A 109,863-nucleotide genomic window follows, 5' to 3' on the forward strand; every position below is an offset into this window, starting at 1 on the left:
CGCAGCTTGTCGAAATTGTAGCGGCCACGGCTGACCGGCAGATCGCGCGCCCACCAGTTGGCGTCGCGCTGGAAGGTGATGCTGCGGCCGTTGTCGATGCTCCCGATACGGTACGGCCCGCTGCCGACCGGCTTGTCGAAGCCGGCGCCGTTGGCAAAATCGCGCTGCTGCCAGTCGTGTTCGGGCAGAACCGGCAGGCTGGCGAGGTCCAGTGGCAGGGTGCGGCCGTGGTCAGGCTTGAAGTCGAAGCGCACGCTGTGTGGGCTTTCCACCACGACGGCGGCAACATCGGCGAACTGGGTGCGATACCTCAGGCTGCCCTTGCTCATCAGCAGCTCGAAGGTAAAGCGTACGTCCTCGGCGCGCACCGGCTTGCCGTCGGCGAAGGTGGCACGCGGGTCGATCTCGAAGCGCAGCCAGGCATCCTCCGGGCCGCGCTCCATGCGCCGGGCGATCAGGCCGTAGACGGTGTAGGGTTCATCGAACGAGCGCACGGCCAGTGGCGCGTACAGCAGGCCATCGACCTCGCTGACACCGATGCCTTTGTCGATGTACGGCAGGATATGGTCGAACTGGCCAATCTCGATGGCCGAGCGGCGCAGGATGCCGCCTTTGGGGGCGTCGGGGTTGACGTAGTCGAAATGCTGGAAGCTGGCGCTGTAACGGGGGGCTTCGCCGTAGACGGTGAGGGCGTGGGTGGGTGCAGCCTGGCTATTGAAGGAAAAACAAAGCAGAAAAAGGTAACACAGGGCCTGTGGGAGCGGGTTCACCCGCGAATGCGTCCGTTCACGCAACGTCGTTGCCTGATCTGGCGATTTCGCGGGTGAACCCGCTCCCACAGGGGACATGAGCAGCTACTGGCTACTTAGTCCTGGCGGCTGGTCACTTCCAGCAGGTGGTAGCCGAACTGGGTCTTGACCGGGCCTTGCACGGTATTGACCGGGGCGCTGAACACCACGGTGTCGAACTCCTTGACCATCTGGCCCGGGCCGAACGAGCCCAGGTCACCGCCCTGGCGGCTGGACGGGCAGGTGGAGTTGGCTTTGGCGATTTCAGCGAAGTCGGCGCCTGCTTCGATCTGGGCTTTCAGTTCGTTGCATTTCTCTTCGCTGCTGACCAGGATGTGGCGGGCGGTTGCACGGGCCATGGGTACTGCTCCTTGGGGTAAAAAAGGCAAGCCTAGCGCACTTGTCCAGGGTATGTCTCGCCAGGCTTGCGTCCCGCTACCTAGAGTTTTTGTGCCGCCTCGCGCAACAGGGTTTCGGTCGAGGCCCAACCCAGGCAACCGTCGGTGATCGACACGCCGTATTTCAGCGCGCCCTTGCCCAGCGCCTGGCAGCCGTCGAACAGGTGCCCTTCGATCATCACGCCGACGATCGAGCGGTCGCCGGCCAGGCGCTGCTCCAGCACATCGTTGAAAACGGCCGGCTGACGCGCCGGGTCCTTGCCGCTGTTGGCATGGCTGCAATCGACCATGATCCGCGCCTGCAACCCGGCCTTGGCCAGCGCCTGGCGGGCCATGGCGATGCTGTTGGCGTCGAAGTTCGGGCCCTTGTGGCCGCCGCGCAGCACCAGGTGGGTGTCCGGGTTGCCCAAGGTCTCGATGATGGCCGGGTAGCCCTGCGCATCCATGCCGAAGTGGCGGTGCGAGTGGGCGGCGCTACGCATGGCGTCGCTGGCGATGGCGATGCCGCCGTCGGTGCCGTTCTTGAAGCCGACCGGCAGCTCCAGGCCACTGACCATTTCGCGGTGGATCTGCGATTCGGTGGTGCGCGCGCCAATCGCGGCCCAGGCCAGCAGGTCATCGAAGTAGCCGGCGGCCATTGGCTGCAGCAGTTCGGTGGCAACCGGCAGGCCGCGTTCGATCATGTTCAGCATCAGCCCGCGGGACAGGGCGATGCCGGCGTGCATGTCGTCGCTGCCATCGAGGTGCGGGTCGTAGGCCAGGCCCTTCCAGCCGACCGTGGTGCGGGGTTTTTCGACGTAGGCGCGCATCACCAGCAGCAGCTTGTCGTCGACTTCGCGGCTGAGGGCGGCCAGGCGGTCGGCGTATTCCAGGGCCGAGCGCGGGTCGTGGATCGAGCACGGGCCAACGATCACCAGCAGGCGCTGGTCGCGGCCTTCGAGGATGTCGCGGATGGCCTGGCGGTGGGCATGGACTTGCTGGGTAAGTTCGCTGGACAGCGGCATTTGCTGCTTGAGCAGGTGCGGGCTGGGCAGGCGCTGGCTGACGGTGGTGTTGGCTGCTTGCGGCTGGGTCAGGGCGAGGCTGGAAGCGTGCATGGCATTTTTTCCCTGGGCGGACGGCGGGTTCTGGCCCGCGTCGTCGGCCCTATCGAGGTGTTCGACAAATCGTTGAATTCGTATTGGCTGCTGCATTGCCACCTGTGGAAGACCGAACGGAGGCGGCAGGCTGGCCCGAACGGGATTGGCTAAATCGCCAGGCGTAGGTGTTTGCGTAGTAATAAGTGGCGTAGTTCATGAATCTGTCCTCAATGTGAATCGGTGTTGTTCAAAGGCCTGAAAAGCAAAACCCCCGGTCGGGGAGCCGACCGGGGGTTTGAGTATTCTCATGTTCGGCGGCCCCTCGAAGGTGGGCGCCGTGTGGGTATCGGCGCCTAGTGGCTAAACCAATACCCAAAGTAATAGCTGGCAGGTGCCACGCAGCCGGCAACGGCCAGCACAGGGCGCAGGGTGCGACCGGTGTGGTTGGCGTGGTTGCGGGTGTGTTTCGGCATGTTGCTCTCCAGTGAATGAGCCCGAGCTTACTTCAGTTCGACTGGGCCATTCAATGGATAAATGCTATGGGGGTGTTTAATTGTTCCGGTACGGCCAGGCTCAGTGGCCATAGCGCCCGACCAGGCTCTGCGCCCCCAGCGCGTGGCCTTGCAGCAGTTGCAGCAAGCCGCTGCGATCCAGGCCTTCGGGCAGGGTACCCAATGGCAGGTCGGTGGCGATCAGCGTCAGCGCGTAGTGGTGCGGGTTGTCGCCGGCGGGTGGACAGGGGCCGCGGTAGCTGAGCGTACCCCGCGAGTTGCGCCCCACGGTCACGCCTTGCCCGGTCAGCCCGGCGACGCCTTCCTTCAGCCCATCCTGGGCCGGGTCGATGTTGTAGGCGATCCAGTGGACCACGCCAATACCCTTGCCGCCGTCCGGATCGAACATGATCAGTGCCAGCGACTGAGTGCCTGCGGGGAGGTTGTCCCAGCTCAGTTGCGGGGTGCGCTCTTCGCCAGCACCACAGGCCGGGTCCGGGCCAACCTGCTGCAAGGCGATCACGCCGCCATCGGTGAACGACGATGAGCTGATCGACAGCGCGCCCTGGCTGCCAGCGACGGCCAAGGCGCTGCAAGGCAGCAGGGCGGCGAGCAGCCAGGGTTTGAGGTTCATGGTGAATCCTTGGCAGGGCGTTCCGGCGCAGTGTAGCCCAGGCCGGCCTCAATGGCTGTCCTGGTCCTCGGCGGTGCCACCGGTGTGCCCGGCGCCGGAGCCGGTTGCTTCGCCGGTGCTGTTCGAGCCACCAGCGGCGCCGTCGGCGGCATCGCTGTTGCTGCCGGTGTCGCTGCTGTCATTGGTTTTGCTGCTGCCTGGGCTGTTTACGCTGCTGTCTTCACCGGCGGTCTTGCCACCGTGCTGGTCGGTTTGCGGGCGGCTGTCGGTGGCTGTGTCGGTGGCGGCGAAGCTGGTGCCAGTGACGCTGGCCAGGGCAAGGGCAAGGCAGAGTGAGAGTGGGCGAATGCGGATCATGGAACGTCTCCTTTGCGGATGATCTGTCATTCGTTGGGCTGGGGGCGGGGAGTGGGGTGCCGTCTGGGCGACGGATGGTCATTGTTGCGGGCTGCTGTGCAGCCCGCTCGATTGCAAGGGGGCCGCGCAGGCCCCGAGGAAGGCGATCAGCGGCAGTTGCCCGCCTTGCGATAACCCGCTGCCTGCGCCTCACCCTCTGTGGCGAAGGTGACCTGGTTCTTCGCGGTAACCTGGGTATAGCCCGGGCAACCAACGGAAAGGTGATAGACATGGCTGTTGCGGTTGCCAAGCACCGCGCCCACCGACCCGGCACTGGCCAGGCTCGGCTTGGATTCGGGCTTGGCGGCCTTTTCTGGCACCGCCTGCACTACGCCACTGCCGACCGGCTTGTAGTTGGCGGTCCATTTGCGTTCCCCGGTCACGAAGGGGTTGGCATGCCCCATGATCGCGGCAATGCGCCGGTCACGCTCTTTCTCCCAGGCCGACACCGGGTGCTGTTTGTCCCAGGCCATCAGCAACTGCTGCTGTTGGCGCGACATGCTCAGCTTGTAACGGTCGTACATGTAGAAGGTGGTGCGGGCGACCAGGCCTTTCACTTCGTCGCGTGGTTCGGCAGCACGCTGCACGAAGTCCACCTTGGTGGTGCACTGCCCGTATTGCCCTGCATTGCCAGCAACCATGCCGTAGTTGAAATTGCTGCGATCACCGTTTACCTCGCCCACTGCCGGGTACAGGTTGAACAGGTCGGCCTCCATGGCGCGGAACACCGGGTCGTCATCCACGCAATGCTCGCGGCCGCCATTCTTCCAGCACTGGCGCTGGTTGCCGAAGGTGTAGGCCGGCACGATGTGTTCCCATTCGGTGCGTTCGGCGCGGTTCTGCTGCTTGCGGGTCTGGTAGCCGCACGAGGCGGCATCGATACGCCCGCCAGACTTGCCCACCCAGGCCCATTTGCAACCGCAGTACAGGTCGCCCATGGCACTGCTGGCCTGGTCCATGTACACCTTCTGCTTGGCCACCACCTTGGCCTCGGTGAAGGTTGCCGGCGGGCTGGCCAGGGCAGGGAGGGTGAAGGAAAACAGTAAGGATACGGCGTAAAGCAGTGATTTCATGGGAAAAACATATTTCAGGTTGGGGCATGCATTGTAATCATTTCCTTGGGGCTGGCCAGCTCACTGATCCACACTAGTGGGCGGCGCGGGTCGTCGCTGCCCATGAAAATTTCAGGCATTGTGCGGTCTCTGTGGGAGCTGGCTTGCCGGCGATGGGCTGCATGGCAGCCCCCTTCACGCTATCTGTCAGGCCTCAACCTTAGTGCCCACCCTTCATCCGCCGTGCCACCAGGTAGATCCCCAGCCCGACCAGCGCCGTAGCCGCGCCGATGTACCCGGTGCTGGTCCAGCCCATACCCGCGGTAATCGCCATGCCACCCAGCCACGGCCCCAGCGCATTGGCCAGGTTGAACGCCGCATGGTTGGACGCCGCCGCCAGGCTTGGCGCTTCATGGGCAATGTCCATCAGGCGGATCTGCAACGGCGCCGCCAGGGCAATCATGGTGCCGACCAGGCCAATGCCCAGCAGCAGGCTCCACAGCGCCTGGGCGGCAAAGCTGAAGAACAGCAGCACGGCAATCGACCACACCAGCACCAGCCCGACGGCGCGGAACTGCAGGCGGTCGAACAGCTTGCCACCGGCGATGTTGCCGACGATGCCGCCGACGCCGAATGCCGCCAGGCCGAATGGAATCCACTGCGGCGACACCTGGGTCACCTGCAACATGGTCGGCGCCAGGTAGCTGAACACACAGAACATGCCGGCAAAGCCGATCGAGGCGATGCCCAGCGCCATCCAGACTTGCGGCAGGGTGAAGGCTTGCAGTTCCTTGCGCGGGTCGCTGCGCACTTCATCGTGGCGCTGGGGCACGAAGCGCCAGACCAGGGCGATGGTGCACAGGGCGATCGCGCCGACCAGCACGAACGCCGAGCGCCAGCCGAAGTACTGGCCCAGCAAGGTGGCAACCGGGTTGCCGAGCAACATGGCCACGGTCAGCCCCATCATCACCCGGGCCACGGCCCCCGCCCGCTGGTCCTTGGCCACCATGCTCGACGCCACTACCGCCGCGATGCCGAAGTAGGCGCCATGGGGCAGGCCGCTGATGAAGCGGAAGGCGACCAGGCCTCCGAACGAGGGGGCAAAGGCGGTAGCCAGGTTGCCTATGGCATACAGCGCCATCAACAGCAGCAGCATGTGCTTGCGCAACAGCCTGGCACCGATGATCGCCAGTGTCGGGGCGCCAACCATCACCCCCAGCGCATAGGCGCTGATGGCATGGCCCACCTGGGGCTCGCTCAATTGCAGATTGCTGGCGATATCGGGCATCAGGCCCATGATGGCGAACTCGCCGGTGCCAATGGCAAAGCTGCCCAGTGCCATGGCGGCTTCCATCTTCGCGACGGTACTTTTGCTAGGGAGAGGGGGTAATTCCTGAACTGACATCTGGATCCTTGTTGAAACATGCTGAAACGTTCAAGGCGGGATCATAGTCAATCCGTGCTGGTGACGTCGAGGAAGCTGGCCGGCTTCCTGAACCTGCGGCATAAGCAGCACCTGTGGGAGCGGGCAGGTCCGCTCCCACAGCAGATCTGCGTAATGACTGTGGCAGCGGAGCAGGGTGGAGTCAGCGCTCCAGGTAATGAGTCTGCGCGGCAAAATCGATGAAGCGCTTGCTGGCCAGCGACAGATATTCCCCCGAGCGCCAGCACAAGCGGAAGCTCATCTGCTGCGCTGGCTGGAACGGTACGCCGACGATGCCCGGTGTGCGCTGTTGCACCGAGCGCAGCAGGGTCGCCACGCCCATGTTGTCCAGCGCGGCCTGTACCACCAGCGATACGAAGTTGCTTTGCAGCGCTACCCGGTAGGTGATGCCATGTTCGGCAAAGAACGCATCCAGCAGGTGGCGCTGGACGAAGGTGCGATCGAATACCACCATGTCGGTATTGCGCAGGTCCTCGGCCGTGAGGAAGGCTTTGCCGGCATAGGGATGGTCAGGGTGCATGCACGCCAGCATCTCGTCGCTGCCCAGCAGGATCGATTCCTTGTCGGGCGGCACGCGCCGGGACTCCAGCAACGCCAGGTCGATTTCCCGTTGTTCCAGGCGATGGCCGATGTCCTCGGCACTGCCTTCGAACACGGTCATGGCAATGCCCGGGTACAGCTGGCGGAAGGCGTTCATCAGGCCGGGCACATAGTGCAGGCCGAACATCGGCGGGATACCCAGGCGCACTTCGCCGCGCTTCAGGTCGGCCATGTCGCGCAGTTCTTGCCGCGCCACATCCATTTCGCGCAGGGCCGATTCGATACGTGGCAGGAAGCGTTCGCCCTCGGCTGTCAGGATGACTTTGCGCGTGGTGCGGTTGAACAGGGTGACGCCCAGTTCTTCTTCCAGGCGGGTAACGGCCATGCTCAGTGCCGGCTGGGCGATATGCAGGTGCTGCGCGGCTTTGGTGAAGCTGCCTTGGCGCACGATCTCGACGCAGCAGCGCAATGCCTTGAGGTTCATTGAGGGGGGTTACCGTTCATAACAAACTGTGATGCCAAGCATCATAACAATATATTTATTATTATTAACCAGAGGGCCTACGATGCGCGCCACTGAGACATCCTGCAACATCTCAGTCACGCAGCTTAATAAATCTGCAATCCCACAAAGATTTTGAGGTAGTACCCCAAATGGCCAAGGCCGCCGATGTCGTTGTGCAATGCCTGGAAAACGAAGGTGTCGAGTATGTGTTCGGCATTCCTGGTGAGGAAAACCTCGACCTGCTCGAATCCCTGCGTAAGTCGAAGATCAAGCTGGTACTTACCCGTCACGAGCAGTCCGCAGGTTTCATGGCTGCCACCTATGGTCGCCTGACCGGCAAGACCGGCGTCAGCCTGTCGACCCTCGGCCCTGGCGCCACCAACCTGGTCACCGCCAGCGCCTACGCCTACCTGGGCGGCATGCCGATGATGATGATCACCGGCCAGAAGCCGATCAAGAAGTCCAAGCAGGGCCGTTTCCAGATCATCGACGTGTGCGGCATGATGGACCCCATCACCAAGTACACCCACCAGTTCGCCTCCGCTGACAACATCCCTTCGCGCATGCGCGAAGCCTTCCGCCTGGCTGAAGAAGAAAAGCCGGGTGCCGTGCACCTGGAGCTGCCGGAAGACATCGCCGCCGAGCAGACCGACGCACTGCCGATCCCGCCAAGCCTGCACCGCCGTCCGCTGGCCGAGCACGTGGCGATCGACGCAGCCGTACAAAAGCTGCTGAACGCCCGCAACCCGATCCTGGTGATCGGCGCCGGCGCCAACCGCAAGATGACCGCGAAGGTCCTCAAGCAGCTGATCGACAAGACCGGTATCCCGTTCATCACCACCCAGATGGGCAAAGGTGTGGTCGACGAGCGTCACCCGCGCTTCCTGGGCAACGCCGCACTGTCGTCGGGTGACTTCGTGCACCGCGCCGTCGAAGCCGCCGACCTGATCGTCAACATCGGCCACGACGTGATCGAGAAGCCGCCGTTCTTCATGGTCCGTGGCGGCACCGAGGTCATCCACATCAACTTCCGCTCCGCCGAAGTCGATGCCGTGTACTTCCCGCAGGTTGAAGTGATCGGCGACATCGCCAACGCCGTATGGCAGATCAGCGAAGCGCTGAACGACACTTCGCACTGGGACTTCACCCGCCTGATGGCGATCCGTGAAGCCAACGAAGCACAGATCGCCGAAGGTGCTGACGACAACCGCTTCCCGGTCTACCCGCAGCGCATGGTCGCCGACATCCGTCGCGTGCTGCCGTCCGAAGGTATCGTTGCCCTGGACAACGGCATCTACAAGATCTGGTTCGCTCGTAACTACAAGGCGCACAAGCCGAACACCGTGCTGTTGGACAACGCCCTGGCAACCATGGGCGCCGGCCTGCCATCGGCCATGGCCGCGCACCTGGTGCACCCGGACCGCCCGGTGATCTCGGTTTGCGGCGACGGCGGCTTCATGATGAACAGCCAGGAGCTGGAAACTGCGGTACGCCTGGGCATGCACATCACCGTGGTGATCCTGCGTGACGATGGCTACGGCATGATCCGCTGGAAGCAGGCGAACATGGGCTTCACCGATTTCGGCCTGGACTACGGCAACCCGGACTTCGTCAAGTACGCCGAAGCCTACGGTGCCAACGGCCACCGCGTGGAAAGCGCCGAAGGCCTGCTGCCGCTGCTGGAGCACTGCATCAAGACCCCGGGCGTGCACGTGATCGACTGCCCGGTCGATTACAGCGAGAACGACCGCATCCTCAATAGCGAGCTGCGTGAGCGCGCGCTGGCGGTGTAAGGCCTGACAGGATCGGCGCCACCTCAAGGCTGGCGCCGATCCGACCTGCCTCAGAATCCGCAACCGCAAACACCGGCGCCGCCGGTGCCATCCAGAGCATCGCTCAAAGCGCCGTATCGACCTGAGTGGACAGCTCAGGCTTCCTCGAAGTGCATCTCCGGGGGCTTGCGCTTGAAACCACGGGTAATCACCGTCAGGTAGAGCACGCCGAGGCAGAGCCAGCCTGCCCCCAGGTAGATCGCCAGGTGATCAAGACTTGCCATCAGCCACAACGTGGATGCAAAGCCCACCAAGGGGAACGCGAGATACATCAGTAGCGCGTTCGCACCACGCTGCTGCATGGCGACCCAGTAGTGGAAGATTTCCGCCAGGTTGACCAGGCTGAACGCGAGAAATGCACCGAAGTTGATGAACGAGGTGGAGGTCGTCACGTCCATGCGCAAGGCAAGCAGGGCGACCACCCCGCACAGGATGATGCTGGGCACCGGCGTGCTGAAGCGTTCGCTCAACCTTCCGAAGAATGACCTGGGCAGCACTCCGTCACGCCCCATCGCATACAGCAGCCGGGAGGCGCTGGCTTGCGCCGACAGGCCAGAAGTGAACTGGCCGACGATCAGCCCCAGCAGGAAGATGCTGACGAAGATGTCGCCACCGATGTTCTGGGCGATTTCATAAGCCGCCGCGTCGGCGTTGGCAAAGTCGGTGGACGGGTGAGCGAGCTGAACGAAGTAGCTGCAGGCGATGAACAGCCCGCCACCGATCAGGGTGATCAGCAGGATGGCTTTCGGGATGTTCTTGCGTGGTTCCTTGGTTTCTTCGGTCAGGGTACTGACCGCGTCGAAGCCCAGGAATGAATAGCAGGCAATCGCCGCACCGCTCATGATCAGCGGCAACTGGGTGCCTTCCTTGTAGAACGGCTCGAGTGTCCACAGTGGTACCGTGGGGTCGCCCCAGACATAGTGCACCGCCAGTGCAACGAACGCCGCCAGCACCAGCAGCTGAATGAACATCAACAGGCCATTGACGGTCTTGGCCAGCCGCAGGCCGATTACATTGATCGTTGTTGTGATGCCGATGAATGCCAACACCCAAATGGCTTGTGGCACGCCCGGGAACGCCGAGTGCAGATAGGCCGCGCCAATGAGCCAGATCGCCATGGGCAGGAACAGGTAGTCGAGCAACACCGCCCAACCGGTGATGAAGCCCAGCTGTGGGCTGATCGATTTGCGCACGTAGGTATAGGCGGACCCGGCGACCGGGAAGGCGCGCGCCATGTGGCCGTAGCTCAAGGCGGTAAAGAGCATGGCGATGGCTGCAGCGAGGTAGGCTGCAGGTACCCTCCCTCCCGTGGTCTCGGCCAGGATACCGAATGTGCCCAGGACGATGATGGGGGTCATGTAGGCGATGCCGAAAAGCACCACCGAGCCCAGCGAAAGCGTTCGCTTGAGTGTGGCCATTACTGCTTGCTCCAGCTTGTGATTGTTATTCAGAGTCGAACACGCTGCCGTCTCTGGCGGCCTTGCATTCCAGTAATAGAGCCTGGAAGGGTGGAATTTTCAGGAGGGGATGATCAGTTCGCGAAGACCGTTGGCGTGCTCGACCTGTTCACCCGGCAGCTGGATGCGGCGCTGGGCGATGTAGGTGTAATCGCGCCGTGACTGCTGCAGTTGGTCCATGGCCAGCTCGACGGTTATCCGGCACTCGCCACGGCCGGCTTCGCACAGCAACTGGCCGTACGGGTCGACGACGGCACTGCCGCCGGCGAAGACCAGGCCGCCATCACCATCACCCACGCGGTTGACCATGACCGCAAAGGCCTGGTTTTCCATGGCGCGTGCGGTGATGGCGGTTCTGTGGGTGGGCCCGTACGGGTCCATGTTGCCGTTGGTGATGATGATCAGTTCTGCGCCCAGCTGCCCCAGGGCACGGGCGGTTTCCGGGAATTCGATGTCAAAGCAGATCAGCAGGCCGACACGGATGCCTTTGAACAGGGCTGTCGCAAAACGGTCGCCTGGGGTGAAAACCCCGCAGTCCGATGCCCAAAGGTGGGTTTTGCGATAGGTGAGCGCTACGCCTTCAGGCGTGACCAGCACGGTGGTGTTGTAGAAACGGCCGTCGTCTGCGGCTTCGGCCATCCCGACGACTACGGCAACATTCTGCGCTTGTGCGGCCTGTTGGACTGCCGTGATGCTCGGGCCATCCAGTGGCTCGGCGATGCGGCCGATGTTTTCTTCGGTTGGGAAGCCCATCAGCTGGGTTTCCGGGAAGACCAGCAGATCGGTATCGGCGCCGCAGTTGCCGATCGCTTCGATGGTGCGCTGCAGGTTGTACGCGGTATCGCCATCGCGACCGGCCAGTTGGACAAGCTCTACCTTCATTTCCAATCCTCGACTAACAGCTTCGACCGCCATGCCCTGGCGGCATGGGGTGTAAAAAACGATCCCGGTACAGGTTCGCTCAGCGTAAGCTAGCCCGGATTATGGGGTGGTCATCATGGCGGGGGGTATTACGCCCACGTGGTAACCCAACAGGGGTAGAGGATGAATTTTACGCTGCACGACATCGCCTGGCACCGCTCGGTAGGCCAATTGATCGAAACCCTCGACAAGGACCACTTCTGGACAGCCTTGGTGCGGTTGCTGAACGAGTACGTTGCCTGCGACAGCTGGGTTGCGCTGCTGTTTTCCGCAGGGCGCCCGCAGGTGTTCGCCGAGTGCCCCAGTGCAGACGGCAACCCTGACCCGCTGTTCCAGGACTACCTGAAGGGCTTGTACCTGCTGGACCCTTTCTACGTGGCTAGCCGAGAGGCTGCGGTGTCCGGCCTGGTGCGCCTGGCGGATGTGGCCCCTGAGTGTTTCGAGCAGACGGACTACTACCAGCGCTATTTCCGACTTAACGTGGTTGCCGATGAAATTCAGTTCAACGTGCAGCTGGATGCGCAGCGCACGCTGTGCCTGTCGTTGGGTAGCAAGCGCCGGTTCAGCATCGAACAGGTCACCCTGCTGGAACTGTTGCGGCCATGGGTCACTGCGCTGATGCGCCAGCGGATGACGTTCGAGCGGGAGTTGCTGGAAGAGGCCACCAAACCTGCGCCGCACTGGCAAAGCCGCATGGAGGACAGGGTCGAGCAGATGGAGTCGCCGCTGACCGGGCGTGAGCTGGAGGTGGGGCGGCTGATGCTGAGCGGGTGTTCCAGCAAAGAAATTGCGCGCAAGCTTGAAATCTCCGTGGAGACAGTGAAAGTGCACCGCAAGCATATGTACAGCAAGTTGGGTATCAAATCGCAGTCGGAGCTTTTTTCGCTGTTTCTTCAGGCCCAGCTGGGTTGAATCAGGCTAGCTGTATGGCTCCACTGGCTTGTGATGAATACTGTGGCACCCAGGCCTGCGCTGCATCTTCAGATTCGACTGGTAATTAAAAATGACCCGCCCGCTGTTTGTTTCCATCGATGGGCCCAAGGGCACCGGCAAGACCACGCTTCTGGAGGCGGTTACCAAGGCCTTGCGGGCTGACAACAAGAAAGTGATCCGGCTTTGCGAGAAAAAAAGCGACCCCTACCGGGGGGAAACCATGGCCCTTGTCAATCAACTGGTCAGAAACCCCTCCCGGGACCTGGAATTGAGGGTATGCGAGCGCTTCGCCGAAAGCCGTGCCTGGATTTCCCGACACGTGCTGCCCAGGCAGCCAGCGGGCAGCATCATCCTGATCGATCGCTGGTACCCTTCTGATGCCGCATTTCGCCGCAGCGTGGCGTTCGACGAGATCCTGCGCCTGAACCTCGAGCGAAATGTGCAAGTGCCCGATTTGCATGTCGGGGTCGTCACGGCCCCCGATACTTCATGGGCAAGAGCCGCGGCAAGGACGCGCGGGCTGGGCAGTACGGTGATCCATAGCCTGGTCGAGCAGGTTGCCTGTACCGAAGCGTTCGAGCGTGCGGTTGCGGAACACGGCTGGGTATTGTGCCGTAATGAAGGGGCCATCGAGGATGCAACGCGGCAGATAGTGGCCGAGATCGATGGCGTGCTTCGACCACGCCATCGACCGCAGTGCGATCAGTGCTGAAACAACAGCAAGTACTGGTTACTGCTTCATGGGCATATCCATCATCGACGACTGCTGATCCATCATCTTCATCATCATGTCCATCATTCCGTCGCCCATACCCATGCCACCCTTGGCTCCCGACATTCCCATGCCCGAACCCATGCAGCCCGCAGCATGTTGCTGGTGCAGCATGGCCATGCTCTCCTTCATTGTCTTCATGCCCTCGCGCATGGCGGCCTGGCGCTCGGCAGGGGTCTTCGCGGCTGCGGCTTTGTCATGAGCAACCTGCATCTTGTGCATTTGCTCGCTCATCGCCTTGTGCATGGGCGACTCGGAAGTTGTACTGGCGGCTGGGGCGCTGGTGGAGGCGTCGCCAGCCTGATTTTTGGCTTCGGCATGCGCCATGAATGCACTACCGGCCAGAACAACAGCAAGAACCAACTTCAATTGCGTTTGCATGGCGAACTCCACTTTTATGGATATATACGACGTGCCTCGAGGCCTTGGTATGCCTGGATGATTGCAGTCTAGGCGGCCATCTGGTCGCGAATTTGACCTGCATCAAACAAGTGCAGCTTCATGTACTTTGAATAGGCTGGCTAATCTCATTGAAGTTGTCGGCATAGGGTCGTGGTATTTTTCAGCTTTCTTACTGAACCGTTAATTGTTCTCTTGTTCATGTTCCGGGAGAAATACGATGGCAATTGATTGGCTGGCCTTTACACCATGGTCCGCGCTGGCTGGTGGTGTGTTGATCGGGCTGGGGGCTGGGCTGTTCGCGGTGGTGAATGGCCGTATTGCAGGAATCAGTGGTTTGCTCGGTTCGATGCTGCAGCGAGGCGGGGAAGGGCGCAGAGAAAAGCTTGCCTTTCTTTTGGGGCTGCTGGCAGCCCCGTTGCTTTGGGGGATATTTGCCACGCTGCCGTCAGCCCGTTTCACCACGGCATCCTGGACACTCATCGCAGCGGGCCTGCTGGTAGGGCTCGGCACCCGCTACGGCAGCGGTTGCACCAGCGGCCACGGCGTCTGTGGCCTGTCGCGCCTGTCACCCCGTTCGGCGGTGGCAACGCTGTGCTTCATGGCTACCGGTTTTGCCACGGTGTATGTGGTCCGCCATCTCGTACAAGGGGCCTGACATGCCAGTGTTCAGTGGTTTCATCGCCGGGCTGCTGTTCGGCGTGGGGTTGTTGCTTGCAGGCATGGCCGACCCTGCCAAGGTGCTCGGTTTCCTCGACATTGCCGGGCAATGGGACCCTTCATTGGCGCTGGTGATGATCGGGGCGATTGCCGCAGCATGGATACCGATGCGCTGGGCGAGCGGTCATCCAACGGCCCTGCTGGGTGGGGCGATGCAATTGCCTGGCCGACGCGATGTGGACCGCCGCCTTATCGGCGGCAGCCTGGTATTCGGCATTGGCTGGGGGCTTGCGGGCATCTGCCCGGGGCCGGCCCTGGTGCTGCTGCCTGCAGGGTACTGGCAGGCCTGGCTGTTCGTCGCTGCGATGCTGGTTGGCATGGGGTTGTTCCAGTGGCTTGAGGCGCGTCGTGGTAGCTGACATCCAACTTTCCAGGCCAGACCGCTGTATATACGCACCTTGGTGGATGCTGCATCATGCCTGGCCATTTACCGCCCCACGGAGAAAACGATGATCAAGACCGGCGAAACACTGCCCGACGTAACGCTTTACCAGTACAGCAACGGCGAGGGCGGCTGTGCAATCGGCCCGAACGCGTTTTCCCTGCACGAGCGCTGCAAGCAGAAAAAAGTGGTGATCTTCGGCTTGCCTGGTGCCTTCACGCCTACCTGTTCGCAGCGGCATGTACCGGGCTACGTGGCCGCGGCCCAGGACCTGTTCGCTGCCGGGGTTGCCGAAATTCTCTGTGTTTCGGTCAATGATGCATTCGTCATGAATGCCTGGGGCGCGAGCCTGCAGGTGGGCGAGGCGGTCAGGATGATTGGCGATGGCAATGGTGAATTCAACGAGGCGCTGGGCCTGATCCAGGACCTATCGGCACGCGGCATGGGTCGGCGTTCGCAACGCTATGCCATGTTGGTCGACGACTTGGTGGTCAGGCACATTGCGGTCGAAGCACCCGGCAAGTTCGAGTGCAGCGACGCTGCGAGCATGTTGGCCTTGCTGCGTTAGTTCGTGAGCACTGAAGGCATGCGCTGTCTCGCTGAAAACTGAGCATGCGGGTGTTTCGCGTACCGCTGGGGAGCGGGTTTACCCGCGAAGAATCCAATGCGGTGCTTGGCACCGGCTTCGCCGGTGTTCGCGGGTGAACCCGCTCCCACAGGGCCCTGCTAAATCAATGATTCATGTGTTGTTCTATGAGAACGGGTACTAAATAGGCCCATCAACCTCCGCTGGGCGCCTCACTCCGGGATGGCTTCAACTGAACCCCCTCCCAACGGGCAATCACCAGTGGTGCGATTGCATTGCCTAGCACGTTCAGCGTGGTAGTCCCGCTTTCAATCACTCGGAAGATGCCTGCGCTACGATCGCTCGTCATTTGGTGGGCGCCAGGTCGACCGCTTCATTGCCCTGGTTCACCCTTCAAACGTTGCCTTGAGCGTGCAGGTTACGCTCTTGGTCCAGCTGATTGTCGAGGCGGCTGTTCAATGCCACTGACAACCTGAACCGGCGCCCCCGGTTCAGGTTTGGCACGTCAGCGACGGCTACGCGGCAAAGTCGGTAGAGAGCGACAGGTCCCGCCACTGGGCCAGCTCTTGCTCTACCGCGCTGTTCTTGGCCTCGATGCGCGCGACGGCATCGCTGCCCAGCGCCAGGCGCAGTGGCGGGTTCGCTGCATTGACCAGGGCCAGCAGGGCTTCGGCCAGCTTCGCAGGGTTGCCGGGCTGGGCATGGTTGGCCGCCTCGGCGTGGTGGCGCATGACGCCGACGGTGGCTGCGTAGTCAGGCAGCTCCAAGGCTGTCTTCACCAGCGATTGGTCATCCAGGAAGTCGGTACGGAAGAAGCCCGGCTCGACCACGGTCACCTTGATCCCCAAGGGGGCCAGCTCCTGATGCATCGCTTCGCTGATGCCTTCGACCGCGAACTTGGTCGAACCGTACACCCCCCAGCCCGTGTAGGCCTGGTAGCCGCCGAGCGACGAGATGTTGATCACGTGGCCGCTGCGTTGGCGACGCATGTGGGGCAGTACGGCGCGGGTTACGTTGAGCAGCCCGAAAACGTTGGTGGCGAACAGCCGTTCGGTTTCGCTGGCGCTGGTTTCTTCTACCGCGCCGAGCACGCCATAACCGGCATTGTTGACCAGCACGTCGATTTGCCCGAAATGCTTGATGCCAGCAGCGACCGCCGCATGGGCGTCCTCTTCGCGGGTCACATCCAGGCGCACGGCCAGCAGGTTCGGGTGCCGGCCAAGGCGAGCCTCGATGGCTTCCGGGTTACGCGCCGTTGCGATGACGGCGTCACCCGCTGCCAGGGCCTGTTGGGCGATCAGGGTGCCGAAACCGCGGGAAGCGCCAGTAATGAGCCAGGTACGCATGTCAACTCCTCCTGTATCCGACCCTGCACCATGCGGGCCTTCTCGATGAGTTGAGCGAACTTTAAAATCTGCGGATTGCTGTGATAATCCCATGAATATTACATAGGCCTTTGAGTAGCTTTCAGTAATGAAGCCAACCAGCACCGCCGATCTGTCCCTGTTCCTGTGCATTGCCCGCCACCTGAACTTCAGCCGCGCGGCAGTCGAGCTGGGCCTTACGCCCTCGGCCCTGAGCCATGCGCTGCGGGCTCTGGAAACCCGTCTTGATGTTCGCCTGTTCAACCGCACCACGCGCAGTGTGGCGCTTACCGAGGCCGGGGAGCGTCTTTACCAGAGGCTGCAACCGGCCTTTCGGGACATCGCCGACGCGCTGGAGGACCTCAACAACTTCCGCGACAAACCGTCAGGCAACCTGCGTATCACTGCCGGGCGCGCCGCAGTAGAGCTCGCGCTACTGCCACTGGCCAATCGCTTTCTGCTGGCGTATCCGGATATACGCCTGGAAATCGTCAGTGACGATGCGCTGGTGGACATGGTGGGCACCGGCTTTGACGCTGGCGTGCGCCTGGGGGAGCGACTCCAGGCGGACATGGTTTCGCTGCCCATCGGCCCTTACCTTCGTTCGGTGGTGGTAGCGGCGCCCGCGTTTTTTGATCGATATCCTGTTCCACAGCACCCGCAAGACTTGAAGCAACTACCTTGCATCGGGCACCGCTTCCCTGGTGGCGCACTTTATCGATGGGAGTTCGAGCGCGGGGGTGTGCAACTGGAGGTCGATGTCCAGGGGCCCTTGGTATTGGGTGACGTCAGCCTGATGCTGGCGCCTGCCTTGCAAGGGCTCGGCCTGGCCTACGTGTTCGAAGACATGGCCAAGGAGCACCTGGAGCGTGGCCATTTGCAGCAGGTGCTGGAGGACTGGTGTCACTACTACCCGGGGCTGTATCTGTACTACCCGAGCCGCCGCCAGGTGCCTGCGGCGTTGAGGGCCTTCATCGAGTTCGTACGGGAGCAGCGCTAGCGTGAGCGTGGCTTTTGGAGGCAGGTAGGGAAGGGCTAAACTGGCGCCAGTTCCAGACGTTCGCTTTTCCGCCGCTGCCTGCATACCCCGGAGGTAACTCATGGCTTCTGCACCTGAAAGGCTCTTTTTCGAGGACTTGCAAGTAGGTGAGTCCTTCATGAGCGGCTCGTATGAAATGACCCAGGAGGGGATCATGAGTTTCGCCTCGGAGTTCGACCCCCAGCCATTCCATACGGACCCCGATGCTGCCCAAGAAACCTTTTTTGCTGGGCTGGCTGCTAGCGGCTGGCATACCTGCGCAGTCACGATGCGGTTGTTGGTAGAGAGTGTTCCAGTGGCTGGAGGGCTCATCGGCGCCGGCAGCGAAATCAGCTGGCCAAGGGCCGTGCGACCAGGTGACCTGTTGCGAGTGACCACAACCATAAGGGAGCTTGCCGCGTCGAAGTCCAAGCCTGACCGGGGCTTCGCTGTCCTTGAGAGCATCACGCTCAATCAGGACGATGCCGTATGCCAAACCACTGTTTCAAGGGTATTGGTGTTTCGCCGGGCAGATGTGTAAGGCCCCGAACTGTCCACATCATTCAATGCTCATGGGCATGCGAGTGAACGGTCAGGGCACCCGGCACCTTGGTCCGTTCGAGCCCGCCGTGGTCCAGCCACCGAAGCGTCTGCTCATAGGCCCGCTCCAGCAACGACTCGGTCTGGTCGAAGTTGAATACCGAGACATCGACCGGGCACAAGGGCGGAACGATATGCAGGCTGGTGAGCGTGCGGAAGTGTTCGATGTCACTCACAAGCTGGCGCATGCTCATCAGGTTGACAGTGTGCAAGGCCAAGGCGACAAGGCCGCGGGGCGGTTGAGTCAAGGCGCAGCTGAGCCCGGTGGGGATTACCACGACATTGCTGGCGCCCAGCGCTACGGCAGTCGAAATAGGCGTGTTGCTTGCCACACCGCCATCCACCAGGAACTGGCCGCCGATCTGCACGCAAGGGAACACCAGCGGTATCGCGGCGCTGGCCAGTAGCGCCTGCTCGAGCTCGCCATTGCGCAGCACTGTCTCGGCACCACTTAGCAGGTCGGTGGTGACGATATGCAGGGGCAGTTTCGCATCCTCGATGCGATGGATCGGCAGCGCCTTGCCAAGCAATCGGTGCAAGGCCGCTGGTTGCAGCAGGAAACCACGCCGTTTGAGCAGGCCTCGGCAGGTATCGAGCCAGGACAACGGAAAGATGTCGGTTCTGCTCAGGCCCCGCCAGAATTCGGCGAGTGTCTCGACACCCTGAGCGTTGGGCCTTGCTGCAAAGTAGGCACCGTTGATGGCGCCTACCGAGGCGCCAACCACCATGTCGAACTGGACTTCGGCTTCGACCAGGGCCCGCAGCATCCCCACCTGGACCGCACCCAGACTGCCGCCGCCAGCGAACACGATTGCGGTTTGCGTAGGCATGATTGCTGTCTCTGCGCAGACGTGTGTCGACTGAGTGTAGTTGGCCGGGTGCCGGCGGGGCTGGTTGCTGCCAGTGCCGCGCACATCTCATTTCTTGCCCGGCAATACCGAACCGAGAACTTGCCTGGCCGTCTGCACGATGACCCCAGCCTGGTCCGGGTCGCCCTTGAGCAGGCTGCTGGCGAACTTCTTCGCCTGTTCAAGCTTGATGTGCGGCGGCAAGGGAGGTACGTCCGGATCGGTCTTGAACTCGATCAACACCGGCCGGTCAGCCGCCAGGGCTCGCTCCCAGGCGCCGGCAATGTCTTCTTCGCGTTCCACATAGATGCCTTGCAAACCGATGGAGATGGCGAACAGGTGGTAGGGCACATCAGGAATCGCCTGTGAGGCCTCGAACTTGGGGTCGCCCTCCATTACCCGTTGTTCCCAGGTCACCTGGTTGAGGTCTTCGTTGTTGAACACCGCGCAGATCCACTGGGGGTTTTCCCACAGGCGCCAGTACTTGGCGACGGTGATCAGCTCGGCCAGGTTGTTCATCTGCATCGCCCCGTCACCCACCAATGCCACCACGCTGCGCTGCGGATGGGCGAACTTGGCGGCGATGGCATAGGGTACCGCCGCGCCCATGCTGGCCAGGCCACCGGACAACGAACACTGCATGCCCTGGCGTATCTGCAGGTCGCGGGCAAACCAGTTGGCGCAGGACCCGGAGTCGCTGGTGACGATGGCGTGGTCGGGCAGGCGAGGGGAGAGTTCGTGCACCACGCGCTGGGGGTTGATCGGGTCGGCCTTTACCAAGGCGCGTTTCTGCAGGGTCTTGTCCCAGTCTGCGCGCCAGCCTTCAACCTTGTCGCGCCAACGGCGCTCGGTCTTGTGTTCGAGCAATGGCAGCAGTGCCCGCAGCGTTTCGCTGGCGTCACCGACCAGGTTGACCTCCATGGGGTAGCGCAGGCTGAGCATGTCTGGCTGCAAATCGATCTGCACGCCACGGGCCTGGCCTTCCTCAGGCAGGAACTCGGCGTAGGGGAAGCCGGAACCTATCATCAGCAAGGTGTCGCATTCGCTCATCAACCGATAACTCGGTTCGGTACCTAGCAGCCCGATGGCGCCGGTGACCCAGGGCAGGTTGTCTGCCACTACGGCCTTGCCCAGCAGCGCCTTGGCCACGCCTGCACCAAGCGTTTCAGCTACCGCGATCACCTGTTCGGTGGCTTGCAGTGCACCGGCTCCGACCAGGATCGCCACTTTTCGTCCAGCGTTGAGTACCTCGGCGGCACGTTGCAGGTCCTGCTCGAAAGGCACCACCCTGGGCCTGCTGTAGCCGATGCCGGAATGCACCGTGCCATGGGCTTTCGGTGGTTCGTGGTAGGGCAGGTCCTGCAGGTCGTTGGGCAGGATGATGGCGGTGACCCGGCGTTCGCCGACGGCGGTACGTACGGCGCGATCGAGCAAGTGGCGCACCTGTTCCGGGGTCGAAGCCTGCTGGACGAAGGCACCTGCGACGTCCTTGAACATCGACAGCAGGTCCAGCTCCTGCTGGTAATGCCCGCCAAGCGCTGCTCGCGCCTGCTGACCGACGATGGCCAGCACCGGCTGGTGATCCATGCGCGCGTCATACAGGCCGGTAAGCAGATGTGAAGCGCCGGGGCCGGAGGTGGCAATGCACACGCCCAATTCGCCGGTGAACTTGGCATGGGCGCTGGCCATGAAGGCTGCCATTTCCTCGTGGCGTGTCTGGATGAACTGGATCTTGCCCTCGGCCCGGCTCAACGCCCCAAATACCCCATTGATGCCGTCGCCGGGGTAACCGAAGATGCGCCGCACCCCCCATTGATACATGCGCTCCACCAGAAAGTCGCCTACCGTGCTGGTCATTGCCTTCTCCCGTCCTGTGACCGATAGGGGTCTGGACTTGGCGCGGATCGGGAAAGTTTCAAGCGTGTGCGCACTGGTCTACCGACTGGAACCTTGCATGAGCCATCGGGTTCGCAAGTGAACGGACAACAGGATCAGGATGCTCGACATGAATGCGACAGACACTGCGGGTGCCACCGTGCAGACCTTGTATTTCAAGGACGACGGTGCAACGCCGAACAGCCGTTTCCCGGTATTGCTGTACCGCTTGCAACTCAACCCGTCGCAAGACTGCGCCAGTGCCTTCGAGGCGCTGTTCACCGCACACCAGTGGGTGCCGCTGTGGCGCGGTGGGATCTTCGATTACCATCACTTTCACCCCAATGCTCATGAAGTTCTGGGCATCGCATGCGGCCGGGCGCGGGTGACGCTGGGCGGCGAAGCGGGGCAGACCATAAGCGTGAAGTGCGGCGACGTACTGGTACTGCCGGCAGGAACTGGCCATCGCTGCGTCGAGAGCAGCGATGATTTTCTGGTGGTCGGCGCCTATCCCAAGGGGCAGGAAAACTACGATATCCAGCGCCCAGAAAGCGCAGCGCACCAGCAGACGCTGGCGCGAATCGCCTCCGTGCCCGGCCCCGCACAAGACCCGGTCAACGGCACGCGTGGTGCCCTGATGGCGGCCTGGCGCTGAGTGCCTGAGCCGGTCGTCGCCCCTGCTGAACGGCTGCACTCAAGCCAGGATCAATCGAGCTGAGTCGCCCGATTTCATTCAGCCAGCAGGAGTTACAGCGATGGCCCAGTACCTGTACCTGATCAGCTACATCCTCGACAACCAACCCGGCACCTGCGAATTGCGCAGCGACCAGGAAGACCTTAGCCGCGAAGCAGCGCGCGATTACCTCCAAGGCCTGCACCGCAACGAAGCGTCATCTTTCACTGACGTGCAGGTGCAACGTCTGGAGCACGACCATGAGCCAGGCACGTCGCCGGGGCATTATCAGCAACCGTGAAGAGGTGAGGGCTGGCAGATGAAAAGAAGAGGTGAAACCTATAGAAAGTGGTGCGACCCGATCCTGCACCATCAAACCCATGAGGAAACGCTCGGCACCGGCACTTGCCTGGAAGTGCAGACGCGCTTGTCACGCACAGGCGCCACGCAGTTGTTCATTGGCGTCTATCGCACTGACGGTTCGGTGCTGTGCGAACGGATCTATGACCAACGCGCGGGGGAAACCATGAGGCGTGCGTTGCTGTGGGGTGTGGGGTATGCCCGGCGCGTCGCGGGTGAGGGCGAGGCGTTGCGTGGCGAACCAGCCGGTAGCTGATGATTTATCTGGGTTGCGCTGGCTGGAGCCTGTCGAGCCGTTACGCCGAGGCATTTGCGCAGCCCGGCAGCCACCTGCAACGCTACGCCACCCGCTTCAATGCGGTGGAAATCAACAGTTCCTTCTACCGGCCCCATCGCCCGGAAACCTATGCCCGTTGGGCTGCGTCCGTACCAGAGCATTTCCGCTTTGCGGTGAAGGTGCCCAAGGTCATCAGCCATTAGCAGCGGCTCTGCGGGTGCGAGGACGCGCTGGACAGGTTTCTTGCTCAATGCGGGCAGTTGGGCGACCGCCTGGGTTGCCTGCTGGTACAACTGCCGCCATCGCTTGGCCATGCCCCCCAGCATGCGCGACGTTTCTTCGAAAGCTTGCGGCAACGGTATGACGGGCCGGTAGCGCTGGAGCCCAGGCACGCCAGCTGGCAATCGGCTCAGCCGATGCTGGTCGATTTGCGCATCGCCCAGGTTGCCGCGAGCCCGTCGCGCTTCGTTACCGATGCGCAACCGGGAGGTTGGCCGGGGCTGGTCTACTGGCGCCTGCATGGCGAACCGAGGATCTACCACAGCGAGTATCCCGACGAATATCTGCAGCGTCTGGCTGAACACTTGCGGTACAGCCTTGCCGCCGGAGTGCCCACCTGGTGCATTTTCGACAACACCGCCTCCGGTGCTGCGATAGCCAATGCACTGGCTCTGGAGCGGCATTTGCGCTGAGGAAGTGATGGAAGCATGGCGATGGAAAAGAGCGATGACCAACCAGTCAAAATTAATGAATCTTTTTACACGTTGCTCGCTCCATTAGTCTGAATTGGTGAAGGAGAGTGCAATGGCTGGACAGCAGTTGTATGTGATCGAGTACGAGCTTCATGGGGAATTTCGCACCTTCATCATCCGGCTCGAGCGTATGGACAACGCCGAAGCCTGGCACTGGGCAAGTTGCGATGCCGGCGTGGGTATCATTCCACGGTTCGGCCAGCACAAGATCAAGAAGGTCAGCCGGCCGATGGCTGAGCGCTACGGCATCAACAATGTGCGCTGGCGGGTATCGGGCGACGGGCCGGAATTCGTCGCACCGACCATTGATGTAAAGAAGTTCTCCAATAGCGGTACCGGCAATACCTGAAGCTTGTTGTGCGCAAGCCTGCCTGAAATCTTCAGGCAGGCTTGCGCTCATGGGTTCGCTTCCCAAGTTTCGAGGCATCACCACTCTCACTTTCAGGAGCCAGTACGTGCCGCAAATCATCACTCCAGGCACCCCTGAACACGAGATCAGCGAGCGGAACGCCCGCATGTTCGGCTCGCCAAAGGAACGCCTGGATTTCTACCGCCGTGAAATCCAGTACGAGACCAGCATCCTTGCCAACCGCACTGACGCCTATCTAGCTGCCCAGTCGTTTCTGGTGATCGCCTTCGTGTCGTCAATGAGTAACCTCAACCAGAGCTGGGGCGAGATGTTCACGCTGGTGGTTCCCCCGTTTCTCGCATTGCTGGGCGTATTGAGTTCACTCAATGCCTGGCCGGGTATTCGCGCGGCCTACAAGATCATCGAGCATTGGCAAGTGAAACAGAGCCACCTGCTGCGCAGCGAGCCATTGATGGGGCTGGCGTATGACGAATCGCCATTGTTCAGTGAGGCTGAAATTTCAGAGGCCGGGCACCGTAAGTCGTTGTTGTTTTCGCTGCGTACGCCTTGGATATTCCTGGTCTTCTGGATGGTTCTCGGTATCTACGCGGTCTTCATCCAGCTGGCGTGAGCAGCACAGCTGCACCCCCTTACAAGGCGGTGCTGCGATCGTTGTCGACGCTGATTACCGCCACATGCAAAGCCTCTGCTCCGGTACCAGCAACCAAGATTGATTGCGCTATTTTCTTTGGTCCTCTGGACAAATGTCATAGATCACAAACGCTGAACTCCTGCCACCTCACCTGCGTCCCTCGAATGAATGCCCCAATAAAAGCGGCACTCACCCAACAATCAGCTTCGAGGGCGAAACGATGGACAAGACCAATCAAAGTTCGACATCTCCACCCGGTAGCACCCAGGAGCATGCCTTTATCGACGACGCCGGTGCGCTGCTTGGCGAGGCCAGGCACAAAGGCAGCGAGCAGTTCGAACATTACCGCGATAACGCAGCCGATCAGCTTGATTCGCTCGAGGAAGGTGCGCGTTCGGCGGCAGCTGCACTGCAAGGCAAGGACAGTCTCGGGCTGTCGCAGTACCTGAACCAGGCAGCAGAGTGCGTGGGTGAGTTCGCCGAACAGGTACGCCATGAAAGTGCCGAAAGCCTGCTGCAGCGTGGTGCTCAGTTGGCCAGGAGCAACCCGGCGCTATTCCTGGCCGGTAGCGTCGCCATCGGGTTTGCCGTATCGCGTTTCATGCGAGCCAGCACCAGCCATGAGTCCACCACCCCTGCGTCGTCCGGTGATTGGCAACAGTCCCACCCCGCGCAGCCAGTGCCTGATCGTGGTAGCGACGTATCCACCCGTGAACCTTTCACCCCAGTCGACCCAGTCGGCCCTGGTGCAGGCACGCCGGTCAGTGGCAGCCCGTTCGAACGCGATCCTCTCAAAGGAGGTGAATGATGAACAAAGAACCCTTGCATACCACCCCGAGCTTGCACACGGCGGAAGACGACGCCGTCGGTGTTGGCGGTTTGTTGCGCCAGCTGATGCGGGAAGTACCGGACCTGTTCACCAAGGAGCTGGCGCTGGCCAAGGCAGAGCTGCAGCAGAACCTCGCCACCCTCAAGGCCGGCACGGCTGCGGTGGCAGCGGGTGCGATCGTGATGCTGGCGGGCTTCGTCATCCTGTTGCTGGCGGCAGTCTACGCCTTGGCGACGGTGCTCGAACCCTGGCTGGCAGCCCTGATCGTGGGCGCGGTCACCTTGGTAATCGGGTTCATCATGTTGCAGTCGGGCAAGAAACGGTTCGAACCCACGCACCTGGCCCCTGACCGTACCTTGCATGCCATGCAGCAGGACAAGGACACGCTGAAGAGGAAACTGCCATGACCACTTCCTTCGAACATGAAGCGCACAAAGACCCTGACTTGCTCGAGCAGGAAATCAACGCCAAGCGCGAGCACATCAGCGATCTGGTGGACGCCCTCGAACAGCGCCTGAGCCCGGGCCAGATGGTCGACCGGGTCCTGGCCTATGCCAAGGGCAATGGCGGCGAGTTCTTCGAGAACCTTGCCACCACCCTCAAGAACAACCCCGTACCCGCAACCCTGACGGTATTGGGCCTGGCCTGGCTGGGCCTGAACCAGAACCGCCCCTTCAACCCCGGGCCTGCGCACCATGGGCCTGGGTTGGGCGAAAAGCTCGGCGACGCGGTGGACACGGTGAAGGGCGCTTTCGCGCAGGCGGGGGAGGCAGTGCACGACGCTAGCCAGAAGGTGCGCATGAAAGCCCATGACATGCGCGATCGGGCCAGCGAAGTTGGCAGCGGCGCTCGCGACTCCGTGGGGGCTTCTGCGGATACCCTGCGCCATTCGGCACATAAAGCCGCAGATCAGGCCACGGCTCTGAAGGGCCAGTTCGATCATCTGCTTCAGGAGCAACCGCTGGTATTGGCCGCTTTGGGGATAGCGCTGGGTGCGGCATTGGGGGCGGCGCTACCCAGTACCCGCAAGGAAGACCAGCTGATGGGCGCCAGCAGCGATCGCTTGACCGACACGCTCAAGGCCAAGGGCCGCGAGGTGAAGGCGTCGGTCGAAGAGTCGCTCGATCAGGCGGGTGGTAAAGCGTCGACACAGGCGGAGCGCAAGCCTGGAGACTCCGACCTTTCCTCAGGGTTGGGCTTCAATTCCTGATCCCGCTGGATGTGCGTCGCCGGCCCCTCTGCCTGCGCAGAGGGCTGGCGGCTCATCACGAATGTTGTAGGCCCAGGCTGGGAATGGCTGCGCAATGTCGCTACGCTTTGGCCCACGCGCCAGGTCAAGAATTCGCCACAGTGAAGAAAACAGTTCGGTTTGATGATCTTCAGGTCTTCGTCACAACAGCCTTTGCCGGCAGCTTCTCGGCAGCGGCCAGGTTGTTGGATATTTCACCGGCCTTGGCCAGCGGGGCTGTCCAGCGACTGGAAAGCAGCCTGGGTGCCAGGTTGTTCGTGCGCTCCACGAGGCGTTTGCGGCTCTCGGATGATGGCGAGCGATATCTGCCCCATGCCCGTCAGGCCTTGGACGCACTGGACGCCGGTGAGGTGGCGCTGACCGAAGGGAGAGATGAGATCGCGGGTACACTTCGCCTGTCCATCCCTTCGGATATTGGCAGGAATCTGCTGCTGCCCTGGCTCGACGATTTCCAGCGGTTGAACCCCAAGGTGACGCTGCAACTGCGGGTCAGCGATCAGGTGGCCGACCTTGTCGGCCAGCAACTGGATGCGAGTATCAGGTATGGGCAACTGGCAGACTCCAGCCTAGTTTCACTGATGCTCGCCCCAGGGAATCGCAGAACGGTCTGCGCCTCACCTCGTTACTTGGCACGACATGGGGCGCCAGACGCTCTGGAAGACCTGGGCAGGCATAATTGCCTGCGCTATGTGATGGGCGAGCAGACTTACGAGCGATGGAGCTTCCATTTGCCCGATGGAATCAAGACCGTCCAGGTTACAGGCGACCGCTTGAGCGATGACGCCGATGTCGTTCGGCGCTGGGGTGTTGAAGGATTGGGGATCGTTTACAAATCCAGGCTGGACGTTCTGGCGGACATACGCGCTGGGCGGCTGGTCGAGTTGTTTCCTTGGGATTACGGCCAACCTGCGCCGTTGCAACTGGTGTGCGCTCATCGAACCTCGCTCACACCTGCTGTGCAGGTGCTCAGAGCGTTTCTGGCGGAGCGATTCGAGCAGCTCATCGCTGCTGATGGATAAGCTGACGGGGCTCATGGCCCCGCCTTGGTTACCTTGACTGGATGAATGCTCAGAAGCCTTCCAGGACAATCTTGCCTTTTGCCTTGCCGCTTTCGATCAGGGCATGGGCGCGTTTGAGGTTGCTGGCATTGATGCTGCCGAAGTGCTCGCCAACGGTGGTCTTGATGACCCCTTCGTCGACCAGCGCCGAGACTTTCTCCAGCAGATGGTGCTGCTTGATCATGTCCTCGGTCTGGTACAGCGAGCGGGTGAACATCAGCTCCCAGTGCACCGACAGCGATTTGCGCTTGAACGGCACGACATCAAGATGCTCAGGGTCATCGATCAGCGCGAGCTTGCCCTGTGGGCGCAGGACTTCGACGATCTGCGCGAGGTACGCATCGGTGTGAGTCAGGCTGATCACGTAATCCACTGGGTTGAGCTGGAGTTGCTCCAGTTGCAGGGCAAAGGATGCCGAATGGTCGATGACGTGATGTGCTCCGAGTTCGCTGACCCAGGCCTGGGTTTCAGGCCGTGACGCGGTACCGATCACCTTGAGCTGGGTACGCTTGCGTGCAAGCTGTACCAGGATCGAACCAACCCCGCCGCCGGCACCGATGATCAGCAGGCTCTTGCCAGCGCCGCCATTTTCCTCAACACCCAGGCGGTCGAACAGCAGCTCCCAGGCGGTGATGGACGTCAGCGGCAAGGCTGCGGCACTGGCATTGTCCAGAGTACGAGGCTTGTGCCCGACGATGCGTTCGTCGACCAGGTGAAATTCGCTGTAAGTGCCCGGGCGGTCGATCGCGCCGGCGTAGAACACTTCATCGCCAGGCTGGAACAACGACACCTCGGCGCCGACCTCGCGAACGACGCCCACGGCATCCCATCCCAACACCTGGGGATGGGCGCCGCTGCGGCTGGCTCTGACCTTGGTATCGACCGGGTTTACTGCGATAGCTTTGACTTCCACCAACAGGTCCCTGGCGCCGGGCGTGGGTTTGGGCAGTTCGTGCTCGTACAACGATCGGGAATCCTGGATCGGGAGGCCGGGGGTGTCGTAGACGATTGCTTTCATTGGGATGTGACCTTTCAGGTAAACAGTGGTAACAGGCTAATCGTGTCGGCCCCCCTGAAAAACCGGGCTATTGCCGGAACACTTTCCGCGTTTCGCTGAAAATCGGCTAGCTGCCGCCCGGGTTGAAAGGGCTCCCTTGGACCGGGCGGCAGCAATCGGCAGCCTTGTGGTGGAACGTTGCCAACAGACTGCGCAACGTTGTCGGGATTCGGGAATTGGGTCAGGCAACAGGGATCGGGTTCTCAACCAGCGCCAGGTTGAACTGGTGAATCAGTTCGTGTTCGTTCAGGCCCTGGTTGGCTCGCAGCGGGACGACACGATCCACCAGGACTTCCGTGGTTGCGGATTCGAGCTTGACCAAGGTTTCCTGGATAAAATCATCCAGCGGCATGGCGCGCTCATCACCGCTCTTGTGAATCAGATCGGTGTCCACCCAAGGGGGCGCAATTTCCAGTACCTTGACGCTGGTGTCACGCAGGCTGAACCGTTGCGACAGTGAGTAGGAGTGGATGGCGGCCTTGGTCGCCGAATACAACGCGGTGGCCGCTAGCGGCAGGTAGGCCAGAACCGAACTGTTATTGATGATGCAAGCATCCGGTTGGCGCTTGAGGTGCTCGACGAAGGCCGCGCTGACGCGCACCGGGCCGAGCAGGTTGGTCTGCAGCAGGCTCACTGCTTGTTCGTCGTCGAGGTCCCCGGAAGCCGGATTGTCGAACGGCATGACGCCGGCATTGTTGATGATCACGTTCAATGCAGGATGGCGGCGGATCACATCCTGGGCCACCTCCTTGATCTGCTGCGGATCATTGATGTCCAGGCGCACTGTATCGATCCCCGGGTTGGCCTGGGCGATTTCATCCAACAGTGCCTGACGGCGCCCCGCAACGATCACTTTATTGCCACGTTGGTGGAATGCCTCGGCCAGGGCGCGGCCGATGCCTGAGGTACCGCCGGTAATGAAAATGGTGTTTGCGCTAAGTTTCATGATCCGTCTCCTTGCATTGTTCAGTTGGCGTTGTAGCGAGGGGCAAGCTGATTGCTGGACAACTGGCCGAACAGGGCTTGCCGGCTGGCCTCGTAGCGTTCGAAGGACTTCAGGTCATGCATCGAGGGGATAGAGATCAGTACCTCGTCGTCAAAGTCCTGCAGGGCACCGTCCACCAGGTCCTGGGCCGACATCACGATGCCCGGATCAAGGTTTTCGACCGGCAAGCCGCCGATCTGCCAGAAGTCGGTGGCGGTGGCTCCTGGCAGCACTGCCTGGATCCTTATGCCTTTGTCCGCAAGCTCCTTGTGCAGGGACTGGGTAAAGGCGGTGACATACGCCTTGCTGCCACCGTACACACCATTGAGCAGCTCCGGCGCCAGGCTGACAACGGACGAGATGTTGATCACGGCGCCTTGCGCACGGGCGACAAATCCGGGGATGGCCGCGTAGGTGAGGCGGGTGAGGGCGGTGACGTTGAGGGTGATCATTTCAGCCATGCGCTCGACATCACTTTCCAGCAGGCTGGTGTGGGTGCCTATGCCTGCGTTGTTCACCAGCAGGCTGATACTGGCGTCCTCGCGCAATTTCCGCTCTACCTTGGCCAGGTCATCTGTGTTTGCCAGGTCTGCCGGAAACACCTCCACGTTCTGCCGGGTTTCCGTAGTCAGCCGGCTGGCCAGCGTATTGAGGCGCTCCCGGTTGCGGGCCACCAGCACCAGGTCGTAACCCCGACGCGCCAAGCGTTCTGCGTAGATCGAGCCGATGCCGGTAGAGGCGCCAGTGATGAGGGCAGTGCCTTTGAATTGCTGCTTCATGGTCATGCTCCGTTGTTGGATGTGGAGCCCATGATGCAGAAGGTCGTCTTTGTCTTAAACGACACATATGGTACGTTTTCAGGACATCTAATGTGGAGCTCCAACCATGCACCGGGTCGGCTATCTCATCACCGAAGGTTTCCAGATCATGTCGCTGGCGACGCAGGCCGTGTTCGAGTTCGCGAACATTGTCGCGGGCGAAACGGTTTACAAGATCCAGAATTTTTCCATCGGCGGCGGCACGGTGCGTTCTTCCCTGGGCATGTACATGGACACGCTGCCGTTGGGCGCTCCTGGTCTGGCTGATACCTGGATGATCACGGGAACCCTGACGCCGCTGACTCCGCCAGGCGAGGAAGTGCTGGCCAGCGTCAGAGGCTTTGTCGATGGCGCTCGACGCACTGCCGGTCTGTGCACCGGCTGTTTCGTGTTGGCCCAGGCAGGCGTGCTGGACAACCGGCGGGCCACGACACATTGGGCCTATGCGAAAAAGTTGCGTGAACTGCACCCGAAGATCGAAGTGGAAGAAGACCGAATCTTCATTGTGGACGGGCAGATCTGGACGTCCGCCGGGATGACCGCCGCCCTGGACATGGCACTGGGTATGGTGGAAAAAGACCTGGGAACCGAGATGGCCAGGTCAGTGGCACGCAAGCTGGTGATGCATCAGCGGCGCTCCGGAGGGCAATCGCAGCATTCCGAGTTGCTGGCGCTTTCGCCGAAGTCTGATCGGATACAAAACGCCCTGGATTACGCACGCAAGCATTTGAGCCGTCCACTTAGTGTCGAAGAGCTCGCCGAGTCCGTGCATTTGAGCCCCCGACAATTTACCCGCGTATTCACTGCCGAGACAGGTCAGTCACCTGCCAAGGCTGTGGAAAGCCTGCGTCTTGAGGCTGCCCGCCTGATGATCGAGCAGAGTCGCCACAGCCTGGATGTGGTGGCGAAGGAAACCGGGTTCAGGGACCGGCGGCACATGCGGGAGGTGTTCATTCGTGGTTTTGGTGTCCCGCCTCAAGCCGTGCGAAGAGATGCCCGGCGGGTCGTATTGGTTGAATGACAACGCACGCAGCCCGGTGGATGTGCGCTTTCTGGCTCTGATCCACTACACAGGAAGCAGGTGTTCTCGTTCAAGCAACTCGATGTTTGATGGCTTGACCCGAACTTCGTGAAGCTCTGGGGCAGTGAACCAGCGGCACTCGACTATCTCGTGATCTGCAGCAGGCTTTGCTCCCGCTTCAACAGGCAGCTGATAGAGGTAGTGCTCCTCACCTGCGAGCACGTAATGGTTGAGGAATCGAGCACCATTGAAGGGTAGGCAAGTTTCCTCCATCAGCTCGCGCTGCGCTGTATCCAGGTGGTGCTCGCCTGGGTCAATCTTCCCGCCTGGCAACGCCCATTCAGCGCCTTGCTTGCGCACGAAAAGGATGCGCCCTGCTTGCAGGCAAATGACAGTCGAGTGTCGTTCTCTGGCGTTGTTCATCATGCCCCTCCCGGACCATGGAGGTGGCATCAGGGCAGCAATCACCCTGATGCCCGCTGCTGATTATCAGCGCTCTTTATCCCACTGCTGCTGATCATCTGCCTGGTTTTGCTGACCACCCATGCGGTCCTTGTCTTGCAGGTTCTGGTTCTGCTTGTCGGTTGAACCCTGGCCGCCCTGGCTGCCCGTATCACGGGAACGTTCCCAGTCCTTGTTCATCTTGTCCTCAGGTTTTTGGCCGGATTGGCTGCCACCTTGCTGCTGACCGGGCATCCGCCCCCCCGAACCTTGGCCGCCTTGCTGGCCAGCCCCGGCAGTATTGTTGCCCATGCCGGTGTCAGCATTGCCCTGGTTGCCACCTTTGTCTTGATTGTTTGCCATGATCGCTTACCTCGGGTCAGACACAGGAAGGTCTGTGTGTACTGTTATGACCGAGGCCCGTTCGCGCGGTATGCAAGGAATATTTGGCTAGCTGACTAAACGCATGAATTTCAGGGGTACGAGATTTTGGTGTGTGGACAGGAAGGTGCCTGAAGGGCAGCGCCATCTGCGAAACCCTGTTCGGGGCGATCGGTGATCGCCCCTTTTGCGGTTCAGGGGCGGTCCTTGAGGGTTTCGAAGGCTTTGACGCTTTTGATCAGGCTTTTGTTGCTGGCGGAGCCGGCACTGTTGAACAGGAAAGAGAAATCCGAGGCCAATGACGGGCTGCCGGCAATCGTCGCGTACTGATGGCACTGATTGCAGTCATCACCCTGCACGTAGGTCTCCATGGTGGTGTTGGCCACCGGCACGTTGCCCTGGCTGATGAACGGCCCGTACGACAGCGGCACTTGCGCGTTGGCGCCCGGTTCCGGGCTGGGCGGATTGGGGGCGAGGGTCCAGAGTACGTTGATCAGCTTGTAGTACTGGAACACCGACTTGCCTTGGCTGTGCTGCGCGAAGTTGGCTTGTACCGCGCTGTTGAGGGCCTGCAGGTCGCCGGGCACGGGGTGTTCGCGGGTGGTCTGTACCGGCTGGTCGCGTGGGAAGAGATCGGTGCAGTCCTTGTCGGGATGCGTTTGCTTGCACTGGATACGGGCTTGGTTCGGTGTGCACTCGGGGCCGTCGCCACAGTCAGGGTTGTTGAAGGCGAACCCGTTCGGCGGGGTTTGTTGCGGCGGGACCTGGGCCGGTTCGGGCACGTTGTCCACCTGCTCGAAGGTGGTCCAGATGAAGTTGGGCGAAGCCTGGGTCTTGTTGATGATATGCAGGCCCACCAGCCCCACCACCTCCTGGGTACACTCCAGCGTGTCGGGGCGTTTGAGCCAGGCGACGGTAGTCAGGTAGCGCCCGAACAGCTCGGGTTTGCCGGTCAGAACCCGCCAGGCGGCCTTGAGCTCGATCGCGCCCAGTTGCTCCTGTGGCACTGGGGAGGTTGGCAGTGAGCGCATCGGTTCGCCGATGGGCAGCGACAGGCCCTCCGGTGTCTGGCCGTCGAGGTTTTGCGCGACCTTCAACTGGTTGGCAGCGTCGTAGAGCCCCTTGTCGACGATGTAGTCGAACTCGGCCTTGCCCACCTTGCGTTCGAAAAACACCAGCTTGCCCGCCTGGTCCGTCAGCCAGCCGCCGGACGCCTCCATGACCGGGTCGGGAATGGACGCAAGTGTCCCGGTCGACAGGTGGAAACCGTGCAAGGCATTGATCGCGCCTTCGGAGGTGGCGTTCATGAACTTGCGTGCGCCCACCTTGAGCGCCTTGAGGCTACCCTGGGTGCTGCAGCCGGACGGCACCAGGGTTTGCACACCCCAGCCGGTAGGCGTGGGTGCGCCGGGCAGGAAGATGTCGTTGGCGTCCTTGTAGCTGTCCCATACCGGGGCCACGCTCATGGGCTGACCCGGTGCGGAGGGGACCCCGAACTGCGCCAGCGTGCTCTGCATGTCGGGTTCACCCGCAAGGCTGGCGGTGGCCGGCCAACCGGGGTTCACCGGCCAGTTCAAGGCAATGAACAATTGCCAGCCAAAGCAGTTCATGAACGCCTGGCTGGTGGCATTGAAGTTGTTGACCGGCAGGAATCCCCCGCTAGCCGGGTTGAACACCAATTGCTGCTGTACACAGGTATCGGCGTCCGACAGCGTGGCCGCCGTGGCAAGTTGCGGGGTCGACAGGCACAGTAGAATGCCGCACAGCAGCGACAGAAGACTCAAGCGTGACCTGGGCATCATTGCGCTCCTTGCAAGCTGTGAAGCCGCACCCGAAGGTGCGGCGGTAGAAGGGCGTAAGTGGCGTAAGTGGCGTGGCTCAGGCGCCAGGCACCAGCGCCAGGCCAGATTCCCAAGGGTGGTCTGTCGCGCTCACGTTCACATCTTCACCCGGGTTGAGGGCACGCACTGCCACCAGGCCGGGTGCTGCGGAGGGGCTGACCGTGATGGTCAGAATGTAGGCCTGGGTGCCGCCCGAGTTGGTCTGGCCAGGAATGGCCGATGCGTCGGGCAGGTACTGGGTGACCTGCGCCGTCACCCCGGGGTTGGAGAATTGCACCCTTGCATTCTGCGCCGTGGTAGTCGGGTCGGCACCTTGCACCACCAGCACGAACTGGTTGCTGCTACCCGGTGCAAGCCAGGCGGGCAGGTCGGTGGGGGATTGCCCGTAGAACAGGTCCAGCGGCAGCAGTTGCACTGGCCAGGGTTGCAGGCCGGCCACCCGGTCCTGCACGCATGGGAACGCTTGAGGCGTGGTGCTGAGCGGCTTGACGGTGACGCTCAGGCCGACCAGCAGTTGTTGGGCGATGACCCACACATAGTTGACCTTCTGGTTGTTGATGGTGATGTCATTGATCGAGAAACCAGCGCTTTCCGGCACCTCGAACACCGCCTGCAGGATCTGGTCGGAACCATTGGCGGCCGACTTCGCCGTACCGCGCGTGATGCGCCAGTACTGGCTCACGTCCTGGCCTTGCGGGCCCTTCCAGGCGCTGAAATCGGTGGGCTGCTGCAAGTACAGGCCAATGGGGTTGGTCAGCGACAGTCGGTTGTTCACCGCCGTGGTATTGGCCATGAAACCGATGTGCGGATCAGAGTTGCGATAGTTTTGCCCGTACTGCGCGCAGCAGATCAACGACTGGGCGTTCTGGCTGCTGCTCACCGGGCGCAGGATGGTGGCGGCGGCGGCCAGGTACACCTCGGCGCTGAGGGTATTGGGGCCGGAGGTCAGGTGCATCGCACCGCCGTACTGGCCGGGTACACAGGCCGTTCCGGCGTTCCATTTGTTGACGGTGTCATAGGCCGGCTTGCCGGTGGTGGGGTCGATGACCGGGTCGCCGGCTTTGCCGGTCGGGCAGTCGACGGCGTAGCGCAGGTACAGGTCTTCGAGTTGCACGTTCGGGTCGATGTAGTCGCGATACAGGCCCAGTACTGCGTTCGGGTCGATGCGCCACATGGTCAGGAAGTACGCGGGGTTTTCGCAGGTGAAGGTGATCTTGCGCATGTTGCCGTTGGCATCGCGTACGATCGACCACTCGCAGTACTCGTCGAGCCAGCCCCGTGGGCCGGAAGGCGAGAACGCCGTGTACTTGCCGTTCCAGTCGATGCTCGGGCAGCGCTTGGCCGGCAGTTGCAGCACGGTACCTTGCTTGTTGGGGTCGTAGAGCATGTAGAGGGTGTTGTCGAGGGTGATCTGGCCGTGGTCGGTCAATTCCATCACCTGGTCCAGGGTCATGGCCTTGCCACCCAGCTGGGGAATGACCGCCGCACCGTTGTTGTAGAAGAACGTCCAGAGCCGGTTGGGGAAGGGCGCCCAGGTGATCGCCGGGGCGGTCACGTCGCCGAAACCTTCCACCAGCGGGTTGTAGTAACCCGAGCGGGGGGCGTCGTTCAGGCCCGACCAGGGGTTGCCGATGATCGACGATTCGGTCCAGCCGGTGAGGTTGTTGTTCCAGTCGGTTTCAAACTGCGGCAACTGGTCTTCCAGGCCCAGCTTGTTGTAGTCCTTGGGGGCTTGGCCGGCGGGAGAGGTGAACTGCTTGAAGGGCGTGCTCATGTCGGTTCTCCTGATGTGCGTGAGGTGGAAGCAGAGCAGCAGCCGGCGACCGGGGGCGGGCCGGCGAGGGTCTGGCGCGGGTCGTCCCACACCAGTTGGGCGATGAAACCGGGCAGCGTCGTGTATTCGTCAGGCGTCAGCACGCGGCCGCTGTCGAGGTGGGTCACCACCAGCGACAACTGCACCGCGTCGCCGCGGGCAAGGCCCAGCGCAGCGGCGTTGCGGGCCGCATTCAGTGCGCGGGACACGCCGTGGGTGATGCATCGGCCCTTGTCGTCCACCAGCCCCATGCCGATACGGCTGAAGCGCCCCACGTAATGGGGGTTGTCGGCGCTGATGTGCTGCGTGGCAGCGTCGGGCTGGTCGAGAAAGACATCGATCAGATAGGTGTCATGGGTGCAGCGCACGTGATCGAACACCACCCACGGCCCGGGCCCTGCGGCGTTGCCCGCGGCAGGCCCGGCTGTTGCGCTGTGCTTGCAGCAGGCGCCGGTGGCCGCCTTGGGCGCGCCGAATTGTGGGGCCACCGGCACGCCGTAGTCGTAGCCGATGTGCCGGCTGTCCTGGGCCATGTCGCCGATGGTGGTGTAGCGCCAGGCGTCGGCGCTGGTGAATGTGAGCTGCGTGGCATCGTGACCGGAGAACGGCTGGAGCAGGCACTGCGTGGTGAATTGCGCCCCGGGGTTGGCCCTGATCCATACCTCGAGCATGCGATCGATGTTGGCGTGGTAGGAGCAGAACACCGGGTCGAAGGCGGTGTAGGCGTTGTCGGCCATGTCACCGCCGATCCAGCCGTGATAGTTGTCGTGGGGTTGCTCGTACAGGCCGTCGAAGTTGAGGGCACGGTTGGGGTACAGGCTGTCCTTCTGGGGCGGGTCGAACACCGGGATGTTGGCCCACGGATAACCGGGCACGCCCTGTGGTTGGCTGAAGGTGGTGAACTTCAGGGCATCCACCACCTGTTGCTGGAAAATCCGGCTCATGCCGAACAAACGGGTGCGCTCCGAACGCGAGTCGTCACCGTGGGTGTAGAACAACCGGTCGCGCTGCACATACCGGCAGTCCACCCCTTTGACCGCACCGCTGGCGCACACTTTCGAACAACCATCCTTGGCGGCCGCGTAGCGCAGGGGGTTGGGCCGGGTTTCGCCGGTGTGGGGGTGCACATAGGTTTCATCGAGAAAAGCCTGGGGCAGGCCGGCCTGGGGGCTGCCGTCGACGCTGGCGTCTTCGGCCATCCAGTCCCAATAGGGAATGGCACAGTCGATCAGTTGTTCCAGATACAACAGGTAGGCCCGGTGCCAGAGGGCAAACGCCTCCTGATAATGCAGGCACCAGTTGGTGTGGATGTAGGCGTAACGTTGCCAGGGCGAACCACTGTCGGGGTCGCCCACCTGCATTACATCGTCCAGGCGGGCGCGGTACAGGTTCAGTTCCTCAAGGGTCAGGGCGCGGATGTCCTTTCTCACCCGCCTGACCGATTGGGGCAGGTCGGGTGGTGGGATGCGCTCGGCCAGATCGAAGGGAGAATCGGCGTTCAGGCGCCAGCCCTGGTTGACCCACAACCTGAAGGTTTCCAGCGCATCGATCGGCCAGAACTGTTGCTGGTCGAGGGTCAGCGGCATGTTTCGCGAGGCCAGGTGCTGGTAGATGGTTTCTGACCAGGTTTTGACCGAGCCCGGGTCGTCCAGGTAGACGAAATAGGCGTTCATGCACCCGGTCCAGGAGGCTGCCACGGCCGCGCGCTGCGCAGCAGGAATCCAGTAGGGAGCGGTAAAAAGGCCGTGGATGTCCGCGGTCCATGTCGGTTTCGCGATGATCATAAGGTCCCTCTCATGCGCCCCGCAGGCCATATTCGGCCGGGCTGCTAAGCTCAGTTGATGGTAAAGAGCTGGCGCGCAGGGAATCGTGCAAATTGGCGCGTCCTTGCGGCGGATTCATTGCAGTTTTTCAGGGAAGACACGTGAAAAATGACAGACGCCATGGATCTGAAGATTCTGGGAAAGCTGCAAAAGGATTGCAGCCAGAATCTGGAGTTGCTCAGCGACAGCGTTGGGCTGTCTTCCACCAGTTGCTACCGGCGTATCAGGCGCCTGGAGAGCGCAGGCATCATCAAGGCCAAGGTCGCGATACTGGACGAGCGCAAGCTTGGCATTCAGGTGACTGCCTTCTTTCTGGTGAAGCTGGACCGCGACAGCAACGACATTGACCGCAAGATGCAGCACATCCTGGCCAGCCACCCGGAGATTCAGGACTGTTACCTGATGACGGGCGAGTTCGATTTCGTGATGGTTGCCAAGTTTCGCGATGCCACCGAGTACACCGACTATATCTACCGGTTTCTCGACACTTACCGGGATATTCCGATTCGCACTTATTCCTCGACGCTGGTGGTGCGTACGGTGAAGAAATCATATGAATTGCCGCTGGGAGGAGGGTTGCAGCAGGCTGTCGATGCCTGACAAAGCTAGCGCGGTACCCTGAACCGCTCGTGATACTCAGCATTTATTCAGAGGTAGATTGCTGCCGTTGCGTCGGAAGAGTACAGATGTGCTCCTTGATTGAGCAAAGGCTCAGTTTGAGTGGACGCTTGTCGCTGCCAGGCCTGCGGCGATATTCCCTCGGCCTTCACGAATGTGCGGCAAAAGTGGGACTGATCGCAGAAACCGCACTCCAGTGCGATCTCAGCGAGCATCATTCCCGAGCCCCCCAGTAGCTCCTTGCTTTTGCGCAACCGTTGTTCACGCATCCACTGTTGCGGGGGCACGTGCATGGTATCCCTGAACATTCGTGTGAAATGGCTACGCGACAACGAGCAGGCTTGGGCGACTTCCGTAACGGTTATGCCAGTGTCCAGGTTCTCCAGCATTAACCTCTTGGCAGTCGTGACCTGCCAGGGCTTGAGGAGCCCGGTCGTTTTCAGTGCGACAGTCGCCAGCACAGTGCAGTGATCACTGTTCATACAGATCCATCAATCAGTGAAATGGGCACGTTTAGAGTGGGCAGGGCAGGCCACTGCAGCCTCGGGCGGGCTACAGACGATAACGCTCGATTCGATGGCCTGGCTCAGCCAGCCGGCGTACCCATCAGCGGGTCAATGAACAGCCCCTGGATGCAGGGGCTGGCAATGGTCAGACAGCGGCAGCAACCGGGGCCAGGGTTGGGCCGTGCTGAACGCGCTCTGGTGCTTTGTGCACCATGGTGTAGGCATAGTCGACACCCATGCCGTAGGCGCCGGAGTGTTCTTTCACCAGTGCCATGACGGCATCGTAGGTGTCGCGGTTTTTCCAGTCGCGTTGCCACTCCAGCAGCACTTGTTGCCAGGTCACCGGAACCACGCCTGCCTGAATCATGCGCTGCATGGCGTAATCGTGGGCTTCCTTGGTGGTGCCACCGGAGGCGTCGGCAACCATGTAGATTTCATAGCCGGCATCGTTCATCGCCGACAGCGCGAAGGTGGTGTTGCACACCTCCGTCCACAGGCCGGAAACGATGATCTTGTTGCGCCCGTTTTTCTTCAGCGCGTCACGCACCTTCTGGTCATCCCAGGAGTTCATGGAGGTTCGCTCCAGCAGCGGAGCGTCGGGGAAGACGGCGAGCAGTTCGGGGTAGGTGTGCCCAGAGAAGCTTTCAGTCTCGACCGTCGTGATGGTGGTGGGCACATTGAAGATCCTGGCTGCCTTGGCCAGGCCCACGGTGTTGTTCTTCAGCGTCTGGCGGTCGATGCTCTGAACGCCGAAGGCCATCTGTGGCTGCTGATCGATGAAGATCAGCTGGCTGTTGAATGGGGTCAGTACTTCAGTTTTCGGATTGTTCATTTGTGTTCCCTGTCACCTGGATGATGGTCATCGCACAAGTCACGGCGCCTGTTTTCTGCAGGCTGTGCTGAGGCACTGGATGACGTCCTCAGTGATGCCCGTTGCTGGGGGCGTGCCGAGATAAGCCAAAAATTAGGACATTCGTTCTGTAAGTAACTGTTTTTAAGGGAACTGCTCATGTGCTGCGGAAGGACGGTCGAGAATAGAGGGTGGCCACTTGGGATTCTAACCAGCCCTGCTTACAAACCTTGGCTACGGTTTGCGTCGTAATAACGAGCCAGCCGCATTCTCCTCGAAAGCTCCAGCTTCCTCGATATAGCCGTGTACGGTGCCATCGTGCCGCCAGCCACCCTGTCGTTTGATCTCAAGGAAATCCGCCCCAGCCCGATGCGCACTGGTAGCCAGTCCCCGACGCAGACTGTGGCTGCTCAGTTCGGGCACATACAACAGCCCTGCGGCTTCGGCACGTGCCGTCAGGATGGTATTCACGCTGCCCTCGTGCAGTGCCACCTCGCCGAGTACGCCCCAGCGGCTGATGCGCCGGAACAGTGGCCCCTGAACGATCTGAGCCGCGTCCAACCACCGGCGTAGCGCTGTCGCGGGGCAGCAGATGCTGTCGCCGTATGGGATCGCCTTGTCGAGTCCCTCGCCCTCCTGATCGGTCTTGGAACGGGGCAGCGTGATCCGTAGACCTTCCTGCTCCCACTCGAGGTATTGCATCTCCAGCGTGACCAATTCGCTGCGCCGGAACGCACCAAAATACCCGACCTGGAGCAGTGCACTGTCCCGCAGTGTCGCCAGTCCGTCGAGCGTGTTCAGGTGCACCACGATGCGTTCGAGATCCTCTAGGACCAGGGCCTTGGCTTTTTGTCGAGGCCGCCCGTTCACCCGCTCAATACCGCGCAAGGTTTTGCCCACGGTGGCGCTGGCGGTAGGGTCAGGAAAACCCTGATAACGGTGCCATTGCGACAGCGCCGTGAGGCGCAGGGCCAGGGTGCGCGGGTTCAATACTTCCGCAAAAGACAATAGATAACGAATCAGCGCGGCTTCATCGCACGGCAGCACGCCGCCCCAGGCGAGAAAGTGGCGAATGGCCGAGCGGTAGGTGCGCCGGGTGTTGTCGGTTGTCGCGGCGGCGAGAAAACGCTGATGTTGCTCAGCCAATTGTTCGGGGGTGGTGAGCGTACCGGGGGTACGCGCAAGTACTGTCGGCTCTTCGTGCCGCCTGGTGGGGAGGTTTTCGTCATTATTGCCGGCTGTCATCACGAAGCGCCTGTTTAGGCCATGTGTACCGCAGATTATAGACACAACCCTCGATCGCGATGACTTAACTCACGATAACCGCGCTTATCGTGGGTCAACTGACGGTCTCAGTCGGCTGAACTATTCTGTACTTAAATCGAGGTATTACGTTTTCCATAATACGGTACGAAAAAATCCGAGGTGTTCATGGCCCGTTCCGGCGTCCTCTACCTGCATGTTGCCCAGGCGGCCACCCAACTGGTGGCTGCGGGCCACAACCCCACCATTGACAGCATCCGCGTCGCCCTGGGTGGGACGGGCAGCAAAAGCACGATTGCTCCGTTGTTAAAGCGTTGGAAAGCCGCGCATCCCGGCACGCTGGCCCAGGCCGAACTGGGATTGCCCGCGGAGCTGGTCCTGGCGCTGAAAGGACTGTACGAAAAAGTTCAGGCGGAGGCGGCCGTCCAACTCCAGCAGGCCGTAGCGGCTCACCAGGCAGAGGCCGACGCGTTGCAGGAACAGTTGCAGCAGGCATTCGTCGAGCGCGACGCGCAACTCAGCGTTCAGGAGCAGCAGGCCCAGGCACTTGCCGTAGCCACTACGCGCAGCCAGGGGCTGGCTGACACCCTGCAGCGTCAGGAGATCGCCCTGGCCAGCCTGGGCAGTGAAAAGACCGGGCTCGAACAACGTCTGGCTGACCGCGCCGCCGAGGCGGCCGCACTGACCCGGCAACTGCAACAAGCGCGGGAGCAGTTTGAGCACTACCAGGCATCGGTCGCGCAACAACGCAGCGACGAGCGCCAGGCCACTGAGCAACGCCAGCAGCGCCTGGAACACGAATTGGCAGCGCTCCGGCAGCGTCTGCTCGCGCAGCAAACCCGCCTGGGCGAACTGCAGGCGCAGGAACAACGCCTGGTGCAGGACCATGATCGTCTAGAGAGCACCCTGCTCACGACGCAAGCGACGCTCGCGCAGAGTCAGATTGCGCATGAACACGTCTTACTTCAATTCACCGACTTGCAACAGTCGCATCAGGCACTGGAGCAGCGCCATGGCCAAGGTGAGCAGCGTTTGGCTGAGACGCGGACTTACCTGGCCGTCAATGAACGGGAGCGAAGCCTGCTGGCGGAACGCTTAAGCCAAACTGAAAGCCAATTGAGCCAGTTGGCCACAGAAAAGCAGCTTCTCGTGCAAGACAACGCGGTGCTGTCAAGCCAGCTCGCAGAGTCCAGAGCGATGAAGCCGAAGACTTGTTGACCGAAAAAGGCGCCTACCTCAGGCGCCTGAAACCATCCTCCAAACCAAAGGAGCCAAACAGGAGGACAGTGGAGCAATCAACTCTTCAATACACAGCCTGGCTGGAAACCAAGGTCGTAGATGAGGAGAGTCGCCATGCGTAACGCCATTACCTACACCGTCCTTGCTACCTTCATAGCCCTTGGAACTGTTGCCACGGGATTTGCCGAACAGGCCAAAGCCCCCGCCCAAAGCAGTGCCGAGACAAATAAGGGTGAGGACATGCACATGATGGACGGCAACCATATGCCGATGATGGACATGCAGGAAATGTCCAAGATGATGAAAAACTGCAATACAATGATGGAGAACATGAACCAACACATTGGAATGGAGTCCCCGAAGGGCGATAGCAAGGCACAATAGCGATCTGGTTCACGTCGGCCGTCTCCGTCCCTCGCCGGTGTGCGCCCCGACACGGAGGCCGACCTTGCCGCTCCAGATATCGTTCTCAAAACTGCCGAGGAGCTGCTTCCCCTCATCGACGGCCTTGTAGTAATTCAAACCACCGACCAAGGCGACATCATCTGCAAGCGGGTAGCTCCAGGTAGTGCCGGTATAGTATTGGTTTCAGGCATCCTTGAGACAACTGGTGTAAAGGCTGAAGCCAAGGTTGTCGTTGGGTGTGTAATCACCGCCGACTATCCACGGAGAGCCGACTTCGCCTGCGTAGAAGGTTGCAAAATCATCCCGCATGCTGCTGGAGCTGGGTTGGCTCATCGCGTGCAGGCGTCCGCCCTGTAGCACCAAGCCCTCGACACTGGTGTTGTATGCGGTGACGCCGCGGAAGCTTTCCGGAAGCAGTCGCGAATCGCCGTACTGCACGACAGGCGTGACAGGGAAGACATCGCCTACTTTGATTTCAGTGTCCAGGAAACGGGTCTTTACGGCGCCGCCGAGCTTGGAGTAATTGTCCTCGGCCTGGCCGAGCCCGACTCGAATCGGCCTATGACTCCGTGGGCCCATTCTTCCGAGTAGCCATTTCCTGTACTGCTGGACTGGCCTTTGCGAAAATCACGGTTGAAGTAGAAATTTCGATTGAGGATGCTCAGGCTGCTGCCTTCGATGAATCCCTCGCCTTTTTCCTCGGCGGCCATTGCAGCCTGCGCAGCGCTGATGCTCAAGACGATCTGAGAAAGTCCCAACAGGGCCTTGTTGGGGTCGTCTCAGAAAACGGAAAATAAAGCACGCTAAGCCGGTTGCAGAGGCCGTAGCGGCCTGAACTTCCCCGCGCCGATCTTGGCGCTGCTGCGCCATAGGTAATCACCGGTCAGGTTGATGTGCTCCCAGCCGAGTGGCGACAGGTACTGCAATAGCGAGTCATCGACGGCATGACCATTGCCGCGCAACGCATGCGCCGCACGCTCCAGGTAGACCGTGTTCCACAGCACGATGGCCGCCGTCACCAGGTTGAGGCCGCTGGCCCGGTAGCGCTGCTGCTCGAAACTGCGGTCACGGATTTCACCAAGGCGGTTGAAGAACACGGCACGGGCCAGCGCATTGCGCGCCTCGCCCTTGTTCAGCCCGGCATGCACGCGGCGGCGTAGCTCGACGCTTTGCAGCCAGTCGAGGATGAACAGCGTGCGCTCGATGCGGCCCAACTCGCGCAGCGCGACGGCCAAGCCGTTCTGGCGCGGGTAGCTGCCGAGTTTCCTGAGCATCAGCGAGGCCGTCACCGTGCCCTGCTTGATCGAGGTGGCCAGCCGCAGGATTTCGTCCCAATGGGCGCGGACGTGCTTGATGTTGAGCGTGCCGCCGATCATCGGCTTGAGCGCGTCGTAGGCGGCATCGCCCTTCGGGATGTAGAGCTTGGTGTCGCCCAGGTCGCGGATGCGCGGCGCGAAGCGGAAGCCCAAGAGGTGCATCAGGGCGAAGACGTGATCGGTGAAGCCCGCCGTGTCGGTGTAGTGCTCCTCGATCCGCAGGTCGGATTCGTGGTACAGCAGGCCGTCGAGCACGTAGGTTGAGTCGCGCAGGCCGACATTGACCACCTTGGTGTGGAATGGCGCGTATTGGTCGGAGATGTGGGTGTAGAAAGTCCGTCCTGGGCTGCTGCCATATTTTGGGTTGATGTGCCCCGTGCTCTTTGCCTTGCTAGCGGTTCGGAAATTCTGTCCGTCCGATGATGATGTGGTGCCATCGCCCCAGTGCCCGGCAAAGGGATGCCGAAACTGAGCGTTGACCAGTTCAGCCAACGCTGTCGAGTACGTTTCGTCGCGGGTATGCCAGGCTTGCAGCCAAGCGAGCTTCGCGTAGGTCGTGCCGGGGCAGGACTCGGCCATCTTGGTCAGGCCCAGGTTGATCGCGTCGGCCAGGATCGTGGTCAACAACAGGTTCTTGTCCTTGGCCAGATCGCCCGATTTCAAGTGCGTGAAGTGCCGGGTGAAGCCCGTCCACTCATCGACTTCGAGCAGCAGTTCGGTGATCTTGACGTGCGGCAGGACCATGGCTGTCTGGTCTATCAGCGCCTGCGCGGTGTCGGGCACCGCCGCATCCAGCGGCGTGATCTTCAAGCCCGACTCGGTGATGATGGCATCCGGCAGGTCGTTGGCTGCCGCCATGCGGTTGACGGTGGCAAGTTGTGCTTCCAGCAGCGTCAGCCGCTCATGCAGATATTGTTCGCAGTCGGTGGCCACGGCCAGCGGCAATTCGCTGGACTGCTTGAGGCTGGTGAACTTCTCGGGCGGTACCAGGTAGTCCTCGAAGTCCTTGAACTGGCGTGAACCCTGCACCCAGATGTCGCCCGAGCGCAGGGAGTTCTTCAACTCGGACAGCGCGCACAGTTCGTAGTAGCGCCGGTCGATGCCGGCGTCGGTCATCACCAGTTTCTGCCAGCGCGGCTTGATGAAGCCGGTCGGTGCATCGGCTGGCAGCTTGCGGGCGTTGTCGGTGTTCATGCCGCGCAGCACCTCAATGGCATCAAGCACGTTTTTGGCGGCGGGCGCGGCCCGCAGCTTGAGCACGGCAAAGAATTCCGGTGCATAGCGGCGCAGGGTGGCGTAGCTCTCGCCGATGCGATGCAGGAAATCGAAGTCATCGGGTTGCGCGAGCTTCTGCGCCTCGGTGACGCTCTCGGCAAAGGAATCCCAGGACATGACGGCCTCGATGGCGGCAAACGCATCGCGGCCTGATTGCTTGGCGTCGATCAGCGCCTGACCGATGCGCCCGTACAGACGTACCTTGGCGTTGATGGCCTTGCCTGACGCCTGGAACTGCTGCTGATGCTTATTCTTGGCAGCGTTAAACAGCTTACCCAGGATGCGGTCGTGCAGGTCGATGATTTCGTCGGTGACGGTGGCCATGCCCTCGGTGGCCAGCGCCACGAGAGTGGCGTAGCGCCGTTGCGGCTCGAATTTGGCCAGGTCGGCGGGTGTCATCTGGCCGCCCTCGCGGGCAATCTTGAGCAGGCGGTTCTGGTGAACCAGCCGCTCGATGCCGGTAGGCAGATCGAGTGCCTGCCATGCCTTGAGGCGTTCGATGTGTTCCAGCATATGCCGCGAATTTGGCTTGGCCGGAGACTGGCGCAACCAAGCCAACCAGGTCGTCTTGCCGTTGTCCCGGCGCTTGAGCAGATCGTCGAGGCGGCGGCGATGCGCGTCCGCCAGTGGTTCGGCCAAGGCGTCGTAGATGCGCCGGTTAGCACGGGTGATCGCCTCGGCACTCGCCCGCTCGACGGCGTTGAGGGCGGGCAGAATGACCGACTGCCGCCGCAGGTGCCCGATCAAGGCGCTGGCCAGCACGATGCCTTTGTCGGTTTGCATCGCCAGCTCGGTCAGCATCTGGACGGCCTGCCGGTAATGGCTCATGGTGAAGGGCCGGAAACCGAACACGGTTTGCAGCTCGCTCAGGTGCTCGCGCCGGGTCTGCTCCCGCTGGCCGTACTCGTTCCAGCTTTCGACGCCGACCTTGAGCTGGTCGGCGACCAGCTTCAACAAGGGCGGGAACGGTAGTTCATCGACGCCCAGGATGACGCCGGGAAAGCGCAGGTAACAGAGCTGCACCGCGAAGCCCAGCCGATTGGCTGGCCCGCGCCGCTGTCGGATGATCGAGAGGTCGGTATCGTTGAATGTGTAATGTCGGATCAGGTCGTCCTTGGAGTCCGGCAACGCCAGCAGGCTTTCCCGCTCGGCGGCGGACAGGATGGAACGACGTGGCATATTTACTGATCCGTTCTCAAGTATTGATACAGGGTTTCGCGACTGATTCCGAATTCACGAGCAAGCTTGGTCTTTTGCTCGCCAGCCTCGACACGTTGGCGCAGTTCGGCAATACGCTCAGACGACAGGGATTTCTTCCTGCCACGGTAAGCCCCGCGTTGCTTGGCGAGCGCAATACCCTCGCGCTGACGCTCGCGGATCAGGGCGCGCTCGAACTCGGCGAACGCGCCCATCACCGAGAGCATCAGGTTCGCCATCGGAGAGTCTTCGCCAGTAAAACTGAGGTGTTCCTTGACGAATTCGAGCAGCCTGGCCGAACACAAGCTCAAGGACGTGCGCGAGAAGATGGCCGACTTGGCGCGCATGGAAACCGTGCTGTCTGAACTCGTGTGCGCCTGCCATGCACGAAAGGGGAATGTTTCCTGCCCGTTGATCGCGTCACTACAGGGCGAAGCAGGCCTGGCAAGGTCAGCTATGCCTTAGCGTGCTTTATTTTCCGTTTTCTGAGGTGCCCCCTACCAGCAACGCACCGCCGAAGACCGGCAGCAGGAGCGCGAGCAATTCCAGATGGTTAACCGGGGCCTGAAAGACCAGATTCAAGACCTGCAAAACCGGCTCATCCAAGCCGAGTCAAGAGCGTCCGAGCTGATAGACACTAATGCGCAATTACAACGACAAACGCATGAGCTCGAACAGGCCAATGCGATGCACAAAAGCACCTTGGATAGGCAAGTGGCCGATATCCAGAACTTGGAGCATCAACTTAACGACGCCTCGGCAAAAAACCGGGAGCGGAAGCATGAAAGCAAACAATTGGCGGATAATATTGCCGCACTCGCAAGCCAGAAAGCAGATGCCGATAAGCAGGTGGCCGTACTATCCCAAGCATTAGAGGTCACCAAAACGGATCTGAAAGCCTCTCAGAATAGAGCGGAAGTTCTGTCCGATGAGAACAAGTTGATTCTTCAGGAAAAAGCGGTGATTCAGGGGCAGTTTAAGCAGCTTCAGGAGTCACTGTCGCGATAAAGGCTTTAGTCAAACATTCATCGAAAAAGCTATATTAATCAATATATTATATACGAAGTGGCTAATTCCAACGCTTTTACCGGCCGGACCTCAAGTAGCTGCACCGGCCGCCATTTCATTCAAAGAGGCCTCGACGACAGTCAAAACTGTTCGACGCACGTCGATCTTCCATCGCACGCGCTCGACGCATCGGTCCAGGCTTTCGCTATCGTCTGCGTCCAATGCTTTGCAAAGTCGCGCCAGTTCGTCGAGCCCAATTCCGGACTCGAAGGCTGCGCGGAGAAACCGCAGCCTTCCGAGTGTTTTGTCATCGAAAATGTTATAGCCACTTTCGGTTCGCCGAGCAGGGTGCAACAAGCCGCGTATCATGTAGTCGCGCACGACATGCACGCTGACGCAAGCATCATCAGCCAGCTTCGATATCGAGTACGCATTCATACTGGGCTTTCCTCGCAGTCCTCTAGCAGCTTAAGCGCGACATCATGACCAAGGTCGAACGCACTCTCGACAGGCACGACCTCAATCCCTTGGTGGGTCGAAGCCCACGAATTTGCAATAGACGGAGACGCAAAGAAATGCACATGACAGCAAAACGAACAACGAATGTCGGGCGAAGTATCCGGAGTTCGCAGTGAAACCATTGCTTCTGCCGGTTCGACATGAAGCACTGCTTCTGGTGCAACGGTGAGAGTGATCGGCCTACCGGTGGCGGCGCAGCGGGAAGTGACACGGGCAATCTTGCCGGTCAAGGCGGGAAACATCAAGGTGTCCAGCGCACACCATGTGTACAAATGACGGCCATCCACCTCAAAAACGTGAGAGGTTTCACGTAGTGTCAGCCCCAGTCCAATGATATTGGCCTCGTCGTCATATTCCGTACCAGGTGCCTGCTCAAGTACCGTTGCAACTCTCGCTCCAGACCATCCGAGTGCGCCGGCGAGCTTTTCGCGTGATACAGGTCCCCCCATCGCTAGCTGTCGGAGCAGCGCGACAAAGAGCGTTGCGAACTCTTTAGGATGATTGCCAGATGAAAGGCTTTCGGCAATCTTTTTGGAATAAATAGTCTTGTCCATTTTCCACCTGTTATATCGGGCAGCGATCAACCGAGATAAACCTTACTCGGCGGTTACGTCCTGCGCTTAAAAAAGACGAATTACTTTGTGCCTTGCCGGCGTTGCCATTCCTCGGCCAGCAGCTGGGCTTGCTGTAACTGTTCGGGCTTCATTTGAGCTGCATAGTCTGCAACGACTTTTGCTGCTGTCGGTTCTCCCGACGCTGCGGCCAGACTCATCCACTGGTATGCCTGCACCTGGTCGGGCGCGATGTCGGTAAGACCCTTTGCAAACAGCTGGGCCAGCCTGACTTGAGCCTGCGTGTGTCCCTGCTCGGTCGAGCCCAATTCCGGACTCGAAGGCTGCGCGGAGAAACCGCAGCCTTCCGAGTGTTTTGTCATCGAAAATGTTATAGCCACTTTCGGTTCGCCGAGCAGGGTGCAACAAGCCGCGTATCATGTAGTCGCGCACGACATGCACGCTGACGCAAGCATCATCAGCCAGCTTCGATATCGAGTACGCATTCATACTGGGCTTTCCTCGCAGTCCTCTAGCAGCTTAAGCGCGACATCATGACCAAGGTCGAACGCACTCTCGACAGGCACGACCTCAATCCCTTGGTGGGTCGAAGCCCACGAATTTGCAATAGACGGAGACGCAAAGAAATGCACATGACAGCAAAACGAACAACGAATGTCGGGCGAAGTATCCGGAGTTCGCAGTGAAACCATTGCTTCTGCCGGTTCGACATGAAGCACTGCTTCTGGTGCAACGGTGAGAGTGATCGGCCTACCGGTGGCGGCGCAGCGGGAAGTGACACGGGCAATCTTGCCGGTCAAGGCGGGAAACATCAAGGTGTCCAGCGCACACCATGTGTACAAATGACGGCCATCCACCTCAAAAACGTGAGAGGTTTCACGTAGTGTCAGCCCCAGTCCAATGATATTGGCCTCGTCGTCATATTCCGTACCAGGTGCCTGCTCAAGTACCGTTGCAACTCTCGCTCCAGACCATCCGAGTGCGCCGGCGAGCTTTTCGCGTGATACAGGTCCCCCCATCGCTAGCTGTCGGAGCAGCGCGACAAAGAGCGTTGCGAACTCTTTAGGATGATTGCCAGATGAAAGGCTTTCGGCAATCTTTTTGGAATAAATAGTCTTGTCCATTTTCCACCTGTTATATCGGGCAGCGATCAACCGAGATAAACCTTACTCGGCGGTTACGTCCTGCGCTTAAAAAAGACGAATTACTTTGTGCCTTGCCGGCGTTGCCATTCCTCGGCCAGCAGCTGGGCTTGCTGTAACTGTTCGGGCTTCATTTGAGCTGCATAGTCTGCAACGACTTTTGCTGCTGTCGGTTCTCCCGACGCTGCGGCCAGACTCATCCACTGGTATGCCTGCACCTGGTCGGGCGCGATGTCGGTAAGACCCTTTGCAAACAGCTGGGCCAGCCTGACTTGAGCCTGCGTGTGTCCCTGCTCGGTCGAGCCCAATTCCGGACTCGAAGGCTGCGCGGAGAAACCGCAGCCTTCCGAGTGTTTTGTCATCGAAAATGTTATAGCCACTTTCGGTTCGCCGAGCAGGGTGCAACAAGCCGCGTATCATGTAGTCGCGCACGACATGCACGCTGACGCAAGCATCATCAGCCAGCTTCGATATCGAGTACGCATTCATACTGGGCTTTCCTCGCAGTCCTCTAGCAGCTTAAGCGCGACATCATGACCAAGGTCGAACGCACTCTCGACAGGCACGACCTCAATCCCTTGGTGGGTCGAAGCCCACGAATTTGCAATAGACGGAGACGCAAAGAAATGCACATGACAGCAAAACGAACAACGAATGTCGGGCGAAGTATCCGGAGTTCGCAGTGAAACCATTGCTTCTGCCGGTTCGACATGAAGCACTGCTTCTGGTGCAACGGTGAGAGTGATCGGCCTACCGGTGGCGGCGCAGCGGGAAGTGACACGGGCAATCTTGCCGGTCAAGGCGGGAAACATCAAGGTGTCCAGCGCACACCATGTGTACAAATGACGGCCATCCACCTCAAAAACGTGAGAGGTTTCACGTAGTGTCAGCCCCAGTCCAATGATATTGGCCTCGTCGTCATATTCCGTACCAGGTGCCTGCTCAAGTACCGTTGCAACTCTCGCTCCAGACCATCCGAGTGCGCCGGCGAGCTTTTCGCGTGATACAGGTCCCCCCATCGCTAGCTGTCGGAGCAGCGCGACAAAGAGCGTTGCGAACTCTTTAGGATGATTGCCAGATGAAAGGCTTTCGGCAATCTTTTTGGAATAAATAGTCTTGTCCATTTTCCACCTGTTATATCGGGCAGCGATCAACCGAGATAAACCTTACTCGGCGGTTACGTCCTGCGCTTAAAAAAGACGAATTACTTTGTGCCTTGCCGGCGTTGCCATTCCTCGGCCAGCAGCTGGGCTTGCTGTAACTGTTCGGGCTTCATTTGAGCTGCATAGTCTGCAACGACTTTTGCTGCTGTCGGTTCTCCCGACGCTGCGGCCAGACTCATCCACTGGTATGCCTGCACCTGGTCGGGCGCGATGTCGGTAAGACCCTTTGCAAACAGCTGGGCCAGCCTGACTTGAGCCTGCGTGTGTCCCTGCTCGGTCGAGCCCAATTCCGGACTCGAAGGCTGCGCGGAGAAACCGCAGCCTTCCGAGTGTTTTGTCATCGAAAATGTTATAGCCACTTTCGGTTCGCCGAGCAGGGTGCAACAAGCCGCGTATCATGTAGTCGCGCACGACATGCACGCTGACGCAAGCATCATCAGCCAGCTTCGATATCGAGTACGCATTCATACTGGGCTTTCCTCGCAGTCCTCTAGCCCGGATTTCTCATGACCGCATAAACAAAAACGGCTGAAAGCCTTATGATTCTTGTCGCCAAACAAAGCCCCATAAGTCTTCAGCCGCGCACAAAATGCTACCAGAAAAACTCCACTTTTCACCCCTCTCTCGCCGCCTCGTCGAGGCCTCTTTCACCGGTGGTCACATCACCTCGGATGCGGGCTTGTTGCTGCTGCGCGAGGTCGACCAGCAACATGGCTTGACCCGCCGCCTGGCCAAAATCGTTCCCGATCGGCGTGATCCTGGGCGTGTCCAGCACGGACTGCAGACACTGCTCGCCCAGCGTATCTATGCACTGGCCGCCGGCTACGAGGATCTCAACGATCATGACGGCCTGCGCCATGACTACGCGCTGCAGACTGCGGTCAACCGCCTGCAACCGCTGGCCGGCAAATCCACTCTGGGGCGCCTGGAACAGCAAGCCGATCGCGAAACGGTGGTGCAAGCCCATCGCCTGCTGTGGGAGCACTTCATCGCCCAGCATGACCAGGCGCCGGCTGAGATCGTGCTCGACTTCGATGCGACCGATGTGCCGGTGCATGGTGATCAGGAAGGGCGCTTCTTCCATGGCTATTACGACCATTACTGCTTCCTGCCGCTCTATGTGTTCTGTGGTCGCCATCTGCTGGTGAGCTATTTGCGCCCGAGCAACATCGATGGCGCCCGACACAGTTGGGCCATCCTGGCACTGCTGGTCAAGTTCATTCGCCGCTTCTGGCCAGAGACCCGCATCGTGTTCCGCGGTGACGGCGGTTTTTGCCGACATCGCATGCTCGACTGGTGTGACCGCAAGCAGGTGGATTATGTGGTGGGTCTGGCCCGCAACACCCGCCTGCAGCGGATGGCGGCGCCGGCCATGCAAGCTGTCGCCGAGGCCTACCAAGAAACCGGGCAGAAGATGTCCGGCGTGTATCGCTTCCTCTATCAGGCCGGTAGTTGGCGTAGGCGCCGCCTGGTCGTGTCGCGCCTGGAACATGGCGAGCAGGGTGCCAATCCACGCTTCATCGTCGTGTCCCGCTTTGCCGAGGATGCTGCCCAGCAGTACTACGAAGACTACTGCGGCCGTGGCGACATGGAGAATCGGATCAAGGACCAACAGTTGGATCTGTTCGCCGACCGCACCTCCAGCCCACGCTGGTGGACCAACCAGTGGCGGCTGATGCTGTCGGCCTTTGCCTATGTGCTGTTCGAACGGCTACGCGATCATCTCCAGGGCACCGCATTGGCGCGCATGAGCATCCATAACCTGCGCTTGAAACTGCTCAAGATCGGTGCGGTGATCATTCGCAACAGCCGGCGCATCCGCGTGCTGATCAGCGAGGCCTATCCGCATCAGGAACTCTTTGCGGGGCTGGTTGCCCGCCTCAAGCCGACCTGAACAGGCGGGCGCCCCCGGCCCGGCTCAATGGGGGAAAGGGGGCAGTGCGCCCCATACGCGGGAATTGAATAAAAAACGATCAATTTTTAGCGGTGGAAGGCAGGTTGTTGATACACCGAGGCTTCACCGGCCACGCCTGCCGGCCTCATGAGAAATCCGGGCTAGCAGCTTAAGCGCGACATCATGACCAAGGTCGAACGCACTCTCGACAGGCACGACCTCAATCCCTTGGTGGGTCGAAGCCCACGAATTTGCAATAGACGGAGACGCAAAGAAATGCACATGACAGCAAAACGAACAACGAATGTCGGGCGAAGTATCCGGAGTTCGCAGTGAAACCATTGCTTCTGCCGGTTCGACATGAAGCACTGCTTCTGGTGCAACGGTGAGAGTGATCGGCCTACCGGTGGCGGCGCAGCGGGAAGTGACACGGGCAATCTTGCCGGTCAAGGCGGGAAACATCAAGGTGTCCAGCGCACACCATGTGTACAAATGACGGCCATCCACCTCAAAAACGTGAGAGGTTTCACGTAGTGTCAGCCCCAGTCCAATGATATTGGCCTCGTCGTCATATTCCGTACCAGGTGCCTGCTCAAGTACCGTTGCAACTCTCGCTCCAGACCATCCGAGTGCGCCGGCGAGCTTTTCGCGTGATACAGGTCCCCCCATCGCTAGCTGTCGGAGCAGCGCGACAAAGAGCGTTGCGAACTCTTTAGGATGATTGCCAGATGAAAGGCTTTCGGCAATCTTTTTGGAATAAATAGTCTTGTCCATTTTCCACCTGTTATATCGGGCAGCGATCAACCGAGATAAACCTTACTCGGCGGTTACGTCCTGCGCTTAAAAAAGACGAATTACTTTGTGCCTTGCCGGCGTTGCCATTCCTCGGCCAGCAGCTGGGCTTGCTGTAACTGTTCGGGCTTCATTTGAGCTGCATAGTCTGCAACGACTTTTGCTGCTGTCGGTTCTCCCGACGCTGCGGCCAGACTCATCCACTGGTATGCCTGCACCTGGTCGGGCGCGATGTCGGTAAGACCCTTTGCAAACAGCTGGGCCAGCCTGACTTGAGCCTGCGTGTGTCCCTGCTCGGTCGAGCCCAATTCCGGACTCGAAGGCTGCGCGGAGAAACCGCAGCCTTCCGAGTGTTTTGTCATCGAAAATGTTATAGCCACTTTCGGTTCGCCGAGCAGGGTGCAACAAGCCGCGTATCATGTAGTCGCGCACGACATGCACGCTGACGCAAGCATCATCAGCCAGCTTCGATATCGAGTACGCATTCATACTGGGCTTTCCTCGCAGTCCTCTAGCAGCTTAAGCGCGACATCATGACCAAGGTCGAACGCACTCTCGACAGGCACGACCTCAATCCCTTGGTGGGTCGAAGCCCACGAATTTGCAATAGACGGAGACGCAAAGAAATGCACATGACAGCAAAACGAACAACGAATGTCGGGCGAAGTATCCGGAGTTCGCAGTGAAACCATTGCTTCTGCCGGTTCGACATGAAGCACTGCTTCTGGTGCAACGGTGAGAGTGATCGGCCTACCGGTGGCGGCGCAGCGGGAAGTGACACGGGCAATCTTGCCGGTCAAGGCGGGAAACATCAAGGTGTCCAGCGCACACCATGTGTACAAATGACGGCCATCCACCTCAAAAACGTGAGAGGTTTCACGTAGTGTCAGCCCCAGTCCAATGATATTGGCCTCGTCGTCATATTCCGTACCAGGTGCCTGCTCAAGTACCGTTGCAACTCTCGCTCCAGACCATCCGAGTGCGCCGGCGAGCTTTTCGCGTGATACAGGTCCCCCCATCGCTAGCTGTCGGAGCAGCGCGACAAAGAGCGTTGCGAACTCTTTAGGATGATTGCCAGATGAAAGGCTTTCGGCAATCTTTTTGGAATAAATAGTCTTGTCCATTTTCCACCTGTTATATCGGGCAGCGATCAACCGAGATAAACCTTACTCGGCGGTTACGTCCTGCGCTTAAAAAAGACGAATTACTTTGTGCCTTGCCGGCGTTGCCATTCCTCGGCCAGCAGCTGGGCTTGCTGTAACTGTTCGGGCTTCATTTGAGCTGCATAGTCTGCAACGACTTTTGCTGCTGTCGGTTCTCCCGACGCTGCGGCCAGACTCATCCACTGGTATGCCTGCACCTGGTCGGGCGCGATGTCGGTAAGACCCTTTGCAAACAGCTGGGCCAGCCTGACTTGAGCCTGCGTGTGTCCCTGCTCGGCAGCGAGGCGGTACCACTTGAAAGCCTCTGCATCGTTGGCAGGAGCCGCACGCCCATTCTTATACATACCGTCGACTTCACTTCCGTAGAGGCGCCCGAGGTTGAACTGTGCATCGGCTTCACCCTGCTCGGCCGCCCTGCGGAACCACTGGATCGATGCCGCGTGGTTTTGCTTTACGCCCATACCGCATTTGTACGCAAGACCCATGATGTTCTGAGCCATGGCATCGCCAGCCCTGGCCTTCTTTTCCCAATCACTGACGGTCTCTGGCGACAATGTTTCAATCGCGGCGCCGAGCTTAGAAAAATCATAAGCCGCCAACGCTTGGTTTGGCATGCCTAACGTTGCGGTACTTGCCAGTACGATCGTCAAGCACGCGCGTACACGGCGTAATTTAAGTCTGATGTCACAAAACATAAAAACTCCTCTGTCCCTGTTTTGGTGCCCAAGGTTTAGCCGGCACAGCACGATAGCTGTGTCACATCCTTCGAAAAAGTCTGTGCCACCAGTTTGAGACCTTCAACCATGGTGAGGTAAGGGAAAAGCTGGTTAGCCAGATCCTGGACGGTCATGCGGGCCCGGATGGCAATCGCGGCAGTCTGGATGATTTCGCCTGCTTCCGGTGTCACAGCCTGGACTCCGAGAATGCGTCCGGACCCTGCCTCAGCAACAAGCTTGATAAAGCCGCGGGTATCGAAGTTGGCGAGTGCACGCGGCACATTGTCGAGCGTGAGCGTACGGCTTTCGGTTTGCAGACCAATGCGCTGGGCCTCTGCTTCACTGTAGCCTACCGTGGCAACTTGCGGATCGGTGAACACGACTGCCGGCATGGCGTCGAGATCGAGCTTTACGTCGCCGCCGGTCATATTAATGCCAGCCCGGGTACCAGCCGCGGCTGCAACGTAGACGTACTGAGGCTGGTCAGTGCAGTCGCCAGCTGCGTAAATGTTCGAAGCACTCGTGCGCATGCCTTGATCGATCAGGATGCGATGTTGCGAGTCAAACGTCACACCTGCGCGCTCGAGATTCAGGCTTGCGGTATTTGGCGTGCGGCCGGTGGCAACAAGCAATTGATCCACCTTTAACTCGCCCTGCGCGGTCGTCAGGATGAATTGGCGGTCGCAATAGGTCACGGCACTCGCCTGCGTCTGTGTCAGCACCGTGATGCCTTCCGCACGGAAAGCTGCAGTCACGGCCTCGCCAATGGCAGGGTCGTCACTGGCAAACAAGGTGCGCCGGGCCAGGACCGTCACCTCGCTGCCCAAGCGCGCAAACGCTTGTGCCAGTTCCAGTGCTACGACCGAGGCGCCAATTACTGCCAGCCGTTTAGGAATGGCTTCGCTAACCAGGGCTTCGGTGGACGTCCAATATGGCGTTCCTGCAAGACCAGGCAACGGCGGGATGGCAGCGCTTGCACCAGTGGCAATGAGACAGCGATCGAAGGCCACTTCGCGAGTGTCACCTTCTGCCGCTTCCACGATAAGCGTTTGGCCATCCTTGAATCGGGCGCTGCCTCGCACCAGATTGATCGACGGATTGCTTTCGAGGATGCTTTCATATTTAGCATGACGCAGCTCGTCCACACGGGCCTGCTGTTGCGCCAGCAGACGGTCACGCAGGACAACTGGGGGCGTTGCCGACAGTCCCACGTCAAAAGGACTTTCGCGTCGCAGATGAGCGATATGCGCTGCCCGAATCATGATCTTAGAAGGGACGCAGCCCACGTTGACGCAGGTGCCGCCGATAGTTCCCCGCTCGATCAGGGTGACACGGGCACCGTTTTCAGCTGCCTTCAGCGCTGCTGCCACAGCGGCGCCGCCAGTACCGATGATCGCCACATGCAGCTGACCTGCCGGTTTCTCCACCGCGCGCTCGCCGCTCAGCCACTGGGCGGCTTTGCCAAGGAGTCCTGGCTGTTCAACACTGCGCTCTTTGCTTTCAAATTCGTCTGTAGGCGTAGCACCGTAACCAAGGGCGCCCACTGCTGCTACGAGCGCGGACACGTCAAGCCTATTGCCTGTGACTTGCGCCTTGTTCGATGGATAATCGACAGCCGCTCGCGTTACGCCGGGGACCGCCAGCAGCGCGTCCTCAACGTGCCTTGTACAACTTGGGCAAGTCATTCCCGCCACGCTCAAACCAACTTCGTTTAACTCTTGCATTCCGCTCTCTCTTTTATCCGTTGTGCCCAAGCCAACTAGTACGACGCCTCGGTCACTGAATCGGTTGTGCGCTTCAGGGAACAGGCTCCGTGGGTCGTTTACAGGCTGCTCACGCGATGACGACCGGCAGAATCGCCTGAGCGGCATCTCTGCCGTGGTTCTAGCGATGCTGCCGTTATTTGTTGCCTTACTTCTTCAGCTCAGATGGGTAGCCTACATCCGTCGTCGCCTTGCTAAGCGCCTGGACGTTGGTCTTCGCATCGTCAAACGTTACGACGGCAAGCTTGGTTGAGAAGTCGACCTCGGTCTTGCTAACACCGTCGACCTTGCTCAAGGCCTTTTTAATGGTGATAGGACAAGTCGCGCAGGTCATGCCAGGAACGGCCAAGGTGACCGTCTGCGTGGCGGCCCACACCGGGGCAACAGCGGCGGCGAGGGCAAGGGAGGCAAACAGTTTCTTCATGATGAACTCCTGGTTAATAGAAAAATGGAACGACATAGGGAAATCCAAGCGCGACCAGGACCAGCACGGCCACGATCCAGAAAATCAGCTTGTAGGTGGCGCGCACCTGCGGAATCGCGCAGACCTCACCTGGCTTGCATGCCTGCACGGGCCGGTAAATCCGCTTCCAGGCGAAGAACAGCGCCACTAGCGCCGCGCCGATGAACAACGGTCGATAGGGTTCCAGCACCGTCAGGTTGCCGATCCAAGCACCGGAGAAGCCCAGGGCGACCAGTACTAGCGGCCCCAGGCAGCAGGTCGATGCAAGAATGGCGGCCAGCCCGCCGGCGAAGAGCGCACCGCGCCCGTTTTGTGGTTCAGACATACGTTGGCCCTTTTGAATTTGGATTGGATAGCGTAACCTTACTTCCGTACTCATGTACGGAGTCAAGCGATATGGAAAATAATTTGGAAAACCTGACCATTGGCGTTTTTGCCAAGGCGGCCGGGGTCAACGTGGAGACAATCCGCTTCTATCAGCGCAAGGGCCTGTTGCCGGAACCGGACAAGCCTTACGGCAGCATCCGCCGCTATGGGGAGGCGGACGTGGTTCGGGTGAAATTCGTGAAATCGGCACAGCGGCTGGGGTTCAGTCTGGACGAGATTGCCGAGCTGTTGCGGCTCGACGATGGCACCCACTGCGAGGAGGCCAGCAGCCTGGCCGAACACAAGCTCAAGGACGTGCGCGAGAAGATGGCCGACTTGGCGCGCATGGAAACCGTGCTGTCTGAACTCGTGTGCGCCTGCCATGCACGAAAGGGGAATGTTTCCTGCCCGTTGATCGCGTCACTACAGGGCGAAGCAGGCCTGGCAAGGTCAGCTATGCCTTAGCGTGCTTTATTTTCCGTTTTCTGAGGTGCCCCCTTGTTGTTCATAAACGCTCTTGATGTTTTGGCAGATTTTTCATTGTGCGGTTGTGTATATGCCGAAGCGCGCCGGGCATAGCCGGGTGCGCTTCTTACATACTTCCACATGCAAAATAACGTCAGGGTGACGTGAAAATTACTTTTCCGTCAGCAACACGTCAACAATGCTCAGTGCTGGCTCCTGCAGTCCGTTCCTGATACGCGGTACTCCAGAATATGCAGGTTTCCGCTCGAATCCTCGTAGGTCATTTGCGCAGGCATCACATCGCAGTTGCCATTGGTCGACGTGACGTGAATGACCTTGGCGATGTCGAGCTTCATGCCATAGCGGTAGTGAGTGACTTCTGGCGGGTTCTTGCCTTGGGCGCTAGCGTATTCGCGCATGGATTGCTCGTTGGCCTGGATCATCTTACCGTACAGGCGATCGGAACTGCCATCGGCCCATACGGTGGATGACAGCAGAGTCGCACTCACTATCAGCAGCAGTCTTAGGTGTTTCATAACGGCGATCTCCTCTCGGGTTTTCGATCCACGATTCAACTCTACCTCCGTAGTTAAGTACGGAATCAAGGAGGGAGGAGATGAAGGTCCTGGTTTATGGCGCCGAGATAAGATGGTAGGGCTTAAGTACACTTTCGTCGGGTAACAGCAGCGCATTACTGCGCCACCGCCCCCAAAGAACCGGGCATGAGAGTCGCGCCTCATCCGGCTCAAGTCTTTCGTCAGCACCATGGTCTAGTACCGGGCAATCAATCCACGTCTATCGCAGCTCGACGTTGGGCAAAGTAAGACGACCACGCAGGATCACAGGGATTGGCCAAGTTACGTAGTGCCGTTTCTCGATCCGGCTTAGGTATGTGCGCCACGTAATCACGCTTGATCGTCTTCACGAAGCTCTCGGCCATGCCGTTGCTCTGCGGGCTGCGAACTGGGGGGTCACCGGCTGCAAGCCGATCTGTCGAGCAAACAGGCACGTCTGGTCGGCGGTGTACGCCGAGCCGTTATCGCTTAGCCATTGCACCGGCGTGGCGGGCAGTTGATCACCGAAGCGCCTCTCCACGCTTTCCAGCATCAAGTCGCGGATATCATCGCCGCTGTACCCGGTCGGGCTCGCGACCTAGCCGATGGCCTCGCGATCACAGCAGTCCAGGGCGAAGGTTACGCTCAATTTGGCTCCGTCCTCGCAGCGGAACTCAAAGCCGTCCGAGCACCAACGCGTATCGCTGGTTTGCACCGCAATACGGCCTTCGTGCCGACGCGGCACGCCGGGCTGTTTTCGTAGACAGATTCAGCAGCGGTTGCAGGTGCTCGCCGCACTGGATCACCCAGCGCGCCAGGGTTTGGCGGGGGATATCGACGCCGTGACGACCGAGGATTTTTTTGAAGCGGTGCAGCGGCAGACCATCGACGTATTTGGTGATCAACAGCATCGCCAGGACGCTAGGACTGGCCATGCTCTTTTCGATCAGTTGAGCCGGTTTGTCGGCGGTGACCGGTGCGGCTTCACAGCCGCGGCAGCCGTAGACCTTGTCCGCTGGTTCCCTTCACAACCACTGGCCAACGCAGAGCGTTTTACCCATGCAGCGAAACGATTAGCGGACAGGAAACGGTCCCGTGGCTCGCACAACAGTCGTGAACCAGTTGCACCAAAACAGACTCGATCCGTCGCAGATCCGCGAGCTTGCCACGCACATCCCCAAGCTTCTGCTCGGCGAGCACGCGCGCTTCATCACAGTGAGCGCCGTCATCGAGCCTCAACAGCCCGGCCACTTCTTCGAGGCTAAAGCCCAGCCGTTGCGCGGACTTTACGAATTTCACCCGGGCGACATCGGGGGTTGGGGAGCAATGGAACTGAAAACCAACGTAAGCCGAATTAGAGTTCGTTTTACTCGTCAGCGACTGCGAATTAACGAACTTTGATTCGTGAGAAAGGTTTATTGCACTGATTTTCGGGTGTTGGTGACCTTTCCTCGCGATAGCGGAAACGGTTTCATAAAACGGTCGTTTTTCGAAACTATCCAGACGTTGCAAGGGTTTGCGGGGCAGCGACTGAGCTTAAGTGCACTTTCTGTTCCGTTGCTCCCCCAACCCCTATTTCCAGCAGCGAGGTGATGAATTCGTTTTGCTGTTGTGCGGCGGCGACAAAAGCAGCCAAAGCCGTGATATTGAAGCGGCTAAAAAACTCGCCAGCGAGTGGAGGTCAGAATGAGCGAAAAAATTTACGACTACGACCCAGCAGCAGCCCTAGACGGCCCTGAAGCAATCGCCGTCTTCATGGCGGAGCCCTGCCATTTCCTCTCAGCGCCATAATCCAGGACCTTCATCTCCTCTCTCCTTGATTCCGTACTTAACTACGGAGGTAGAGTTGAATCGTGGATCGAAAACCCGAGAGGAGATCGCCGTTATGAAACACCTAAGACTGCTGCTGGTAGTGGGTGCGACTCTGCTGTCATCCACCGTATGGGCCGAGGGCGGGAGCGACCGAGCGATTGAGCGAATTGCTGCACGCGAGAGGGCTGAAGCGACCCTGGTGGCGGAAACCGTCAAGGAGATTAAGCAACTGGGCCCCACGGCGGCAGGCCGTAGCGAAGCGCAGCCCGCCTGTCCGCCTGCAAAGTAGAGCCTGTGCTACTCGACCAGATGCAACGTGAGCCCACTCTGCTGAGGCGCGAGGGCAAATAGCAATACCAAACTGTGCCCTTTGCAAGTGCTCCTTTGGCCATTCAGCGGCGCTCATTGAGCGCCGCTTTTTTCTAAGCGCAAGCCGACCAACAGGGGCGCCTTACGCAACGGGAAATCCTCGGTTAACGCCCGAGTTGTCCCCATGCAGCGAAACGATCAGCGGACAGGAAACAGTCCCGTGGCTCGCACAACAGTCGTGAACCAGTTGCTCCAAAACTGACTCGATCCGTCGCAGATCCGCGAGCTTGCCACGCACATCCCCAAGCTTCTGCTCGGCGAGCACACGCGCTTCATCGCAGTGAGCACCGTCATCCAGCCTCAACAGCCCGGCCACTTCATCGAGGCTAAAGCCCAGCCGTTGCGCGGATTTAACGAATTTCACCCGGGCGACATCCGCCTCACCGTAACGGCGAATGCTGCCGTAGGGCTTGTCCGGTTCGGGTAACAGCGCCTTGCGTTGATAGAACCGGATGGTTTCCACGTTGACCCCGGCCGCCTTGGCGAAAGCGCCAATGGTCAGGCTTTCCAAATTGTTTTTCATACCGCTTGATTCCGTACATGACTACGGGACTAACCTTAAACCATCGATCAAATGCTCGAAAGGAGAAATGCATGTCTGAACCATCAAACGGGCGCGCCCCTCTTGTCGCCGGGGGGCTTGCGGCGATTCTCGCCTCGGCTTGCTGCCTGGGGCCGCTGGTTCTGATCGCCCTGGGGTTCAGCGGCGCTTGGATCGGCAACTTGACGGTGTTGGAACCTTATCGCCCGATCTTCATCGGCGCGGCGCTGGTTGCACTGTTCTTTGCCTGGCGGCGCATCGTCCGACCGACCGCAGCCTGCAAGCCGGGCGAGGTGTGCGCGATTCCGCAAGTGCGCACCACCTACAAGCTCATTTTCTGGTTCGTCGCCGTGTTGGTCTTGGTCGCGCTTGGTTTTCCCTACGTCATGCCATTTTTCTACTAACCAGGAGTTCATCATGAAAAAACTGTTTGCCTCCCTCGCTCTCGCCGCTTTCGTTGCCCCCGTGTTCGCCGCCACCCAGACCGTCACGCTGTCCGTACCGGGCATGACCTGCTCCACCTGCCCGATCACCGTCAAGAAGGCGATTTCCAAGGTCGAAGGCGTCAGCAAAGTTAACGTGACCTTCGAGACACGCGAAGCGGTTGTCACCTTCGATGATGCCAAGACCAGCGTGCAGAAGCTGACCAAGGCCACCGAAGACGCAGGCTATCCGTCCAGCGTCAAGAAGTGAGGCACTGAAAACGGCAGCGCAGCACATCTGACGCCCTTGTCTGCTACCACAAACGAAAAAGGATCTGTCGCATGACCCATCTAAAAATCACCGGCATGACCTGCGACTCGTGCGCGGCGCACGTCAAGGAAGCGCTGGAAAAAGTACCCGGCGTCCAATCTGCCATAGTGTCCTATGCCAAGGGCGCGGCCCAGCTCGCCCTTGATCCAGGCACAGCGCCGGACGCACTGACCGCCGCCGTGGCTGGCCTGGGCTACAAAGCGATGCTCGCCGATGCCCCGCCGACCGACAACCGCACTGGGCTGTTCGACAAGGTGCGCGGCTGGATGGGTGCCGCCGACAAGGGCAGCGGCGGCGAGCGCCCGTTGCAAGTCGCCGTGATCGGCAGCGGTGGAGCCGCGATGGCGGCAGCACTGAAGGCCGTCGAGCAAGGCGCGCAGGTCACGCTGATTGAGCGCGGCACCATCGGCGGCACCTGCGTCAACGTCGGTTGTGTGCCGTCCAAGATCATGATCCGCGCCGCCCACATCGCCCATCTGCGCCGGGAAAGCCCATTCGACGGCGGCATGCCACCCACACCGCCGACGATCTTGCGCGAGCGGCTGCTGGCCCAGCAGCAGGCCCGTGTCGAAGAACTCCGTCATGCCAAGTACGAAGGCATCCTGGACGGCAATTCAGCCATCACCGTTCTGCACGGTGAAGCGCGTTTCAAGGACGACCAGAGCCTTATCGTTAGTTTGAACGAGGGTGGTGAGCGCGTCGTGATGTTCGACCGCTGCCTGGTCGCCACGGGTGCCAGTCCGGCCATGCCGCCGATTCCGGGCCTGAAAGAGTCACCCTACTGGACTTCGACCGAGGCCTTGGTCAGCGACACCATTCCCGAACGCCTGGCCGTCATCGGCTCGTCGGTGGTGGCGCTGGAACTGGCGCAAGCCTTCGCCCGGCTGGGTAGCCAGGTCACGATCCTTGCGCGCAGCACGCTGTTCTTCCGCGAAGACCCTGCCATCGGCGAGGCCGTCACAGCCGCCTTCCGTGCCGAAGGAATCAAGGTACTGGAACATACGCAAGCCAGCCAAGTCGCCCATGTGGACGGCGAATTCGTGCTGACCACTGGACAGGGCGAAGTGCGCGCCGACAAGCTGCTGGTCGCCACCGGCCGGACACCGAACACGCGCAGCCTGGCATTGGAAGCGGCGGGGGTAGCCGTCAATGCGCAGGGGGCCATCGTCATCGACAAGGGCATGCGCACCAGTAGCCCGAACATCTACGCGGCCGGCGACTGCACCGACCAGCCGCAGTTCGTCTATGTGGCGGCAGCGGCCGGCACTCGTGCGGCCATTAACATGACCGGCGGCGACGCAACGCTCGATCTCGACGCTATGCCGGCAGTCGTGTTCACTGATCCGCAAGTTGCCACGGTTGGCTACAGTGAAGCAGAAGCCCAGCGCATCGGCCTGCAAACCGACAGTCGTACTCTCACGCTCGACAATGTGCCGCGTGCACTCGCCAACTTCGACACGCGCGGCTTTATCAAGCTTGTCGCTGAGGCTGGATCTGGACGCATTCTTGGGGTTCAGGCTGTAACACCGGAAGCAGGCGAGATCATCCAGACTGCCGCGATTGCCATCCGGGCTCGCATGACCGTCCAGGATCTTGCCAACCAACTTTTCACCTACCTCACCATGGTGGAAGGTCTCAAACTGGTGGCACAGACTTTCTCGAAGGATGTGACACAGCTATCGTGCTGTGCGGGCTAAACCAAGGACACGAAAAGAGCGACAGAGGAGTTTTTATGTTTTGCGATATTAGACTAACAGCACGTTGCACCCGTGCATGCTTAACCATTCTGTTGGCGGGTACTGCAGCGTTTGGCTTGTCAAACAATGCGCTGGCGGCCTACGACTTTTCTAAGCTGGGAGCAGCGATCGAAACATTGGCGCCGGAGACCGTCGACGGCTGGGAAAAGAAAGCGAGGGCGGGCGATGCCATGGCGCAGAACATCATGGGTCTTGCCTACAAATGCGGTATGGGCGTAAAACAAGACCATGCTGCATCGATCCAGTGGTTTCGCAGGGCGGCCGAGCAGGGTGAAGCTGATGCGCAGTTCAACCTGGGGCGCCTCTACGCAAGCGAAGTCGACGGTATGTATAAGAAAGGGCGTGCGGCTCCTGCCGACGATGCACAGGCGTTCAAGTGGTACCGCCTCTCTGCCGAGCAGGGACACACGCAGGCTCAAGTCAGGCTGGCTCAACTGTTTGCGAAGGGGCTCGGTGAGGTCGCGCGCGACCAGGTTCAGGCCTACAAGTGGATGAGTCTGGCAGCAGCGTCAGGAGAACCAACGGCAGCAAAAGTCATTGCCGACTATGCGGCTCAAATGAAGCCCGAACAGGTGCAGCAAGCGCAATTGCTGGTCCAGGAATGGAAACGCCGGCAAAGCGCACGCTGACGTGATCTTTGAAAAGCGCGGCATGTAATCGCCAAGGGTGGGTTTATGCCGCGTAACCGCTGCTTGGATGTTGGAGGTGGAAATTGGACAAGACTATATATTCCAAAAAGATTGCCGAGAGCCTCTCATCTGGCAATCATCCAGAAGAGTTCGCAACCCTCTTCGTCACCCTGCTTCGTCAGCTTGTGATGGGAAGGCCTGTGTCACGCGAAGCGCTCGGCACCGCACTCGGATGGTCTGGGCAGAGGGTTGCAACTGTACTTGAGCCGGCGCCCGGTACCGAATATGACGAGCAGGGCAATATCATTGGACTGGGCCTGACGCTACGCGAAACCCCTCACGTTTTTGAAGTGGATGGCCGCCGTTTATACACCTGGTGTGCGCTCGACACCTTGATGTTTCCCGCTTTGATTGGCAAAACAGCCCGTGTCACGTCGCGCTGTGCTGCCACCGGCAGGCCGATTACGCTCACAGTTGCGCCAGAAGCAGTGCTTCAGGTTGAACCGGCGGAAACAATGGTGTCTCTGCTAACGCCGGATGCTTCACCCGACATTCGCTGTTCCTTTTGCTGTCATGTGCATTTTTTTGCATCGCCTTCTGTTGCAAATGCATGGGCTTCGACGCACCCGGGGATAGAGCTCGTGCCTGTCGAGAATGCATTCGGTCTCGGACATCTGATCGCGCATAAGCTGTTAGAAGACAGCGAGCGAAACACGGCATGAATGCCTACTCGATTTCGAAGCTTGCTGAAGATGCAGGCGTAAGCGTGCATGTTGTGCGCGACTACTTGATGCGCGGGTTGTTGCATCCCGCCTGGCGAACCGAAGGTGGCTACAACGTTTTCGATGCCAAAACACTGGAACGGTTGCGTTTCCTGCGCGTGGCCTTCGAGTCGGGACCCAGGCTCGACGAGTTAACGCGACTTTGCAGGGCGTTGGATGCAGGCGATAGCAAGTGCGTACACGGATGTGTCGAGCAACTGCGTCGGAAGATCGATGTGCGCCGAAAAGAGCTGATGGTGATCGAGACCTCTTTAGGCGAGTTGGCGTCCAGTGCATAACCTCACTATCTGTCGCCAGTGCGGCTACGTCGAAGAGCTGCACCTTGATGAAATTAGCGATCAGCTTGCCGCCCTGGCCCAGCGCCAAGGCTTCAACGTTGAGCGCCAAACGATTGAGCTTCAGGGCTTATGTCAAGCATGCCGATCCGTGAGTAATGCCTAATGTCCCAATTTGATGAACTCGCCCCTCAACAGCTTTTTAAGGCGTTAGAGTCAGCGACCACAACAGCTTCCCTGCCCAAGCTTGCAACGCTACTAGATGCCATTCGCTTTAATGAAGACGGCCTGATTCCCGCCATTGCCCAGCAACATGATACGGGCGAAGTACTGATGATGGCGTGGATGAACCGAGAAGCCCTGGAAGAGACGTTAACAACGCAGCGAGTTTGCTACTTCTCACGCTCGCGCCAAAAGCTATGGCGCAAAGGTGAGACATCAGGACAGCAACAGCGCCTTAAAAGCGCAGCGCTAGATTGCGATGGTGATACGCTGCTGGTTCAGGTGGAGCAAACTGGTCCCGCGTGCCATTCCGGCCGTCGCAGCTGCTTTTATGTGTCGCTCGGTGCAGACAGCGCCAAGATTACCAGCGAGCCGCTGATTGATCCGGCCACGCTATACGGTAAAAAAGCGCCGTGAAAAATTGGCTGTTCGCCATTAAACAGGTTTTTCTTAAGCTGCTAACAGCAGTGATGGTGGGCTGTATTCGCGTTTACCAATACACCATCAGCCCACTGCTTGGCCCTCGCTGCCGCTTCTGGCCAAGCTGCTCTTCCTATACCATCGAGGCCATCCAGGTGCACGGCCCTTTCAAAGGCGGCTGGATGGCTGTCAAACGCATCGTGAAATGCCACCCAGGCAGCCCAGGCGGCATGGATCCGGTGCCCGGTGGGCGCAGCGAAGCGCTCTGCCGTGAAAATGACGACCGCCCTACTGAGCGTTGCCGCTCAACCTTCTGCCGCCACTAACGTTTATCCTTGCTTAGCCACCTGATAGATACGCTCTAACATGGCGTGCAGGCCGTTACTGCGCGTGGGTGAAAGGTGCTTATCAAGCCCGAGATCTTTCAAGAAATGCGGCTCGGTCTGATTGATCTCTTCGGCTGTGCGCTCACTATAGATACGCAGCAATACGGCAATTAACCCTGATACGATGGCAGCATCCGATGTAGCCTTGAACACCAGTTTGTCGCCTGCCTGTTCATGGCACGTCCACACGTTGGATTGGCAGCCTTGGATTTTATATTCTTCCGTACGACGCTCCTCCGGAAAGTCAGGCAGCTGCTTTCCCATATCAATAATGTACTGATAACGGTCCATCCAGTTATCAAACATCTCAAACTCTTCGACCAGCTCCTGTTGGGCTAGCTCTGCGCCTGAAGTTGCCATGGCGTATCCTTTGCGTTGATGAATCACAGTCGCGGCTATTATAACGTTTCAGCCCCTGCTTTTGGGGGCGTTTTCAAGCGGTGGCGCTGCTGCTCTTGATGCCACTCATCGGCTTCGGTGTGCAAATAACGGCTGGTGGTATCTAGCTTGGCATGGCGAGCGCTTTCCGCTAAGTAACGCGAGTTATTGTCAAATTCTGTGTATGGCCGGTCAGGCGGCAGTCCTGTCTGACTGATCGGTCAAGGGTTCGCCGTCCTTGAACTGGACGTTGTTCACGACCAGCTCCAGCTTGTTGAACCCCTTGATCCGCTTCCAGCGCTTCTGGGCGCTCTGAAGCAGCTTGAAGACCATCGCCAGGGTCGTCGCTCTGGAGCCGCAGTTCCGGCTGCGCTTGCTCCGCAGGCGGACCGTGGCGAAGGTCGACTCGATCGGGTTGGTGGTGCGGATATGCACCCAGTGTTCTGCCGGGTAGTCATAGAACGCCAGCAGCTCCTCCCGATCCTTGGCCAGGCACTCCATGGCTCTGGGGTACTTGGCCTCGAAGCGTTTCACCGTGCGATCGAAAGCCTTGTGCGCCTCATCGCGGGTCTCGGCCATCCAGATCTCATGGAGGTCGGCCTTGACCTTGGGCTGCACGGATTTCGGCAGTTTATTCAATACGTTGGCAGTCTTATGGACCCAGCAGCGCTGGTGCTCGGTCTCTGGATAGACCTTGCTCAACGCCGCCCAGAAGCCCATGGCGCCGTCGCCAACCGCTAGCTTGGGGGCCGTCGTCAGCCCGCGCTCGCGTAGCCCCGTGAGCAGCTCTTTCCAGCTGGCCTCTGACTCACGCTGCCCATCCTCGACGACGACCAACTCCTTGCGGCCCTGCTCAGTGACGCCGATGATCACCAGCAGACACAGACGGTCATCCATGCGCACGTTGCTGTACACGCCGTCTGCCCACCAGTAGACGTAGCGCTGCTCTGATAAGCCCCGCTTCTGCCACTCGGCGTGCTCAGCCTCCCACTGCTTCTTGAGCCGCGACACAGTATTGGGGTCGTCTCAGAATTCGGAAAATAAAGCACGCTAAGGCGTAGTCACCCCGTGACTCCCCCGCGCCGATGCAGCGAGCTTCGTTCCGTCTTGCAGTGACGCAATCAGCGGGCAGGAAACGTTCCCTTTCCGCGCATGGCAGGCGCACACCAGTTCAGACAGCACGGCCTCCATGCGTGCCAAGTCGGCCATCTTCTCGCGCACATCCTTGAGCTTGTGCTCGGCCAGGCCGCTGGCTTCCTCGCAATGGGTGCCATCCTCCAGCCGCAGTAGCTCGGCGATTTCGTCCAGGCTAAAGCCCAGCCGCTGGGTCGATTTCACGAACCGCACTCGTGTTACATCCGCCTCGCCATAGCGGCGAATGCTGCCATAGGGCTTGTCTGGCTCCGGCAGCAGGCCCTTGCGCTGGTAGAACCGGATGGTCTCCACATTGACCCCGGCCGCCTTGGCAAAAACGCCAATGGTCAGATTCTCCAAATTTTTTCCATATCGCTTGACTCCGTACATAACTACGGAAGTAAGCTTAAGCTATCCAAACCAAATTTGAAAGGGCAAGCGTATGTCTGAACCTCAAAACGGGCGCGGGGCGCTCTTCACTGGCGGGCTAGCCGCCATCCTCGCCTCGGCTTGCTGCCTGGGGCCGCTGGTTCTGATCGCCCTGGGATTCAGCGGGGCCTGGATCGGTAACCTGACCGTGCTGGAACCGTACCGCCCGCTCTTCATCGGCGCGGCACTGGTGGCGCTGTTCTTCGCCTACCGGCGCATTTTCCGCCCCGCTCAAGCCTGCGCACCGGGCGAGGTCTGCGCCATCCCTCAGGTACGTACCTCCTACAAGCTGCTGTACTGGCTGGTGGCGGCCTTGGTGCTGGTCGCGCTCGGCTTCCCCTACATCCTTCCCTTGTTCTACTGATCAGGAGTTCACCATGAGAAAACTGCTCGCATCCTTAGCCCTCGCCAGCCTGGTCGCCACACCCGTCTGGGCGGCCACGCAGACCGTCACCCTGGCGGTGCCGGGCATGACCTGCGCCGCCTGCCCGATTACGGTGAAGACGGCGTTGACCAAGGTCGATGGCGTGACCAAGGCTGAGGTGAGTTTCGAGAACCGCGAGGCCATCGTCACCTTCGACGATACCAAGACCAATGCCCTGGCGCTGACTAAGGCGACCGAGGACGCTGGCTATCCGTCCAGCGTCAAGCAATAGGAGGGACTTCCGATGGCAAATCCTCTCAATCTGTTCACGCGGATCGGTGACAAAGCCGGCTCCGTCGGCGTGCTGATTTCTGCCATAGGCTGCGCCATGTGCTTTCCCGCCCTTGCTAGTCTGGGGGCCGCGTTCGGTCTGGGCTTTTTGAGCCAGTGGGAAGGCCTGTTCATCACCACGCTGCTGCCTCTGTTTGCTGGACTGGCTCTGCTCGTCAATGCCCTCGGCTGGCTCAATCATCGGCAGTGGCGACGGACTGCGCTCGGCCTGATCGGTCCTACCCTGGTACTGGCAGCGGTATTTTTTATGCGGGCTTATGGCTGGCGGAGCGGTTGGCTGCTCTATATCGGCCTGGCCCTCATGTTTGGGGTGTCGATATGGGATCTCGTGTCGCCCGCTCATCGCCGTTGTGGGCCGGATGCCTGTCCGACGCCGCCAAACCAGTGAACCTGACAAGAGACGATCTAATGAGTAACGAAATGACCGAACTGAAAATCATTGGTATGACCTGCGCCTCCTGTGTCGTGCATGTGAAAGAGGCCTTGGAGAAGATTCCGGGCGTGCATCGGGCGGATGTTTCCTACGCCAGCGGGAAGGCCGAACTGAAGGTCGACGAGGGCGCAAGCCGTGAGCAGATGCAGGCCGCTGTCGAGGCCCTGGGGTATCGAGCGGCGTTCGAAGACGCCATGGTACAAGCCCGTCCTGGCCTGCTCGATAAGGCACGGGGTTGGTTGAGCAGCACTGACGCCGGGAAAGAGGGCGACAAGCTCCACGTCGCGGTCATCGGCAGTGGTGGCGCCGCCATGGCGGCCGCGCTCAAGGCGGTGGAAGGCGGTGCCCGCGTCACCCTGATCGAGCGCGGCATCATCGGCGGCACCTGCGTCAACGTGGGCTGCGTGCCCTCCAAGATCATGATTCGTGCCGCGCATGTGGCCCATCTGCGCCGCGAGAGCCCGTTCGACGCCGGGCTTTCCGCCATGACGCCGACCGTCCTACGCGAACGTCTGCTCGCGCAGCAACAAGACCGTGTCGCCGAACTGCGCCACGCCAAGTACGAAAGCATCCTGGAGAGCACGCCGGCGATCAGCGTGCTGCGCGGCACCGCCCGTTTCCAGGACGGCCACACGCTCAGCGTGAAACTGGCCGAGGGTGGCGAGCACATCGTAGCCTTCGACCGCTGCCTGGTCGCCACCGGCGCAAGCGCGGCCGTTCCACCGATTCCAGGACTGAAAGACACGCCGTACTGGACCTCAGACCAGGCACTGGCGAGCGATACAATCCCTAAGCGGCTCGCCGTGATCGGCGCCTCCGTAGTGGCAGTGGAACTGGCGCAGGCCTTCGCCCGGCTGGGTAGCGAGGTCACGATCCTGGCACGCAGTGCGATGTTCTTCCACGAAGACCCGGCCATCGGCGCGGCGGTGACGGAGGCCTTCCGTATGGAGGGCATCGAAGTGCTGGAGCAAACGCAAGCCAGCCAGGTGTCCCACGCCAACGGCGAGTTCGTACTGGCCACCAACCATGGTGAGTTACGTGCCGACCAACTGCTCGTCGCCACCGGCCGCACGCCCAATACCCAGGGCCTGAACCTGGAAGCGGCCGACGTGCAGCTGGACGAGCGCGGCGGCATCCAGATCGACGAGCGCATGCGCACCAGCGCAGCGGATATCTATGCGGCCGGCGACTGCACCGACCAACCGCAGTTCGTCTACGTCGCGGCAGCGGCTGGCACCCGCGCGGCAATCAACATGACCGGCGGCGAGGCCAAGCTCAATCTCGACGTCATGCCGGCCGTGGTGTTCACCGATCCGCAAGTGGCCACCGTCGGCTACAGCGAAGCCGAAGCGCAGCACGCCGGGATCGAAACCGACAGCCGCACCTTGACCCTGGACAACGTGCCGCGCGCGTTGGCCAACTTCGACACGCGGGGTTTCATCAAGTTGGTTGCCGAAGCGGGCTCCGGCCGACTGCTGGGAGTGCAGGCTGTGGCCCCGGAAGCAGGAGAACTGATCCAGACGGCGGTACTCGCCATCCGCAACCGTATGACCGTGCAGGAATTGGCTGACCAGTTGTTCCCCTACCTGACGATGGTCGAGGGACTGAAACTCGCCGCACAGACCTTTAACAAAGACGTCAAACAATTGTCCTGCTGCGCAGGGTAATGAGAGAGGGAGGTTGAAACATGAGCAACACGGCAGACGATCTCGGTAGGTGCGACAGCCTACGCAAGACATGGCAGTTGGTCAGCTTCTGGGGCCTGCCTGCCGTCGTGGCGACGATAGCGATTGTTCTGTCTAATCGACGCCCCGCGTTGTTCCTGGCAGCAGGCGCCGCGCTGGCCGTGATGGGCGGCGCCTGCCTGGTCAACGCCACGCGTTGTCGCCGCCTTCACTGCTACATAACGGGGCCTCACTTCCTGTTGCTCGCAGTTGGTGCGCTATTGGCTTATGTGTTTGACCAAAACGGCGAGCATCTCTCCAGGTTGTGGCTGCTACTGGCTCTGGGAGCTGCACCGTTGCTCATCTGGCTACCTGAGCGCCTAGCCGGAAGGAAATATCTGAGCGCCCCAGTTTGCGGTGAAGGTCGGGAGTGTCGGCGATGAATGCCTACTCCATATCCAGATTGGCCGAGGACGCGGGCGTCAGTGTCCATATAGTCCGAGATTATATGCTGCGCGGCTTGCTGCACCCCGCGCGGCGCACGGAAAGCGGTTACGGCATTTTCGATGAGCGGTCCCTGGCGCGGCTGTGCTTCGTACGTGCCGCCTTTGAGTCCGGTATCGGGCTCGACGAATTGGCGCGGCTCTGTCGAGCGCTCGATGCAGACGATAGTACCGATGTGATCGGGTGTATCGACCGCTTGCTTGGGCAAATCGCGACCCGGCTGGCAGCTTTAGACGCAGTGAAAACGGAGTTGGCCGGGCTGACTCATCGTGCCATCGAAGGTCACACCCATGCGTAATACCAACCAATCCGAATCAATCAAGATGCCCCGCTGGCACGCCTACACGTGGGGTGTGCTCGCCGCGCTCACTTGCCCCTGCCATCTGCCGGTGCTGGCATTACTGCTCTCGGGGACTGCGGCCGGGGCCTTCGTCAGCGAGCATTGGAGCCTCGCGACGCTCGTGCTGACGGTTCTCTTCGTCCTCTTCCTGAGAGCGGCTCTACGGGCCTTTCGGAAGCGGGCGTGACCCGCTCGGAGCACGGCGCGGTCTCCGCTGCCGAGTTGCGGCAGGCTTGGGAGCGTTGGGAATTGTTGCTGCACTGCCAGCCGCAGGTCGATCTGCGCGCAGGTTCGATCGCAGGTGTGGAAGAGTTACTAGGTTTTCTTGGACGATGGAGAAACCCCATCATGAACGCAAACGACACCCCCACTATCAGTTGCTGCGAATGTTGCAAGGAAATTTCCCTTGACGCCGCACTGACGCCGGAAGGTACCGAGTACGTCGTGCACTTCTGTGGCCTTGAATGCTATCAGCGCTTCATATCGCGCGCGGATAAGAGAGCGGCATCCGAGCCTGATCACCCCTGCACACCAGAGGTCAGTACCCGTCACGACGACTAATCTTTGCCTCTGGAAAGTGGCTCTGGTTTTTTTTAGAAAGCGTGAGTCCATTGAGATTTAATGCAAGTCCGCTCGTGGCTAATGTAAGCCCGAAGGCTTCGTCAGTAGTTTTATCTAGGCCGATGCCCGGGAGGATGGCAGCGTGCCTACAGGGCGTTAAAACCGGCTACCCAGAGTCAAATTCACCCCACAGTACAGCGATGCTATAGAGTTACTCGTCAGTCCTGCAGCATCAGTTTTACTCTGCACCTCCATTGTATTCAGTCTGCCGGCAGCCCATTTGCACGAATAGTCTAGTCCTGATAGTCAGGAGCAAGCGCTGCCAAAGGAGCAACGTGTTTAGAACCCGCCTGCAAGCATGAACATAAAGCAGAAATATCCTCTTGAAGGGCCATCGCCTGCGCCCAAATACTGTCGACATCACTGGTAGCCACAGTGAGGGGGAAACCTTCCAGTACCGTCATGGCCATGCCATGCAGGCGTAGGAAGTCTTCTCGAATGCTGCCGACCCCTCCGATTTCAGCAAGGCAGGCATCCAGCCGGTCGACCAAGTTGAGCAACTGAGCGGTGTCGTAGCTTGCACGCAGAGAGTCGAGTACCTTGGTATCGACGTCCCCATAAGGTGTCACGCGGAACGAAGCTGGCGGGATATGCATCAGTTCGTCACCTCAACGTTGCTGTCAGACATCTGTTTCGCACGCATTGATCCCGCAGCCTGCTGGAAAATGGAATCCTTGATCCAGGGTTCCGGTGGGCGTTTGAGTTTCAGGTTGAACTCCCCAAAACGTTTGACATTGCTGGTTAGGTAGGGGCTGAGAAACGATACGTCGTCGTCAGTGAACTGCCAGCCATCACGGGCGAGCTTCTGCAGGATGCGCATCATGTCCACGGTGTTCTGCAGGATCACCGACGAGGCCACCATGTCGTTGTAGCGCAGGCGTTTCTGTTGCTCGTCCGGATCGTTTTCGGCGATCACGTCACCGCCAAAGGACAGCCACTTAGAGAAGCCGTTGTAGGACTCGATCTTATTGGTGTTGGCGGTGACTTCCTGGCGCAACTCGCGGCTGCCGATCCAGTTGAGTAGGAAGATCGTCCGGATCACGCTGCCCAGCGCTTGCGCGGCATGATAGAGCTTGTTGCGCCGACTGTAGGAGCCAAGTTTGCGCAGCAGCATAGGTGAGGAAATCTTGCCGGCCTGGATTGACAACGCGACCTGCATCAGATCCTGCCAGTGGGTTTCGATCAGGTGCCAGTCGGCGGTGTCGGTGAACAGACGGTTGATGTGTTTATACGAAACGCCGCGATCTGGCCGGCACATCACCAGGTCGCGCCAGTTGCGGATACGCGGCATCAGATTGATGCCCAGCAGATGAGTGAAGGCGAACACCGTGGCCGACTGGCCCTGGGTGTCAGAGTACACCGTATCGGGTTCGACGCTGAGGTCGACCTTGAGCAACCCCTCAATCACATAGATTGCCTCCCAGATACCAGGCGGGATGAAGTGCTGGAACACCGCGATGTAGTTATTGGCCACGTGTCGGTACGCCACGGCCCCCATCTTGCGATAGCGGAAGTGGTAGCCGGCCAGCAGATTGTCGTCATAGAAGTCGAACTGCGTACCGTCCGCGGCCACCGCCTTGCCATCGCCCCAGAGCTTGGGCAGGTCAAGTTGCAGATAGAGTTCCACCAGCTCGCGGTTAGCCTTGTCTAACTTCTCAAGCGAGAGATGGCGGCGATTCGTATAGGACAGCATGTGCGGCGTGACATTACCGGCCAGATGCCGTGCGGCCTGGTTGGGGCCAAGGTTGCAGCCCATGGCGAAGATCGTCATCAGGTAGCGCTCGGCCGGTTCTTTGAGCTTTGGCTCGTTGCCGGACATCGGCCCGAAATGCCGAGTGAACTGAATCCAATGCTCAATGTTGGCCATGATGTCGAGCACGTGCCTGGCCGGCATGCGCTGCATAAGCGCCGTCTGTAGCGAGATGGCCGAAGGCGGGATGTCCCGCGCTATCACTCGGCGTAGCACCGGTTCGCCGGCTTCATTGATCGATACGTCACCTCGGCAAGAAGGGAATTTTTCATCCAGATGCTGCGCGGTTTCCTCCAGCTGAATCTTGAGGGAGGCGACAAACTCCTTCGCCGTGCCAGGCAGCCCCACCTTTTCGCAGTAGGCCGGTAGACGATGGAAACATTCTTCCCAGGGCAGCAACTGCTTACGGTAGTCGGCGAAAGATTCCGACCCCAGCACGCACATATCACCCGAGCGCAGCTCACTGGCCAGGTAAGAGAACACGCAGACTTCCAGATAGCGCCGGTTGGTAGGTGGCCCTTCACTGGCAGGACGACGCACGACCTTAACCCAGCGCTCCGACGCAAACGACAAGTCGACATGCTCGTCGATCCACTCGCGGTGTAGATTTTCGCTGTCCTGGATGAGCTGAAGCGCCTGGATAAGTGAGCGATCCTGAGTCGTGGGTTCCAGTTGAAGAAGGTGGCTCAGACGGAACAACAGCGAGCGATGGGACTTGAAGTGCTTCCAGATCAGCGGCAGGTAGTTGTTACCGCCCGTAGCCTGGACTTCGGCGCAAGTCTCGCGCAACCGATCCAGGTTGCCATCGGGAGAGAGGAATTCCCGGATCAGACTGCCAGCCTCCTGGTCATCCGGTTCCTGAACAAGAATCTGCACCACGCCATCCAGGGTGGCCGCCAGTTGCTCCAGCTTCTGGCGTTGCCGCGCCTGGATTTGCTCCAACTCCTCCTTGGCGCGTTTGTGGATCGTCGAAATCCGTCGGATGAACATCTCGGCCAGGTGATCCCGAGTTCGCACCCGCATCCGATAGATCAAGGCCAGCATCAGTGTGTAGCGTTTCGGCAGCGAGCAGTCCTTCAGCTCGGCGACGTCCGACGCGGCGGCTTGGGTGGCGAAGTGGCGGATCTTAGCATCGACGACCCCCTCAAGAATGGCATCCAGATCTCCGAAGCTCTCTAACCACGCCAGGTGGTCGATCAACACCTCCAGGTGCTTGCGGGAAGGCTTCTTGGGTGCCTGCTTGAGTGCGTTGAAGTCACTCTGCCGACGCCCGAAATCCGTGTCGAGCAGCTCCTTTAGCTTGTAGATCACCTCGATTGGCGCTCGGAGCACGATCAGGTTGAAGGTAACTTCCTGAGCACTCGCCAAAGCGGTTTCTGCGATGTTGTTGAGCGTCGAATAAGCCGGAAGCTCATAGCCACGCTGAATCAGCTCATCAAGCATGGCATTAATGAGATCGACTCGCTGCTCAAGCACTACAGCGCAGTCACGTGCGATTTCCTCAGTGATCGCTAGCCCGTCGCTGCTATAGAAGGGTGTAACCTGCAGGTACTGCCGAACCGCCGCTTGGTGTCGGTAAAGGGTGCGGGGGTTGCTGTAGCGCGGAGCTATTCGTGCGCCGTAGCGAAGGCATTGTCGGACATGACTGATGAGCTCCTGAGGAAGCTCCTCGAACGGAACAAAATAGTGTAGCTGCTGAAACACCTTTAGTTGGATTGCCAGCCCAATCGATAGCGCTGGACTCTTAGCGGTGTTATTGACCCATTCGATCTCTGAATCAGACAGGGAATAGCATCGATGCAGCTCCTTAGCTGGCAACTGACTGGGCAAGAGCGGGTAGGCTGTCCTTTCCACCGAAGCCATTGAGTTCATCCCCCAAGTAAGGCAAAACATCAGCATAGACGGCTAGTCAGGCGGGGGATGACCAGCAATCAAGAACTCAATAAATTTCCTTTTAGTTCAATATCTTGCAGAACGAATGTCCTAATTTTTGCCTTATCTCGGCATAACCCCTTGCTTGAGTCCGAGAACAAGATAGCCAATCGCAGAACGAAGCGGTGGCGCACTTTTGCGCTCTCAAAGGCGCATTAATGCGCCCTTCGTTTGTTCATCCTGTTGCTAGTATTCGCACGCAAACGCGGGTCTACCTGATCCGGTTTACGCCAGGAGAAAGCGATGGCAGCTTCACAACCACTCAACAAACAAACCGCTTATTGGGGCGTTCCGTGGGAGAATTCTTACGGGTATCCGCAGGCACGGCGGGTAGGGGACGAGATCTACGTATCGGGCCAGTTCAATCATGACGAAGAAGGCAACCTGGTCGCGCCGGCACCCTTGGATCGTGACGGCAGGCCCTGTGATTTCTCTTCGATGGGGGATCAGATGCGCGCCGCCTACGACAATATTGCCAAGCTGCTCGCGCTATACGGGGCGACGCTTGAAGATGTCGTGGAAGAGACGCTGTACGTGCTGGACATGGACGCGGCCTTTGCCGTGGTCGGCAAGGTGCGCAAGGCCGCCTACGGCACGGAACGGCCTCAATGCGCCAGCAACATCATCGGCGTATCGAGGCTTGCCCAGCGCCCACAGCTGATCGAAATCGCCTGCAAAGCGGTACTTGGCTCACGCGCTGAGTGACTTGCACTCCCGGTTTCGCTCTATGTGACCGGGAGTACCAGTTGGCCCTCGATCAACGGCTTCTGGTTGGCAACGGCAGCTGCACAGAACGTCATGAATGCTTTGACCCGCCACGATTTGCGGATGTCCTGGTGCGTCAGCAGCCACAGCTCATCCTGCAGCTCCGGCACCACCGGGCCGACGCGTTCAAGCCCTGGCGTGATATCACCCAGCATGCAGGGCAAAAATCCCACCCCCAGGCCCGCCGCGATTGCAGCACTTGCCGCCGCAACCGAATCGGTGCGGTACGAGATGCACTCGGCTGCGACCCTGTTTTCGACATAGCTCGTTGCCTTGAGCCCGCGTAGCGCTGCGGAATAGGAAACCCATGCCTGGCCTTCAGTGAACAGAGGAGTAGGCGATGTGTGGTTGCTGCTGCCGTAGGGAGCCCAGGCGATTGTGGCCAGTTTGCGGCCCACCAGGCTTTCGGCGGGTTTCCTGGTCGCTCGAACCGCAATATCCGATTCGTCTCGCGCAAGGCTCAGTGATTCGTTGCCCACCAGCACCTCAATCGTGATGCCTTCATTGAGGGCCTTGAAGTCCGCGATGATGGGGGTGAGGAAGTAAAGCAGCAGTGAGTCGCTGGTGGTGATACGAAGCTTTCCGAGTGGCCCCTGGCCGGCACGTGAGACACGCCGCGTCACGCTGACAATGTCCAGCTCCACGCGCTCGGCGAGTGCACGTAATTCCGCGCCCTCGATTGTTAGCAAATAGCCTGATTTGCGGTGATCGAACAAGGCTACGCCAAGTGTTTTTTCAACCTGGGAGACCCTGCGGGAGACGGTGGACACGTTGATGCCGAGCTTCTTGGCTGTGGCAGCGCGATTGCCACACTCACTGAGCGTTTTGATGATCCGCAGGTCGTCCCATGAGAGCTGGTTGGCAGCCTCGCCCACGTTCCATTTCACGTCCTTGGGGGTAGCCGGGGTAATTGAGACATTTCCAGGTAACGACTTCACGAAATCCGTTCCAGATCAGATTGCGACGATCATACGAGAAGGGGTCGCGTGAACCAAGTATCAGCATGAAGGCGAAGGAGGGGGCTTCGGTCGTCCCTTCATGCACACTCAACACTTGTCGGCGTTATCCTGTCTGTTGAGCCGAGAGTCTTTGGGGAATTACTCATGCGCAAGTTGACACTGTTGTTGGCGATCGCTGCATTTGCGGGTTGCCAAGCGCCGATGCCAACTGCCAACCCACAGATGGCTTGGGTCGATCTCTCGACGCCATTCCCGAATGACCGTGTGCTGTTGGCCGAACGCCTGGATACACAACGCCTGCGTGATGGGCGCTTCTTTGAGGTCAGCCCCGGCAGCCATGAATTGGTCGTCAGGTTCGACTACGAAGTAAATGGTGGCGGTGGCATCAGCCTGATGGGAGGTACCACGGTAAGGCAATGCTACCTGACCATCGACTACGAGCATTTCAAGGCTGGGCAGCGCTACGTGCTCGAGGCCCGCTCCATGGCCATGACGCCAGAGGCGAGGCTTTATGATGCGAAGGGAGAGATTGTGGCAGAGGTTAGGGAATTCTATTGCCTGATGTGATGGTGCTGCGTACATCAATGACTGGCATGGTTGCTTGGGGCCCCTGGATAATGGAGGGGAATCACAAGGGCCATGCCATGCTGACCATCTCTAATAATGTGCACCTGCCAGACGCCGAAATCGAACTGACATACATCCGCGCGCAAGGCGCAGGCGGGCAGAATGTCAACAAGGTGTCCAGCGCCGTGCATCTACGCTTCGACATCACTGCCTCGTCGCTACCCGAGTTTTACAAGGAGCGGTTGTTGGCGGTGCGTGACAATCGCATCACCGGCGACGGCGTGTTGATCATCAAGGCACAACAATACCGCACACAGGAGCAGAACCGTGCGGATGCACTGGCGCGCCTTGCCGAGTTGATCATCAATGCCGGCAAGACCGAGAAGAAACGCCGTCCCACCAAGCCAACCCTCGGCTCGAAGACCCGTCGCCTCGAAGGAAAAGCCAGGCGCAGCACTGTCAAGGCGGGTCGGGGCTGTGAGCGTTGAGGATTAATCAGACTCCCATAAGCCTATGAAGTCAGTACGATTTTTCTTGAGGTAACGGATTAATCAGAATTGAGAATCCAGAGTCCGATTATCTCTTTATGCCTTTTCAACTATTCCGATTAATTCGTCACCCGAGATAGCCTGCATCATGCTGAGCTGAAGCGAACCGCTCCAACTCCGACGAGATGCGCCCACCAAGCACCAACGTTCATCCGTGAGGATGGCGTAACCATAGATCCTTCACTTTGTGCGAAGAGTCCCTGCGCGACGTATTCGCCGCGCAGAAACAGGTTCTGATTGTTCAAACACCAGCAAGCACTGCGCGCTAGGCTGTTTTTGCCTGCTGGAAGGCTACGTGGCCACTAAACGTACTGTCTGATAGTCAGAAACGAATCCCTGGTGATGAGGCTGGTGGCCTTCCCTGTAAAGGTTCGAGTCTTGAATCACCATCCAGTCGATGGTTTTTTTCATAATATTTTAGAATAGAGGTTATTCCGCCAAGGCATAAATTTAATGAATTTAATGCCTGGCATTGATAAATAATAGTGTGGATTTTTTCATTTGTAAGCGCTTGATCGTTCGAGATTAATGCTTCGATGAAATCGTTAGCCAAACTAATTTATATAAAAACCGAGTCCATCAATATACGCATTACTTCTTGGATGTTTGTACAGGGGATTCTAAGTTAAACTCGTACTACTCAGTGAGCTGGAAAAGTAGCGCCCTTGCAGGCCGACGAAATCTTGAGCTAGCCTAACCAACGTCGATTCAAAGAGGGCAGTGAACAGGAGGCTGATAGTAAGGAGGTAAGATGAAGGATCCACCCAGTACGAAAAATGTAGGCGACCAAGTAACAGTCATCGAGCCACAGCAATCACCGATACCCACCCCTTGGGTGTCTAGTGGCCTTGAATACCAACCGGAGTACGTTATACCTTTCAAGGAGGAGACGGCTAGCGAACAAGAGCTACAACAGGCAGAGTTAAGAAAGAAGGTTCTAAGGGATTTTGTGTGTAACAACATAGATCGCGAAGCGGCAATGAAAAGGATTGGCGTCAAGCGCGCACAATTTTACAAGCTGCTTACGATTTACAAATCTGTTCATACCGATGAGCAAAGCTTAGGAGAGTGCGCTGATGATACAAGTTATCAATTAGTCGGTGATAGTGCGCCCGAGTTCATAAGGGGCAAGAGGGGCCCCGTCCCCGGTCATGTTCGCGCACCACCGCAAATATTGGAGGTGATACAGCGGGCGTACGATCGAAGATGGAACGGCCCAGGTGCATCGCATGCAGATGTTTGTAGGTACGCCCAACGCTTTGCAAGAAAGCTCGGGCTGGATCCTCCGACAAAGCACATAGTCACGAAGTTTATTAAAGCCAAGCCTCTTCGGGAGCGCAATCTAAGAAAGTACGCTAAGGAGCGTGCGCATGAACTTCACGGGACTATGTCGAAGAAGTTTCATGTGGAAGGCCTTCTTTCTGATGTGCAGATGGATCATACCGAGATGGACGTATTTGTCGTCCACCACATTCATCGAAAGGTGATCCTCGGCAGACCTTGGGTAACAATGATCATCGATATGGCCACACGGGTGATCCTTGGGTTTTACATCAGTTTGAGGCATCCCAATATCCAAACGGTTCAAAATGCGTTGGTGATGGCAGTCCTCCCGAAAGATGAGTGGATGAAGTGGTGGGGGTATGAACCAAGCGAGCATCCTTTTCATGGACTGTTCAAATGCATAAGAACAGATAACGCCCTTGAGTTTTTGAGCCCTGAACTGCGGAATAAGTGTCAAGATCATTGGGGTATTTCTTGGGTGCACCGACCCAAAGACAAAAAGTGGTATGGAGGAACCATTGAGCGTGTGATCGGAACCTTTATGTCAAACGTACGCTTTGTGCCAGGGGCGACAGGAAGAAATACCGGTGAAAGAAAATATTTATCTAGCGAGCAAGACGCAACGATGGATCTTGTTCAGCTGTGCGACTGGTTTATAAATGAGGTGATCAAGTATCACGGAATAAAACATAGAGGATTAGGTTGTACGCCAAGGCAGGCTTGGGAGCACTATGCGAAGGAAGGTATACCGGTGGTGCCAGATGAGGAGGTAAACAAATTCCGAACAGACTTCCTGCCTTCAGCATACAGGTGCCGGATTCACCCGTACGGTATTGCCTACAATGGCCGACGTTACAACTCAAGAGATCTAGATGCATATCGCGGAACTCGCACCGATATTCGTTTTGATCATAATTGCCTGGATTACATATGGGCTAACCTTGATGGGGTTTTTGTAAGAGTCCCATGTAGTTACAGTAGAAGAAGTTGGCCGAGAATATATGAGGCATACAAGGCTGATAAAACTTATAAGCAGCACAAGTTTGTGCCTGCCGTGCCAGCGGGAGAGGTGGATGATCCATACGCCGATAATGCGCTGGAACGACAAGATCGCATTGTTGATGCGGCAGTGAAGCAAACGGCAGATTATGAGAAAGGTCTGAGGAATGGCGAGGTTCAAATTGATTCTAATATGGAGCCTACTCCCGAAATCGATCACATTCCTGCCGTTCCTGAACCAAAGCAGACACCCGCCATACCAGCTCCACAGCCGGAGGTGCTAGTCCCAAGGAAAATCATTGATCCGCTTGATTATCTGCTCTGATTTGTAGGTGCGAGAGCATTTGAAAAAAGGCTCTTGCACTTACACTTAAGTTGTTCCGGCTTTATATTGTTCGAGGGGTTTATTTGATGGAGAAGTATGAGCACATTATTCCACAGAAGCGGCACCTGGCAGATCTCCCCGATCGAAAAAGGATTACCATATGCCGTCATGACATTTGGATTAACACGCCTGCTTTCGATGATATTTTCGAATGTATCGGCTATATTCTCGAGACGGAAAACCAGATTACCGCATCCTGTATCTCTATTATTGGTACGGGAGGTTCTGGTAAGTCAGCAGTGGTTAAGCGTTTGATTGACCTTAACGTTCTCGCGGAACACAAATTGAAATTTGTAAACCTCAGCGAGAACCTTGATCGTTACCGATTACATCATTCAGTTTGCGAGGCGTTCGGGGTTAGGTTTAATGTAAAATCGGGAGATAGAACCGCTTCAGTTGTGAGGGTCATAGAGGCTGAAAATGTAAAAGGATTAGTCGTTGATGAGCTTCATGATGCATTGTTTCAGGCTTATGGGCAGACAGGTACGACGCTTTCGCTTATGAAGAACCTTTCAGGCGATCCATGTCGACTGTGCCTGATTGTATGCGGTGACCTCAGGACGGCTGATGTGCTTGGTTATGATGATCAAATCAACAGGCGCTTTGTTCGGTTTTTGTTGCCGCCTTGGGAGAATGATCAAAACTTTACGGATTTCATCGCGGCTTATGAATCACACCTGCCCTTGAAGCTTCCTTCAAATATCGCTGATCAGCGGGTTCGGGCGCTACTTCACGCTAAATCGTTCGGCATCATGGATAACGTTGTGAAGATCATCAAGGCGTTTGCAATGGATGCTATTGCGACTGGAGTTGAGCGTATTCATGAAAAACAGTTCCAGGACATTAGCAGAATTACACAAAGGTACGGTTATCAGATCAATGAACCGCAAACAAAGCCTAAGGCCAGAAAAAGGAAGTGATTAGTGAAACTCTGGAGCAATCAGCTTGCAGTGTGTGAGCAGGCTTTATCTTGGTTGAATGATAACGTGAATTCACCTGCATTTCTACGGGTAGCCGGAAAACCAGGTGCAGGGCTGTCAACATGTGCTAAGCACATAGCTGAAGCGACAGCTCCAAACTCACTACACATCAAACCAGAATGCCTGGATCCGAGCGCTGGGTTCTTAGACATTCTGCATGCGGCGTTAGGTCTGCCAGTTCGAGGTCGACGCCCTTTGCTACCCAGTCATGCCCTTAATAGATTGATTTCGTTGCGTAAGATTCAAACCATTGTAATTGAGGACGCCCATGAGTTCCTACATGCTCAAGGCTCAAAGAAGGGAGACGTACCCAACGCAGGGCTCTATCTGGAGGCTGTAAATATCATCAGCTTTGAAACTGTTACACGGCGCCAGCCTCTTAGAGAGTTTGATGTCCCACCAGCCTACATTATTCATCTTCGAGGATGCACTGAGCGAGAGGATTACATTGAAATGGCGTTATCGCTTGACTTTGACTACTCAAGGCTGGGTGCAACAGAGCTAGAGTTGTACAGGTTGTTAAATGAACTGTTTGCTTTGACTCATGGAGAAATCGGGATGACAAAAAAGTATCTCTTGGAGGTTTGCTTCGGCCAAGGCAGGCGCAATAATTTCAGCATTGAACGGTGATGGCTATGACTCATTATCCTAAATATTATGATGCTATTTCGCTAGAGTGCTTTTCTAGTTGGGTGCAAAGGGTGACGGTGTTCAACGAAAATCACGCATTGCTAGCATATGATGTGCAAGATATTTTTTCTCTTTGTTGTCGTAATGAATATTTTGATCCTGACTATTCCCATTCTAGCTCATTTTTTGTGGGCTGTATGGAGAAGCTGAACACTTTGGGTACGAAAAACATACCGAATTTTTTACCTGTTTCACGATGGATTGTTCCATATTTCTACCGCCGTGCATTTTGCTATGAATGCCTGTGTGAGCATGTACAGTTATTTCGTTATCCGACGTGCCTGCAAGCGTGGGGCGTTGCATATCATACAGTATGTGAAAAACATGGAATTGCATTCAGCTATGCTCCTGAGTCACGAGTGCCAACCCTGGAAAGAGCGATGGGTATGTTCAGGGCTTATCATGATGGTTCAATCGTCAGGTTATCATCCTGTTATCACGACCAATCGATGGCTGATATCATACCAAGGGCGCTCCACGCGCAACGTTTATTCTTGAGTCTGGAGCGCCAAAAAGATCTTCAAGCTTTTGGTTTTGTGCAATTGCTCATGAGGATTCTTCTGTATCCGAGATTTGGATTGGTTCATCAAAAAATTGCTTCTAGGATGAGTTACCCAAGTGGCCGTAACCTACGCCAATCACTTCATTACGGTGCGTTGGTTGCTAATGTACAGCAGAGGCAGCTTGCATCAGTCATGACGTGCATGGTGCTTGATGCTGAGTCAGGATTATGTGGGCGCGATTGGCTTTCACACATTAATGAACTTTATCCGCATCAAGTGAAAATCGAAGATATTGAACATCTCGGACGGTTGGCTAGTGTCTTCGTAGGTGCGTTGATTCCTGGTTTGTTAAGCCAGTTAGATCGCTATCAACAGAGTATGCACAATGCGGCTGTTGATGCATTCGTAACTGGTTTTAAAATCCGAGCTCATAGGAGCATGTAGACTCATGTCAAGATTTGTCGCTGTTCATGCTATTCAAGTCGATCTGCAGACACAATTTGAGTGCTTCGGTCAGGAAATGCATATGCATCCGACGTGGCTGAGATGCTTGGTTTCGGGGGATGGAATGGTGTTGTGGTATGACTTGATGGCTGGTAACCCAAACAGCAGGCGACTCGTTGGATGCCCTTCAATCGTGAACAGTGGGGCTGGTTGCATTATTGATGGCAAGGGCTGCTCATTTCTTTCGAAGTACTTTATGTTTCTAAGGCGGCAGAATTTTAAGGCTGAGTCCTATAGTCGCACACATTTTTTTATTGATAATTTATTGTATACATTCTATGAATGGCCTGTTGGCATGCATGGGATGAGGGCTGGACTGTTCAAGGGGACTCCGTTGGAGCTATCCCACGCTATTGCGAGGGCAATCCATGTTCTGAATAGTGAGGTTGCAGCCGCATGTAAATCCTGCTGTTAAGGGTGATCGCGTGCGCTTAAAATTCGCGGACAAGCTCCACCTATACGTTGGAGTTCGCCAGGTGGAGGGTAAGCGTCCGGCGAACTCACCTTCCGAACTCAAGCGTTAAGGGCGATGGTGTCCGCGTATTTTTATGCGGACGCGATCACCCTTATCGCTAGTATTTCCATGCGCCAACGAAGCTCTCATCCCAAAGCGTTCAAAGCCCAGGTCGTTCAGGAATATTTGCAACCTGGCGCAACTGTGTCCAGTGTCGCCATCAGCCACGGCATCAATGCCAACGTCATCCGCAAATGGATGCCGCTCTATCGAGAGCAGCCCGCAACAACCTCACTGCCGGCCTTCGTCCCGCTAAATGGCGCACCTCAACGGCAAGCCGATGCCTCAGTGGTCATTGAACTGCCCATCGTCGGGGGACTGATCACGGTGAAATGGCCAGCCTCAAATCCTGAGGGCTGCGCGCAATTTATCAGGGTTTTCACTCAATGACCTGCATCGATGCGATCTGGCTGGCCACCGAACCGCTGGACATGCGCGCCGGTACCGAGACCGCATTAGCCCGGGTGATCGCGGTATTTGGTGCGGCGAAGCTGCACTGCGCTTATCTGTTCGCTAATCGCCGGGATACCGTTTTGAAGTCGGCAGGTCTGGCTGCCGATTCAGCACCTTACGGCACTGTGACCGTCAATGCCGTGTTCATCGCCTGTGCAATCCCATTGTCTATTTTGCTGCCAAGATTGAATACGCGCAGCATTCTGCTGGTGATGTTGGCAACAGGGATCGTGGTTGCTTTTGGTCTTGGGCTGGCCGGGCAGCAATTGGCGCTGAACTACCTGATCATCACATCTTACCCGACGGCACTGTGTGCTACCGCCACGGGCTGGGCGATCGGTGTGGGTCGAGTCGGCGCCATTATTGGGTCTGCGATCGGTGGTGTAGTGCTGGAGAACATCGGGCCTTCAGGTTACTTCGCCAGCCTGCCGTTACCGCTCATCCGCGGCGTAGCAGCTGTGATGATCATTGAGTTTCGCGGGATGATTCACAGTTGTCCAAAGCCTATGTTTCTGCGCATTGAGCGAGACCGCATTGGAGCTGTTTGCGTCCGGCCAACCTGCCTTGCACGACTAAGCCGGATGGCGCCTGTGCGGCAGCCAATTGCAATCTCACTGGCCCACAGGGTCGGCGGGCGTATCTACTCATCTTTGAGAGAGGCACGAGGGATATGTCCGTCTACACGCCGATGGATCTATTTCATGGTCGCAGTCGCGCTCTTGCTTCTGCAACCCGATCCTGCGACGAGACCGTTCTTGCGTCCGAGCGCCTGCAGAGCGCTAGTCGGTTCTGACGCTATCAGTGCGTCCCAGTCATCGAGACAGCGCGACAGCGCCGACGCCCTTATGGGTGGGTTTTGACTTGCGCTCACCTGCCTTAGCGCCGGCGACATTGGAAGAGGAGGCACCACGCCCATGCTTTTGCCAAGGCGAAACGGGTTTCGGCGGTTTAGTGGATCTTCCAGTAGGTATGCTGGACTTGAAATGGGAAGTCTTTATCATGGGCTGTCACACTAAGCCTGCAAGGAAGAAAATGATCATCAACAAGGCATTTCGGCTTGCTGTCTCACTGCCGATTTATGCAGCATCCGCCCTTATGTGGATCCCCATAGCGATCACGACCATAAAATCCGGGGCAATGGCGTTTAAAGGCTATTTAACCCCCTATCAGGTGGGTGAGGTTCTGGGAAATTTGCTCATTTGTCTCGTCGTAGCAGCGTTATCTGTAGGGCTGTGGCTGCTAGGAAGATATGTGCGTACCTCCACCTTCAAAAGGGCGCGCAAGCAGGCAGCTGTGAATCAGCTCTAATGTTGCTCACCTGGTTCGCCGTAGGCCGAGGCACTGATAGTCGCCTTATGGGATGTTTGCAACAACCTCATTGCATGCACTTAAGCTCTGCTCTAGAAAGCAATGAGCCACCATTGCGAATTGCTCTTGAGGTGCTTGAAATAGATATCCAGCATAGGGCGTCATCAAAGGAATACAAACTTGAATCATTCTCTGTCTGGGTTGCCTGATAGTCCAGTGTCGCCGTCTGAAATTGCTAAATTGTTTAGTGAAATGCTTGGCAAGGTGCCGAAATACTGGAAAAGTGTAGCGGCTGTTATTTCGCTATACGCATCTGGGTCTGCTATATTTGGTTTGTATGTCTACCTCTCAGTGATTGGGCGCGTGGATCTATTTATGCCATCTATTTCTATAAGTCCGGCTTTATTCGCCTGGCTGTTCTGCGCTACCTTGATTCTCCTAGGGGTTTTGCTTTGCATCATTACACCTGCAATTTTCTTTGCCAGCTTCGTTTCACTGTTTAATCTTCCGACAAAGGACGCGGCGAGACTAGGATCAAAATTCGCACTACTGACCGCGTGCGGCTTTGCAATACTTTCAGTTTGGGTGTTTTACCTAAACAAAGAACAGTTTGCATGGTCGGTCTTGGTTGTGTGGGCGCTAGGATTAGTCGGGGTTTACAGCATTGTGGCGCTAACAGAAAGGCAGCGAAATAAGTATCTAAGAGGATTTGGGCCTGAACGCTGGCATCAAGGGAAAGTGTATCGCCGTGTTTTCTTGGCGTCATTCATTTATGTGATTGGTGTATTTGCAGGAATCTATCCAGCCATAATTATATCCCTGGCTCATCCGGGAAGTGCGACAAGCTATGGCGCCTTACTGACTAGTGCACTCTGTGTATTTTGGATGCTTATCCTGTTTGTGCCAATCATTACTTATTATCGAACAAGCGGAGTGCTTGCGCGAAAACTCTCGAATACGCTGCTGGCGGCATTTTTTTCAGTTATAAGCTTTTTTCTAGTATCGCCATCTTTATTCGGTTTGGTCGCCTATTCCGCTGCTTCAGCAGTAAAGCTTCGAGATTCGCAGGTTTCAGAATACATCGTTAGCAAGAAATACCCAAAGGCTACGCTTGATCCGACTCTTTGGTTGGTGCGAGAGTTAGACGACAGCGAAAAAACCATCACGATTCGGGCATTTCCGCTATTCAAATTTGGTAATACTCTTTTGCTGTGTCCCGCCAAATATGCTGGTTATAGTCGTGATGACATGCTGTCAATTACAAAATATTGCTTTGCAACCTATAATTCCGAAGTTACACAGGCTGCGCCTACATCACTGCCGCCTATTTATCTTAGGGAGACGTACTGCGGCAGGGAATACACACGTATCCCGCTTATTTTGAGTCAAAGGCAGAGGTGCGTTTTCGCGCCGTCTAAGATTAATCCAAAAACAACCTAAATATTTTGCTACTTCGCGATTGGTACGGTATGCGGTGGTGGCATGAAAAAACCTAATTCCAACGATTGAGTTTGTATCAGCGCCCTGGGCGCTAAAGGCAAATGAATTATGACTGATAGTAAAAAAAGTGCAAGTGAGGAGTGGCTGTATGCCAATGCCCCTGGGTTCAGTAAATTGCCTGACCAAGATCGCAGGGCCATTTTTGACTTCTCCTTTCTTTGGAGCCTTTTCGAAGCGCAGGTCATGGATAACTTTGCTCAGGCAAGAACCATTTCAGATTGTGTACATGGCTGGGGGTCTGAAAACAGAATTTATCCTGACGTGTATGGTGAAGCACTAGCTTACTTCAGAAGCCGTTACTCCTTGAGCGGTGAAACGACTCATCATTTTGATCATCTCAACCTCCGCGGATCAGATCACCCTGAGCTGATCCGCCGCGTGATCATAGGCCAAAGTGACGACCCCCTCGATAGCATGTTATGCACCCTGATAATCGTCTGGCGGCTCAGAAACAATCTTTTTCACGGCACTAAATGGTCGTACCAGATTCGTGGGCAGTTAGACAATTTTACCCACGCCAACCTTGTGCTGATGAAAGTCTTGGAGCGGTACGGACGGCTCTAAAACAACCTGCACAGCGGCTAAATCGTCGCATTGTCATAGCTAATTAGCTGAGAGCGCTCAATGAGTGGGCACTCTAAGGGCAGCTAAGTGGCGTCAGCGGTGGGGCGCCGACGTATGCTTTGTTCCCCTTAAGCGAATGTTAAATCGACCACGATGCAACTCGCAGAGCGATACTTAGCAGTCATTCCAACGAACCGCTACCGAGCACCACCAGCCATGGATGTAACTTCAGAAACATCAGCGCAACCAATGCCGTCAGCGCCAAGCCGACGTCCTGTGGGCCTGAATTGCACTCGTCCAAGCGAAGTTCACCTGAGGCGGTGTGGGTTCTCGGTGGAAGCGCCATGCCCGCAGTCATGGCTCGAGCATCTACTGACGACCTGAACTGTTGCCCCGATGCCACGGTCATCCACTACCTGTTCGAAGCCCGAAAGACGGGTGGTAAGCCCCGCCCACGCAATGAGATAGATGCCTGCCGCTGGATTAAGGCCAGAGACGTCTGGAAACGGCGGGTACGGCGCCCCATCAAGACGATGCTGAAACGCTGCGCTTGATGAAGGTCAGCTAGCCGTTAGTTTCGATCCCTTTTCTATCGCTGCCAGCGCATCAGGTGCAGAAAGCGCATGGCGTGCTTCCTTTGAGAGGGGAGGTAGCAATTTTTGCAGCTTCTTGAGCTCAACCTCCGCTTGAGCCAGTTCTTCTTCCGACGACTCAGCCCAGAGCTGGCTCAACGGCTGAAGATCTGGCTCCTCGAAAACACGCGACCACCATTGATGATGATCATGCCAAGATTCAGTAATTACCGAACGCTTACGGTGGACGCGCCTCACGCTTACGCGTTTTTGAAAGGCTGGCACGGGGCAAATGCGTTCAGGGATTCGGGGCAGACCCCACCGTTGAGGTGAGGCCTGTTCAGCGGCTTAACGAGACTTCGGATACCAGTCGGTTTTACCTGGGCTGATCTCGCCCGGACGGTGCCCATACCTGTCCTTCAACACCGGCTTGAGCTCATCATACAGAGGGCTCAGCGTGTCCAGGATCATGGGCACATACAGTTCAAACGGTGGGTGCTTGCGCCAGTACTCGCCATAGATCGCGTTCGAAAGGGAGCGATCAAACCATCCGCGCAGCACCATCAGGACGCCTTCGATGCGAGTTTCCAGACTATCGTCAGAGAGCGCCTGCTTACTACCCTCAGATTTCATCTTTTCACGTTGCAGAAAGCTACCCGGGAGGAAGCCCAGCGCTTCGCCTGCCTCATGCAGCTTCTCATGTACTTCACGATGAGCATCGCGATCTTCTTTGAGATCAGCTGCAAAAGTGAAATCACAGACCGTGCACCTGCTCGCACCGTAGGGATCAGGTGAGACGTGCACATGAAGCATGACCCAGTGGTCATACCGGCGAACTGCTTCGTGGTAATTTCTGAGGCCCAATACCTGGACTGCTGCGATGTCTTGGCGCTGACCTAGCTTAAGCGTGGGGTAAGCTTGCTTAAGCTCTTTGGCGAGGCGTTTGACTTGCTTGATGTGGCTGTAGGTAATCTGCATTTTTCAGCTCTGCAAAGGGCTGGCCTAGCGTCCACTACGAGGCAACCTGATTAGGGTCAGGTTGGGTATTTCAACTGTCACGATAGTGCTAAAGCTTCGCCTGTGTGGACTGCAGGTACCTACCGAGTACCGTGGCGCGAAGACTACCACTCCTGTCTTTGGCTCGCAATTTGCGGCAGGCCGGGAGGTGGTCTGTTTGATGTTCTAGCGTCGACCAATAGCCCAAGACGGCTCAAGCGAAGACGAATGGCTGTTTTTGAAACGTGGAAGTGATGACTGAGATTGTCTGAGACCAGTCGGAAGCTGCGGTAATTCACAGGCTGATGGTCGAGGTAGAGGAGGCCATGACCACGGTTGCGGATGTTGTAGATTACTGTCAGTAACGCGATCCGTTCGAGTAGACGCATGGTTGGCATCAGCAGGAACGAAGCAAAGGCATTGGCCTGCCACTCCAGTCGCTCGACGTCGGTTCTAGGTATCCTGACGCTATCATGCTGTTCCATATCGCTTGCATGCAACCGCTCCCGTTTCAGATAGGTACCGTGACCGAGATAGAAATGGCCTAACTCGTGCGCCAAGGTGAACCGGGCGAGGGGAGCATCCCTGTCGTCCGTGAAGATCTGGATCTCCGGAGGCGTGAATGAAATGCCGCCTAGTGCAGATCTCGATGGCTCGCTGAAAATCACCACCAGCCCACTGCTCGTGCGCTCATGGTCAATTATTCTTTCCAGATCGACGCGACCACTGGTGTAACCAACGCGCTGGAGCACCTCTGTTGCCTTTTCCTCGATTTGCTGCAAGGAGAGGAAGGTGACCCTTTGCCTAGTTGCAGGTTTACGCTGGATTAGCTGCTGATAGCCCGCGGTGTCTTTGCCAAGGTCAGAAAACAGGCTTCGGAAAACACCTGCCAATGTATTCGTATATCCCTGAGGCGTGGAAGCATAGGTGGTGTACATTGCAGGCTGGAACGAGGGGTCGATGAGCGCGTTAAGGATCTCTGTGCTCCTGCGCTCAGATGCGCTTACAGCACCCATGAGCAGGGAGCGCGAGAGTTCCCAGGTGAAATTCCCCTCGTCGAGGTATCGAATCACCGCCATGCCTTTGTTCCTGGCGAAATTCAGGGCGCTAGCCTGGAATGCGCTCGCGGTGACAAACATACCTTTAGCGTTATGTCCGGTTACCTGTCCAATCTTGGAGCTGAACTCCTCGACGTCATTGATCGGTATGGTGCTGCTGTAGTTCTTGCACTCGACCAGCATGATCATAGATGGGGTATCAAACCCTGGTAGTCTCACCTCGATGGAGATATCAAACACGATGTAGTCCTCTCGCTGCGGATTCCACGCTGACTCGGACACCCATTCCACGCACATCCGGACAGTGATTCCACGCTGATCCGGACACTCATTCCACGAGCATCCGGACACCGATTCCACGGCCATCCGGACACTTTCCAGGCAGGCAGCTACGCAGGATTTATTCACTACCATCGACCTCTTTTTCGAAGCAGAGAGGTCGTCGTGGAGCGTTTGTCCATGCGTAAAATCCGTGAGGTGTTGCGCCTCAAGTTCGATTGCGGGCTGTCTGTCCGTAAGATCTCCCGCAGTCTGGGCATAGGCCACAGCAGTGCCGGTGATTACCTCTGTCGCTTTGCCGCCAGCGGTCTAGCCTGGCCCTGCTCGTTGTCCGATTCCGAACTGGAACAGCAACTGTTCCCACTGGCCCCTGCGGTGCCCAGTGAGCAGCGGCCACTGCCTGATTGGTCTTGGGTGCACGCCGAGCTGCGTCGCCCCGGCGTGACCCTGGCGCTGCTCTGGCAGGAGTATCGCCTGAGCCAGCCGCAGGGTTTTCAGTACAGCTGGTTCTGCGAGCACTACCGGGCCTGGCAGGGCAAGCTGGACGTGGTGATGCGCCAGGAACATCGCGTCGGCGAGAAGTTGTTCGTCGACTACGCCGGGCAGACGGTGCCGGTGATCGACCGGCACAGCGGCGAGATCCGCCAGGCGCAGGTGTTCGTCGCGGTGCTCGGCGCCTCCAGCTACACCTTCGCCGAAGCCACCTGGTCGCAGCAGCTGCCGGACTGGCTGGGCTCGCATACCCGCTGCTTCGCCTTCCTCGGGGGCGTGCCGGAGATCGTGGTGCCGGACAACCTGCGCAGCGCGGTGAGTAAGAGCCATCGCTACGAGCCGGACATCAACCCGAGCTACCGCGATCTGGCCGAGCACTATGGCGTGGCGGTGGTGCCGGCGCGGGCGCGTAAGCCGCGCGACAAGGCTAAGGCCGAGGTCGGCGTGCAGGTGGTCGAGCGCTGGATCCTCGCCGCGCTGAGGAACCGCCAGTTCTTCTCCTTGAACGAACTCAACAGCGCCATCGCCTTATTGCTGGAGCGCCTCAACCGACGACCGTTTCGCAAGCTGCCGGGCTCCCGGCACTCGGCCTTCGAAGCCCTGGATCGTCCGGTGCTGCGGCCGCTGCCGGAGCAACCCTACGTGTATGCCGAGTGGAAGAAGGCGCGTGTGCACATCGACTACCACGTCGAGGTTGATGGGCACTACTACTCGGTGCCGTACCAACTGGTGAAGAAACAACTGGAAGTACGCCTGACAGCGCGCACGGTGGAGTGCTTCCACGCCAATCAGCGGGTGGCCAGCCATCTTCGCTCACCGCACAAGGGCCGGCACAGCACACAGGCCGAGCACATGCCCAAGAGCCATCGCGAGCACGCCGAGTGGACGCCACAACGGCTGATCCGCTGGGCTGAGCAGACCGGGCCGAACACGGCCGGCGTGATCAGCCACATCCTCGAACGGCGCATCCACCCAACCCAAGGCTACCGGGCCTGCCTGGGCATCCTGCGCCTGGGCAAGACCCATGGCGAAGTGCGCTTGGAGTTGGCCTGCCGTCGCGCCCTCAGCCTCGGTGCGTGCAGCTACAAGAGCCTCGAATCGATCCTGCGCCAGGGTTTGGAAAGCCTGCCGTTGGCTCAAGCCAACCTGCCCCTGCTGCCGGACGACCACGCCAATCTGCGCGGCCCCGGCTACTACCACTGAACACAAGGAATCCCACCATGCTGCCCCATCCGACCCTGGACAAGCTCCAGACCCTGCGCCTGACCGGCATGCTCAAGGCACTCGCCGAGCAACTGAAAACCCCCGACATCGACAGCCTGAGCTTCGTGGAACGCCTCGGCCTGCTGGTCGACCGCGAACTGACCGAACGCGACGACAAGCGCCTCAGCAGCCGCCTGCGTCAGGCCCGGCTCAAGCACAACGCCTGCCTCGAAGACATCGACTACCGCAGCCCGCGCGGACTCGACAAGGCGCTGATCCTCCAGCTGAGCAGCGGTCAGTGGTTACGCGACGGACTCAACCTGATCATCAACGGGCCCACCGGCGTGGGTAAAACCTGGCTGGCCTGCGCCCTGGCACACCAGGCCTGCCGAGAGGGTTACAGCGTGCGTTACCTGCGCTTGCCGCGCCTGTTGGAAGAGTTGGGCCTAGCCCATGGCGACGGGCGCTTCGCCAAGCTGATGAGCGGCTATGCCAAGACCGACCTGCTGATCCTTGATGACTGGGGCCTGGCCCCGTTCACCGCCGAACAGCGCCGCGACATGCTGGAGCTACTGGACGACCGCTACGGCCAGCGCTCGACCCTCGTGACCAGCCAAATGCCCGTGGACAACTGGCACGAACTGATCGGCGATCCAACCCTGGCCGATGCCATCCTCGACCGCCTGGTGCACAACGCCTACCGGATCAACCTCAAGGGCGAGTCGATGAGAAAGCGGGTGAAGAAATTGACGGCGCCGGGCGCCTCAGACTAACAATGCAACCCCTGCGTCGCTGCGCTCCGACTGCCTGTCCGAATGATCGTGGAACAGGTGTCCGGATCAGCGTGGGCTGAGTGTCCGAATGGCGTGGAATCCGCACCTCTCGCTCGCGAGAGAAGTATTTCGGTTTGCGTTGGATGGTGGTGAACTGAGGAGCGAAGTAGAGGTTACCGGCCTCAAGCTCACTGCTCAGGTAGTCGAACACCTTCTGCTCGAATAGATCACCTTTAAGGTACGTGCTGAGTTTCGGGGTTTCTAGGGACGTCATTTCGCTCTGCAGTCCTACTCCAGCGCATTAGCTCGGGAACAATAGCGAAAAGCCATGACTCATCCAAGCGCTGGTTGGAGAAGGATAGGGATGTAGCGGGCGACGCTCTGGCTAATGTGCAGATTTGTGGGCGAGGTAATTTGGCCATCACATCAGTAGCTTACCTAGAGCCTTCGCCCTACCTCGCACGCACCGTACGAGCGAGAAAAGGTATTTTCAGCCGCACATTGGCCCCGCCTAGGATTTTCGCGAGCGCTGGACATTGCACATGCAGCATGTCGAGCCCTGGCAATTCGACGCGTGAGGAGATAAATACAAGACGAGCACGGCCTGTTCGATCCCGCACACACTCGAACATGCCCCCTGTCCAGCTATCAAGCTTACTTTGACCTAAGCGTCCTGGATGTCGTCGAGCGTCACATCCCCAGCGACTCTGGTACGGAGGCATGCGAGCCAACTCCCCAGGATCGCCGATTATGCTTATTCTTCGACCGGATCATCCACGCACACCAAGGGCTTAAGGCAGTTGGCTGTGTAGCCAGCTTCTTGGCGTCCGCTGTCACGGGGCAGGCCCAAACCTAATTTTGTGAGTGGGAGAAATTGATGAGGGATCGCAGTTAAGCGGACACCGTCGAGGCTAGGTCAACACACTACGGAATGCCGTTGCGTAGTTTTCTTCCTAGCAATCCTGTCAAAGACGTCCTGGTAGATCTGACGATCAGCCAATGAAAACAGCAGCATCTCCACCTCATGAATATGGTTGGTGTCATTCCAGAGCTGCATGCTAACGCCTCTTACTAGCTTCAGATACGACACGTAGGTATCGTGATCTGGAAGAAAATGACGCGCCTTCAAGCTTTTGGGATCACTGGGCTCACCCGATTTCAGGCATTGAGAAGCAGTGTCGTGACGTCCAGCATCCGCAATCTAGTATTCCTGCCCTCTGGCATCGGAAAGATCGGATGCCCGATGCCCTGGAGGTAATTGATAGCGTTCAGCGAGTTCGCCACACGAGCATCGTAGATACATGCCCATTCGGAGCAGACGATCGATGCCCATTTCGACCAGCTGCTGATGCGCTCGAAGGACGGCTTGAAGTCCAGCGGCATCAGCTTCTGTCCTTGATACTCAGCGAACAGCTCCAGCGTCTCGGATACTTTGGAAAAGCGTGTTATGCCTCCCCATTTTTTGATGAAATAGGTCGCTATGTCCCCATGCACGGTGATGCAGGCGGTAGACCGCACACGTGAGCGAAGGCCTTCCTTAAGCTCAAGGGTTTTCTGGAACCAATCCTGGCCCGCAAAGGAAATTCCGAAGAGCTTGGCAGCGTGCGCATCATCAAATTTCCAATCGTAAAGGGACGGCAAAAGATCCTTCTTGTCTCGCAGGTACTCTGCTACAGCGCTTTCCATACTCCATTCTCTTATGGGCTTTCGTTCCACCGTACGAAACAGGCAGAGCCCGCTTTATCTTCCGCTGGCATCGAAATATGTTGAGCAGGGGATGTCAATCTTAGAGTGAATACCAGAGCCGGCCAACCTTAAATTTGGGTACGTCAAGTCTTAAGCTCACTCATTTCTGAGTCTCCTGCTGCGACATTGTATTTTTTGAATTTACAGGGTTAGCATTCGAAAAATATACAGGGCTGTGATGCATGTCACAGAAAGTCGCTCATTTTTTGATCGTCGCCAGGTTTATTGTTCGGATCGCGCCTTTTGAGCCCATCGCCTCGATTGCTGGATGAGGAAGGTCAGCCTGTCATTTTGAGGCATTTTTCGTGACCACGTCCGGAAGCTCGCAATGGCAGCAAATGGGATTGCTGAAGACCGAAAGGGCGCGCTGAATAGACGCGGTGAAGGTGAACTGGTGTTCGGCGTTCACAAGTTCTGGCAGCGGGAGATACTCCCGCTGCATCACGGACGTCAAGAGGGGGGAGTGGCGGGAGGAAGTCCCGCAATGTAGTGCAGTGCTTCCAAATTCATGCTCAAACCGAGTATGAAACAGGATCGCCATCCGTTGAGGGAGCGGTCGGATGCCTCCTCAACCCTCTGCCAGCGCTGCAAGACCCTGATCACAGCATTGATGTCAGTCGGGTCATCAAAATAAGCATAGGGGTCGAGAAGTATTGAGCCCCATAGGTCGCGGATTTCTCTGTGGAAACCTGCTGGAACGATAATGTTGTCGATGTGCCACTTTGCAGTTACCAGCTCAGCGCCTGTGACATCATAAGGGACAGCATTGACCTCTGGTGCCTTCCAGGGAGGCGAGATCACGATGAGCATGATTCTGCGCTCTGCGAAGGCATCGAAATAAGGGTGAATTGGGCGCTCGCCGTCAAGCGTACCTCTGGTGAGGTTACCTCTCTTCGTATTGCAGTTGAAACACGCAGGCACCAGATTCTTGGAGTAGAAAGAAAACTCTGCATAAAAGCTTTTGGGCAAGTAATGATCCAGAGTGCCAACACCTCGCCCCCCGCACACCGGACAGGCGCCCGCCAGCGAATATCTTAATTGCTCTATAAAACCCAACGCCAAGGGTGGGCTTGTGTAGAGATGTTGCAAATGGGCTTTCTTATCCTCAAATCGCAGATCGATATCAACCAGCCACGGATTACCACAGCCTCGATCGTATTCCGCAAACCGGTCTCTCATAGCCGGCATGTGCGCCACGATGGCTTGCGCATTATCGGACTTTGAAGCCTCAAGAAGCTGCAGGTTTTCAATGTCATCTACGGCAGGCAGCGGGATTTTACGCATTTTCTCTATCCATTTTTTTATGGAGCAGCATCAATGCTTCAGTACTTAGCTCCCCCGAATACTTTTGCAAGGCCTCGGTAAATGTGCTGCTCTGATTTTTGGCATGAACGAGAAGCTCCTCATAAAGGTGGGTGGGAAGATCGTCGCCAAACACTTCGTTAGAAATGGACGCTACGTTGGCTCCCAGGGTCTGGAGGCGAGGGTGGCTCACCTTTATTAACCCCTCGGACTCCCACATGACATGCACTTGAGCACTTTGAACTTCGCGAACTACGAATGGTGAGTGAGTGGCTATTATTGCAATAGATTGAGTTGCCTCTAGGATTTTGTTGAGCGTTCGCATGAACCTTGAAATAAGATTCGGGTGCAAAAAGTTTTCAGGCTCATCAATAATAAAGGCGGAAGAAGGGCCGGCGTTTGCAAGTGCTATCAGGCAAAAGTTAATAAACGACTGCTGCCCCAAACTCAGGGCTCGTTCGGTACCGCGCTCGTCGACAAATTTAATTGGACGGGCGTGATCAATCTGTGCGATCTGTTCCAGTTGGCTGAATTCTCCGCCCTTCATCCAATCTTCAAAATTGGCATGACCGTCCCGCTTGTTAGAACTGGGCTCGTTATTGTTAGGAGGGCCGATCGGAATATAGAGCTGTAAATTTGGGAATTCAGCAGCGAGGACTTCTCGGAAAATGTCCAATGATTTGTACATCGGGCCAAGGCTGCGGGCAACATCGACCAACAGCTGTGTCATAGGCACCGAGTCGTATTTTTTGGGGGTAGCGGGGTTGAACGTGAATATCCGGGCTCTACCCATGCCTGCTTCTGAGGCAGGGGTAAACTGGCGGCGTGATGAGGTGTGAATGAAGGCCAGAACCTGGTTAAGATCTGGGCGATTAGTGATTTCTACGCTCTTGTTTTTTGTGTCCGCCAGCCCGCGTGCCAGTTTTGCAAGGGATGCAGTTTTACCAGACCCGTTTTGGCCGATTATGACTGAAATTCTCCCTCGGAAGAAATTCGACTTGTCAAAAAGAAAGTTGAAAGTAACGTTTGGCCCTTTTCCGATTAAGGCTGCACTGAAAGTCTGCCGTGCGTCCGCTGCCTTGATACTTAACCCTTGGATAATTCTCTTTGCCCGACGGAACGCGAAATAAGCTTCGCTTGATCTGATGAAGCCCAAAGAAAATTCTGACGAAGACGTGAAACCGCGCCAGGGAGCGTGGAACGCCGTCGCCACAGCAATGTCCTGAACGGCTGTTAATAGCTCTCTTGCTCGCTTGGCGCCGAAGATGATGTGCAGTATATTGTAAGATTTACTGTCAGACAACAGCGTTCTGAATGGGACTTTAAGTGATCGTGCGTCTACCGATTCAGGGCTTTGTACTATGTTGTTGAAGAACTCAATTAAATTGCGGAACCCTTGAACGGCACAGTGGCCGTTAAAGGTTTCGAAATAGCCATCTTTAGTCCTAAACGAAATTGAACAACCCATTCCAAACATGGAGTCGTTCCGTCCCCCTTGCTTAGGGATGATGTAGATGTCCGGATGACTTAAGTCAACACTCGCTTGGTTTTGATAAGCGAAACGAACGGTGACATGTTGCATCGGTGCTGGGTGTTTAGTCTTCATGCTGTTCGGTGTTGATCGCTCGATGATCGTTTCGGCTACGTAGCTGATTGCTAGCGGCGCACAGTTGTGTTGTGGCCAAATGATATCATGAGCATTGATGCCTCAACTGCCCAATTTCTCGCTCAGGCGCAATCTGCACGTTCTGATCAGTGGCGCAGGGCATGGAGGGTAGAGGTAATGGGCTTAACCAATTCCAGAGTACAAGCCGACTACAGCTTCCTGATTAACTTCGTTCAGCAGGCATTAGCGGCTTAAACAGCGAGACGAAGCGGCCTGCTGGCCTGACACCAGATGGTCGTTTTACTTGGCTACTTACAGTCACTTTTATGAATCCAAGCTGCGTATGCCGATATCAAGGTTTCGGGCAAGCTGGGTAGGTTCCCTTCGGCCCCTGCGATGGCAGAAGCGCTTTTGAACCATTCAGCAAGCCAGGTGATTAGCCGAAGGCGTGAGGTAGGGCATTGCATTACCTGACTTTCCAGAGCATCGGCCAGGCGACCGAGCTGTTCGATGCTGTCGTCTAGGCGCTGGATTTGGTCTGTCATAGCTCTGTCCTCGATTCGGTAACCTTCAAGCGTGCCCTCGATGAGGGAGACCTGCTTTGGGCAAGCTTGCGTTCGCGGGCCGCTTCCCAGTCCTCACTCTTGTCATCGTCTGATGAGGTCTTGCATGACATGCCTCTTCCAGGAGGGCGAGCCCCGATGGTTCGTAAACGCCAATGAGCAATTGAGTGTCATCGCGACGCGACAGTCATGCTTGGTTGTCCAAGTGTGCTCCGCTGCTGAGTATCTTCTCGTGCGTGTGGTGTTGCATCTCCGTATCTGCCCAACTCCAAACCGCCTGCCCCCGATAACGCATCCCTTGCTCCAGCCAAATCTCCACAGGAAAGCCCACACCGTTTCGTCTAGTACAGGGCTTTGGAGGTTAAGATGCTTTCAAGCGTGACGGTGCAGCCGCCTTCAGTCTAGCTCTTGTGAACCCAGCCCAGCTCCCCCTAAGCGCTTTGCCTTTGAACCTCCGATCCACACGCCCGCGTGCTCCGCTTTTATAGACCGTGTGTGGTGCGGTAGCTGCTACGGTGAGGCTCAGTGGTCGTCCCCTACTGGCTTGGCTCTGACTACCAAGGCCTTCAAGGGAGTTAACCATCCGTTGCTAGCCACGAGATGAGCGGCTAGAGTGTTGCAAGATTCGGTTATGATTCATATAGCATTCATTTGCGGATACCCTGTCTGCTTCCATCCGCGTTTTGGCGGGGCCTGGATTCCAGTTCTGAGGTCATTGCTTTGAAGAGGCGACATCGCAGGCATGAAGCTGCTCATCTATTCCGACTTGCATAATGAGTTCACGCCGTTTGAGCCTCCGGCTCATGACGTGGATGTGGTGATCCTGGCCGGCGATATTTCGACCAAGGACAGAGGCGTGAAATGGGCCAATGAAGCGTTCAAGTGCCCGGTGATTTACACGCCTGGCAATCACGAGTTTTACCGGGGCCACCTGGATCGAACGCTAGTGAAGATGCGCGAGTCGGCGGCAGAACATGTGTACGTATTGGACAACCAATCCCTGATCCTTGGCGAAACCAGGTTTCTGGTCTCAACCGGCTGGACAGATTTTACGGCTACCGGCGACTACCAAGCTGCCATGAGGGTGTGTGCGGAATGGATGAATGATTTCAAATACATCCGCATAGGCGAGGGTTACCGCAAACTGCGTCCTGCAGACCTCATTGCTCGTAACATCACCGCGCGGAAATTTTTGGTCACAGAGCTCGCCAAAGGATTTGAGGGGCGCACCATCGTGGTCACGCATCACTGCCCGCTCCGAGAGTTAGCAGGCGATGGTCATGAAGGGCATTTGGGGGCCGCCTATTTCAATGAGTGGCATGACCTGATTACCGAGGCTGACGCCTGGATCTTCGGCCACACTCATCATGCGGTCGACACAGTCATTTCGGGCTGCCGTGTCCTCTCAAATCCGCGTGGTTATCCGGGCGAGCGCACGGGTTTTTACTCGGACTTCATCATTGAGGTTTGACGGGATGCCCCAGCAGGTGCAGGCATATGAGCCTGCCATCGGCCCATCCCTGCACCCAAGAGCAGAACAATGAGCTCGGGTAGGACTAGTGCTTGACCGGCGACCGGAGTTTCTGAGGTGTAGAGAACGGCAGCTGGAGGTTCGCGTTAAGCGTTGGCTCTGCACACATCTTGGCCTCGCTTGTCGCGTGTAAATCCAGTTACAAGCTGTGCCACTGTCTGGCTATCATGAGGCGATTGCCTGGGCTAGGATTGGCCCGCTGCAGCGTCATCTAAAACGGCAGGCCTGAGTTCCCAGGTCGCTGAGCGTGGTCAGTCTGAAGGGATTCGTGTCGTGAAGCTCAAGTACATTCGCGTCTGTGGTTTCCAGTCGTTTGGCGTGAAGCCGGTGACGATTGATCTGGAGAGTCTTACCTTTCTCATCGGGCCAAACGGTTCTGGCAAGACCGCAACGCTGCAGGCGCTATGCCGCCTGTTTTCATTTGACCCCAATCAACGGCGACTCCGTCGATCCGACTTCTTCGTGCCGCATGACGAGGAAGATGTGCCGGCTGAGCGAGCGCTCTGGATTGAAGCGGACTTCCATTTTCCCGAGCTGACTGACGGCGGAAATGAGCACCCGACCATCCCTTGTCACTTCGGCCACATGCGCCTTGACGACCTTGATGGAGTGCCACGAGTCAGGTATCGCCTGGACGCCTCTATCGGCCTTGAGGACGAGATTGAGCAGAGTTTGCGTTATGTCCTGGATGTCGACGAGAGCGGCATCCCTATTGAGACGGTGCCCGTCCCGCGAGATGAGCGGACGCAGATTCAGGTGCATTACCTGCCGGCACGCCGAGATCCCGCTGAGCACATCACCTATGGCGCGAATGCGTTGTTGGGCCGTTTGCTCCGTGCGGTGAACTGGACAGACCAGCGCGAGAAGATCAGCCAGTTGACCACCGATATCTCGCAGAGCCTGCGTGATAATCGCTCGGTGGTCAGCCTTGGTGCCGGCATCACCAACGCCTGGAAGGCGTTGCACAAAGGGAAGTTTTTCAAAGATCCAAGCTTGACCTTCGTCGCAACCGAGATCGAGTCGTTGCTCCGGCATTTGTCGGTGTCTTTCACGCCCGGGCACGGTGAGCAGCAGGTCGATTTTTCGAGGTTGAGTGACGGCCAGAAATCGATGCTGTACCTAACACTGGTGCTGTCCTCCCAAGCTATCGGGCGCTCTGTACTTGGCGGCGATGACGAGTCGTTTGACATTGAAAAGCTGAGACCTGCCGTCTTTACGATCATTGCCCTGGAAGAGCCTGAAAACAGTCTCTCACCGCACTACCTCGGACGCATCGTGTCTTCGCTGAAGACGCTGGTGGGTGACCCTCATGCGTTCGACGCGCAAGCGTTGATCGCCACGCATGCACCTTCAATGCTGCGACGTGTTGAGCCGACCGATATTCGTTATCTGAGGCTCGATGACGCGCGGTGCACCGTGGTCTCAACCATTACGATGCCGCCAGACACCAAGGGCGAGTCATACAAGTTCGTGAGGGAGGCCGTGCAGGCATTCCCTGAGCTGTATTTCTCTCGTCTGGTGATCCTGGGAGAGGGTGACAGTGAGGAGATCGTGCTCCCGCGCCTGCTGGCCGCCAAAAGGCTGATGGTTGATGAGGCAGCGGTGACTATCGCTCCACTCGGTGGGCGACACGTCAACCACTTCTGGCGCCTGTTGAGCGGGCTGAACATTCCTTATGTGACGCTGTTGGATCTTGATGTCGGTCGGCATGGGGGCGGATGGGGACGTATCAAATACGTCGCGACCGAACTGATGAAGCACCGCCCCACTGTGGCGTACCTAACGGAAGATCAAGTCTCCAAATTACCCAAATGGGACAACCCTACATACCCTCTGCTGGATGTGGAAAAGAACCCGCAGTACAAGAATTACGTGCAGGATCTAGAACCGTTGGGCGTGTTTTTCTCATCACCGATGGATCTGGATTTCTCAATGCTAGTGGCCTTTCCCAAGGCGTTCGGCCTCTCACCAACGGACTTGGCATTGCCGAAGGTCAACCAGGTGAAATCGGTGCTCGGGGAGAGCTGCTTCAAGCCAACCCAATACACGCCATTGCAACGCAAGCATTTCATTGCGTATCACAAGCTGTTCAAGTTGGACAGTAAGCCCAAGTCCCATTTGGAAGCGCTTTCAAAGCTCACGGACGAGGAGCTTCTCAAAGCGATGCCGGCCTCCCTGTCGCGCTTGGTTGACCATGTGATCATGCGAGTCGAGGCGCTTCACGAATGATAAAGCCTGAGGAGTGGCGGTCGTCTGAGGGCATCGTGCTGGAGCCCAATGCTGAAATGACCGTGCGGGAGTTTCAAAGGTGTGTGGCGTTGACGGCAGGCCCAGGTTCCGGGAAATCTGAGTTGCTGGCACAGCGGGCGGACTTTCTGTTGACGACAGGTGCCTGCCGCTATCCCAAGCGAATCTTGGCTATCGCCTTCAAGGTAGATGCGAGTAACAACCTGCGTGAACGGGTGTTCAGCCGATGTGGGGCGGATTACGCAGGTCGCTTCGATAGCTATACCTTTCATGCGTTCGCCAAGCGGATTGTTGATCGATTTCGACCCGTGCTGACAGGTGAGGATGCGCTGAATGTCGGCTACAAATTGGTCGTGAAAGGGAAGGCGCACCCCGAGCAGACGGAATTCTCGGCACTGATTCCTTTGGCGATCAAGATCCTTGATGCCTATCCGTTGGCGGTCACGGCCATCCGGCAAACCTACAGTGATGTGTTCCTCGATGAGTTTCAGGACTGCACGGATGAGCAGTACGCACTGCTGCACCGACTGTTTGCCGGATCAGGACGCCGTGTGACGGCTGTAGGGGATGAAAAGCAGAAAATCATGGGATGGGCAGGGGCCTTGGACGGAGTGTTCGGACGTTTTGAGCACGACTTCTCGGCCTTGCACCTCAACATCTATCGCAACTTCAGGTCTCAACCGCAGCTTCTCCGGCTTCAGAGCGAGATCGTAAAAGTCCTTGACCCTGGCTCAGAGATGCCACCGGATATGCTCACCGGGGACGGTGGGGAAGTCCACGTACAGGCTTACCAGAGCTGCGAGGATGAGGCGTTAAGTTTGGCTGGGCAAATAGTCACTTGGATCAATGCCGATGGCATAGCGCCGGCCAGCATCGCAATCCTGGTGCGTAATCAACCGGAAGCGTACACGGTGAGACTGGCGGCAGCCTTGGACAGTTGGGGGATCGGTTACCGGAACGAAAGCCAGCTTCAAGACATCGCGACAGAGCCGATGGCATTGGTCGTGGTTGATTACCTGCTGTGCGTGTATGGCGTACGAGAGCCCATGGCCTGGACTCGCTTGATGCGACGTCTGATTCCTTCGGAAGATGATGCGGATGGAGCGCTACGTACGAATTGGGGTCGATTCATCAAAGAGGCTCGCAAGTTAGCGGCATCAGATCTCGCCTCGAAGTGCTATGACCAGCGCTGGGCGTTGTTGAAAGAGTTTCTGTCGATGGTCGGCGTCAGTCTGCTGACTGGACTTTCGCATGATTATGAATCGAGGGAGCGACTCAAAGAGGTGATTCGCGATGTGAAAAAGTACATCGACGAGGCCCTGGCCAGAGAGCCTGACCTGCTCAAAGCGTTGGCGCAGCTGTCCGATGATCAATCGATCCGGATACTTACGGTACACAAGAGCAAGGGGTTGGAGTTTGACACCGTGGTGCTATTAGGCGTGGAAGATCAAGCGTACTGGGGCAGGGATCAGCGAGAGGTGCGTTGCACGTTCTTCGTTGGCGTTTCCAGGGCAGTGAGACGTTTGGTGGTGACCACGACAGAGCATCGCGCCAACCTGCTTAACCTGAGCACCTGGCGGGAGCAGCGAACCGGGCATCGAGAATTTCTCGACTATGTCTGCCGCTGGCAGAATTGCCCGAAAACACCTGGAGAGCTGTGCGGCCCTGAGCATTGATATGCGCATCCGTATAGCGCCAATGGATTTCTCTCTATCTAGTCGTTGTCATCGCGGAGCGGTGCCTCTAGGGCCCCGACGGGGGCAAGTCGAGGGCTTACTGCTCCCGTCTCAATATGTTCAGCCGTCTCCGTCTGCGTAGGGCCAGGCTTTTTCTGCTCTGCCATGGGCAGAGTGAACAGCAGCATGGGCTCATATCCATGGCTTCGCTGGGCGCTTCGATCCGTCCAATAAAGGACTGGATCTCCTTCCTCTAAGCATTCCAACCCAGGCCGGCTGGTGAAGCGGGCAACATTTCAGGGTGACCCCTTTTATTGCACGCACAGCCCTTAGCCCAGCGCGACTAATTAGCCTTGTTGCGGATTCCGGCTATACGCCTTATATTATTCATAGGCGGATCAAGGGTTTGCCCGACTCGCTGTACGGTTGCCCCCGCTGGTTAGCGGGCATGGCAGTGGCCGGCGGAGTGTGGGTACAGATGTGAGCGAACCAATTTTCGGCTTAAACGAATCCAGAGAATCTTAAATGAGCAGGGAGCCGGTGGACGCCTACGCGAGCTACATGATCAAGACGTTTGGCGCGACGCGAGAAAACAGTCGTTTCTTTCGGTTGCCCAGGGTCATTCAGCGCGCAAAGGACGCGATCCCTGATGACTCGATTGTTGGATTTTTGGCCTGTGCCTTAGAGCGGGGAGGGCGGATGACCGGATTGATGTTTTGTGATCACCGGCATGATTTCCCGGAGGGGCTTCCTTCCCATACGCCGCCTATCGCACGTCGATCTCAGCAGGCCGGCTACCTAGTCATTGAGGCGAACACGGGAGGGCTCTACGTGGTTGCTCATTGGTACTACCAAAACGGCGAGCTGGGCCCTTTCTACGCGCTGCAGTGATCTAGATTCGAAGCAGCGTTCACTTAAAGCTGGGTGATGAACATTGCTTTTGGGCGTGCCCCTTGCTGGCCCCGCCGCCGATGAGGCAGCACAGGATGTGCTCCGGAACATGATGATCAGGCACCTGCTCAACCGGTTGAAGCAGGGCAGAACGTAAGAGGAAGCAGAGACTGTGATGAGTGAGCGAAGCGCAAAAGCATTCGGCAAGCCAACCGCGCGCAAGATGCAGAGCGCAAGCGCTGGGGTGGAATGGTGAACGAGCTGTTGGAAGATGTGTTTTACGGGGCTGCGCGCATGCTGATGGGATCTGGTCTTGCGGATGAGCCGTTGTTAGCCGCGGTACGGGATGAGTTTGCAGATCAGGAGTACTGCGTGGTGCGAGAGTGGTTAATTCTGGACGTCATGGTAAGTGAGCGTGACCAGGCGCTCATCGAAGCCAGGAATTTACAACCGGTCTTGCTCTACGCCCAGCGCGTGTTGTTTGACACCCGAGGTACAAGGCAGGGGGGTGTCCTGCTTACGGGTTTCCTCAGGAAGTACGAAGACTGCTTTTTTGAAGCGGAGGAAATGGTGTACGTGCTGGGTGGGCGTGGAGCCCGCAAGCATATATCAATGCCGGCGCTTAGGGCGTTATCGAAAATGTGCCGCGTGCTTCGCATGAGCCCGAGCCAGCGCGGCTGCTGGCCCTTGTTGCAAACATAAGTTACAGGTGATGGAGCAGATTTGCGGTGGGAACGGCGTTAGCCAGCATGAGCATTCGCGCCGATCGATTACACACTTGAGCGAAAGGAGTACGGATGTGCTCCCAAGCGCATCGCGTTTCGCTTTTTGATTACCTGAGCCGCAGTCTGCAACGCTTTCTGGTGATTAGCAGTAGGACTAAACAGATCATGAGTGAAGATCTTTTCTGTCACGATATCGGTGCCTTCCCCCCCTCGCGGCAGCCTTCATCTGGCAGTCTAAAGTCCCCAGGTGCTGTCCGACACTGACTTTAGATTTTCGATAACGCCTGATCACTGTGCCCGGAGGTCAGTCTCCCGGACAGATTTGTACAGTGTTGCCAGAACCCGTTGGCCAAGTTGGTGCCATTCAGCATTTCAGCCATGTGTATGTCCGTGATGTGCATGTTCTGCCAACTCTCTGTCTGTCCTCCTTAGCGCTTAGAAAGCTTTCGTCGTTGCGCCGGGGTGACCTGCGGTGGTAAACGGTACGACAAAGTGCCCAATTGCTGGTGAACCTTTATCAGGTGCGGCTCTACACTATCCACCAGCATGCCTGGTCATCGAATCGCGGGATCAACCCATGCAACAGGTACCCCCTGACGAAACAATTCGTGCTGCCTTGCAGAAGTCGCACGCCCGGCTTCACCGGCAGCATGGGATCGTCGTTGAATACGGTGTCATGTCGCTCAAATCGACAGACCTTGATGCGCTGCTCACTCAAGCCTGCACTGCTGTGGCGAAGGGTATGGAAACGCGGTTTGCCAAGGTGCTGACGCCGATTCCTGAAAGCGATGATTTCCTACTGTCCCACGGCGTCGGTTGGGACGACTCGGATATCGGTCACGCCACGGTAGGTGGCGATGTGGCCAGCCCTGCTGGCTACGCCATTGCTACGTACAGGCCTGTCTTGTCGAACCATCTGGGTCAGGAGTTCCGTTTTCGGACACCTGAACTGCTGAAGAAATACGGTATCGAGCGTGCGATCAATGTGCCGATTCGAGGCATTCTGGGGCCGTTTGGTGTCCTGGAAGCGGACAGCAGTGATGGCGATGACTTCATTGAGAGCGATCTGGTTTTCCTTGAGGGGATTTCCAACGTCATCTCGATGGCGGTAGAGCGCTTGAGTGAGTTGGCCAATGTGCCACCTGTCAATCCCTATTCGGAAAGCATGCTCAACGCCAGCCCGGACTGCGTCAAGATCCTAACCGCTAATGGCGAAATTGAGTTCATGAATGACGCCGGCATATGCCTCATGCAAATTGGTCATCTTGCACAGGTACGTGGCTTGTCGTGGTTGCAGTTGTGGCCGGACGAGTCTAAAGGGCTTGTTCAGAACGCCGTGACTAAAGGTACAAACGGGGAGTCCATACGCTTCGAGGCGTATTGCCCCACGGCTAACGCCGAGCCGAAATGGTGGGATGTCACCGTGGCACCTATCCTGGGCACGGATGGCAACGTGGATAAACTGATCGCAGTTTCCCGAGATATTACCGAGCGACATAGCTACGAAGCTCAATTGTTGTCCCTGATCGAAGCTCAGAACAGTCGCCAGACCACCACCGACCTGCACCTGGAAGAGATCCATCATCGGGTCAAGAACAGCCTTCACCTGGTCAATACGCTGCTCCTTCTACAGGCCAACCTGACACCGGATGAGGCGGTAAGGCTCCAACTGCAGGCGGCGGCGGGGCGGGTGGTCACGATCGCTAGTGTTCATGAGCGGCTTTATCAAAGCGCTGGTACGCAAGATGTGCGAGCTTCGGATTACCTAGCGGCACTGCTAAGTGATCTAAGCAAGGCGTTGTCTGATCGAAGAATCATTCTCAATGCTGACAACTTCATTCTGCCGCCAGAGAGAATGGCACCGCTTGGTCTGGTCATTTCGGAACTGATCACCAACTCTCTGAAATATGGAGTGGGGACAATTACGGTCAGCGTGAAGGGTATTGAAGATCACGCCCTGATTACGGTAGTAGATGAAGGGGACGGCTTCCCTGAATCGTACCCCAAGCCGAGCGGCACGGGCCTAGGGATGCGCTTGATCAAGAGCTATTCCGGGTATGGTGGGACAGCGATCACGGTCGACCGCAAAGAAAAGCACAGCACCATTCACGTGCGGTTCAAGCTTTAGAGAGGGGCCGGCACGTGGAAATTCTGGTGATCAGTTTCGCTCTCACCAAAACCGCGTGCACGTCGTCGGCCTTGTAGCTGAAGATCGGAAAGTGTTTCGGGTAGTCTTTTTACGCGTCAGGCACTTTCATTTTTTCAGGGTGACAATTCCCTCTCGTCTCAGCACCTCAACGTTTGTTGGTTTTACCTGAGTTTGGTTGAGCTCAGGAATCGAGATCCAGCGACACTCAACTTTTTCGCGTGCAGGGTGGGGCTCCCTGGAGCGGGGTACAACAATCCGGTACAACCAGTGCTCTTCCGTTTCAAGCACATGATGGCCCAGGAACTGAGCTTCGCTGAGCGATAAGCCGTTTCCTCGTCCAATTGACGGCGAGCAGCCTCAATCTGGGTCTGACCCGGATCGATTTTTCCTCCTGGCAGTGACCATTCGGTTGACTCCTTTCGTACAAGCAACACCTCGTCAGCTTGAAGGCAGATGACCGTGGAATGGAGTTCTCTCGATTGGTTCATGATGCTTCCTCCGTTTGACGGAAGGCCATACAAATGCGCCAAAGTTCATACGAAAACTCGACGGTTGGAAGCAACGGTTGTCAGCCGTCGGAATGATCCAAGCGTACTGGCAATTGGACTGCGTGGGGTTTGGCCTGGACTATCGTGTGATTTAAACCTGCCTAATACTAAAGTCGTAGGAGAGCGGTATGCGCATACGCGGTGACATTTTTTGGGATTGGGCTGACCCAACGCTTCACCACCGCACTCATGCTGAGATGCTCGATGACGGCACGATGGTAGATGTTCAAGTACGTCTGTCGCGAACAGGCAACACGCAGATGTTCATAGGCGTATACGCGAAGAGCGGAATGGTTCTGCATGAGGAGGCGTTTGACTCAAGGCAAGGTGAGTCTATGACGCGATCACTGGTTTTGGGCATTGGCCGAGCGAGATGGCTGGCCAAGGATGAACTGCCTAATCGCTCATTAGCCAACGCACGGTCGGTGTAAGCCGTCGTCGTTAGATTCGATGGTGAGTGGGCGACCGTGGCGAA

At 58.0% G+C, this 109,863-nt stretch carries 116 protein-coding genes and 13 pseudogenes (1 of these 129 running past the window's edge); 65 read left to right on the forward strand and 64 right to left on the reverse strand.

Features of this window, described 5'->3' with window-relative positions:
• The 8 genes from KDB76_RS13980 to KDB76_RS14015 form a co-directional block, all read right to left on the reverse strand.
• Nucleotides 1-854: the beginning of an extracellular solute-binding protein gene (locus KDB76_RS13980; protein ID WP_038409628.1), read on the reverse strand. The gene continues 1,075 nt to the left of window position 1, outside the view; the window shows 854 of its 1,929 coding nt (coding positions 1-854); its start codon is at nt 852-854; its stop codon lies beyond the left edge, outside the window.
• 11 nt (nt 855-865) lie between these two features.
• A complete protein-coding gene (locus KDB76_RS13985; RefSeq protein WP_003258780.1) occupies nt 866-1,147 on the reverse strand; it encodes a peptidylprolyl isomerase in 282 nt (93 codons plus the stop codon).
• 80 nt (nt 1,148-1,227) lie between these two features.
• Nucleotides 1,228-2,283, reverse strand: a complete 1,056-nt coding sequence (locus KDB76_RS13990) for a 3-deoxy-7-phosphoheptulonate synthase (RefSeq protein ID WP_015270260.1) — start codon at nt 2,281-2,283, stop codon at nt 1,228-1,230.
• Between the two features lie 555 nt (nt 2,284-2,838).
• The gene (locus KDB76_RS13995; protein WP_013972562.1) at nt 2,839-3,390 is read right to left on the reverse strand and encodes a YbhB/YbcL family Raf kinase inhibitor-like protein; all 552 of its coding nucleotides are present in this window, start codon (nt 3,388-3,390) and stop codon (nt 2,839-2,841) included.
• A 48-nt stretch (nt 3,391-3,438) separates the two neighbouring features.
• A complete protein-coding gene (locus KDB76_RS14000) occupies nt 3,439-3,747 on the reverse strand; it encodes a hypothetical protein (protein WP_013972563.1) in 309 nt (102 codons plus the stop codon).
• A gap of 146 nt (nt 3,748-3,893) precedes the next feature.
• Nucleotides 3,894-4,859, reverse strand: coding sequence for an endonuclease (locus tag KDB76_RS14005; RefSeq protein ID WP_023660860.1), 966 nt, complete (start codon nt 4,857-4,859; stop codon nt 3,894-3,896).
• A 199-nt stretch (nt 4,860-5,058) separates the two neighbouring features.
• Entirely contained in the window at nt 5,059-6,243 is a 1,185-nt protein-coding gene (locus KDB76_RS14010; protein WP_023660858.1) for an MFS transporter, read from the reverse strand.
• 181 nt (nt 6,244-6,424) lie between these two features.
• Nucleotides 6,425-7,306, reverse strand: coding sequence for a LysR family transcriptional regulator (locus KDB76_RS14015; RefSeq protein ID WP_038409629.1), 882 nt, complete (start codon nt 7,304-7,306; stop codon nt 6,425-6,427).
• A 170-nt stretch (nt 7,307-7,476) separates the two neighbouring features.
• Here KDB76_RS14015 and KDB76_RS14020 point away from each other — a divergent pair, with 170 nt between their 5' ends.
• Nucleotides 7,477-9,120 (forward strand): acetolactate synthase large subunit, encoded by a 1,644-nt coding sequence (locus tag KDB76_RS14020; RefSeq protein WP_013972567.1) that lies wholly within the window; start codon nt 7,477-7,479, stop codon nt 9,118-9,120.
• A gap of 134 nt (nt 9,121-9,254) precedes the next feature.
• Here KDB76_RS14020 and KDB76_RS14025 read toward each other — a convergent pair whose 3' ends face one another.
• Nucleotides 9,255-10,577: an APC family permease gene (locus KDB76_RS14025; RefSeq protein ID WP_038409630.1), complete on the reverse strand. Its 1,323-nt coding sequence runs from the start codon at nt 10,575-10,577 to the stop codon at nt 9,255-9,257.
• A gap of 99 nt (nt 10,578-10,676) precedes the next feature.
• Complete coding sequence (locus KDB76_RS14030) at nt 10,677-11,498, reverse strand: carbon-nitrogen hydrolase family protein (RefSeq protein WP_024087107.1); 822 nt, start codon at nt 11,496-11,498, stop codon at nt 10,677-10,679.
• 162 nt (nt 11,499-11,660) lie between these two features.
• Here KDB76_RS14030 and KDB76_RS14035 point away from each other — a divergent pair, with 162 nt between their 5' ends.
• Together KDB76_RS14035 and KDB76_RS14040 are read left to right on the forward strand one after the other, a co-directional pair.
• Nucleotides 11,661-12,449: a LuxR C-terminal-related transcriptional regulator gene (locus KDB76_RS14035; protein ID WP_013972570.1), complete on the forward strand. Its 789-nt coding sequence runs from the start codon at nt 11,661-11,663 to the stop codon at nt 12,447-12,449.
• A gap of 91 nt (nt 12,450-12,540) precedes the next feature.
• The gene (locus KDB76_RS14040) at nt 12,541-13,182 is read left to right on the forward strand and encodes a dTMP kinase (protein ID WP_013972571.1); all 642 of its coding nucleotides are present in this window, start codon (nt 12,541-12,543) and stop codon (nt 13,180-13,182) included.
• Nucleotides 13,183-13,200: 18 nt separating this feature from the next.
• Here the strand turns inward: KDB76_RS14040 and KDB76_RS14045 are convergent, their stop codons facing one another.
• A complete protein-coding gene (locus tag KDB76_RS14045) occupies nt 13,201-13,623 on the reverse strand; it encodes a hypothetical protein (protein ID WP_024087108.1) in 423 nt (140 codons plus the stop codon).
• Between the two features lie 238 nt (nt 13,624-13,861).
• On the opposite strand from KDB76_RS14045, the gene KDB76_RS14050 reads away from it, so the two are divergent.
• The 3 genes from KDB76_RS14050 (at nt 13,862) to KDB76_RS14060 (ending at nt 15,311) form a co-directional block, all read left to right on the forward strand.
• Nucleotides 13,862-14,299 carry a hypothetical protein gene (locus tag KDB76_RS14050; protein ID WP_003258763.1) on the forward strand — a complete coding sequence of 146 codons (438 nt, stop codon included), beginning with the start codon at nt 13,862-13,864 and terminating at the stop codon, nt 14,297-14,299.
• A gap of 1 nt (nt 14,300) precedes the next feature.
• Nucleotides 14,301-14,720 carry a DUF6691 family protein gene (locus KDB76_RS14055; RefSeq protein ID WP_024087109.1) on the forward strand — a complete coding sequence of 140 codons (420 nt, stop codon included), beginning with the start codon at nt 14,301-14,303 and terminating at the stop codon, nt 14,718-14,720.
• 90 nt (nt 14,721-14,810) lie between these two features.
• Nucleotides 14,811-15,311, forward strand: coding sequence for a peroxiredoxin (locus tag KDB76_RS14060; protein ID WP_023662316.1), 501 nt, complete (start codon nt 14,811-14,813; stop codon nt 15,309-15,311).
• Between the two features lie 533 nt (nt 15,312-15,844).
• Here KDB76_RS14060 and KDB76_RS14065 read toward each other — a convergent pair.
• On the reverse strand, nt 15,845-16,675 hold the full coding sequence (locus KDB76_RS14065; RefSeq protein ID WP_024087110.1) for an oxidoreductase: 831 nt from the start codon (nt 16,673-16,675) through the stop codon (nt 15,845-15,847).
• Between the two features lie 127 nt (nt 16,676-16,802).
• Here KDB76_RS14065 and KDB76_RS14070 point away from each other — a divergent pair, with 127 nt between their 5' ends.
• On the forward strand, nt 16,803-17,693 hold the full coding sequence (locus KDB76_RS14070) for a LysR family transcriptional regulator (protein ID WP_013972578.1): 891 nt from the start codon (nt 16,803-16,805) through the stop codon (nt 17,691-17,693).
• A 100-nt stretch (nt 17,694-17,793) separates the two neighbouring features.
• On the forward strand, nt 17,794-18,252 hold the full coding sequence (locus KDB76_RS14075; RefSeq protein WP_023663529.1) for a MaoC family dehydratase: 459 nt from the start codon (nt 17,794-17,796) through the stop codon (nt 18,250-18,252).
• A gap of 22 nt (nt 18,253-18,274) precedes the next feature.
• Here KDB76_RS14075 and KDB76_RS14080 read toward each other — a convergent pair whose 3' ends face one another.
• Both KDB76_RS14080 and KDB76_RS14085 read right to left on the reverse strand, forming a co-directional pair.
• Entirely contained in the window at nt 18,275-19,141 is an 867-nt protein-coding gene (locus KDB76_RS14080) for a patatin-like phospholipase family protein (RefSeq protein WP_013972580.1), read from the reverse strand.
• Between the two features lie 87 nt (nt 19,142-19,228).
• Nucleotides 19,229-21,016: a thiamine pyrophosphate-requiring protein gene (locus KDB76_RS14085; RefSeq protein WP_038409631.1), complete on the reverse strand. Its 1,788-nt coding sequence runs from the start codon at nt 21,014-21,016 to the stop codon at nt 19,229-19,231.
• A gap of 139 nt (nt 21,017-21,155) precedes the next feature.
• On the opposite strand from KDB76_RS14085, the gene KDB76_RS14090 reads away from it, so the two are divergent.
• The 10 genes and pseudogenes from KDB76_RS14090 (at nt 21,156) to KDB76_RS14135 (ending at nt 27,194) form a co-directional block, all read left to right on the forward strand.
• Nucleotides 21,156-21,689, forward strand: coding sequence for a cupin domain-containing protein (locus tag KDB76_RS14090; RefSeq protein ID WP_013972582.1), 534 nt, complete (start codon nt 21,156-21,158; stop codon nt 21,687-21,689).
• Nucleotides 21,690-21,789: 100 nt separating this feature from the next.
• Nucleotides 21,790-22,008, forward strand: coding sequence for a hypothetical protein (locus tag KDB76_RS14095; protein WP_013972583.1), 219 nt, complete (start codon nt 21,790-21,792; stop codon nt 22,006-22,008).
• Between the two features lie 18 nt (nt 22,009-22,026).
• Nucleotides 22,027-22,323 carry a hypothetical protein gene (locus tag KDB76_RS14100; RefSeq protein ID WP_013972584.1) on the forward strand — a complete coding sequence of 99 codons (297 nt, stop codon included), beginning with the start codon at nt 22,027-22,029 and terminating at the stop codon, nt 22,321-22,323.
• Nucleotides 22,323-23,036, forward strand: a pseudogene (locus KDB76_RS14105) (DUF72 domain-containing protein). The gene KDB76_RS14100 and the pseudogene KDB76_RS14105 overlap by 1 nt, the downstream one beginning before the upstream one ends.
• 112 nt (nt 23,037-23,148) lie before the next feature.
• Nucleotides 23,149-23,445 (forward strand): DUF6555 family protein, encoded by a 297-nt coding sequence (locus KDB76_RS14110; RefSeq protein WP_024087113.1) that lies wholly within the window; start codon nt 23,149-23,151, stop codon nt 23,443-23,445.
• A 106-nt stretch (nt 23,446-23,551) separates the two neighbouring features.
• A complete protein-coding gene (locus KDB76_RS14115; RefSeq protein WP_013972586.1) occupies nt 23,552-24,076 on the forward strand; it encodes a hypothetical protein in 525 nt (174 codons plus the stop codon).
• A gap of 241 nt (nt 24,077-24,317) precedes the next feature.
• Entirely contained in the window at nt 24,318-24,905 is a 588-nt protein-coding gene (locus tag KDB76_RS14120) for a hypothetical protein (protein ID WP_013972587.1), read from the forward strand.
• The gene (locus tag KDB76_RS14125; protein ID WP_024087114.1) at nt 24,905-25,333 is read left to right on the forward strand and encodes a phage holin family protein; all 429 of its coding nucleotides are present in this window, start codon (nt 24,905-24,907) and stop codon (nt 25,331-25,333) included. Before KDB76_RS14120 ends, KDB76_RS14125 begins: the two co-directional genes overlap by 1 nt.
• Nucleotides 25,330-26,136 (forward strand): DUF3618 domain-containing protein, encoded by an 807-nt coding sequence (locus tag KDB76_RS14130; RefSeq protein ID WP_038409632.1) that lies wholly within the window; start codon nt 25,330-25,332, stop codon nt 26,134-26,136. Before KDB76_RS14125 ends, KDB76_RS14130 begins: the two co-directional genes overlap by 4 nt.
• An 83-nt stretch (nt 26,137-26,219) precedes the next feature.
• Nucleotides 26,220-27,194 (forward strand): LysR family transcriptional regulator, encoded by a 975-nt coding sequence (locus KDB76_RS14135; protein WP_013972590.1) that lies wholly within the window; start codon nt 26,220-26,222, stop codon nt 27,192-27,194.
• Nucleotides 27,195-27,243: 49 nt separating this feature from the next.
• On the opposite strand, the gene KDB76_RS14140 is transcribed toward KDB76_RS14135, so the two are convergent.
• The 3 genes from KDB76_RS14140 to KDB76_RS14150 form a co-directional block, all read right to left on the reverse strand.
• Nucleotides 27,244-28,251, reverse strand: coding sequence for a zinc-binding alcohol dehydrogenase family protein (locus KDB76_RS14140; protein WP_013972591.1), 1,008 nt, complete (start codon nt 28,249-28,251; stop codon nt 27,244-27,246).
• A gap of 220 nt (nt 28,252-28,471) precedes the next feature.
• Nucleotides 28,472-29,236 (reverse strand): SDR family NAD(P)-dependent oxidoreductase, encoded by a 765-nt coding sequence (locus tag KDB76_RS14145; RefSeq protein WP_015270282.1) that lies wholly within the window; start codon nt 29,234-29,236, stop codon nt 28,472-28,474.
• 20 nt (nt 29,237-29,256) lie between these two features.
• Nucleotides 29,257-30,054, reverse strand: a complete 798-nt coding sequence (locus tag KDB76_RS14150; protein ID WP_015270283.1) for an SDR family oxidoreductase — start codon at nt 30,052-30,054, stop codon at nt 29,257-29,259.
• Between the two features lie 106 nt (nt 30,055-30,160).
• Here KDB76_RS14150 and KDB76_RS14155 point away from each other — a divergent pair, with 106 nt between their 5' ends.
• On the forward strand, nt 30,161-31,114 hold the full coding sequence (locus tag KDB76_RS14155) for a GlxA family transcriptional regulator (RefSeq protein WP_023663297.1): 954 nt from the start codon (nt 30,161-30,163) through the stop codon (nt 31,112-31,114).
• 45 nt (nt 31,115-31,159) lie between these two features.
• On the opposite strand, the gene KDB76_RS14160 is transcribed toward KDB76_RS14155, so the two are convergent.
• The 5 genes from KDB76_RS14160 to KDB76_RS14180 form a co-directional block, all read right to left on the reverse strand.
• Entirely contained in the window at nt 31,160-31,537 is a 378-nt protein-coding gene (locus KDB76_RS14160; protein WP_024087115.1) for an NUDIX domain-containing protein, read from the reverse strand.
• Between the two features lie 66 nt (nt 31,538-31,603).
• The gene (locus KDB76_RS14165; protein WP_023663299.1) at nt 31,604-31,918 is read right to left on the reverse strand and encodes a hypothetical protein; all 315 of its coding nucleotides are present in this window, start codon (nt 31,916-31,918) and stop codon (nt 31,604-31,606) included.
• 212 nt (nt 31,919-32,130) lie between these two features.
• Nucleotides 32,131-33,735 carry a hypothetical protein gene (locus KDB76_RS14170; RefSeq protein WP_038409633.1) on the reverse strand — a complete coding sequence of 535 codons (1,605 nt, stop codon included), beginning with the start codon at nt 33,733-33,735 and terminating at the stop codon, nt 32,131-32,133.
• 79 nt (nt 33,736-33,814) lie between these two features.
• Nucleotides 33,815-35,551 carry a hypothetical protein gene (locus KDB76_RS14175; RefSeq protein WP_023663301.1) on the reverse strand — a complete coding sequence of 579 codons (1,737 nt, stop codon included), beginning with the start codon at nt 35,549-35,551 and terminating at the stop codon, nt 33,815-33,817.
• Entirely contained in the window at nt 35,548-37,374 is a 1,827-nt protein-coding gene (locus tag KDB76_RS14180; protein WP_169774827.1) for a tyrosinase family protein, read from the reverse strand. Before KDB76_RS14180 ends, KDB76_RS14175 begins: the two co-directional genes overlap by 4 nt.
• 159 nt (nt 37,375-37,533) lie before the next feature.
• Here KDB76_RS14180 and KDB76_RS14185 point away from each other — a divergent pair, with 159 nt between their 5' ends.
• Nucleotides 37,534-38,013: an Lrp/AsnC family transcriptional regulator gene (locus tag KDB76_RS14185; protein ID WP_003258733.1), complete on the forward strand. Its 480-nt coding sequence runs from the start codon at nt 37,534-37,536 to the stop codon at nt 38,011-38,013.
• A 47-nt stretch (nt 38,014-38,060) separates the two neighbouring features.
• Here the strand turns inward: KDB76_RS14185 and KDB76_RS14190 are convergent, their stop codons facing one another.
• The 3 genes from KDB76_RS14190 to KDB76_RS14200 form a co-directional block, all read right to left on the reverse strand.
• A complete protein-coding gene (locus tag KDB76_RS14190) occupies nt 38,061-38,513 on the reverse strand; it encodes an AraC family transcriptional regulator (RefSeq protein ID WP_013972600.1) in 453 nt (150 codons plus the stop codon).
• A 169-nt stretch (nt 38,514-38,682) separates the two neighbouring features.
• Nucleotides 38,683-39,369 (reverse strand): hydrolase, encoded by a 687-nt coding sequence (locus KDB76_RS14195; RefSeq protein WP_013972601.1) that lies wholly within the window; start codon nt 39,367-39,369, stop codon nt 38,683-38,685.
• A gap of 252 nt (nt 39,370-39,621) precedes the next feature.
• On the reverse strand, nt 39,622-40,632 hold the full coding sequence (locus KDB76_RS14200) for a tyrosine-type recombinase/integrase (protein ID WP_077747747.1): 1,011 nt from the start codon (nt 40,630-40,632) through the stop codon (nt 39,622-39,624).
• Nucleotides 40,633-40,818: 186 nt separating this feature from the next.
• On the opposite strand from KDB76_RS14200, the gene KDB76_RS14205 reads away from it, so the two are divergent.
• Both KDB76_RS14205 and KDB76_RS14210 read left to right on the forward strand, forming a co-directional pair.
• Nucleotides 40,819-41,868: a DNA-binding protein gene (locus KDB76_RS14205; RefSeq protein ID WP_011154388.1), complete on the forward strand. Its 1,050-nt coding sequence runs from the start codon at nt 40,819-40,821 to the stop codon at nt 41,866-41,868.
• A gap of 135 nt (nt 41,869-42,003) precedes the next feature.
• On the forward strand, nt 42,004-42,273 hold the full coding sequence (locus tag KDB76_RS14210; RefSeq protein ID WP_033979952.1) for a hypothetical protein: 270 nt from the start codon (nt 42,004-42,006) through the stop codon (nt 42,271-42,273).
• 36 nt (nt 42,274-42,309) lie between these two features.
• On the opposite strand, the pseudogene KDB76_RS14215 reads toward KDB76_RS14210, so the two are convergent.
• The 3 genes and pseudogenes from KDB76_RS14215 to KDB76_RS14225 form a co-directional block, all read right to left on the reverse strand.
• Nucleotides 42,310-43,004: pseudogene (locus tag KDB76_RS14215) on the reverse strand (OprD family outer membrane porin); the annotation flags it as partial.
• 93 nt (nt 43,005-43,097) lie between these two features.
• The gene (locus KDB76_RS14220; protein ID WP_083376691.1) at nt 43,098-46,064 is read right to left on the reverse strand and encodes a Tn3-like element TnAs3 family transposase; all 2,967 of its coding nucleotides are present in this window, start codon (nt 46,062-46,064) and stop codon (nt 43,098-43,100) included.
• 2 nt (nt 46,065-46,066) lie between these two features.
• Nucleotides 46,067-46,369 (reverse strand): annotated as a pseudogene (locus KDB76_RS14225) (recombinase family protein); the annotation flags it as partial.
• A 1-nt stretch (nt 46,370) separates the two neighbouring features.
• Between KDB76_RS14225 and KDB76_RS14230 the strand changes: the two are divergent.
• Nucleotides 46,371-46,547: pseudogene (locus KDB76_RS14230) on the forward strand (MerR family transcriptional regulator); the annotation flags it as partial.
• Nucleotides 46,548-46,631: 84 nt separating this feature from the next.
• Entirely contained in the window at nt 46,632-47,090 is a 459-nt protein-coding gene (locus KDB76_RS29810) for a hypothetical protein (RefSeq protein WP_011405611.1), read from the forward strand.
• A gap of 90 nt (nt 47,091-47,180) precedes the next feature.
• Here KDB76_RS29810 and merD (KDB76_RS14240) read toward each other — a convergent pair whose 3' ends face one another.
• The 10 genes and pseudogenes from merD (KDB76_RS14240) to merD (KDB76_RS14285) form a co-directional block, all read right to left on the reverse strand.
• The gene (gene merD / locus KDB76_RS14240; protein ID WP_021443905.1) at nt 47,181-47,528 is read right to left on the reverse strand and encodes a mercuric resistance transcriptional repressor MerD; all 348 of its coding nucleotides are present in this window, start codon (nt 47,526-47,528) and stop codon (nt 47,181-47,183) included.
• On the reverse strand, nt 47,525-48,163 hold the full coding sequence (gene merB, locus KDB76_RS14245) for an organomercurial lyase MerB (RefSeq protein ID WP_011405610.1): 639 nt from the start codon (nt 48,161-48,163) through the stop codon (nt 47,525-47,527). The genes merD (KDB76_RS14240) and merB (KDB76_RS14245) overlap by 4 nt, the downstream gene beginning before the upstream one ends.
• An 80-nt stretch (nt 48,164-48,243) precedes the next feature.
• Nucleotides 48,244-48,543, reverse strand: coding sequence for a hypothetical protein (locus KDB76_RS14250; protein ID WP_235924378.1), 300 nt, complete (start codon nt 48,541-48,543; stop codon nt 48,244-48,246).
• Nucleotides 48,479-48,670, reverse strand: a pseudogene (gene merD, locus KDB76_RS14255) (mercuric resistance transcriptional repressor MerD); the annotation flags it as partial. The gene KDB76_RS14250 and the pseudogene merD (KDB76_RS14255), both read right to left, overlap by 65 nt.
• On the reverse strand, nt 48,667-49,305 hold the full coding sequence (gene merB, locus KDB76_RS14260; protein ID WP_011405610.1) for an organomercurial lyase MerB: 639 nt from the start codon (nt 49,303-49,305) through the stop codon (nt 48,667-48,669). The gene merB (KDB76_RS14260) and the pseudogene merD (KDB76_RS14255), both read right to left, overlap by 4 nt.
• Before the next feature lie 80 nt (nt 49,306-49,385).
• Nucleotides 49,386-49,685 (reverse strand): hypothetical protein, encoded by a 300-nt coding sequence (locus KDB76_RS14265; protein WP_235924378.1) that lies wholly within the window; start codon nt 49,683-49,685, stop codon nt 49,386-49,388.
• Nucleotides 49,621-49,812: pseudogene (gene merD, locus KDB76_RS14270) on the reverse strand (mercuric resistance transcriptional repressor MerD); the annotation flags it as partial. The pseudogene merD (KDB76_RS14270) and the gene KDB76_RS14265, both read right to left, overlap by 65 nt.
• A complete protein-coding gene (merB, locus tag KDB76_RS14275) occupies nt 49,809-50,447 on the reverse strand; it encodes an organomercurial lyase MerB (protein WP_011405610.1) in 639 nt (212 codons plus the stop codon). The gene merB (KDB76_RS14275) and the pseudogene merD (KDB76_RS14270), both read right to left, overlap by 4 nt.
• Nucleotides 50,448-50,527: 80 nt before the next feature.
• Entirely contained in the window at nt 50,528-50,827 is a 300-nt protein-coding gene (locus KDB76_RS14280; protein WP_235924378.1) for a hypothetical protein, read from the reverse strand.
• Nucleotides 50,763-50,954 (reverse strand): annotated as a pseudogene (merD, locus tag KDB76_RS14285) (mercuric resistance transcriptional repressor MerD); the annotation flags it as partial. The pseudogene merD (KDB76_RS14285) and the gene KDB76_RS14280, both read right to left, overlap by 65 nt.
• 121 nt (nt 50,955-51,075) lie before the next feature.
• On the opposite strand from merD (KDB76_RS14285), the gene KDB76_RS14290 reads away from it, so the two are divergent.
• Nucleotides 51,076-52,380: an IS1380-like element ISPa33 family transposase gene (locus KDB76_RS14290; RefSeq protein ID WP_038409882.1), complete on the forward strand. Its 1,305-nt coding sequence runs from the start codon at nt 51,076-51,078 to the stop codon at nt 52,378-52,380.
• Between the two features lie 123 nt (nt 52,381-52,503).
• Here the strand turns inward: KDB76_RS14290 and merB (KDB76_RS14295) are convergent, their stop codons facing one another.
• From merB (KDB76_RS14295) to KDB76_RS14330, 8 genes and pseudogenes are all read right to left on the reverse strand, one after another.
• A complete protein-coding gene (merB, locus tag KDB76_RS14295) occupies nt 52,504-53,154 on the reverse strand; it encodes an organomercurial lyase MerB (protein ID WP_249206224.1) in 651 nt (216 codons plus the stop codon).
• 80 nt (nt 53,155-53,234) lie between these two features.
• Nucleotides 53,235-53,534, reverse strand: coding sequence for a hypothetical protein (locus KDB76_RS14300; RefSeq protein WP_235924378.1), 300 nt, complete (start codon nt 53,532-53,534; stop codon nt 53,235-53,237).
• Nucleotides 53,470-53,661: pseudogene (merD, locus tag KDB76_RS14305) on the reverse strand (mercuric resistance transcriptional repressor MerD); the annotation flags it as partial. The pseudogene merD (KDB76_RS14305) and the gene KDB76_RS14300, both read right to left, overlap by 65 nt.
• Nucleotides 53,658-54,296: an organomercurial lyase MerB gene (gene merB / locus KDB76_RS14310; RefSeq protein ID WP_011405610.1), complete on the reverse strand. Its 639-nt coding sequence runs from the start codon at nt 54,294-54,296 to the stop codon at nt 53,658-53,660. The pseudogene merD (KDB76_RS14305) and the gene merB (KDB76_RS14310), both read right to left, overlap by 4 nt.
• An 80-nt stretch (nt 54,297-54,376) precedes the next feature.
• Complete coding sequence (gene merG / locus KDB76_RS14315; RefSeq protein WP_231990915.1) at nt 54,377-54,985, reverse strand: phenylmercury resistance protein MerG; 609 nt, start codon at nt 54,983-54,985, stop codon at nt 54,377-54,379.
• An 80-nt stretch (nt 54,986-55,065) separates the two neighbouring features.
• On the reverse strand, nt 55,066-56,775 hold the full coding sequence (merA, locus tag KDB76_RS14320; protein ID WP_011405608.1) for a mercury(II) reductase: 1,710 nt from the start codon (nt 56,773-56,775) through the stop codon (nt 55,066-55,068).
• A 187-nt stretch (nt 56,776-56,962) separates the two neighbouring features.
• Nucleotides 56,963-57,238: a mercury resistance system periplasmic binding protein MerP gene (merP, locus tag KDB76_RS14325; protein ID WP_011405607.1), complete on the reverse strand. Its 276-nt coding sequence runs from the start codon at nt 57,236-57,238 to the stop codon at nt 56,963-56,965.
• 13 nt (nt 57,239-57,251) lie between these two features.
• Nucleotides 57,252-57,602, reverse strand: coding sequence for a mercuric transport protein MerT (locus tag KDB76_RS14330; protein WP_001294663.1), 351 nt, complete (start codon nt 57,600-57,602; stop codon nt 57,252-57,254).
• Nucleotides 57,603-57,673: 71 nt separating this feature from the next.
• Here KDB76_RS14330 and merR (KDB76_RS14335) point away from each other — a divergent pair, with 71 nt between their 5' ends.
• Nucleotides 57,674-58,108: an Hg(II)-responsive transcriptional regulator gene (merR, locus tag KDB76_RS14335; protein WP_005303925.1), complete on the forward strand. Its 435-nt coding sequence runs from the start codon at nt 57,674-57,676 to the stop codon at nt 58,106-58,108.
• Nucleotides 58,109-58,311: 203 nt separating this feature from the next.
• Here merR (KDB76_RS14335) and KDB76_RS14340 read toward each other — a convergent pair whose 3' ends face one another.
• The 4 genes and pseudogenes from KDB76_RS14340 to KDB76_RS14350 form a co-directional block, all read right to left on the reverse strand.
• On the reverse strand, nt 58,312-58,644 hold the full coding sequence (locus tag KDB76_RS14340) for a DUF2790 domain-containing protein (protein ID WP_033979951.1): 333 nt from the start codon (nt 58,642-58,644) through the stop codon (nt 58,312-58,314).
• A 314-nt stretch (nt 58,645-58,958) separates the two neighbouring features.
• A pseudogene (locus tag KDB76_RS29815) lies at nt 58,959-59,404 on the reverse strand (DDE-type integrase/transposase/recombinase); the annotation flags it as partial.
• A gap of 22 nt (nt 59,405-59,426) precedes the next feature.
• Nucleotides 59,427-59,672, reverse strand: a pseudogene (locus KDB76_RS14345) (transposase); the annotation flags it as partial.
• A 43-nt stretch (nt 59,673-59,715) separates the two neighbouring features.
• A pseudogene (locus KDB76_RS14350) lies at nt 59,716-59,973 on the reverse strand (MerR family DNA-binding protein); the annotation flags it as partial.
• Between the two features lie 262 nt (nt 59,974-60,235).
• On the opposite strand from KDB76_RS14350, the pseudogene KDB76_RS29820 reads away from it, so the two are divergent.
• Nucleotides 60,236-60,352, forward strand: a pseudogene (locus tag KDB76_RS29820) (type II toxin-antitoxin system RelE/ParE family toxin); the annotation flags it as partial.
• A gap of 195 nt (nt 60,353-60,547) precedes the next feature.
• Nucleotides 60,548-60,763 (forward strand): co-regulatory protein PtrA N-terminal domain-containing protein, encoded by a 216-nt coding sequence (locus tag KDB76_RS30070; RefSeq protein WP_017849619.1) that lies wholly within the window; start codon nt 60,548-60,550, stop codon nt 60,761-60,763.
• Between the two features lie 162 nt (nt 60,764-60,925).
• Here the strand turns inward: KDB76_RS30070 and merR (KDB76_RS14355) are convergent, their stop codons facing one another.
• Nucleotides 60,926-61,366, reverse strand: a complete 441-nt coding sequence (gene merR, locus KDB76_RS14355; protein ID WP_003131870.1) for an Hg(II)-responsive transcriptional regulator — start codon at nt 61,364-61,366, stop codon at nt 60,926-60,928.
• Between the two features lie 71 nt (nt 61,367-61,437).
• Between merR (KDB76_RS14355) and merT (KDB76_RS14360) the strand changes: the two genes are divergently transcribed.
• The 8 genes from merT (KDB76_RS14360) to yidD all read left to right on the forward strand — a co-directional run bounded on the left by merT (KDB76_RS14360) (nt 61,438) and on the right by yidD (nt 66,548).
• Nucleotides 61,438-61,788, forward strand: a complete 351-nt coding sequence (merT, locus tag KDB76_RS14360; RefSeq protein ID WP_033869416.1) for a mercuric ion transporter MerT — start codon at nt 61,438-61,440, stop codon at nt 61,786-61,788.
• Nucleotides 61,789-61,801: 13 nt separating this feature from the next.
• On the forward strand, nt 61,802-62,077 hold the full coding sequence (gene merP, locus KDB76_RS14365) for a mercury resistance system periplasmic binding protein MerP (RefSeq protein ID WP_003131872.1): 276 nt from the start codon (nt 61,802-61,804) through the stop codon (nt 62,075-62,077).
• 71 nt (nt 62,078-62,148) lie between these two features.
• Nucleotides 62,149-63,834: a mercury(II) reductase gene (merA, locus tag KDB76_RS14370; protein ID WP_034036508.1), complete on the forward strand. Its 1,686-nt coding sequence runs from the start codon at nt 62,149-62,151 to the stop codon at nt 63,832-63,834.
• 35 nt (nt 63,835-63,869) lie between these two features.
• A complete protein-coding gene (gene merG / locus KDB76_RS14375) occupies nt 63,870-64,523 on the forward strand; it encodes a phenylmercury resistance protein MerG (RefSeq protein WP_033869423.1) in 654 nt (217 codons plus the stop codon).
• 95 nt (nt 64,524-64,618) lie between these two features.
• The gene (gene merB, locus KDB76_RS14380) at nt 64,619-65,245 is read left to right on the forward strand and encodes an organomercurial lyase MerB (RefSeq protein WP_171026923.1); all 627 of its coding nucleotides are present in this window, start codon (nt 64,619-64,621) and stop codon (nt 65,243-65,245) included.
• Nucleotides 65,242-65,583: a mercuric resistance transcriptional repressor MerD gene (merD, locus tag KDB76_RS14385; protein WP_033869424.1), complete on the forward strand. Its 342-nt coding sequence runs from the start codon at nt 65,242-65,244 to the stop codon at nt 65,581-65,583. The genes merB (KDB76_RS14380) and merD (KDB76_RS14385) overlap by 4 nt, the downstream gene beginning before the upstream one ends.
• A gap of 162 nt (nt 65,584-65,745) precedes the next feature.
• Nucleotides 65,746-66,219 carry a phosphoribosyl-AMP cyclohydrolase gene (gene hisI / locus KDB76_RS14395; RefSeq protein ID WP_034389874.1) on the forward strand — a complete coding sequence of 158 codons (474 nt, stop codon included), beginning with the start codon at nt 65,746-65,748 and terminating at the stop codon, nt 66,217-66,219.
• Between the two features lie 53 nt (nt 66,220-66,272).
• Nucleotides 66,273-66,548: a membrane protein insertion efficiency factor YidD gene (yidD, locus tag KDB76_RS14400; RefSeq protein WP_049870841.1), complete on the forward strand. Its 276-nt coding sequence runs from the start codon at nt 66,273-66,275 to the stop codon at nt 66,546-66,548.
• A 3-nt stretch (nt 66,549-66,551) separates the two neighbouring features.
• Here yidD and KDB76_RS14405 read toward each other — a convergent pair whose 3' ends face one another.
• The 3 genes and pseudogenes from KDB76_RS14405 to merR (KDB76_RS14415) form a co-directional block, all read right to left on the reverse strand.
• On the reverse strand, nt 66,552-66,968 hold the full coding sequence (locus tag KDB76_RS14405) for a SufE family protein (protein ID WP_033869425.1): 417 nt from the start codon (nt 66,966-66,968) through the stop codon (nt 66,552-66,554).
• A 210-nt stretch (nt 66,969-67,178) separates the two neighbouring features.
• Nucleotides 67,179-68,003, reverse strand: a pseudogene (locus KDB76_RS14410) (IS256 family transposase); the annotation flags it as partial.
• Nucleotides 68,004-68,036: 33 nt separating this feature from the next.
• Entirely contained in the window at nt 68,037-68,510 is a 474-nt protein-coding gene (gene merR, locus KDB76_RS14415) for an Hg(II)-responsive transcriptional regulator (protein ID WP_023102386.1), read from the reverse strand.
• 52 nt (nt 68,511-68,562) lie between these two features.
• Between merR (KDB76_RS14415) and merT (KDB76_RS14420) the strand changes: the two genes are divergently transcribed.
• The 8 genes from merT (KDB76_RS14420) to KDB76_RS14455 all read left to right on the forward strand — a co-directional run bounded on the left by merT (KDB76_RS14420) (nt 68,563) and on the right by KDB76_RS14455 (nt 72,766).
• Entirely contained in the window at nt 68,563-68,913 is a 351-nt protein-coding gene (merT, locus tag KDB76_RS14420) for a mercuric ion transporter MerT (RefSeq protein WP_023102385.1), read from the forward strand.
• 13 nt (nt 68,914-68,926) lie between these two features.
• Complete coding sequence (gene merP / locus KDB76_RS14425) at nt 68,927-69,205, forward strand: mercury resistance system periplasmic binding protein MerP (RefSeq protein WP_003131880.1); 279 nt, start codon at nt 68,927-68,929, stop codon at nt 69,203-69,205.
• 12 nt (nt 69,206-69,217) lie between these two features.
• A complete protein-coding gene (gene merC / locus KDB76_RS14430) occupies nt 69,218-69,652 on the forward strand; it encodes an organomercurial transporter MerC (RefSeq protein WP_003131881.1) in 435 nt (144 codons plus the stop codon).
• Nucleotides 69,653-69,684: 32 nt separating this feature from the next.
• A complete protein-coding gene (merA, locus tag KDB76_RS14435; protein WP_031633059.1) occupies nt 69,685-71,364 on the forward strand; it encodes a mercury(II) reductase in 1,680 nt (559 codons plus the stop codon).
• A gap of 20 nt (nt 71,365-71,384) precedes the next feature.
• Nucleotides 71,385-71,804 carry a hypothetical protein gene (locus KDB76_RS14440; protein WP_017849615.1) on the forward strand — a complete coding sequence of 140 codons (420 nt, stop codon included), beginning with the start codon at nt 71,385-71,387 and terminating at the stop codon, nt 71,802-71,804.
• Complete coding sequence (merD, locus tag KDB76_RS14445) at nt 71,801-72,163, forward strand: mercuric resistance transcriptional repressor MerD (protein WP_017849614.1); 363 nt, start codon at nt 71,801-71,803, stop codon at nt 72,161-72,163. Before KDB76_RS14440 ends, merD (KDB76_RS14445) begins: the two co-directional genes overlap by 4 nt.
• Nucleotides 72,156-72,392 (forward strand): broad-spectrum mercury transporter MerE, encoded by a 237-nt coding sequence (gene merE / locus KDB76_RS14450; RefSeq protein ID WP_017849613.1) that lies wholly within the window; start codon nt 72,156-72,158, stop codon nt 72,390-72,392. The genes merD (KDB76_RS14445) and merE overlap by 8 nt, the downstream gene beginning before the upstream one ends.
• Before the next feature lie 161 nt (nt 72,393-72,553).
• Nucleotides 72,554-72,766: a DUF3330 domain-containing protein gene (locus KDB76_RS14455; RefSeq protein WP_032805095.1), complete on the forward strand. Its 213-nt coding sequence runs from the start codon at nt 72,554-72,556 to the stop codon at nt 72,764-72,766.
• Nucleotides 72,767-73,059: 293 nt separating this feature from the next.
• On the opposite strand, the gene tnpC is transcribed toward KDB76_RS14455, so the two are convergent.
• Together tnpC and KDB76_RS14465 are read right to left on the reverse strand one after the other, a co-directional pair.
• On the reverse strand, nt 73,060-73,422 hold the full coding sequence (gene tnpC / locus KDB76_RS14460; protein ID WP_017849612.1) for a Tn3 family transposase post-transcriptional regulator TnpC: 363 nt from the start codon (nt 73,420-73,422) through the stop codon (nt 73,060-73,062).
• Nucleotides 73,422-76,439 carry a Tn3 family transposase gene (locus KDB76_RS14465; protein WP_026140367.1) on the reverse strand — a complete coding sequence of 1,006 codons (3,018 nt, stop codon included), beginning with the start codon at nt 76,437-76,439 and terminating at the stop codon, nt 73,422-73,424. Before KDB76_RS14465 ends, tnpC begins: the two co-directional genes overlap by 1 nt.
• Nucleotides 76,440-76,751: 312 nt before the next feature.
• Here KDB76_RS14465 and KDB76_RS14470 point away from each other — a divergent pair, with 312 nt between their 5' ends.
• Nucleotides 76,752-77,213 (forward strand): Rid family hydrolase, encoded by a 462-nt coding sequence (locus KDB76_RS14470; protein WP_023663225.1) that lies wholly within the window; start codon nt 76,752-76,754, stop codon nt 77,211-77,213.
• 20 nt (nt 77,214-77,233) lie between these two features.
• Here the strand turns inward: KDB76_RS14470 and KDB76_RS14475 are convergent, their stop codons facing one another.
• A complete protein-coding gene (locus KDB76_RS14475; protein ID WP_023663224.1) occupies nt 77,234-78,160 on the reverse strand; it encodes a LysR family transcriptional regulator in 927 nt (308 codons plus the stop codon).
• 216 nt (nt 78,161-78,376) lie between these two features.
• Here KDB76_RS14475 and KDB76_RS14480 point away from each other — a divergent pair, with 216 nt between their 5' ends.
• From KDB76_RS14480 to KDB76_RS14530, 11 genes are all read left to right on the forward strand, one after another.
• Nucleotides 78,377-78,799 (forward strand): hypothetical protein, encoded by a 423-nt coding sequence (locus tag KDB76_RS14480; protein WP_024087120.1) that lies wholly within the window; start codon nt 78,377-78,379, stop codon nt 78,797-78,799.
• 77 nt (nt 78,800-78,876) lie between these two features.
• Nucleotides 78,877-79,287 carry an alternative ribosome rescue aminoacyl-tRNA hydrolase ArfB gene (arfB, locus tag KDB76_RS14485; RefSeq protein WP_038410310.1) on the forward strand — a complete coding sequence of 137 codons (411 nt, stop codon included), beginning with the start codon at nt 78,877-78,879 and terminating at the stop codon, nt 79,285-79,287.
• Between the two features lie 811 nt (nt 79,288-80,098).
• The gene (locus KDB76_RS14490; protein WP_080708201.1) at nt 80,099-81,955 is read left to right on the forward strand and encodes a Mu transposase C-terminal domain-containing protein; all 1,857 of its coding nucleotides are present in this window, start codon (nt 80,099-80,101) and stop codon (nt 81,953-81,955) included.
• Nucleotides 81,956-82,041: 86 nt separating this feature from the next.
• The gene (locus KDB76_RS14495; protein ID WP_049870840.1) at nt 82,042-82,935 is read left to right on the forward strand and encodes a TniB family NTP-binding protein; all 894 of its coding nucleotides are present in this window, start codon (nt 82,042-82,044) and stop codon (nt 82,933-82,935) included.
• Nucleotides 82,936-82,938: 3 nt separating this feature from the next.
• Nucleotides 82,939-83,625 carry a hypothetical protein gene (locus KDB76_RS14500; RefSeq protein WP_144241801.1) on the forward strand — a complete coding sequence of 229 codons (687 nt, stop codon included), beginning with the start codon at nt 82,939-82,941 and terminating at the stop codon, nt 83,623-83,625.
• A 5-nt stretch (nt 83,626-83,630) separates the two neighbouring features.
• Entirely contained in the window at nt 83,631-84,632 is a 1,002-nt protein-coding gene (locus tag KDB76_RS14505; RefSeq protein WP_144241800.1) for a hypothetical protein, read from the forward strand.
• 643 nt (nt 84,633-85,275) lie between these two features.
• A complete protein-coding gene (locus tag KDB76_RS14510; RefSeq protein ID WP_038410513.1) occupies nt 85,276-85,596 on the forward strand; it encodes a transposase in 321 nt (106 codons plus the stop codon).
• Nucleotides 85,593-86,519, forward strand: a complete 927-nt coding sequence (locus KDB76_RS29825) for an IS66 family insertion sequence element accessory protein TnpB (RefSeq protein ID WP_038410306.1) — start codon at nt 85,593-85,595, stop codon at nt 86,517-86,519. Before KDB76_RS14510 ends, KDB76_RS29825 begins: the two co-directional genes overlap by 4 nt.
• Before the next feature lie 172 nt (nt 86,520-86,691).
• Nucleotides 86,692-86,967, forward strand: coding sequence for a hypothetical protein (locus tag KDB76_RS14520; RefSeq protein WP_144241799.1), 276 nt, complete (start codon nt 86,692-86,694; stop codon nt 86,965-86,967).
• Nucleotides 86,968-87,147: 180 nt separating this feature from the next.
• The gene (locus KDB76_RS14525; RefSeq protein WP_144241798.1) at nt 87,148-88,407 is read left to right on the forward strand and encodes a hypothetical protein; all 1,260 of its coding nucleotides are present in this window, start codon (nt 87,148-87,150) and stop codon (nt 88,405-88,407) included.
• Between the two features lie 108 nt (nt 88,408-88,515).
• Nucleotides 88,516-89,031 carry a hypothetical protein gene (locus KDB76_RS14530; RefSeq protein WP_038410304.1) on the forward strand — a complete coding sequence of 172 codons (516 nt, stop codon included), beginning with the start codon at nt 88,516-88,518 and terminating at the stop codon, nt 89,029-89,031.
• Between the two features lie 560 nt (nt 89,032-89,591).
• On the opposite strand, the gene KDB76_RS14535 is transcribed toward KDB76_RS14530, so the two are convergent.
• The 3 genes from KDB76_RS14535 to KDB76_RS14545 form a co-directional block, all read right to left on the reverse strand.
• Nucleotides 89,592-89,861: a hypothetical protein gene (locus KDB76_RS14535; RefSeq protein ID WP_212632274.1), complete on the reverse strand. Its 270-nt coding sequence runs from the start codon at nt 89,859-89,861 to the stop codon at nt 89,592-89,594.
• Nucleotides 89,862-89,951: 90 nt separating this feature from the next.
• Nucleotides 89,952-90,581, reverse strand: coding sequence for a hypothetical protein (locus KDB76_RS14540; protein WP_038410302.1), 630 nt, complete (start codon nt 90,579-90,581; stop codon nt 89,952-89,954).
• A gap of 143 nt (nt 90,582-90,724) precedes the next feature.
• On the reverse strand, nt 90,725-91,897 hold the full coding sequence (locus tag KDB76_RS14545) for an ImmA/IrrE family metallo-endopeptidase (protein ID WP_158491235.1): 1,173 nt from the start codon (nt 91,895-91,897) through the stop codon (nt 90,725-90,727).
• A gap of 219 nt (nt 91,898-92,116) precedes the next feature.
• Here KDB76_RS14545 and istA point away from each other — a divergent pair, with 219 nt between their 5' ends.
• Both istA and istB read left to right on the forward strand, forming a co-directional pair.
• Nucleotides 92,117-93,631, forward strand: a complete 1,515-nt coding sequence (gene istA / locus KDB76_RS14550; RefSeq protein ID WP_038408847.1) for an IS21 family transposase — start codon at nt 92,117-92,119, stop codon at nt 93,629-93,631.
• Between the two features lie 17 nt (nt 93,632-93,648).
• Nucleotides 93,649-94,404, forward strand: coding sequence for an IS21-like element helper ATPase IstB (gene istB / locus KDB76_RS14555; RefSeq protein WP_038408850.1), 756 nt, complete (start codon nt 93,649-93,651; stop codon nt 94,402-94,404).
• A 1,158-nt stretch (nt 94,405-95,562) separates the two neighbouring features.
• Here istB and KDB76_RS14560 read toward each other — a convergent pair.
• The 3 genes from KDB76_RS14560 to KDB76_RS14570 all read right to left on the reverse strand — a co-directional run bounded on the left by KDB76_RS14560 (nt 95,563) and on the right by KDB76_RS14570 (nt 99,058).
• A complete protein-coding gene (locus KDB76_RS14560; protein ID WP_196304899.1) occupies nt 95,563-96,090 on the reverse strand; it encodes a hypothetical protein in 528 nt (175 codons plus the stop codon).
• A 510-nt stretch (nt 96,091-96,600) separates the two neighbouring features.
• Entirely contained in the window at nt 96,601-97,434 is an 834-nt protein-coding gene (locus KDB76_RS14565) for a hypothetical protein (RefSeq protein WP_049870842.1), read from the reverse strand.
• Complete coding sequence (locus KDB76_RS14570; RefSeq protein ID WP_080963482.1) at nt 97,427-99,058, reverse strand: AAA family ATPase; 1,632 nt, start codon at nt 99,056-99,058, stop codon at nt 97,427-97,429. The genes KDB76_RS14565 and KDB76_RS14570 overlap by 8 nt, the downstream gene beginning before the upstream one ends.
• 1,305 nt (nt 99,059-100,363) lie before the next feature.
• On the opposite strand from KDB76_RS14570, the gene KDB76_RS14575 reads away from it, so the two are divergent.
• The 6 genes from KDB76_RS14575 (at nt 100,364) to KDB76_RS14600 (ending at nt 108,819) form a co-directional block, all read left to right on the forward strand.
• Nucleotides 100,364-101,092 carry a metallophosphoesterase gene (locus KDB76_RS14575; RefSeq protein WP_038410314.1) on the forward strand — a complete coding sequence of 243 codons (729 nt, stop codon included), beginning with the start codon at nt 100,364-100,366 and terminating at the stop codon, nt 101,090-101,092.
• A gap of 333 nt (nt 101,093-101,425) precedes the next feature.
• A complete protein-coding gene (locus KDB76_RS14580) occupies nt 101,426-103,381 on the forward strand; it encodes an AAA family ATPase (RefSeq protein ID WP_038410315.1) in 1,956 nt (651 codons plus the stop codon).
• On the forward strand, nt 103,378-105,075 hold the full coding sequence (locus KDB76_RS14585) for an ATP-dependent helicase (RefSeq protein ID WP_038410316.1): 1,698 nt from the start codon (nt 103,378-103,380) through the stop codon (nt 105,073-105,075). Before KDB76_RS14580 ends, KDB76_RS14585 begins: the two co-directional genes overlap by 4 nt.
• Nucleotides 105,076-105,600: 525 nt before the next feature.
• Nucleotides 105,601-105,966: a hypothetical protein gene (locus KDB76_RS14590; protein WP_038410317.1), complete on the forward strand. Its 366-nt coding sequence runs from the start codon at nt 105,601-105,603 to the stop codon at nt 105,964-105,966.
• A 252-nt stretch (nt 105,967-106,218) separates the two neighbouring features.
• Nucleotides 106,219-106,668, forward strand: a complete 450-nt coding sequence (locus tag KDB76_RS14595) for a hypothetical protein (RefSeq protein WP_144241802.1) — start codon at nt 106,219-106,221, stop codon at nt 106,666-106,668.
• 600 nt (nt 106,669-107,268) lie between these two features.
• A complete protein-coding gene (locus KDB76_RS14600) occupies nt 107,269-108,819 on the forward strand; it encodes a histidine kinase dimerization/phosphoacceptor domain -containing protein (RefSeq protein ID WP_038410318.1) in 1,551 nt (516 codons plus the stop codon).
• Between the two features lie 182 nt (nt 108,820-109,001).
• Here KDB76_RS14600 and KDB76_RS14605 read toward each other — a convergent pair whose 3' ends face one another.
• A complete protein-coding gene (locus tag KDB76_RS14605; RefSeq protein WP_321029171.1) occupies nt 109,002-109,328 on the reverse strand; it encodes an NUDIX domain-containing protein in 327 nt (108 codons plus the stop codon).
• 188 nt (nt 109,329-109,516) lie between these two features.
• On the opposite strand from KDB76_RS14605, the gene KDB76_RS29830 reads away from it, so the two are divergent.
• Nucleotides 109,517-109,819: a hypothetical protein gene (locus KDB76_RS29830; RefSeq protein WP_038410319.1), complete on the forward strand. Its 303-nt coding sequence runs from the start codon at nt 109,517-109,519 to the stop codon at nt 109,817-109,819.
• Nucleotides 109,820-109,863: the final 44 nt, after the last annotated feature.

Source organism: Pseudomonas sp. JS425 (genome assembly GCF_018223845.1).
Lineage (GTDB): Bacteria > Pseudomonadota > Gammaproteobacteria > Pseudomonadales > Pseudomonadaceae > Aquipseudomonas > Aquipseudomonas asiatica.

Excerpts from the sequence above, each read along its gene's own strand:
- KDB76_RS14540 (WP_038410302.1), bottom strand. The coding sequence starts at position 90,581 with ATGCAGATTACCTACAGCCACATCAAGCAAGTCAAACGCCTCGCCAAA.
- KDB76_RS14015 (WP_038409629.1), bottom strand. The coding sequence starts at position 7,306 with ATGAACCTCAAGGCATTGCGCTGCTGCGTCGAGATCGTGCGCCAAGGC.
- istB (WP_038408850.1), top strand. The coding sequence starts at position 93,649 with ATGCTGCCCCATCCGACCCTGGACAAGCTCCAGACCCTGCGCCTGACC.
- KDB76_RS14050 (WP_003258763.1), top strand. The coding sequence starts at position 13,862 with ATGGCAATTGATTGGCTGGCCTTTACACCATGGTCCGCGCTGGCTGGT.
- KDB76_RS14340 (WP_033979951.1), bottom strand. The coding sequence starts at position 58,644 with ATGAAACACCTAAGACTGCTGCTGATAGTGAGTGCGACTCTGCTGTCA.
- KDB76_RS14585 (WP_038410316.1), top strand. The coding sequence starts at position 103,378 with ATGATAAAGCCTGAGGAGTGGCGGTCGTCTGAGGGCATCGTGCTGGAG.
- KDB76_RS14405 (WP_033869425.1), bottom strand. The coding sequence starts at position 66,968 with ATGGCAACTTCAGGCGCAGAGCTAGCCCAACAGGAGCTGGTCGAAGAG.
- merD (WP_017849614.1), top strand. The coding sequence starts at position 71,801 with ATGAATGCCTACTCCATATCCAGATTGGCCGAGGACGCGGGCGTCAGT.
- KDB76_RS14195 (WP_013972601.1), bottom strand. The coding sequence starts at position 39,369 with ATGAACAATCCGAAAACTGAAGTACTGACCCCATTCAACAGCCAGCTG.
- KDB76_RS14135 (WP_013972590.1), top strand. The coding sequence starts at position 26,220 with ATGGCTGCGCAATGTCGCTACGCTTTGGCCCACGCGCCAGGTCAAGAA.
- KDB76_RS14505 (WP_144241800.1), top strand. The coding sequence starts at position 83,631 with ATGACTCATTATCCTAAATATTATGATGCTATTTCGCTAGAGTGCTTT.
- merA (WP_011405608.1), bottom strand. The coding sequence starts at position 56,775 with ATGCAAGAGTTAAACGAAGTTGGTTTGAGCGTGGCGGGAATGACTTGC.
- KDB76_RS14085 (WP_038409631.1), bottom strand. The coding sequence starts at position 21,016 with ATGACCAGCACGGTAGGCGACTTTCTGGTGGAGCGCATGTATCAATGG.
- KDB76_RS14560 (WP_196304899.1), bottom strand. The coding sequence starts at position 96,090 with ATGGAAAGCGCTGTAGCAGAGTACCTGCGAGACAAGAAGGATCTTTTG.
- merR (WP_003131870.1), bottom strand. The coding sequence starts at position 61,366 with ATGAAAAACAATTTGGAAAGCCTGACCATTGGCGCTTTCGCCAAGGCG.
- KDB76_RS14065 (WP_024087110.1), bottom strand. The coding sequence starts at position 16,675 with ATGCGTACCTGGCTCATTACTGGCGCTTCCCGCGGTTTCGGCACCCTG.
- KDB76_RS14480 (WP_024087120.1), top strand. The coding sequence starts at position 78,377 with ATGCGCAAGTTGACACTGTTGTTGGCGATCGCTGCATTTGCGGGTTGC.
- KDB76_RS14080 (WP_013972580.1), bottom strand. The coding sequence starts at position 19,141 with ATGCCTACGCAAACCGCAATCGTGTTCGCTGGCGGCGGCAGTCTGGGT.
- KDB76_RS14100 (WP_013972584.1), top strand. The coding sequence starts at position 22,027 with ATGAAAAGAAGAGGTGAAACCTATAGAAAGTGGTGCGACCCGATCCTG.
- KDB76_RS14290 (WP_038409882.1), top strand. The coding sequence starts at position 51,076 with ATGCTACCAGAAAAACTCCACTTTTCACCCCTCTCTCGCCGCCTCGTC.
- KDB76_RS14565 (WP_049870842.1), bottom strand. The coding sequence starts at position 97,434 with ATGCGTAAAATCCCGCTGCCTGCCGTAGATGACATTGAAAACCTGCAG.
- KDB76_RS14575 (WP_038410314.1), top strand. The coding sequence starts at position 100,364 with ATGAAGCTGCTCATCTATTCCGACTTGCATAATGAGTTCACGCCGTTT.
- merD (WP_021443905.1), bottom strand. The coding sequence starts at position 47,528 with ATGAATGCGTACTCGATATCGAAGCTGGCTGATGATGCTTGCGTCAGC.
- KDB76_RS14090 (WP_013972582.1), top strand. The coding sequence starts at position 21,156 with ATGCTCGACATGAATGCGACAGACACTGCGGGTGCCACCGTGCAGACC.
- KDB76_RS14095 (WP_013972583.1), top strand. The coding sequence starts at position 21,790 with ATGGCCCAGTACCTGTACCTGATCAGCTACATCCTCGACAACCAACCC.
- merT (WP_023102385.1), top strand. The coding sequence starts at position 68,563 with ATGTCTGAACCTCAAAACGGGCGCGGGGCGCTCTTCACTGGCGGGCTA.
- KDB76_RS14250 (WP_235924378.1), bottom strand. The coding sequence starts at position 48,543 with ATGACAAAACACTCGGAAGGCTGCGGTTTCTCCGCGCAGCCTTCGAGT.
- arfB (WP_038410310.1), top strand. The coding sequence starts at position 78,877 with ATGCTGACCATCTCTAATAATGTGCACCTGCCAGACGCCGAAATCGAA.
- KDB76_RS14520 (WP_144241799.1), top strand. The coding sequence starts at position 86,692 with ATGATCATCAACAAGGCATTTCGGCTTGCTGTCTCACTGCCGATTTAT.
- KDB76_RS29830 (WP_038410319.1), top strand. The coding sequence starts at position 109,517 with ATGCGCATACGCGGTGACATTTTTTGGGATTGGGCTGACCCAACGCTT.
- KDB76_RS29810 (WP_011405611.1), top strand. The coding sequence starts at position 46,632 with ATGGTTAACCGGGGCCTGAAAGACCAGATTCAAGACCTGCAAAACCGG.
- KDB76_RS14510 (WP_038410513.1), top strand. The coding sequence starts at position 85,276 with ATGCGCCAACGAAGCTCTCATCCCAAAGCGTTCAAAGCCCAGGTCGTT.
- yidD (WP_049870841.1), top strand. The coding sequence starts at position 66,273 with ATGGTGGGCTGTATTCGCGTTTACCAATACACCATCAGCCCACTGCTT.
- KDB76_RS14170 (WP_038409633.1), bottom strand. The coding sequence starts at position 33,735 with ATGCCCAGGTCACGCTTGAGTCTTCTGTCGCTGCTGTGCGGCATTCTA.
- KDB76_RS14030 (WP_024087107.1), bottom strand. The coding sequence starts at position 11,498 with ATGAAGGTAGAGCTTGTCCAACTGGCCGGTCGCGATGGCGATACCGCG.
- KDB76_RS14590 (WP_038410317.1), top strand. The coding sequence starts at position 105,601 with ATGAGCAGGGAGCCGGTGGACGCCTACGCGAGCTACATGATCAAGACG.
- KDB76_RS14120 (WP_013972587.1), top strand. The coding sequence starts at position 24,318 with ATGGACAAGACCAATCAAAGTTCGACATCTCCACCCGGTAGCACCCAG.
- KDB76_RS14220 (WP_083376691.1), bottom strand. The coding sequence starts at position 46,064 with ATGCCACGTCGTTCCATCCTGTCCGCCGCCGAGCGGGAAAGCCTGCTG.
- KDB76_RS14490 (WP_080708201.1), top strand. The coding sequence starts at position 80,099 with ATGAAGGATCCACCCAGTACGAAAAATGTAGGCGACCAAGTAACAGTC.
- KDB76_RS14025 (WP_038409630.1), bottom strand. The coding sequence starts at position 10,577 with ATGGCCACACTCAAGCGAACGCTTTCGCTGGGCTCGGTGGTGCTTTTC.
- KDB76_RS14280 (WP_235924378.1), bottom strand. The coding sequence starts at position 50,827 with ATGACAAAACACTCGGAAGGCTGCGGTTTCTCCGCGCAGCCTTCGAGT.
- KDB76_RS13995 (WP_013972562.1), bottom strand. The coding sequence starts at position 3,390 with ATGAACCTCAAACCCTGGCTGCTCGCCGCCCTGCTGCCTTGCAGCGCC.
- KDB76_RS14070 (WP_013972578.1), top strand. The coding sequence starts at position 16,803 with ATGAAGCCAACCAGCACCGCCGATCTGTCCCTGTTCCTGTGCATTGCC.
- KDB76_RS14035 (WP_013972570.1), top strand. The coding sequence starts at position 11,661 with ATGAATTTTACGCTGCACGACATCGCCTGGCACCGCTCGGTAGGCCAA.
- KDB76_RS29825 (WP_038410306.1), top strand. The coding sequence starts at position 85,593 with ATGACCTGCATCGATGCGATCTGGCTGGCCACCGAACCGCTGGACATG.
- KDB76_RS30070 (WP_017849619.1), top strand. The coding sequence starts at position 60,548 with ATGAAACACCTAAGACTGCTGCTGGTAGTGGGTGCGACTCTGCTGTCA.
- tnpC (WP_017849612.1), bottom strand. The coding sequence starts at position 73,422 with ATGCATATCCCGCCAGCTTCGTTCCGCGTGACACCTTATGGGGACGTC.
- KDB76_RS13990 (WP_015270260.1), bottom strand. The coding sequence starts at position 2,283 with ATGCACGCTTCCAGCCTCGCCCTGACCCAGCCGCAAGCAGCCAACACC.
- merP (WP_011405607.1), bottom strand. The coding sequence starts at position 57,238 with ATGAAGAAACTGTTTGCCTCCCTTGCCCTCGCCGCCGCTGTTGCCCCG.
- hisI (WP_034389874.1), top strand. The coding sequence starts at position 65,746 with ATGTCCCAATTTGATGAACTCGCCCCTCAACAGCTTTTTAAGGCGTTA.
- KDB76_RS14180 (WP_169774827.1), bottom strand. The coding sequence starts at position 37,374 with ATGATCATCGCGAAACCGACATGGACCGCGGACATCCACGGCCTTTTT.
- merC (WP_003131881.1), top strand. The coding sequence starts at position 69,218 with ATGGCAAATCCTCTCAATCTGTTCACGCGGATCGGTGACAAAGCCGGC.
- merB (WP_011405610.1), bottom strand. The coding sequence starts at position 54,296 with ATGGACAAGACTATTTATTCCAAAAAGATTGCCGAAAGCCTTTCATCT.
- KDB76_RS14005 (WP_023660860.1), bottom strand. The coding sequence starts at position 4,859 with ATGAAATCACTGCTTTACGCCGTATCCTTACTGTTTTCCTTCACCCTC.
- KDB76_RS14145 (WP_015270282.1), bottom strand. The coding sequence starts at position 29,236 with ATGAAACTTAGCGCAAACACCATTTTCATTACCGGCGGTACCTCAGGC.
- KDB76_RS14125 (WP_024087114.1), top strand. The coding sequence starts at position 24,905 with ATGAACAAAGAACCCTTGCATACCACCCCGAGCTTGCACACGGCGGAA.
- KDB76_RS14160 (WP_024087115.1), bottom strand. The coding sequence starts at position 31,537 with ATGAACAACGCCAGAGAACGACACTCGACTGTCATTTGCCTGCAAGCA.
- KDB76_RS14210 (WP_033979952.1), top strand. The coding sequence starts at position 42,004 with ATGCGTAACGCCATTACCTACACCGTCCTTGCTACCTTCATAGCCCTT.
- KDB76_RS14130 (WP_038409632.1), top strand. The coding sequence starts at position 25,330 with ATGACCACTTCCTTCGAACATGAAGCGCACAAAGACCCTGACTTGCTC.
- merE (WP_017849613.1), top strand. The coding sequence starts at position 72,156 with ATGCGTAATACCAACCAATCCGAATCAATCAAGATGCCCCGCTGGCAC.
- KDB76_RS14600 (WP_038410318.1), top strand. The coding sequence starts at position 107,269 with ATGCAACAGGTACCCCCTGACGAAACAATTCGTGCTGCCTTGCAGAAG.
- KDB76_RS14165 (WP_023663299.1), bottom strand. The coding sequence starts at position 31,918 with ATGGCAAACAATCAAGACAAAGGTGGCAACCAGGGCAATGCTGACACC.
- KDB76_RS14075 (WP_023663529.1), top strand. The coding sequence starts at position 17,794 with ATGGCTTCTGCACCTGAAAGGCTCTTTTTCGAGGACTTGCAAGTAGGT.
- merT (WP_033869416.1), top strand. The coding sequence starts at position 61,438 with ATGTCTGAACCATCAAACGGGCGCGCCCCTCTTGTCGCCGGGGGGCTT.
- KDB76_RS14605 (WP_321029171.1), bottom strand. The coding sequence starts at position 109,328 with ATGAACCAATCGAGAGAACTCCATTCCACGGTCATCTGCCTTCAAGCT.
- merG (WP_033869423.1), top strand. The coding sequence starts at position 63,870 with ATGTTTTGCGATATTAGACTAACAGCACGTTGCACCCGTGCATGCTTA.
- KDB76_RS14190 (WP_013972600.1), bottom strand. The coding sequence starts at position 38,513 with ATGAACAGTGATCACTGCACTGTGCTGGCGACTGTCGCACTGAAAACG.
- KDB76_RS14040 (WP_013972571.1), top strand. The coding sequence starts at position 12,541 with ATGACCCGCCCGCTGTTTGTTTCCATCGATGGGCCCAAGGGCACCGGC.
- merB (WP_011405610.1), bottom strand. The coding sequence starts at position 49,305 with ATGGACAAGACTATTTATTCCAAAAAGATTGCCGAAAGCCTTTCATCT.
- KDB76_RS14530 (WP_038410304.1), top strand. The coding sequence starts at position 88,516 with ATGACTGATAGTAAAAAAAGTGCAAGTGAGGAGTGGCTGTATGCCAAT.
- merB (WP_249206224.1), bottom strand. The coding sequence starts at position 53,154 with ATGGACAAGACTATTTATTCCAAAAAGATTGCCGAAAGCCTTTCATCT.
- KDB76_RS14010 (WP_023660858.1), bottom strand. The coding sequence starts at position 6,243 with ATGTCAGTTCAGGAATTACCCCCTCTCCCTAGCAAAAGTACCGTCGCG.
- KDB76_RS13985 (WP_003258780.1), bottom strand. The coding sequence starts at position 1,147 with ATGGCCCGTGCAACCGCCCGCCACATCCTGGTCAGCAGCGAAGAGAAA.
- merR (WP_023102386.1), bottom strand. The coding sequence starts at position 68,510 with ATGTACGGAGTCAAGCGATATGGAAAAAATTTGGAGAATCTGACCATT.
- istA (WP_038408847.1), top strand. The coding sequence starts at position 92,117 with ATGCGTAAAATCCGTGAGGTGTTGCGCCTCAAGTTCGATTGCGGGCTG.
- KDB76_RS14140 (WP_013972591.1), bottom strand. The coding sequence starts at position 28,251 with ATGAAAGCAATCGTCTACGACACCCCCGGCCTCCCGATCCAGGATTCC.
- KDB76_RS14000 (WP_013972563.1), bottom strand. The coding sequence starts at position 3,747 with ATGATCCGCATTCGCCCACTCTCACTCTGCCTTGCCCTTGCCCTGGCC.
- KDB76_RS14300 (WP_235924378.1), bottom strand. The coding sequence starts at position 53,534 with ATGACAAAACACTCGGAAGGCTGCGGTTTCTCCGCGCAGCCTTCGAGT.
- KDB76_RS14265 (WP_235924378.1), bottom strand. The coding sequence starts at position 49,685 with ATGACAAAACACTCGGAAGGCTGCGGTTTCTCCGCGCAGCCTTCGAGT.
- merA (WP_031633059.1), top strand. The coding sequence starts at position 69,685 with ATGACCGAACTGAAAATCATTGGTATGACCTGCGCCTCCTGTGTCGTG.
- merP (WP_003131880.1), top strand. The coding sequence starts at position 68,927 with ATGAGAAAACTGCTCGCATCCTTAGCCCTCGCCAGCCTGGTCGCCACA.
- KDB76_RS14155 (WP_023663297.1), top strand. The coding sequence starts at position 30,161 with ATGCACCGGGTCGGCTATCTCATCACCGAAGGTTTCCAGATCATGTCG.
- merP (WP_003131872.1), top strand. The coding sequence starts at position 61,802 with ATGAAAAAACTGTTTGCCTCCCTCGCTCTCGCCGCTTTCGTTGCCCCC.
- KDB76_RS14495 (WP_049870840.1), top strand. The coding sequence starts at position 82,042 with ATGGAGAAGTATGAGCACATTATTCCACAGAAGCGGCACCTGGCAGAT.
- KDB76_RS14020 (WP_013972567.1), top strand. The coding sequence starts at position 7,477 with ATGGCCAAGGCCGCCGATGTCGTTGTGCAATGCCTGGAAAACGAAGGT.
- merA (WP_034036508.1), top strand. The coding sequence starts at position 62,149 with ATGACCCATCTAAAAATCACCGGCATGACCTGCGACTCGTGCGCGGCG.
- KDB76_RS14055 (WP_024087109.1), top strand. The coding sequence starts at position 14,301 with ATGCCAGTGTTCAGTGGTTTCATCGCCGGGCTGCTGTTCGGCGTGGGG.
- KDB76_RS14455 (WP_032805095.1), top strand. The coding sequence starts at position 72,554 with ATGAACGCAAACGACACCCCCACTATCAGTTGCTGCGAATGTTGCAAG.
- merB (WP_011405610.1), bottom strand. The coding sequence starts at position 48,163 with ATGGACAAGACTATTTATTCCAAAAAGATTGCCGAAAGCCTTTCATCT.
- KDB76_RS14045 (WP_024087108.1), bottom strand. The coding sequence starts at position 13,623 with ATGCAAACGCAATTGAAGTTGGTTCTTGCTGTTGTTCTGGCCGGTAGT.
- KDB76_RS14185 (WP_003258733.1), top strand. The coding sequence starts at position 37,534 with ATGGATCTGAAGATTCTGGGAAAGCTGCAAAAGGATTGCAGCCAGAAT.
- KDB76_RS14440 (WP_017849615.1), top strand. The coding sequence starts at position 71,385 with ATGAGCAACACGGCAGACGATCTCGGTAGGTGCGACAGCCTACGCAAG.
- KDB76_RS14175 (WP_023663301.1), bottom strand. The coding sequence starts at position 35,551 with ATGAGCACGCCCTTCAAGCAGTTCACCTCTCCCGCCGGCCAAGCCCCC.
- KDB76_RS14060 (WP_023662316.1), top strand. The coding sequence starts at position 14,811 with ATGATCAAGACCGGCGAAACACTGCCCGACGTAACGCTTTACCAGTAC.
- KDB76_RS14110 (WP_024087113.1), top strand. The coding sequence starts at position 23,149 with ATGGCTGGACAGCAGTTGTATGTGATCGAGTACGAGCTTCATGGGGAA.
- merR (WP_005303925.1), top strand. The coding sequence starts at position 57,674 with ATGGAAAATAATTTGGAAAACCTGACCATTGGCGTTTTTGCCAAGGCG.
- KDB76_RS14570 (WP_080963482.1), bottom strand. The coding sequence starts at position 99,058 with ATGAAGACTAAACACCCAGCACCGATGCAACATGTCACCGTTCGTTTC.
- KDB76_RS14330 (WP_001294663.1), bottom strand. The coding sequence starts at position 57,602 with ATGTCTGAACCACAAAACGGGCGCGGTGCGCTCTTCGCCGGCGGGCTG.
- merB (WP_011405610.1), bottom strand. The coding sequence starts at position 50,447 with ATGGACAAGACTATTTATTCCAAAAAGATTGCCGAAAGCCTTTCATCT.
- KDB76_RS14205 (WP_011154388.1), top strand. The coding sequence starts at position 40,819 with ATGGCCCGTTCCGGCGTCCTCTACCTGCATGTTGCCCAGGCGGCCACC.
- KDB76_RS14465 (WP_026140367.1), bottom strand. The coding sequence starts at position 76,439 with ATGGCTTCGGTGGAAAGGACAGCCTACCCGCTCTTGCCCAGTCAGTTG.
- merD (WP_033869424.1), top strand. The coding sequence starts at position 65,242 with ATGAATGCCTACTCGATTTCGAAGCTTGCTGAAGATGCAGGCGTAAGC.
- KDB76_RS14200 (WP_077747747.1), bottom strand. The coding sequence starts at position 40,632 with ATGACAGCCGGCAATAATGACGAAAACCTCCCCACCAGGCGGCACGAA.
- KDB76_RS14470 (WP_023663225.1), top strand. The coding sequence starts at position 76,752 with ATGGCAGCTTCACAACCACTCAACAAACAAACCGCTTATTGGGGCGTT.
- KDB76_RS14150 (WP_015270283.1), bottom strand. The coding sequence starts at position 30,054 with ATGAAGCAGCAATTCAAAGGCACTGCCCTCATCACTGGCGCCTCTACC.